Source organism: Limimaricola pyoseonensis (genome assembly GCF_900102015.1).
GTDB classification, from domain to species: Bacteria; Pseudomonadota; Alphaproteobacteria; order Rhodobacterales; family Rhodobacteraceae; genus Limimaricola; species Limimaricola pyoseonensis.
Genome location: NZ_FNAT01000001.1, coordinates 164,602 through 275,527, shown reverse-complemented (window position 1 = coordinate 275,527; position 110,926 = coordinate 164,602). Strand labels below are relative to the sequence as shown.

The window sequence follows — 110,926 nt, the reverse complement described above, 5'->3', positions numbered from 1 at the left end:
ACGGCGAAGCGGCGCTGAAGCCCCTGCGCGCGATCGGAAAGCCGATCGCCGAACATCTCGGCCCGGTCCCCTTCCGGGCCTGGCAGGCCGCCTTCGACCCGCTCCTCACCCCCGGCGCCCGCAATTACTGGAAGAGCCACGATTTCGAGACGATCTCGGACAGGACCATCGATCTGCTGATCGACTATGCCGGCCGGCTGCCGACGGAGGAATGCGAGATCTTCGTGGCCAATGTCGGCGGCGCGATGGCCGACGTGGCCCAGGGAGCCACGGCCTATGGCGGCCGGGCGGCGCAGTTCGTGCTGAACGTCCATACGCGCTGGCAGACCCCCGCGCAGGACGCCGAATGCATCGCATGGGCCCGGGACTTCTTCGATGCCAGTGCCGGGGATGCGCTGCCGACGATCTACGTCAACTTCCTGCCGGACGACGAGACCGAAGGTTTGGCCGAAACCTACGGCGCGAATTTCGAGCGTCTTGCAGAGATCAAGGCCCGCTGGGACCCCGACAACCGCTTCCGGATCAACCAGAACATCGCGGCCGGGGCCATGGCGGCGGAATGAAATCGACCCGGCGCGCCCGGAATCGAGCGCCCGGATCGGCCCTCGCCGCCGTCACGACCCTCCGATGTCGATCGTCCGGGTGAGGTACAGGCCGAACGCGTCCGGCAGGGCCGTCAGCCCGAGGCCCGGCCCCTGCCCGCAGGCCCAGTTCCCGGTCGACAGGTGCTCGCTTGTCGGCGCGATCACTTCGCGCAGCGGATTGTCGTTGGCGTCCACCTCGAGCCGGCCGTCGCCGCCCACCGCCGCCAGCAGCTCGGCCGACGCCAGCAGCCCGATCCCGCCGCCGAGATAGTGCGGGCAATATCGCAGCCCCGCCGCGAGCGTCGCACGAGCGACGCGCAGGCAGCCGGTGATGCCGCCCCATTTCACCACGTCGGGCTGCAGCACGCCCAGCGCCCGCGCCGCGATCGCCGCATCGAACTGCGCCGCGCCGGCAAGGTTCTCGCCCCCGGCCAGAGGCACCGGCGAGGCCCGCTTCAATGCGCGCCACGTCTCATCCGGCGCGTCGGCCGCGATCGGCTCCTCCAGCCAGTCCAGAGGGATGTCGCCCAGCGAGCGCACGAACCGTTCGGCCTGTTCCGGCGACCAGGCCTGGTTGGCATCCGCGGAGAGGCGTTCCGCCGCGCCGAGCCCGGCGTCAAGCTCGCGCAAGCCGGCCAGGTCGCGCGCCGCGTCGAAGCCGATCTTGAACTTGAAGGCCTCGAACCCGGCGGCCCGGGCCCGGTCCACTGCCTCGGGCGCAGCACCGATCTCGATACCGCTGGCATAGGCCGGCACGGCGTCGCGCGCGCCGGGATCGATGAGCCGGCGCAGCGGCACGCCGCGGCGGCGCGCGAACAGGTCCCACAAGGCGATGTCGAGGCCGGCCACGACCTGCCGGAAGGGACCCGGCTCGCCGCATTGCAGGGCCCGGATTCGCAGCCGCGGCTCCAGCTCGTCGAAGAGCGCCGAAGGCTCATACCCTTCCCAACCCAGCACGAGCGGCGCCACGTCACGCTCGAGCAGGTTCACGCGATGCTCGGCCCCTGCGGCCGGCCAGTTGGCGAAGACCTCGCCCCAGCCATGGCCGCCATCGGCGTCCTCGATCCGCAGGAACACCGCCGGCCGGTCATGCATCTCGCCGAACGAGGTCCTGACCGGCCGGTCGAGCGGGACGCGCAGGGCCCAGGCCTGCAGCCGGGCGATTTGGACAGGAGCTTGGGGCATCGTCACCTCTCGGGATGAGCCGTCAGGAGAAAAAGTCAGACCAGCGCCACGGCCTCGCGCAGCAGCAGGACCGCCCCGGACACGAAGGTGAGCCCGATCAGCAGCCGCCGGAACTGGTCGTCCCGAAGCCTGTGGAACACGTGGATGCCGAGCCGGGCGAACAGCAGCGTGGCCGGCAGCGCCACGGCGATGTAGTACAGGCTCTCGGCTGTATAAGCGCCGCGCTGCGCGAACAGGAGCGCGCTGAGCCCCAGCACCACGACGTTGAAGGGCTGCAGCACCGCCCGGGTCTCGGCCTTGGGCCAGTCGCGCATCGAGCACCACATCGTCGGCAGGGCGCCCGACAGCGACGCCGCGCCGCCCAGCAGACCGCCGGAAAACCCGATCATCGTGTCGGTGATCGGCGTCGCGCGCTCGATGTTGGGCAGGGTGCGCCGCAGGCTGAAATACCCGCCATAAAGCAGGAGGAAGCCGCCGATCACGAGCTTGAGCGCGCGCGGCTCAAGGTAGCTCAGCGCCATGATGCCGAGCGGGATGCCGAAGAGCGCCGGCAGCAGAAACCGCATCAGCCGGCCGCGATGCGCCATCATGGTGTTGCGGACCACCCAGATCCCCGGCAGCCCGGCCGCGACGGAGAGCACCACCACGATCGAGACCGCCTGCACCGGCGGCATGATCTGCAGAAAGAAGCCCAGCGCGAAGAGCGCCGTGCCGAAGCCCGCAAGGCCGTTGACGAAACCGCCCGCCGCGGCCCCGCCCGCGATCATCGCCAGTTCAAGCATCTCTCCTCCCCGCCTCGCCGCTTTGGCTGTCCTGGTCGGATGCGGGCCGGCTGCCAGCCACCGCCTCGTCCAGCGCCTCGTTGATCTTGTCGAACACCATGCGCTTGGCGCTGTCGCGACGGGTCACGAGACAGATCCTGCGCAGCGGCGCGTCCGGCAGCGGCAAGGCCCGCACCCCCTGCGGCGGCCCGCCGGAGACGCAGCGGCGCGGACAGATCGCGACCCCCAGATTGGCCCGCACCATCCCCGAGATCGCCTCCAGACCGTGTAGCTCCATGCTCTCGCGCACCGCGATGCCCTGCTTCTGCAGCCAGCGCTCGATCATGCCGCCGACAACCGCCTCGCGGTTGAACCGGATGAAGGGCTGGCTGCGCAGCAATTCGATCGGATCGTCGCTTTCGATTTCCGGCGCGACCAGCAGTTCCAACGGCTCGACCGCGATCTCGCGGCTGACGAGACCGTCGGGCAGCATCTGCGGCATTGAGATGACCGCTGCCTCGACCGCGTTGCGCTCGATCTGCGTCAGCAGGGCATTGGTCAATCCCGGCGCGACGCGGATGCGCAGTTCGGGGCAGCCGCGCCGCAGATTGGAAATTCCCAATGGCACGAGATTGCTGAGCGTGGTCGGCACCGCGCCCAGAACGAATTCGCCCTTGAGCGCGTCGCTGCCGAGGATCGAAGGCAGAAGGTCGTCATAGGCCCGCACGATTTCGCGTGCGCGCGCCGCCAATGCCAATCCGAGCGGCGTCAATTCCGGGGTCCGTTTCGAGCGGTCGAAAATCGTTATGCCGTATTGTTCTTCCAACGCTTTCATCTGCTGGGACACTGCGGAATAGGTAACGTGCACCGATTCCGCCGCGGCACTGAAAGTGCCGTGATCCTGAATGGCGATCAGCGTCTTCAAAGTCTTGATCGACAACGCGCCCCCTGTTTGTGTAAGTTTTTCTAAAAAGAAACTTTAAAAATATCCCCTTTCATGAAGGTTCCCTTATTTACTAGCATTGTCAACACGGAACGGTTCCAGCCGCCGCGACCCGGCGCCGAAGGATCCGTCAAGGGAGGAAAAAATGAAGCTACAACGCATCGGCGCGCTCGGCGCCCTTTCCATGATCGCGTTCGCCAACGTCGCCCAGGCGGAATATCCGGAACGACCGGTCAACATGGTGATCCCATATGGCGCGGGCGGCGCGACCGACATTTCGGCGCGGCTGATCGCAGAGCCGCTGGGCACCGCCGTCGGCAAGCCGCTGGTCATGGCCAACATCACCGGCGCGGGCGGGGCCACGGGCTCGGTCTCGGTCCAGAACGCGTCGCCGGACGGCTACACCATGCTGTTCGCGCGCGTCGGCTCGCACACCGTCAGCCCGGCCATGAAGGCGACCCTGCCCTACACGCTCGACGATTTCCGCTTCGTGACCGTCTACGAGATCAACCCGGTCGCCTGCGCGGTCAACGCCCGCTCCGACATCGAGACGATGGACGACCTGATCGCCAAGGCCAAGTCCGAGGGCGTGAGCTACAGCTCCTCCGGGGTCGGCACGCTGCTGCATATCGCAGCCGCGATGGTGCTCAACGAGTTCGGCATCGAGGACCCGACCACCTCCGCCACCCATATCCCGCAAAAGGGCGGCGGCGGCGCCGCGACAGCGGTGCTGAACGGCACGGCCGACATGGTGTGCACCAACTCCTCGACGCTGGCGAGCTTCGTCAAGAACGGCCAGCTCCGCCCGCTGCTTGTCACAACTGAGGAACCGATCCCCGGTTTCGATGCGCCCACCGCGGTCGAGCTTGGCAAGCCGGCCCTGACCCAGCTGGTCGGCTGGACCGGCATCGCTGGCCCCGACGACCTGCCCGACGAGGTGGTCGAGAAATGGGGCGGCTGGATGGAGACCGCCACCTCCGACGCGGAGTTCCGCGACGCGCTGACCGCGAATGGCTCGATCATCGAGCTGATGAGCCCGGCCGAGGCGCAGGAGTTCATCCAGACCCAGTACGAGACGTTCCGCGGCCTGGTCGACAAGCTGGGCATGCGTGTCGAGGGCTGAAACGCTGCATAGCGCCGGGCCCGCTCGCGGCCCGGCGTCGCCCCGGGGGAGGGATGAATGAACAATCGGCAGACACAGACGCGGCTCGGGCTGGGGGCTGTGATCTTCTCGCTGCTCCTGGCCGGGCTGGCGATACCACGCTGGGTCTCGAGCCCCAGCAACGTGCCCAACATCGTGCTTTCGCCGCTCTTCTGGCCCTATGTGCTGGCCGGCCTGACCGGCCTCACCGGGCTCGGGCTCCTGGCCAGCCGCGCGTTCCAGGACGATGACCCGACCCCGATCAACCCGCCGATCGACGACCCGCGCCGGGGCGCGCTCAGGCTGGCCGGGATGGCCCTCCTGATGGTCGTCGCGATGGGTCTCATGTCGTGGCTCGGCATGGTCTGGACCTGCATGGGGCTCTTGCTGGCCACGGCGCTTCTGGTCCGCACCCGGCACCCGCGCGCCGCCATGATCTGCGCGGTGGCGGCGCCGCTCCTGCTTTACGCGTTCTTCGCCCATGTGGCCGGCGTGGCGATCCCGCAGGGCCAGCTGGTGAGGCTGCCATGAGCATGCTCGACAGTCTCGCCGCCGGCCTGGCGCTGGTCGGCAATCTCGAGGCGTTCCTGGCGCTCGCCGGCGGCATCGCGATCGGCGTGATCGGCGGCGCGATCCCGGGGATGTCGGCGACCATGGCCGTGGCGCTCACCCTGCCCTTCACCTTCGCGATGCAGCCGATCACCGGCATCCTGCTCTTGCTCGGCGTCTACAAGGGCGGCATCTTCGGCGGCTCGATCCCGGCGATCCTGATCAAGACGCCCGGCACGCCGGCCTCCTCCGCGACCGTGCTCGACGGCTACCCGATGGCCGAGCGCGGCGAAGCCGGGCGTGCGCTCGGCATGTCGCTCTGGGCATCGTGCACCGCCGATCTGGTCTCCAACCTCGCGCTGATCCTGGTGGCGGGCTGGCTCGCCTCCTTCGCGCTCAGCTTCGGGCCGCCGGAGTTCTTCACGCTGATCCTGTTCTCGCTGACCATCATCGCCGGGGTCTCGGGCGACAGCCTGCTGCGCGGCGCGCTCTCGGCCATGCTGGGGCTGCTGCTGGCCACGGTCGGGCTCGACCTCGTCTACGGCACGAACCGCTTCACCTTCGGCGATCCGAGCCTGATGGGCGGGCTAAACTTCATCGCGGTGCTGATCGGCCTGTTCGCCATTCCCGAGGTGCTGGCGATGGTCTGGCACCCCACCGGCCATCTCGGCAAGGCGCGCAAGCTCGGCCACAACCGAGTGACCCTCGCCGATTACCGGCGCTCCTTCGTGTCGATCCTGCGCGGCAGCTTCATCGGCGTGTTCCTCGGCTCGATCCCCGGCATCGGCGCGGCGCCCTCGGCCTTCCTCGCCTATTCGGAGGCCCGCCGCAAATCGCCCAACCGCGCGAATTTCGGCAAGGGCGAAATCGAAGGCGTGGCCGCCGCCGAGGCCGGCAACAACGGAGTCGCGGGCGCCACGCTGATCCCGCTCTTGGCGCTCGGCGTGCCGGGCGACGTCATCACCGCGATCATCATCGGCGCCTTCATGGTGCATGGGCTGCAGCCCGGCCCGATGATGTTCATCATGAACGTCGACATCATCTACGGCCTGTTCCTCGGCCTGCTGATCAGCTCGGTCTTCCTGCTGATCATCGGCTCGGTCGCGATCCGGGGCTTTCGCTACGTCGCCGACGTGCCGCGCCGGCTCTTGGTGCCGGTGGTGCTGATCCTGTGCATCTACGGGGTCTACGCCGTGAACAACAACGTCTTCGACGTGGGCGTGATGTTCGCGATGGGCTGGGTCGGCTTCCTGATGATGCGCTGCCACGTCCCCGCCGCGCCCTTCCTGATCGCGTTCATCCTGGGGCCGTTGCTCGAGGACAATTTCCGGCAGGCGATGCTGATGTCCGGCAGCGACCCGTCGATCCTCGTCCGGGGGCCGATCACCTGGTTCTTCTGGGCGCTGACGGTGATCACGGTGGTGGCCATTCTGCGGTCGGGGCTGAAATCCCGCCGCGACGCCGCGCCGTCCGGCACTCCGGACCCAAGTCCGCGCAGCTGAACACCGCCATTCGCGTCGTTCGGACCCAATGCACCCACCGGCCATTCGAGGCCGGTGGGTTTTCGGCTTTGCCCGATATCGCCGGTGTATCGTTAGAAGATTTGCATTTATTGGTTAATTTATTGCGCTTTTTGTAAGAATTGCTGTTCGATATGGTGATCCCGAATTGGACGGGATGGACCTCATTTGACCCAGGAACACGATACTCTCGAAGTTTCGGTTTGGCGCGGCGATGCAGATCGGGGCCAATTCGAAACGCACCGGGTTCCGGCCTACGACAACCAGACGGTGCTCGACGTGGTGAGCTGGATCCAGCAGCAGGTCGATCCGACCCTGACCTACCGCTTCGCCTGCCGGGTCGGGATGTGCGGCTCCTGCGCGATGACCGTGAACGGCACCCCGCGCTGGACCTGCCGAACCCATGTGAACAAGGTTCTGAAGGACGGGCGGCTCGACATCGCGCCGCTGCGCAACCTGCCGGTGATCAAGGATCTGGTCACCGACATGGACCCGTTCTTCGACAAGTGGATCCGCGCCGGCGGCGCCCATGCGCCCAGCGCGTCGCGGCACGACCCCATCGTCGAGATCTCGCCGCAGAGCGAGGGCCGCGCCACCGCCGATGCCGGGATCGAATGCATCAACTGCTCGGTCTGCTACGCCGCCTGCGACACCGTGAGCGCTAACCCGGACTACCTGGGACCCGCGGCGCTGCAGCGCGCCTGGACCGTGGTCAACGACGAGAAGCACGGCGACCGGCAGGCGGTGCTCGACACGGTCTCGGCGGCCGGGGGCTGCCACAACTGTCACTCGATGGGCAGCTGCACGATGCACTGCCCCAACGATCTCGACCCGCTGGGCGCGATACTGGGGCTGAAGCGCGCCACCGCCCGCGGCGTCTTCAAGCGGAGGCGCTGATGCTCGATCTCAGGCTCTACATGCTGCAACGGCTCAGCGCGATGCTGATGGCGCCGTTCGTGCTCGTGCATCTCGGGGTGATGATCTACGCGATCCAGGGCGGCCTCAGCGCCGGCGAGATCCTCGGCCGCACCCGCGGCTCGCTGCCGTGGTTCCTGTTCTACGGCGGCTTCGTGGCCGCGGCCTCGGTGCACGCCGCGATCGGCCTGCGGGTGATCGCCGCCGAGACGCTCGGCCTGCGCGGCCGCGCCCTGGCCGTGCTGACCTGGGGGGTGGGCGCCGTGCTGCTGGGGCTCGGCATGTACGCCGTCTTCGCCGTGACGGTGCCGGCATGAGGGGCCATCGCAACCACCCGCTCTGGTTCGCCTTCATGCTGCACCGGCTGTCGGGGCTGGGCCTCGCGCTGTTTTTGCCCGCGCATTTCCTCGTCCTGTCGCTGGCGCTGAGCGATCCCGCCCTGCTCGACGGCTTCCTGCACTGGGCCGACGCGCCGCTGGTCAAGCTGGCCGAGTTCGGGCTGGTCTTCCTGCTGGCGGTGCATTTCTTCGGCGGGCTGCGGCTGCTCGCGCTCGAGTTCATGCCCTGGTCGGGCCGCCAGAAGAGCTGGGCGGCCGGCGCGCTGGCGGGGGCCTTCCTGATCTCCGGCTCCTTTCTTCTGAACGCGGTGTGACCCCATGACGACCATCGAATACCACGACACCGACATCCTGATCCTGGGCAGCGGCGGCGCCGGCCTGTTCGCCGCCCTGCACGCCCAGCAATCGGCGCCGCCGGGGACGCGCATCACCCTCGCGGTCAAGGGGCTGATCGGCAAATGCGGCTGCACCCGCATGGTGCAGGGCGGCTACAACGTCGCTCTGGGCCACGGCGACAGCGTCGAGCGCCACTTCATGGACACCATCACCGGCGGCAAGTGGCTGCCCAACCAGGACATGGCCTGGCGCCTGTGCGAGACCGCGGTGGAGCGGGTCCGCGAGCTCGAGAACGAGATCGGCTGCTTCTTCGACCGCGAGCCCGACGGGCGGCTGCATCACAAGGCCTTTGCCGGACAGACCGCCGACCGCACCGTCCACAAGGGCGACCTGACCGGGATCGAGATCATCAACCGCCTGATGGAGCAGGTGCTGGCCCGGCCGATCGAGAAGCTGCAGGAGCATCGCGCGATCGGGCTGATCCCCACCCGCGACGGCGCGTCGCTGGCCGGGGTCCTGTTCATCGACATGCGCAGCGGCCGGTTCCGGCTGGTGCGGGCCAAGGCGGTGATGATGGGCACCGGCGGCGGCCCGACCATGTACAAGTACCACACCCCCTCGGGCGACAAGACCATGGACGGGCTGGCCATGGCGCTGCGGGTCGGCCTGCCGCTGCGCGACATGGAGATGGTGCAGTTCCACCCCACCGGGCTTCTGGCCGGCGACCACACCCGCATGACCGGCACGGTTCTCGAGGAGGGGCTGCGCGGCGCCGGCGGCCAGCTGCTCAACGCCCGCGGCCAGCGCTTCATGTACGACTACGACCCGCGCGGCGAGCGCGCCACGCGCGACGTGGTCAGCCGTGGCATCTATGCCGAGATGCGCAAGAACAACGATCCCTCCCAGGTCGGCATGTTCATCTCGATGGCGCATCTCGGCCCCGACAATGTCCGCCGCCGCTTTTCCGGCATGGTCAAGCGCTGCGCCGATTGCGGCTTCGACCTCGCCGGGGGGCAGGTCGAGGTCGTGCCGACCGCGCATTACTTCATGGGCGGCGTGGTGGTCGACCCCGACACCCGCACCGCGATGGAGGGGCTCTACGTGGCCGGCGAGGATGCCGGCGGCGCGCATGGCTCGAACCGGCTCGGCGGCAACGGCGTGGCGAACTCGACCGTCTTCGGCGGCATCGCCGGCGACGTGATGGGCCGCGACGTGGCCGGGCAGACGGCGCTGCGCGACCCCGACCCGGAGGTGCTCGAGGCCGAGATCGCCCGTGCCTGCCATCCCTTCGGCCAGACCCCCGGCAACGTCACAGCGCTGCGCGCCGAGTTGCAGGAGGCGATGTGGGAGGATGTCGGCGTGATCCGCCATGCCGCCGGGCTGCAACGCGGCCTCGGCCGGATCGCCGATCTGCACGAGGCGCTGATGCAGACCGGCGTCAGCTCGGACAACCTCGCCTTCAACCTGACCTGGCACGACTGGCTCAACATGGCGTCGCTGACCGAGATCTCGGAGGTCATCGCCCGTGCGGCGCTCACCCGCGAGAACTCGCGCGGGGCGCATTTCCGCGAGGACTGCCCCGAGACCGGCGATCTCGACGCCTCCTATTTCACCGTCGCCCGGCGCGACGGCGAGGAGCTGGCGCTCGATAGGGCGCCGGTGGAGTTCAACATCGTTCGACCCGGTGAGACGATCCTGCCCGAGGACGAACCCGAAACACTGGTGGCCAGCGCATGATACCGATCGACCTGATCCAGACCACGGCCGAAACCCTGATGGACAAGGCCGCCATCGAGATCCCGCAGGACTATCTCGACGGCCTGAAGGCCGCCGCCGCCACCGAGAATGGCGACCTGTCCTCCTTCGTGCTGCAGGCGATGCTCGAGAACTACGAGGCCGCCAAGGAAGACCGGCGCGCGATGTGCGGCGACACCGGCACGCCGCGCTGGTACGTCAAGATGGGCAACGACACCCGGATCGAGGGCGGGCCGGTGGCGCTCGAGGCGGCGCTGCGCCGCGCCACCGCCAACCGCACCAACGGCGTGCCGCTGCGACCGAACCGCGTCCACCCCCTCTGGCGCACCGATCACGACAACAATGTCGGCATCGGCGCGCCAGAGATCGAATACGGCTACGAGCCCAGCCCAAGCGGCGAGTGGATCGACCTCATCACCGTGCACAAGGGCGGGCTGTTCGGCACGGACTACCGGATGCTGTTTCCCTCCGACGGGATCGAGGGGATCAAGCGCTTCTACCTCGACAGCCTCGTCGCCTTCGGCAAGCGGGGCCTGGCCTGCCAGCCCGCGATCATCGGCATCGGGCTGGGGGGCTGCAAGGACACCTGCATGGTGCTCGGCAAGCGCGCCGCCTGCCTGCGTACGGTCGGCGACCGCAACTCCGACCCGAAGATCGCCGCGCTCGAGGAGGAGCTCAAGGAACTCGGCAACTCGATCGGCATGGGGGCGATGGGCTTCGTCGGCAAGAACATGGTGATCGATGCGCATGTCGAGGTCGGCTACTGCCACACCGGCGGCATGCAGATGAGCGTGCACGCCTTCTGCCTGTCGTCGCGGCGCGCCGTGGCGCGGATCTACGCGGACGGCCGGGTGGAGCACCGCACCGACCCCGACTGGTTCACCCCCTACCAGCGCCGCGAAACCGTCGAATGGCAGCCCGAGATGGAGGCCGCCGAATGAGCCCGCGCGAGATCCGCCTCTCGACCACGCCCACGGCCGAGGACATCGCGGCGCTGCGCCTCGGCGATGTCGTCTATCTCGACGGGCTGATGTACACCGCGCGCGAGGGCGTCTACATGCGCGCGCTCGAGACCAAGGCGAACATCCCGATGGAGCTGCCGTCGGAGAGCGCCGCCAACTTCCACTGCTCGCCCGCCGCCTCGATCCGCAAGGATGGCAGCTTCGACATGGGCGCGGTCACGGCCACCGCCTCGTTCCGCTTCGCCAAGTGGCTGCCGGAATGGATGGAGAAGACCGGCGCGCGGCTGATCATCGGCAAGGGCGGCATGTCCTCGCGCGATTACAAGCGCTACTTCGTCCCCAACGGCGCGGTCTACCTGACCACGGTGGGCTACGGCACCGGCGCGCTTCTCGGGCGCGGCGTCGAGAATGTCGAAGCCGTGCACTGGCACGAGGAGCTGGGTCTCGCCCAGGCCATGTGGGTGCTGCGCTGCAACCGGATGGGGCCTTTCATCGTCGCCTCCGACCTCGAGGGCAACTGCCTGTTCGAGCGCGAGAATGCCCGGATCAGCGACCGCATCTCGCAGGTCTACGAAGGCACGCGTCCGGCCACGCTGCGCCGCTTCGGCGAGACCGACGACCGCAACGAAGAGCTGATCTGATGATCGGCCTCGCCCCGGCGCCGGCGGTCCGACATGCGCAGACCCTCCTGCCCGGGCTGCTCTCGGCCCTGATCGTCGCGATGGCGGCGCGCTTCCTGTCCGAGCATTACGGCGTGCCGGTGATGCTGATGGCGCTGCTGCTGGGCATGGCGCTGGCCTTCCTGGCCGAGGACGGCATGCGCACCGCGCGCGGGATCGAGTTCGCCTCGAAGTCGGTGCTGCGCTTCGGCGTGGCGCTGCTCGGGCTAGGCATCACCGTGCAGCAGATCGCCGCGACCGGCTGGGCGGTGCTGGCGATCGCGCTCTCGGGCGTCGCCGTGACGCTCGGCCTCGGGCTGCTGCTCGCCCGCCTGCTGGGGCGCGACACAGGCTTTGGGCTGCTCACCGGCGGGGCCGTGGCGATCTGCGGCGCCTCCGCGGCGCTGGCGATCTCGTCGGTGCTGCCGCGCCGCCCCGAACTGGAGCGCGACACGGTGTTCACCGTGATCGGCGTCACCGCGCTGTCGACCATCGCCATGATCCTCTACCCGCTCCTCGCGCAGCGGCTCGGCCTCTCCGACGTCGCCGCCGGCGTGTTCTTCGGCGCGACCATCCACGACGTCGCGCAGGTCGTCGGCGCGGGATACTCGGTCTCCGACACCGCCGGCGAGACGGCCACATTCGTCAAGCTGCTGCGCGTCACCATGCTGGTGCCGGTGGTGGTCGGCCTGTCGCTGCTGTGGCGCGCGCCCGGCGCCCGGGCGCAGCAGCGCCTGCCGGTGCCGCTCTTCGTGCTGGGCTTCGCTCTGGCGATCCTGCTCAGCAGCAGCGGACTGGTCCCGGCGCCGGTCGAGGACGGCCTGCTGGAGCTGTCGCGCTGGTGCCTCGTGGTCGCGATCTCGGCGCTCGGCATGAAGACGTCCCTGCGCAAGCTGGGCGAGGTCGGCGGCCGGGCGGTCGCCCTGCTCTGCGCGCTGACCGTGCTGCTGGCCGGTTTCGCGCTGGCGGCGATCCTGCTCTTCGCGGTCTGAGGAGCGGCGGCAAGGCCACGGACAAATCGAGGCCGACCGCGCCGCCATGGCGGATGTCGGCCGAACCCAATACCGAGTTGAGACATGAAGAAGGATGACATGATGCGCGGAGCAGACCTGCTGGTGCGATCGCTCGCCGCCGCCGGCGTGACACGGATCTTCGCGCTTTCGGGCAACCAGATCATGCCCGTGTTCGACGCCTGCCTCTCGGAAGGCATCAAGATCGTGCATGTCCGGCACGAGGCGGCGGCCGCCTACATGGCCGAGGCGCATGCCCAGATCACCGGCGAGATCGGGGTCGCGCTGGTCACGGCCGGGGCGGGCTTCGCCAATGCCATCGGCCCGCTCTTCACCGCCAGGGCGTCGGAGACGCCGCTCTTGCTGCTCAGCGGCGACAGCCCGGTGGCACAGGACGGGCGCGGCGCCTTCCAGGAGATGCGGCAATCCCCCATCGCGGCGCCGCTGGTCAAGCTGACGCTGCGGCCGGGCGAGCCGGCGCAGCTCGGCGAGGCCACCGCGCGCGCCATCCGGACCGCGCTGTCGGGCCGGCCCGGCCCGGTCCACATGGCCCTGCCGTTCGACGTGCTGACCGAGGACGCGGCGCCCGGACGCGTACCGCAGGCCGGTGCGTTCCACCGTCAGCCCGCCGCACCCAGCGACGACGTGCTGCGCGAGATCGGCACCCGGCTCTCCGCCGCCGCCCGGCCCGTCATCCTGTGTGGCCCGTCGCTGAACGCCACCCGCACTGGCGAGCTGTGCGACGCGCTCTCCGCCGCACGGGACGCGCCTGTGATCGTGATGGAAAGCCCGCGGGGCCTGAACGACCCGTCGCTCGGCGCCGTGAAATCGGTCATGGCCGAGGCCGACCTGGTCCTGCTGCTCGGCAAATGCGTGGATTTCACCACCGCCTTCGGCGCAGAGACGGCGTTCTCGGCCGACGCCCGGTTCATCCAGGTCGACGCGGGTGTGGAGGAACGCGACCGCGCCCACCTCAACCTGCGAGACCGGCTTGACGCGAGCCATGCCGCGGACCCGCGGGACACCGCGCGCGCCCTCGCCCAGTACCCGGGCGGCGGCAGTGACCGCAGGCACTGGAACAACCGGGTCGCGGACAGGCTCGCAACGCGTGCCGCGCCCTCTAACGGCGCGCGGGGCATCACGCCGGCGGAGATCTGCGCCGCCGTCCAGCGCCGCATTGATGCCGCCGGCGACGCGGTGCTCGTCGCGGATGGCGGGGAATTCGGGCAATGGGCGCAGGCCTGCGTGAGAGCGCGGCGCCGGATCATCAACGGTCCTTCCGGCGCGATCGGCGCGGCCCCGTGCTATGCCCTGGCCGCGCGCGCCGCCCGCCCCGGCGCGACGGTCTTCGCGCTGATGGGCGACGGCACGGCGGGCTTCCACCTGGCCGATTTCGAGACCGCCGCGCGACACGGTCACCCCTTCATCGCCGTCATCGGCAACGACCGGCGCTGGAACGCCGAGCACCAGATCCAGCTGCGGGAATACGGGGCCGGCCGTCTCATCGGCTGCGAACTGAGCGGGGCGCGCTACGACCTGGCGGTGGCCGCCCTGGGCGGCTACGGCGAGCATGTCACGTCGCTGGAGGAACTCGACGGCGCGCTGGAGCGCGCCGAACGCAGCGGGCTGGTGGCCTGCATCAATGTCGAGATGGAAGGCCTGCCTGCCCCGACCCTGTGACCGGAGCGGCCCGACGGAACTTCAACCCATCCGCAGGTCGGAAGGGGGTCATGCCCGGCTACGCCGCCGGGCCGGGCACGATCCCTGCGCCCGGCTAGCTTCTGGGCTGAACGGGAAGTGCGCAGCAGTCGGACGCGATGACGAACGCCGACCGCGCGACAGCCTCACGCGTCGCCCCGCCCCCTGAAACCGGTCGCCACCACGAACTTTTCCGAACTGTCCGAGCGCGACGCCGGCGGCTTCACGTTCTGGACCTTCTCGAACTTCTGCTTGAGGATCTGCTGCAGGCCGCCCTCGGTGCCGCCCGCCAGAACCTTGGCCACGAAGGTGCCGCCCGGGCTGAGGACGTCGAAGGCCAGATGAGCGGCCGCCTCGCACAGCGCGATGATCCTGAGGTGGTCGGTCTGCTTGTGCCCGGACGCGGCCGCGGCCATGTCCGACATCACAACGTCGGCCTCGCCGCCCAGCCAGTCCTTCACCTTGAGGTCGGCGTCGTCCTCCATGAAGTCGAGCTGGTGGATCTCGGCCCCGGCGATCGGCTCGACCTCCTGAAGGTCGACGCCCAGGACGGTGCCCTGCGCCTTGCCGGATTTCTGGCCGAGCGCGTTGACCCGCGCCACCGCGACCTGGCACCAGCCGCCGGGCGCGCAGCCGAGATCGACGACCCGCGCGCCCGGCACGAGGAAGCGGAACTTGTCGTCAAGCTCGAGGATCTTGTAGGCCGCCCGGCCGCGATAGCCCTCGGCCTTGGCGCGCTTTACGTAAGGGTCGTTGAGCTGCCGCTCGAGCCAGAGCTTGGAGCTCATCTTACGGCCGCGCGCGGTCTTGACCTTGACGGTCAGGTCGCGCTGCCCGCGCCCCGAGGTGTTGCCGCGCTCCGCGCCGGTCTTCTTGGGTGTCTTGGCCATGCCGGGTCTCCTGTGCCGAGCGCCCCGACTATGCCAAGCATGGGTGACGGGGCAAGCCCCGGCAGCGGGCCGACCCCTTCACGCCCGCGGGATGCGGGGGCGTCCACGCCCCCGCTCCCTTGTCTCAGGCCCGGCGCCGGCGCCGGCCGCCCTCGCGGCCGCCGCGCCCCTCGCCCGCCGCACCGGCCGGGCGGTTGAAGCGGATCCACTCGCCGCCCGACGGGTCGTTGTCGGTCAGGAAGTTGGCGGCGCGGATCGCGGTCATCTCGCCGCCCGGCTGCGCCTCGCGCGAACCGAGGCCGAACAGCTTGCAGAAGGTCTCGTCGTCCATGTCGGCTGGAACCTCGACGCCTGCCGCGGCCAGCTCGGCCTTCTTCTCGGCGATGCGCGACAGAGGCGTCGGCAGCGCGCAGGGGTTCATGATGGCCGAGGTCATGCCAGAGGCGATCGCCATCGGCAGGAAGGCGTTGTTGATGCCGTGCCGGTTGGGCAGGCCGAAGGAGATGTTCGACGCGCCGCAGGTGGTGTTGACGCCCAGCTCGTCGCGCAGGCGGCGCACCAGCGCGAAGACCTGCAGCCCGGCCGTGGCCATCGCACCGATCGGCATGACCAGCGGGTCGACCACGATGTCATGCGCCGGGATGCCGAAATCGGCCGCCCGCTCGACAATCTTCTTGGCCACCGCGAAGCGCACCTCGGGGTCTTCCGAGATGCCGGTGTCGTCGTTCGAGATCGCCACCACCGGCACGTTGTACTTCTTGACCAACGGCAGAACCAGCTCGAGCCGCTCCTCCTCGCCGGTGACCGAGTTCAGAAGCGGCCGCCCCTGCGCGGCGGCAAGCCCGGCCTCGAGCGCGGCCGGGACCGAGCTGTCGATGCAGAGCGGCACGTCGACCAGCCCCTGCACCAGCTCGATCATCTTCGTCATGAGCGGCGGCTCGGTCTCGTTCGGGTTGGGGTTGGAGTTGTAGACCACCCCGGCATTCACATCGAGCATGGTGGCGCCGCAGGCGACCTGCGCCAGAGCGTCCTTCTCGACGGTCGAGAAGTCGCCCGCCTCCAGTTCGGCGGCAAGCTTCTTGCGGCCGGTCGGGTTGATCCGCTCGCCGATCACGCAGAACGGCTGATCGAAGCCGATGATCGCGGTTTTCGTCTTCGATTCAACGATCGTACGGGTCATTCTTCATCCTTGGTTCCGGCCATGTCGGCCTGTTCTGTTCAGAGCGCGGCGGCCCGCGGCGCGGCGCCGCGCTGGGCGGCGAGCCAGTCGGCGCTGGCCTGGATGCCGCCGAGCGGGAAGATATGCGCCTGCTCGAGGCCCAGCCCCGGCTCGGCCCGGGCGGCGGTGGCCAGCTCGGCGGCGAGATCGTCGGGCGCGTAGGGCACGAGCAGCTTGGTCACGTCCATCGCCCTCTTCTGCAACACTTTCAGCGAGGGACCAACCCCGCAGGCCATGGCGTACTTGATCAGCGTCTGCAGCTTGGCCGGGCCGGCGAGGCCGACATGCACGGGAAGGTCGATCCCGGCTTCGCGGATGGTGCGCGCCCAGTCCAGCACCGGCGCCGCCTCGAACACGAACTGCGTGACCAGCGCCATGCGCGCGTCGCTGCGGTTCGCGAAGTCCTGCTTCCAGCGCAGCGCGTCGCGCAGAATGGCGTCGCCGCCATCGCGGTCGATGTCGCGGTTGCCCTCGGGGTGGCCCGCCACGTGCAGCCGGGTGAAGCCGGCGCGGTCGAACTCGCCGGTCTCGAGCAGCTGCATGGAGGAGTGGAACTCGCCGCGCGGATCCGCGATGCCGCCGGCCAGAACCAGCGCTTCGCGCACCCCGGCCTCGCCCTGGTAGCGGGCGATCCAGTCGGCAAGCTGCGCCCGGCTCTCGATCGAGCGGGCCGGGAAGTGTGGCATGACCGAAAAGCCCTCGCCCGCGATGCGGGCGGCGGTGGCGACCATGTCCTCGATCGGCGTGCCGTCGATATGGGCGATGTAGACGCGGGTGCCCTCGGGCAGGATGGCGCGGAAACTCTCGACCTTCGCGGCGGTGCGCGGCATCACCTCGATCGAGGCGCGGGCGGTGAAATCACCGCCGGAAACGGGCGCGGGGGCCGCGCGGCGGAAGGTCAGCAGGGACATCAGCACCTCCTTGAGGGCACGCTTCATTCGCGCCCGTGGTTGTCGATCAGCGCCTTGAGCCGCGCCGTGTCGTATTCGGCCTCGACCCGCTCGGCGGCGATGCGCGCCGCCTCTTCGGGTTCGCCCTCGATCTCGCCCCAGGGCGCCTTGCGCCATTCGGCGAGGTAGTCGTCCGTGCCCGCCGCGCCGGATTTCATCGCGGCGCGGTCGATCGCCTGCTCGAACCGCTCCGAAAGCGGCACCTTGGTGCCGCGCCGGCCCTTGCCGACGATCACCTGCGCCGGCATGTCGCGCCATAGAACGAGCGTGATTTCAGGCATCTCGTCTTCTCCTCGCTTCCGCTGATACCCTGTCGCATGGCGCCGCCGGGGTCGATTTTCGACCACTTGGCCTTGGCCTGCGACGCCGCCTCCTTGTGGCAGGCCGGCCGGCCCGTCGCCAGAGCGCCAAACCCCCGAAATCTCGATGATCGTGATGAGTCACGTTGCGGCCCGGCCGGTGACAATGCTTGCGCGGTTGCCGCCGAGCCCCTACCCTGACGGTAACTCGAAATTGGAGGGCGTGTTCATGACGCCCATGCGTCCCGACGGTGCGGGCGCGTTTCCGAAGGCGGTGAAACAACCCGCGCCACCCCCGGATCCGGGCACGCTCTACGCAGCGCTCGATCTGGGAACCAACAGCTGTCGGATGCTGATCGCCCAGCCCAAGGGCAGTCAGTTCCACGTCGTCGACAGCTTCTCGAAGACGGTCCAGCTGGGCCACGGGCTCGAGCAATCGGGCCGGCTTTCGCGCGCCTCGATGAACCGGACGATCGGCGCGATCCGGATCTGCCGCCAGAAGCTGAGCAAGCATGGCGTGAAGCGGATGCGGCTGGTCGCGACCGAGGCCTGCCGGCGCGCCAAGAACGGCCGGGCCTTCCTCGCGCAGGTGCAGCGCGAGACCGGCCTCAGGCTCGATATCATCAAGCCCGAGGAAGAGGCGCGGCTGGCCGTGATCTCCTGCGCGCCGCTGGTTTCGACCCGGACCGAGCAGCTGCTCGTCGTCGATATCGGCGGCGGCTCGACCGAGCTGGTCTGGATCGACCTGTCGAACGTGCCCCGGCGCGAGCGGCCGAAATCGATCATGCGGCTGCATTCGGGCTTCCGGCAGGATCCCGGCCCCTTCGCCGCCGCCAAGGTGGTGGACTGGATCTCGGTGCCGCTGGGCGTGGCGACGCTGCGCGACCAGTTCCACGACGTCGAGGACGATTCGGCGCGCTTCGCGTTGATGAGCTGGTTCTTCGAGGAAAGCCTGTCGGAGTTCGCCCCCTCCGCGGCCGAGCAGGCCCGAGAGGGGTTCCAGATCATCGGCACCTCCGGCACCGTCACGACCGTGGCCGCCAGCCATCTCGGCCTCAGACGCTACGACCGCAACAAGGTCGACGGGCTGCGGATGACCTCGGACCAGATCGACGCGGTGATCCGCGACTACCTCGCGCTCGGCCCCGAGGGGCGGCGCGCCGATCCGCGGATCGGCAAGGACCGGCAGGCGCTGATCATGTCGGGCTCCGCGATCCTGCAGGCGCTGATGCGGCTCTGGCCGACCGACCGGCTCTCGGTGGCCGATCGCGGTCTGCGCGAAGGGCTGCTCTACGCGCAGATGAGCGCCGACGGCGTGCTGGAGGACGGACCCTACTGAAGGGCCCGTCCGCCGGCTCTCAGCGGTAGTAGAGCGATTTGCCGTTCCGGAAGACCTGCACCTTCTCGGGGGCGACGGTCATGTGGACGTGCTTGTTGCGCAGGTCGCCATGGATGCCCGGCAGCTTGGCGATCACCGGATCGGCGCCGTTCACCTTCTGGAAGTAGAGGATCGTCACCTCGCCCAGCGACTCGGTGAAATCGACCTTGCCCTCGAACAGGTAGTCGTCACCGGCCTCGAGCTCGATCATGTCCTCGGGCCGGACGCCGACATTGACCGCGGCCCCCATGTCGGCCTCGGTCGAGGGCGCGTTCGACACCGCCACGCCGCCGCCCTCGAGCTTCACCGTGGTCTGCGCCCCGGTGCCGGTGATCTTGCCCGGCAGCAGGTTCATCGCAGGCGAGCCGATGAACTGCGCCACGAACTCGTTCTCGGGCCGCTCGTAAAGCTCGAGCGGCGTGCCGACCTGGGCGATGCCCTTGTTGGCCAGCACCACGATCCGGCTCGCCAGCGTCATCGCCTCGACCTGGTCGTGGGTGACGTAGATCATGGTCGAGTCGGGCATCGACTCCTTGAGCTGGGCGATCTCGATCCGGGTGGCGACGCGCAGCGCCGCGTCGAGGTTCGAGAGCGGCTCGTCGAAGAGATAGACCTTGGGGTCGCGCACGATCGAGCGGCCGATGGCGACGCGCTGCCGCTGGCCGCCCGAGAGCGCCTTGGGCAGGCGGTCGAGATACGGCTCCAGCTGCAGGATGCGCGCGGCCTTGGTGACCGCGGCATCGATCTCTTCCTTCGACTTCTTGGCGAGCTTGAGCGCGAAGCTCATGTTGTCGCGCACGGTCATGTGCGGGTAGAGCGCGTAGGACTGGAACACCATGGCGATGCCCCGCTGCGCGGGAGGCACGTCGTTGACCACCTGCCCCTCGATCTCGAGCGTGCCGCCCGAGATCTGCTCCAGCCCCGCGATCATCCGCAGAAGCGTGGACTTGCCGCAGCCCGAAGGGCCGACGAAGACCACGAGCTCGCCCTTCCCGATCTCGAGGTCGATGTTCTTCAGGACCTCGACGGATCCGCCATAGGTCTTGGCGACGTCTCGAAGCTTCAATTCGGCCATGGGCTCCCTCCCCTGCTCTTCACTCAGTCGCCCGGTCGCTTCAGCGCCAGGCAGCATTGCCACGGGCCGAGCCGGACCAGCCCGTTCTCGGCCTTCGTCACCGCCCCCAGATCGGTTCCGATCGGGGCCCAGGCGCCTTGCGGCAGCGGCACATCGGCCTCGGCCACGCCCAGATTGAAGGCGCAGAACACCGTCTCGCCTTCCCAGCTGCGGGTGAAATGCAAGACGTCGCCGCGCGAATGCACGCCGTCATGCTCGCCGCGGGCCAGCGCCGGGTGGGCGTGCCGCAGCGCGATGGCCCGGCGGTAATGATGCAGCATCGCGTCCGGATCGGCCTCTTGCGCGGCCACCGACAGCGGCAGGTGCTGCGGCGAGACCGGCAGCCACGGCTTGCCCTCGGAGAAGCCGCCCAGCGGCGCGTCGTCCTGCCAGGCGATCGGCGTGCGGCAGCCGTCGCGCCCCTTGTACTCGGGCCAGAACTCGATGCCGTAGGGGTCCTGCAGATCCTCGAAGGCCACCTCGGCCTCCGGCAGACCCAGCTCCTCGCCCTGGTAGAGGCAGACCGAACCGCGCAGGCACATCAGCATGGTGGTGTAGACCCGCGCCGCGGCGTCGGTCAGCCCCCAGCGGGTCGGGTGCCGCTCGACATCGTGGTTCGAGAAGGCCCAGCAGGGCCAGGCGTCGGGCGCCGAATGGCTCAGCCGCCAGAAGGTGTCGGCCGCCGCGGCCGCGGTCAGGCGCTGCGGCTGCAGCATCTCGAACGGGTAGCACATCTGCACCTTGTCGCCGCCCGATGTGTACTCGGCCATGATCTCGAGGCCGCGCTGCGCATCGCCGACCTCGCCCACGGCGGCGGCGCCGTAGGGCTCGAGCTCGGCGCGGAAGCGCCTGAGAAAATCGAGGTTTTCGGCCTGGTTCTTGGAGTAGAGATGCTCCTGCCAGTTATAGGGGTTCACGCCCGGCGCGATCGAGTCGTTGCGCCGCTCGGGCGGCAGCGCCGGGTTGTCGCGCAGCATCTTGTCGGCGAAGTAGAAGTTGATCGTGTCGAGGCGGAAGCCGTCGACACCGCGCTTCAGCCAGAACCGCTCGACATCGAGCAGCGCCTCCTGGACGTCCGGGTTGTGGAAGTTCAGGTCGGGCTGGCTGGTCAGAAAGTTGTGCAGGTAATACTGCATCCGCCGCCCGTCCCACTGCCAGGCCGAGCCGCCGAAGATCGACAGCCAGTTGTTGGGCGGCGTGCCGTCGGGCTTGGCGTCGGCCCAGACATACCAGTCGGATTTCGGGTTGTCGCGGCTCAGCCGGCTCTCGACGAACCAGGGATGCGCCTCGGAGGTGTGCGACAGCACGAGGTCGATCATCACCCGGATGCCGAGCGAATGCGCGGTCTCCACCACCGCGTCGAAATCGGCCAACGTGCCGAACATCGGGTCGACGTCGCAGTAGTCCGAAACGTCGTAGCCGAAATCCTTCATCGGCGAGGTGAAGAAGGGCGAGATCCAGATCGCGTCCACCCCCAGGGAGGCGATGTGCGGCAGCCGCCGCACGATGCCCTTGAGGTCGCCGATCCCGTCGCCGTCGCTGTCCTGGTAGCTGCGCGGATAGATCTGGTAGATCACCGCGCCGCGCCACCATTCGGGGTCGCGGGGCATACGGGAAACGGCGGCCCCGTCGGGGGCGGAGGCGGGGTTGGTCATGGCAGGGGAATCCTCATTTCACGGAGCCTGCAAGCAGGCCGCGCACGAGGTATTTCTGCATCGCGAAAAACACAACCAGCGGAACCGCGATAGAGACGAAAGCCGCCGTCGCGAGGATCTCCCAGTTGCCGCCGCGGGTGCCCAAGAGTTCGATGATCTGCTTGGTCATCACCGTGGTCTCGCCGCTCGCGTCGATCAGGAACACGATCGCCACCAGCAGGTCGTTCCAGGTCCACAGGAACTGGAAGATCGCGAAGGAGGCCAGCGCCGGGAAGGACAGCGGCAGGATGATCTTGGTGAAGATCTGGAAGTCGGTGGCGCCGTCGACCTTGGCGTTCTCGATGATGTCGCGCGGCAGGCCGACCATGTAGTTGCGCAAGATGTAGATCGCCAGCGGCAGGCCGAAGCCGGTATGCGCCATCCAGACACCGAGGTATCCCTTGCCGATGCCGATGCCGTTGTGGAACTTCAGAAGCGGGATCAGCGCCAGCTGCAACGGCACGACCAGCAGCCCGACGATCGCCGCGATCAAGAGCGCGCGGCCCGGAAAGTCCATCCACGCCAGCGCATAGGCCGCGAAGGCCGCAACCAGGATCGGGATGATCGTGGCCGGGATCGACACGGTCAGCGTGTTGAAGAACGCCTTCGACATGCCCTCGATGTTGGAGGGGTCGAACAGCATGTTGTCGTAGTTCTCGAGCGTGAACTCGGGCGGCGTCTCGGCGCTGACGAAGACCCGCTGGCCACGGCCCGACATTTCTTCCTCGGAGGTGAAGACGTAGTCGCCATTGGCCTCGACGGTGATGATCTCGCCGTCGCCCATGTCGGCCACCTCGCCCGGCCCGAAGGCGCTCACCGCGCGCGAGGAGGTGCCGTAGGCGGTGATGTCGAGCGGCTCGATCCCCTCTTCGGCGAAGAGGTTGCCCGAAACGGTGTAGAGCCCGTCGATCAGCTCGGCGTCGTCGCCGCCCGCCGTGCGCAGCGTCAGGGTCTGCTCGGTGGGCAGCATCGATTTCCACCAGCCGGACGACGCGATCTGGTCGCCGCTGCGGAAGGACGAGACCAGAAGGCCCAGCGTCGGGAAGACCCAAAGCGCCACCAGCGCCACGACCGCGATGTTGACCGCCCAGGTGAGCGAGGATTTCTTGCCGGCGATACTGTCCATCAGCGCATCTCCTTGCGGGCGTTGTAGACGTTCCAGACCAGGATCGGCGTGACCATCAGCATGATGACCATCGCGCCGGCCGAGCCGACGCCCCAGTCATTGGCGCGGAACAGCTTGTCGTACATGTAGTTGGCCAGCACCTGCGTCTCCCACTGGCCGTTGGTCATCGCGAAGACGATGTCGAACACCTTGAGCACGATGATGGTGATGGTGGTCCAGACCACGACGATGGTGCCGACGATCTGCGGCATCTTGATCTTGAAGAAGATCTGGAACGGGTTGGCGCCGTCGACGATGGCCGCCTCGACCGTCTCCTCGGGAATGCCGCGCAGCGCCGCCGAGAGCAGCACCATGGCGAAGCCGGTCTGGATCCAGATCAGCACGATCATCAGGAAGAAGTTGTTCCAGAAGGGAATGGTCAGCCAGGTCTGCGGCTGGCCGTAGGGAAAGTCGGTGGCGAAGACCGCCACGATCTGGCGCAGCATGAGCAGCGCCAGAAGCGCCATCAGCGCCACGCCCAGCAGCCGCAGCGCGCCGAACACCGCGCCGGGGCTGCGTCCCTCGCGGCCGATCACCGGCTTGAGCAGCGACCAGCCCAGCGCGACCGCGCCCACCGCGAGCGACAAGAGCAGCAGCGCCGGAACGAGGCGCAGCCAGATGAAGGAGCCCGGGCCGCCGTCGAAGCTCAGCCACACCGCGTTGAGCACGCCGATCTGCTCCTGCCCCGCCGCGCGGGTGTCGTAGATCAGCTTGAAGATCACCGCGGCGCCGACGAAGGAGATCGCCATCGGCATGAAGATCAGCGACTTGGCGAAGCTGCCCCACTTGATGCGGTCGGTGAGCTGCGCGGCCAGCAGGCCGAAGGCGGTCGAGGCGGCCGGCACCACGATCAGCCACAGCAGGTTGTTGGTGAAGCCTTCCCAGAACTTCGGCTCGCTCACCATCTGGCGGTAATTGGCGAGGCCGACGAACTCGTAGCCGCCGCCGCGCACCCGCTCGGTCAGCGACAAGCGCAGCGTCTCGAACACCGGGTAGGCGAGGTAGAGGCCCAGCGCGAGCAGCGCGGGCAGCAGGAACAGCCAGGGCCGGATCATGTTGGCGCGGTTGATGTTGCGCCCGGCATTGGCGCCGCGCGGCGGGAACAGCACCTTGTCGAGAAACAGGTTCGACAAATAGAAATAGGCGACGCATCCGCCGACCCCGATCACGATGGTGAGCAGTCCCTGTAGAGCCGGATTCATCGCGCCCTCCCCCCTGGATGTACCGAAGCGGCCGCGACGCGAGTCACGGCCGCCCCCTTATCGTTACACGCTTATTTCAGCGCGTCCCAAGAATCTTGGATCTCGGAAGCGACGCTCTCGGCGCTCTCGCCGCCGGCATAATCGACCATGCCGGTCCAGAACGATCCGGCGCCGACACCGCCCGGCATCAGGTCCGACCCGTCGAAGCGGAAGGTGGTCGCCTCGAGCAGGATGTCGTTCATCTTCTTCAGCGTCGGGTCGCCGAACACCTCGGTGTTGACCGTGGTCAGCGGCGTCAGGAAGCCGGTCTGCGCCATCCAGATCTCGTGCGCGATCGGGGTCTGCAGCCACTCGATGAAGACGTTGGCGGCATCGGAGGCCTCGGTGATGGCAAACACCGTGCCCGCGCCCAGCACCGGCTGGCCGAGATCCTTCTCTTCATAGGCGGGGAAGTAGAAGAAGTCGGCATCGGCGCCGATCTCCGTGCCTTCCGGGAAGAAGGTCGGGATGAACGAGGCCTGGCGGTGCATGTAGCACTGCGGCGGCGTGTCGAAGAGACCCTTGGGGCTGTCGCGGAAGTCGGTCGAGGCCACGGCCGCCTGGCCGCCGGCCACGCGATCTTCCTCGATGAAGTAGCCGAACTCCTCAATCGCCGCGATCACCTCGGGGGCGTCGAAGGGCATCTCGTTGCTGACCCACTGGTCGTAGACCTCGGGCGGCTGGGTGCGCAGCATCAGGTCCTCGACCCAGTCGGTCGCGGGCCAGCCGGTGGCGCCGCCGGAGCCGAGGCCGATGCACCAGGGCGTCTCGCCTTCCTCGACCATCTGCTCGGTCAGCGCCTTGAGCTCCTCCATGCTCTGCGGCACCTCGTAGCCCGCATCCTCGAAGTTCTCGGGCACGTACCAGACAAGCGACTTCACGTCGGCCTTGTAGAAAAAGCCGTAGAGGTCCTCACCGCCCTCGGGGCCCTCAAAGGTCGCGAGGTCCACCCAGGACTGGCCCGCCGCGTAGTTCTCGGCGATCCAGTCGCCGGTGCCTTCCGGCATCGGCTCGACGAAGCCCAGGGCCGCCAGCTCGCGCAGCAGGCCCGGCTGCGGGAAGACCGCGATGTTCGGGGCCGACCCGGCCTCGGTGTCGATGCGGATCTGCGTCTCGAAGCCGTCCGAGCCGGTGTACTGCACCTCGGCGCCGGTCGCCTCCTCGAAATAGGCGAGCATCGATTCGAACAGCGTCTGGTCGCCGCTCAACCAGGGGCCGAACACGGTCAGGGACTGGCCCGACAGGTCATGCGCATCGGCGAACTGGTTGTAGCTGTCCCAGTTGAAGCCCCCCTCGCCCACCGGAAACTTCAGGTCCTGCGCGGCCGCCGCGCCGGCCGTCAGGGCGAGACCGGCGACGCTCGCCAGAAAAGTCGTCTTCATGTGTAACCTCCCGTCACGGCGACCCGCGGGCCACCTCTTGTCGTTCCACGCGCCAAAGGCAACACCAAAGCGCTTTGGACTTCGCCAGCCTCGCCCAGCCGTCACGACCTGTCAATGCCGACCGTGCAAAGCACGCCAAGTTTCGGCGGCTTAGCTGACCTTCCGGGAAGGCAAACTGCGCTTTGACCAATCGCATTCCGCAGCGTAGTGTCCGAAGGACTTCAAAAGCGCTTTGGACGGCAGTGCCGCGATGAATCTCAGGGAACTCTCCAGCTTGCTCGGGCTGAGCCAGACCACGGTGAGCCGGGCGCTGAACGGCTACAAGGACGTCAGCGAGGCGACGCGGGCCCGCGTGCTGGCCGCGGCCAAGGCGCATGAGTACCGGCCCAACACGCGGGCGCAGGCGCTGGCCACCGGCCGCAGCCGTGCCATCGGCCATGTCATCCCCAAGATCTCGACCCACGCGATGGTCAACCCGATCTTCGCCGACTTCATCGCCGGCGCCGGCGAGACCTACAGCCAGGCCGGCTACGAGATGCTGATCTCGGTCGTCGACGTCGACGACGAGGCGCGCGCCTACCGTTCGATCAAGGCGCGCGGCCTCGTGGACGGGCTGATCGTCAGCGCGCCGCGGATGAACGATCCGCGGATCGAACTGCTCGACGAGATCGGCCTGCCCTACGCCGTGCATGGCCGCGCCACGGGGACCGAGCGCCCCTATAGCTGGCTCGACGTCAACAACCGCCGCGCCTTCAGTCGCGCGGCCGAGTTCCTGCTGGATCTCGGGCATCGCCGCATCGCGCTGATCAACGGCCACGAGGAGATGGACTTCGCGCATCGGCGCCGGCAGGGGCTCGAGATGGCGCTGGCCGCGCGGGGCCTGGCCCCGGACCCCGCCCTCATGCGCCAGGACGAGATGACCGAAGGCTACGGCTACCGCGCCGCGCGCGAGATGCTGGCCATGCCCGATCCCCCGACCGCCTTTCTCGTCTCGTCGGTGATCTGCATGCTCGGCGTGCGCCGCGCGGTCGAGGAGATCGGCCTGACGCTCGGGCGCGAGGTCTCGGCGATCACCCATGACGACCAGCTTTCCTACCTGCGCGACGACGGGCCGGTGCCGGCCTTCACCGCGACCCGCTCCTCCGTACGCGAGGCTGGACAGCGGCTGGCCCGGATGGTTCTAGAACGCATCGACGCGCCGGATGCCCCGCACCGGCACGAACTTCTCGAGGCCGAGCTGATCATCGGCCGATCCACCGGCCCGGCTCCGAGCTGAGGCCCGCCATCGAGGCAGAGCATATGGATATCTCGCGCAGCGACTTCCCCGAGGGCTTCCTGTTCGGCGCGGCGACCGCCGCCTACCAGATCGAGGGGCACCGGTTCGGCGGCGCCGGCCGCTGCCACTGGGACAGCTTCGCGCAAGGCCCCGGCAACGTGGTGCGCGCCGAGGACGGCGCCACCGCCTGCGACCATTACCATCGCTACGAGGAAGATCTCGACCTGATGGCGCAGGCGGGCTTCGACGCCTACCGCTTTTCCACCTCATGGGCGCGGGTCATTCCGAACGGCACCGGCCCCGTGAACCAGGAGGGGCTCGACTTCTACGACCGGCTGGTGGACGCGACCCTCGAGCGCGGGCTGCGCCCGTTCCAGACGCTCTACCACTGGGAGCTGCCCTCGGCGCTCGCCGATCGCGGCGGCTGGGCCAACCGCGACACCGCGCTCGCCTTCGCGGATTTCGCCGAGGTCATCAGCGCCCGGATCGGCGACCGCGTCGCCTCGACCGCCACGATCAACGAGCCCTGGTGCGTCGCCTGGCTGTCGCATTTCCTCGGCCACCACGCCCCGGGCCTGCGCGACATCCGCGCGGCCGCGCGCGCGATGCATCACATTCTGCTGGCCCATGGGCTGGCGGTCGAGCGCCTGCGCGGCATGGGCCGGCAGGAGCTGGGCATCGTGCTGAACTTCGAACGGGCGATGCCCGCCAGCGACGCGCCGGCCGACGCGGCCGCGGCCGATATCCAGGACCAGATCTACAACCGCTGGTTCCTCGAGGCGGTCGCCCATGGCCGCTATCCGGAAGGCGCGCTGGCCGGGCTTGCGCCGCACATGCCGGACGGCTGGCAGGACGACATGGTGGCGATCTCGCAACCGCTCGACTGGATTGGCGTCAATTACTACACGCGCTCCCTGATGTGCGCCGCGCCGGACCAGCCCTGGCCATCGGTGGCGGCGGTCGAAGGGCCGCTCGACAAGACGCAGATGGGCTGGGAGATCCACCCCGAGGGGCTGCATCATTTCCTGCACAAGGTGAACGACGCCCTGCCCGGCCGCCCCGTCTACGTGACCGAGAACGGCATGGCCTGGGACGACCGGCCCGCGGCCGGCGCGGTCGAGGATGCCGAGCGCATCGCCTTCATGCAGGCCCACCTCGCGCAGGCCCGCCGCGCCATCGACGAGGGGGTCGACCTGCGCGGCTTCTTCTACTGGTCGCTGCTCGACAACTACGAATGGGCCTTCGGCTACGAAAAGCGCTTCGGCCTCGTGCATGTCGATTTCGAAAGCCTCGCACGTACGCCCAAAGCCTCCTATCACGCCCTGGCCGCCGCACTGGCCCGCTGATTCTGGCCCGCTGACCGAGGAACCTGACAGATGCCCCACCCCGACAACGCCTATTCCCTGGTCGCCGATATCGGCGGCACCAACACCCGGGTTGCGCTGGCCCGTGGCCTCGAGATCATCGAAGGCTCGATCCGCCGCTACGCCAACAGCGAGTATGCCGGTCTGGAAACGGTGCTGCGGCGCTACATCGCCGACGAGGGCGGCGTGGACTGCCACGGCGCCTGCGTCGCGGTGGCCGGCCCGGTGCGCGACGGCCGCGCGACGATGACCAATCTCGACTGGACCATCGACAAGACGACGCTGGCGCGCGCGACCGGGGCCGAACACCTCGCCATCCTCAACGACCTGCAGGCGCAGGGCCACGCGCTGGGCCACTGCGCGCCCGACCACCTGCGCGACATCGTGCCCTTCCCCGCCGCCTCGCCGCAGGCCGCCCGGCTGGTGATCGGGGTCGGCACCGGCTTCAACGCCGCGCCGGTGTTCGAGACCGACACCGGGCGCTACGTGACGCCCTCCGAATCCGGCCACATCAACCTGCCGGTCGCCAGCGAGGCCGAGCTGCGCCTGGCGCAGTTCGTCTCCACCGCGCATGGCTTCCCGGCGGTGGAGGACGTGCTGTCGGGCCGCGGGCTGGAGCGCGTCTATGCCTGGCTCGGCGCCGAGGCCCACGACCCGCGCGAAAAGACCGCGGCCGAGGTGATGGCGGGCTGCACCGACGGCAGCGACCCGCGCGCGGTCGAGGCGGCGCGGGTCTTCGTGCGGTTCCTCGGCGTGGTGGCAGGCAACCTCGCCCTGGTGCAGCTGCCCTTCGGCGGCGTCTACCTCGTCGGCGGCGTGGCGCGCGCCATCGCTCCGCATCTGCGCGATTTCGGCTTTGCCGAGGCCTTCCGCGACAAGGGCCGCTTCGCGGGCTTCATGGGCAATTTCGGCGTCGCCGTGGTTGAGGACGACTACGCCGCGCTGATCGGCTGCGCCGCGCATCTCCAGGGCCTCGCGCTGGGGGACCGCAGCGCCTGACCCGGCCGCACGGCCCGGGCGGCCCTTGCCCGGACCGGCGACCCTGCGGCCACACCCGGACCGGAGAACCGCTCTCCGGCCCGGGCATCAGGCGATACGGCGTTCCACCGTGGCGGCCAGCTCGTTGAGCGAGAACGGCTTCGGCAGGAATGTCGAGTTCGGGATCTCCGCCTGCTGGTCTGAAAAGTCGTCTTCCGCATAGCCGGAGACGAACACCACCTGCACGTCGGGTCGCGCGAGCTGCGCCTCGCGCACCCATGTGGGGCCGTCCTTGCCCGGCATGATCACGTCCGTGACGATGATGTCGACCTCGAGATCGGCATCCCTGAGGATATCCAGCGCGGCCTCCCCGTCCTCGGCCTCGATGACGGACAGACCGCGCATCCGTAGCGCCCGGGCGGCGAAGGCCCTGACCGGCGCCTCGTCCTCGACCAGCAGCACCATCCCCTCGGCCCGGCGGGGCGACAGCGTCAGGGGCTCGGCCGAGGGCTCTGGCGCTGCGGCCGCATTCGCCGCCCGGCTGGGCAGCAGCAGGGTGAAGACGCTGCCCTCGCCGGGCGTGCTGTCGACGAAGATGAACCCGCCCGTCTGCTTGACGATGCCGTAAGCCGTGGACAGGCCCAGCCCGGTCCCCTCGCCCGGCCGCTTCGTGGTGTAGAACGGCTCGAAGATCTTGCCGATCTTCTCCGCCGGGATGCCGCAGCCCTTGTCGATCACCCGGATCCGCACCCATTGCCCGGCCGGCACCAGCGCGCGGTCGCGCTGCAAAGGGGTCTCGAGGTCGAGATTGTCGGTCTCGACCCGGATCTCGCCGCCCGTGGGCATGGCGTCGCGGGCATTGACGACGAGGTTCATCAGCACCTGCTCGAGCTGCCGCTTGTCGGCCCGGATCTCGCGCAGATCGGGGTCGTGGTTCAGCGACAGGGTGACCCGCTCTCCCACCAGCCTGTTCAGCAGGTGGGTGAGGTCCGAGAGCGTGTCGCGAAGGTCGATCTGCTCGAGCCGCAGGTTCTGCTTGCGCGAGAAAGCCAGAAGCTGCCCGACCAGGCTGGCCGCACGGTTGGCATTCTGGTGGATCTGTACGAGGTCGCCGTAGTCCTGGTCGCTTTCGTCGTGCCGCAGCATCAGCAGGTCGCAATGCCCCGAGATCGCCGTCAGCAGGTTGTTGAAGTCATGCGCGATCCCGCCCGCCAGCTGGCCGATGGCCTGCATCTTCTGGGCCTGGACGAACTGTGCCTCCAGGGACTTGTGCTCTGTCGCATCGTTGAGCACGGCCACGATCTGCCCCTGGTCATCGGGCGGCCCCAGCGTGACCTGCAGGACCTTGTCGCTATGCGCGCCGCGACCGCGCAGGAACTGCGGCCCGGGCACCGCACGCTCCGCCACCGCCTCGGACAGCCACTCTGAGATCGGTCGGCCCAGGCCTTCCAGCAGGTCGGTCAGGCGCCCATCGACCTCCGCCTCGGGCATCAGCGCCTGCGCCGCCGCGTTCAGCTGCATGATCCGGCCGCAGGACGAAACCCGCATCAGCGCGACAGGCAGAGCTTCGGCCTGCCAGCCGCCGGCTGGCGCCGCCCCGGCCCGACCCGGCGGAAGCAGGTAGATCTCGCGACGTCCGCCGCTGGCGGGGATCTCCGCGACGAGGCATTCCACCTCCCCGTCGCTGCCACGAATTCGCTGCACGGCGCCCGAGACGATCGGCCCGGATTCGAACAGCGCCTCGAGACGACGGGCCCGGCCGCCGGTCAGGTCGCGGCAGGCCTCGTTCATGTAGAGGATCGTGCCGGTCGGGCCGGAGGTAAGCATCGGCAGGCCCAGCGCCTCCGCAGCCCGCCCCGCCCCCAACCGCTCCGCATGTTCGTCGATCCGCCACAGGAACAAGCCGTCGCCCAGCGCCACCACGCTCAGCTGGACATGGCCACGGCGGGAGCCGACCATGTCCTGCGCGCCACCGTCGCGCTCCGCCTTGAGCTCAAGGCGCTGCAGCGCCATGGCGGGGCAGGCGAAAACCTCCGAAAGCGCGTTGCCGAGCGTCGGTGCCCGCGACCGGAAGCGCCGGCGGGCCGCATCGTTGCAGTAGAGGACCTCTCCCGCCGTTTCGGTCAGGTAGCCGGGCGCGCTGTCGGCGGAGAGCAACCGCTCGGACATGGCTTGCGTGCGCCGTCGCCTGTGGCGCCACAGCGCGGCGCGGAGCCCGTAGAGCGTGGCCACCGCGGCGAGCGTCGTCCCCAGCAGCAGGAGCAGCAGGGCGAGATATCCATCCGGGGTGAGGGCCGCGCCCAGCAGCGCCGCTGAGGCCGTCGCCAGGATCACGACAAGCTGCGCCGGCCCCGGGTGGTTGTCGGCCCGTTCCGCGACGGTCGCGCCCAGATCAATGTCGACCATGTCTCGCCCTCCAGCTGGCCCGGCCAGAAGACGGCAAATTCTCTAACGCTTGGTAAATGCTGCGCCTACTCGCCTCCGAGCAGCGCGAGGTAAAACCCGTCCCAATCCGGCCCCGGCAGAAGCCGCATCTCGTCACGCCGGCTCCAGCCGGGATGCGATGCGAGAAAACGCGACACCGTGCCCCCGTTCTCCTCCTCGAGCACCGAGCAGGTGGCGTAGGCGAGCAGCCCGCCCGGGCGCACCATTCGCGCGGCCTCGCCGAGAATGCCGGCCTGCAGCGCGCAGAGCTCGTCCAGACGCTCGGGCGTCAGCCCCCACTTTGCGTCCGGGCTCCGGCGCCAGGTTCCGCTGCCGCTGCACGGCGCGTCGACCAGCACGAGGTCGTAGCGGCCCCGCACCAGCCGGTCCGGCATGTTGATCTTCACGCCCGCGCGCGCCGCGCGGGCCGGGATGTCGCGCATCCGGCGGTCGTCGGCGTCATGGGCATCGATCCGCAGCGCGGCCCGGTCCGCCATGGCCAGCGCCTTGCCGCCGCCGCCGGCGCAGTAGTCGAGAACGCTCTGGCCGTCCCGCAGCGGCAGCCGCGCCACGGCCGCCTGCGACGCGGCGTCCTGCAACTCGACCAGGCCGTCGAGATAGGCCCGCGACCGCGTCAGCCGCCGTTCGCCGGAAACCACCCGCAGCGCGGTGGCGACCTGCCCATGCGGCTCGGCCGCGATCCCTTCGTCCGCCAGCGCCGAGATCGCCTCGGCCAGGCTGGCCCGGCGCCGGTTGACGCGCAGCATGACGGGCGCGCGGTCCCTGAGCGCCTGCGCGGCCTCCGCGGCCCGGTCGCCCAGCGACGATCCGAACCGCGCCCAGAGCCAATCGGGCAGGTCGTGGCGGATCGGCTCAGGCAGGCCCTCGGGCGGCGCGCCGCGCTCCTCGTGGGTCAGCACGGGCGGGGCATGTCTCTCGCCGGTGAAGATGTCGTCCGGATCGACTCCGTCCTGGCGCAGGAGCCCCAGCACAAGGCCCCGCCCGGTCTCGGCGCCGCCGATGGCCGCGGCCGAGCGCCGCCGGCGCAGGCCCGAAAAGACGAGGTCGCGCACGGCGGCCCGGTCGCCCGAGCCCGCGAACCTGCTGCCGCGCGACCAGTTGAGCAGCGCCTTCTCGGCCGGAATGCCGTCCAGGCAGGCGTCCAGCACCTCCATCGCCGCGGCTGCGCGGGCAGCCGGGGTCACGGCGCGTCTCGTCGGTCTGGCAGGGTCATGGCGCTTCCTCGGTCGGCCCGCCCGGCCGGAGCGGCGGGGCGGGCCATGTCTCAGCCGATCCGGTAGTTCGGGCTCTCGCGGGTGATCTGCACGTCGTGCACGTGGCTTTCCTTCAGCCCCGCGCCGGTGATTTTCACGAAGCGGCAGTTGCCGCGCATCGAGTCGACCGTCGGGTGGCCAGTGTAACCCATCGCGGCGCGCAGGCCGCCGACGAGCTGGTGCACCACGGCGTTGGCCGTGCCCTTGTAGGGCACCTGCCCCTCGATCCCCTCGGGCACCAGCTTGTCCGAAGCCGCGTCCTTCTGGAAGTAGCGGTCGGCCGAGCCGCGCGCCATCGCGCCCAAGCTCCCCATGCCGCGATACGACTTGAAGGTCCGGCCCTGGTAGAGGATCACCTCGCCCGGGCTCTCGTCGGTGCCGGCGATCATCGAGCCGACCATGGCGCAGCTGGCGCCCGCGGCGATCGCCTTGGCGAAGTCGCCCGAGAACTTGATGCCGCCATCGGCGATCACGGGCACGTCGCCCGCGGCCTCGGCGCAGTCGATGATCGCGGTGAGCTGCGGCACGCCCACGCCCGCGACCATCCGGGTGGTGCAGATCGAGCCCGGCCCGATGCCGACCTTGACTGCATCCGCGCCCGCGTCGATCAGCGCACGGGTCGCCTCGGCGGTGGCGACGTTGCCGGCGATCACCTGCACGTCGCCCGCCTCGCGCTTGAGCCGCCGCACCGCCTCGGCCACGCCTTCGGAATGGCCGTGCGCGGTGTCGATCACCACGATGTCGACGCCGGCCTCGACCAGCGCCATAGAACGCTCGAAGCCCGCATCGCCCACGGTCGAGGCGGCGGCGGCGCGCAACCGGCCGAGCCGATCCTTGCAGGCAGAGGGGTTGAGCACCGCCTGCTCGCTGTCCTTCAGCGTCAGCAGGCCGGTCAGCCGGCCTTCGGCGTCGGTCACGAGGAGCTTCTCGATCCGGCGCTCCTTCATCAGGTTGCGCGCGCGGTCGAGATCGGCGGGCTCGGTCAGCATGGCGAGGTCGTCGGCGGTCATCATCGCCTTCACCGGCGTCGAATCGTCGGCGGCGAAGCGCATGTCGCGGTTGGTGACGATGCCGACCACGCGGCCGCTGCCATCGACCACCGGGAAGCCGGTGACGCTGTACTGCTCCATCAGCTTGCGGGCGTCGCCCAGCGTCTGCTCGGGGGTCAGCGTGATCGGGTTGTAGACGATGCCCGAGACGAAGCGCTTGACCTGGCGGATCTGCTCGGCCTGCTGCTCGACGGTGAAGTTGCGGTGCACCACGCCGATGCCGCCGGCCTGCGCCATGCAGATCGCCATGCGGGCCTCGGTCACGGTGTCCATCGCGCTCGACAGGAGCGGGATGTTCATCGCGATGTCGCGGGTCACCTTGGTGCGCGTATCGGCGGTGGAAGGCAGAACGCTCGACGCGGCGGGAACCAGCAGCACGTCGTCGAAGGTCAGGGCCTCGCGAATCTCCATCGGACCACTCCTTGGGATGCTTCGTTTGGCACGTCCCTATCGCACCGATCGCCCGGGGGCGAAAGGTATAAAGCGGCGCACGGCCTGTGACTTCACTCCGCAAATACTCATCTCGCACCGCCGGCACGGGGGCGCGTCGACCAAAGCGTCGCGTCCGCATCGCCGCATGCCGCCCCCGGCCCCTTTCCCCCGGCCGCCAAACGCCTATGGTCGGGCCGCGACGCACCGGAAAGGCCCGACATGACCCAGGACCCCCTCGTGATCTTCACCCCCTCGGGCAAGCGCGGCCGCGTGCCCGCCGGCACCACGGTGCTGACCGCCGCCCGGCGGCTCGGGGTCGATCTCGACAGCGTCTGCGGCGGGCGCGGCATCTGCTCCAAGTGCCAGATCAGCCCCGGCAAGGGCCGCTTCGACAAGCACGGCGTCACCGTCGCGCCCGACGCGCTGAGCGAGGTGAACGCGGTCGAGGAGCGCTACGACCGGATCCGCGGCCTGAAGCCGGGCCGTCGTCTCGGCTGCCAGGCGCAGATCTGCTCCGACGTGGTGCTCGACGTGCCGCCCGAGAGCCAGGTCCACCGCCAGGTGGTGCGCAAGAACGCCGATGCGCGCCCCATCGTCATGGACCCGGCGACGCGCAAGTACTTCGTCACCGTGCCCGAGCCCGACATGCACGAGCCCAAGGGCGACCTCGAACGCTTGGCCGAGGCGCTGCGCGGCCAATGGCGGATCGACGAGATCGACGCCGCGCCGCCGGTGCTGGCCAAGCTGCAGCAGGCGCTGCGCAAGGGCAACTGGGAGGTGACCGTCGCGCTGCACCACGAAAGCGACGGCGGCGTGCAGAGCATCGTCGACATCTGGCCGGGCTACCGCGACGAGCCGCTCTGGGGCCTTGCCATCGACCTCGGCTCGACCACGATCGCGGCGCATCTCACCTCGCTCGAGGACGGCCATGTCGAGGCCTCGGCGGGCGTCATGAACCCGCAGATCCGCTTCGGCGAGGACCTGATGAGCCGGGTCAGCTACTCCATGATGAACGAGGGTGGCGCGGCCGAGATGACCACGGCCGTGCGCGCGGCGATCGCGGACCTCGCGCGCGAACTCGCGGCGGAGGCCGGGATCGAGAGCGCCGACATCGTCGAGACGGTCTTCGTCTGCAACCCGGTGATGCACCACCTGCTTCTGGGCATCGACCCGGTCGAGCTGGGCCAGGCGCCCTTCGCGCTCGCCACCTCGGACGCCGTCGCCCTGCCCGCGCGCGACCTCGACCTCGGCACGGTAAACCCCGGCGCGCAGGCCTATGTCCTGCCCTGCATCGCCGGCCATGTCGGCGCCGACGCGGCCGCCGTGGCGCTGTCCGAGCGGCCCGACCAGTCCGACGACCTCGTGCTGATCGTCGATGTCGGCACCAATGCCGAGCTGCTGCTCGGCGACCGGGCCCGCGTGCTGGCCTGCTCCTCGCCCACCGGTCCCGCCTTCGAGGGCGCGCAGATCTCCTCGGGCCAGCGCGCCGCGCCCGGCGCGATCGAGGCGATCCGCATCGACCCCGCCACCAAGGAGCCGCGCTTCCGCGTCATCGGCTGCGAGTTGTGGTCCGACGACCCCGGCTTCTGGGACGCGGTCGGCCCGGGCGGTGTCACCGGCATCTGCGGCTCGGGCATCATCGAGGCGGTGGCGGAGATGCGCATCGCTGGTCTCTTGGACGCCAAAGGGCTGATTGGCTCGGCCGAGCAGACCGGAAGCGCGCGGCTGCAGCCCGAGGGCCGCACCCATGCCTACCTGATCCATGACGGCACCGAGGCCGGCGGGCCGCGCATCACCGTCACGCAGGGCGACATCCGCGCGATCCAGCTCGCCAAGTCGGCGCTCTACGCCGGCGCGCGGCTCCTGATGGACGAGCGCGGGGTCGAGAATGTCGACCGCGTCGTGCTCGCCGGGGCCTTCGGCGCGCATATCTCGCCGCTGCACGCGCTGGTGCTGGGCATGATCCCCGACGTGCCGGTCGAGAAGGTCACGAGCGCCGGCAACGCCGCGGGGACAGGGGCGCGGATCGCGCTCTGCTCGCTCGCCGCGCGGCGCGAGATCGAGGGGCTGGTGCGCGAGATCACCAAGGTCGAGACCGCGATCGAGCCGCGCTTCCAGGAGCATTTCGTCGCCGCCAACGCGATCCCGCACGCCACCGCGCCCTTCGCCGGGCTGCGCGCCGCCCAGCCCCTGCCCGACCCCGCCTTCAACGCCGGGAGCGAGGGCGGCGGCCGGCGCCGGAGACGCGCGCGGGAATAGGCGAAACCCGCTTGACGACGACAGGGCTCACGGATACCTCGGGGCAGAGCGCGCGGGTATGGTGAAAAGGTATCACGAAAGCTTCCCAAGCTTCAGTTACGGGTTCGATTCCCGTTACCCGCTCCAGCCACTCCCGCCGGTCATGACCACAGGGAGCCTTCCATGACAGACATCACCCGCTACGAGACCGGCCGCCGCATGAGCCAGGTCGTCGTCCACAACGGCGTCGCCCATCTCGCCGGCCAGATCGAGGGACCCGCCGGCGACGCCGGCGCGCAGACCCGCGAGACGCTGGCCGAGATCGACCGGCTGCTGGCGCTGGCGGGCACCGACAAGACCCGGCTGCTGACCGCGCAGATCTGGCTCGCCGACATGTCCGACTTCGCCGCGATGAACGCGGTCTGGGACGAGTGGGTGCCCGAGGGCCACGCCCCGGCCCGCTACACCGGCGAATCGAAGCTCGCCTCGCCCGACTACCTCGTCGAGATCATCGTCACCGCCGCCGTCTGAGCGCGCGGCGGCCGACGCGCCGGGATTCGAGTATTTGCAGAGTAAAGTAAGGGGGCGGTCGCGCGAGCGGCCGCCCCCCCTTCATGTCACTCGGGCGCGAAGTCAGGCGCCGTTGGCGCGCAGGTAGCCCACCAGCTGCGCGGTCGAGCCGTCCTTGCCCGAGGCATCCTCGTCGCCGTCCACGACCGGCTGCAGCGCGGTCGCCAGCTCCTTGCCCAGCTCCACGCCCCACTGGTCGTAGGAGTTGATGCCGAGCACGGCGCCCTCGACGAAGACCCGGTGCTCGTAGAGCGCGATGATCTTGCCCAGCGTCTCGGGGTCGAGCTTCGGATAGGCCAGCGTCGTCGAAGGGCGGTTGCCCGGGAACACCCTGTGCTTCGCCTGCCGCTCCAGCTCGTCGCCCTCGAACTTGCCCGCGACCTTGCCGCGCGCCTCGTCGAGATCGCGGCCCTTCATCAGCGCCTCGGACTGCGCGAGGCAGTTGGCGATCAGGAGCCGGTGCTGGTGCTCGAGCCCCGGCTCGTGGCCCTCGGCGGCGACGAGGAACTCGCAGGGGATCACCCGCGTGCCCTGGTGGATCAGCTGGTAGAAGGCGTGCTGGCCGTTTGTGCCGGGCTCGCCCCAGACCACCGGACCGCTCTCATGCGCGAGATCCTCGCCATCCATCGAGACGCGCTTGCCGTTCGATTCCATCTCGAGCTGCTGCAGATAGGCCGGCAGCCGCGCGAGGCGGTTGTCGTAGGGCAGCACGGCGCGGGTGGCGTGGCCCAGCACCTGATTGTGCCAGATGCCCACGAGCGCCAGCAGCGCCGGCATGTTCTCGTGCCAGGCGGCCGAGCGGAAATGCGTGTCCATCGCCTGCCCGCCCCGCAGGAATGCGCGGAACGCGTCGCCGCCGATCGCGATCATCAGCGACAGGCCGATCGGCCCCCACATCGAGTAGCGCCCGCCGACCCAGTCCTCGAAGCCGAAGACCCGCTCGGGCGCGATGCCGAAGGCGGCGGTCTTCTCCTCGGCCGAGGACAGCGCGGCGAACTGCGCGCCGGGGTCCTTCACCGTCTCCGACATCCACGCCTTCGCGGTGCGCGCGTTGGTCATGGTCTCGATGGTGGTGAAGGTCTTGGAGGCCACGATCACCAGCGTCGTCGCCGGGTCGCAGGCGGCGAGCACGTCGTGGATGTCGGCCGGGTCGACGTTGGACACGAAGTGGCAGCGCGGACCGTCATGGTAGGGCGCGAGCGCTTTCGCGGCCATCGCGGGCCCGAGATCCGAGCCGCCAATGCCGATGTTGATCACGTCGGTGATCCGGCCGCCCTGCCCGGTGAACTCGCCCGAGCGAACGGCATCGGCGAAGGTGTCCATGCGCTTCAGCGTGTTGCGCACGCCCGGCATGACGTCCTGCCCGTCCACCGTGACCGGCCCGCCATCGAGGTTGCGCAACGCGGTGTGCAGCACCGCCCGCCCCTCGGTCTCGTTGATCTTGGCGCCCGAGAACATCGCGTCGCGGCGGCCGGCCACGTCCGTCTTCTCGAGCAGCGCGATCAGCGCGTCGCGGGTGGCGCCGTCGATGTTGGTCTTGGAATAGTCGAACAACATGCCCAGCGCGCTGACCGAGAAGTCGCGCGCGCGGCCCGGCGCGTCGAACAGCGCCTCGATGCGGCGGTCGGCATTCGCCGCGGCCTTGCCCTTCAGATCGTCCCACATGGTCTCAGCCCTCCGCCCAATGCACCGTCGCGCCCTTGAGGATCGCCGCCACCGGCGCCTCCTCGGGGTCGAGCCCCTGCGCCTTTTCCAGAGCGGCGCGCTTTTCGGCGCCGATGATCACGATGTGACGCCGCATCGCGTCGTTCAGCACCTTGGCCGAAAGCGTGATGCGCGGCTCGGGCGCGCCCGGCGCGCGCATCGGGTAGAGCACGCCGTCGCCGCGAAGCGCGTCCTCGAGCCTGTCGGCACCGGGGAAGATCGAGGCGGTGTGCATGTCCGCCCCCATGCCCAAGAGCACCACCGAAAGCGGCAGATGCGGCGCGAGGCTCTGCTCGAGATCGTCGAGCTTCTCCTCGGGGCGCTCGGCCTCGGCATAGAGCGGCAGGTAATGCGCCGCCGCCGCGTGGCCGGTGAAGAGCCGCCGCTTCAGCAGCCCGGTGTTCGACCGCTCGGAGGTCTCCGGCACCCAGCGCTCGTCGGTGAGCATGACGTGGACCTTGTCCCAGTCGAGAGAGATCGCCGAGAGCGTGTCGAAGACCGGCCCCGGCGTGGTGCCGCCGGGCACCGCGAGGCTCGCCCTGCCGTCGGCGGCGATGGCCGCGCGCAGCTCGCTCGCCAGCTTGTCGGCGAGATCGATCATCATCATCTCGGCATCGGCGTATTCGACGAATTCCATGCCGCTCCTTTCCCTTGCTACGGCCCGCCCGTCCTCGGCGGGTTCAGCCCTTGATCTCGCGCCAGCGCCGGCCGTCGCGATGCATCAGCATCAACGCGTCGTCCGGGCCCGCCGATCCGACCTCGTAGAGCTTGGGCACGTCGTTGCGCGCCTCCCAGCCCTTGATGATCGGGTCGGTCCAGGCCCAGGCGGCCTCGACCTCGTCGCCGCGCATGAACAGCGTCTGGTTGCCGCGGATCACGTCCATGATCAGCCGCTCATAGGCGTCGGGCGCCTCCTGGTCCGCGCCGAGCGCATCGGCGAAGGTCATGTCGAGCGGCACGTCCACCAGCCGCATGCCGCCCGGCCCCGGCTCCTTGATCGTCACCTGCAGGTCCATCCCCTCGTTCGGCTGCAGCCGGATCGACAGGATGTTGCGGTGGCGCGCGGTGTCGCCCTCGAAGATCGTATGGCCGAGATCCTTGAACACCACCGCGATCTCGGAGGAGCGCGCCTTCATCCGCTTGCCGGTGCGCAGGTAGAACGGCACCTTGGCCCAGCGCCAGTTGGCGATGTGGCATTTCATGGCCACGAAGCTCTCGGTGAAGCTGCGCGGGTTCTCGGCATCCTCGCGGTAGCTCGGCCCCTCGGAGGAGGCATCGTACTGGCCGCGCACGATCTGGTGCGGCTCGACCGGCTGCAGCGCCCGGATCACCTTGAGCTTCTCGTCGCGCACGGTGTCGGCGTCGTAGATCGAGGGCGGCTCCATCGCGATCAGGCACAGAAGCTGCATCAGGTGGTTCTGCACCATGTCGCGCATCGCGCCGGACTTGTCGTAGTAGCTGCCCCGGCCGCCCACGCCCACCGTCTCGGCCACGGTGATCTGGATGTGGTCGATGTAATGCGAGTTCCACAGCGGCTCGAACAGCACGTTGCCGAAGCGCACCGCCATCAGGTTCTGCACCGTCTCCTTCCCGAGGTAATGGTCGATCCGGTAGATCTGGTGCTCGTCGAAATGCGCCGCCAGCGTGGCGTTCAGCTCCTGCGCCGAGGCGAGGTCATGGCCGAAGGGCTTCTCGACCACGATCCGGCTGGCCGCGTCGGCGATGCCGTGCTGGTGCAGCCGCTCGGCCAGCGCGCCGAAGAGCGACGGCCCGACGGAGAAGTAGAAGGCGCGGATGACGCCGTCGCGCATCAGCCCGGCCAGCTTGTCCCAGCCGCCGTCGCCGGTGGCGTCGATGGCGACGTAGTGCAGTCGCTCGAGGAAGGCGTCGAGCTGCGAGCCGTTCTCCTTCTCGGTGCCGCCGAACTCGGCCACCGCCTCGCGCACCATCTGGCGATAGTCCGCATCCTCCATCTCGGAGCGTGCCGCGCCGATCACCCGGGCGTTCTCGGGCATCTGGCCGGCAAGGAAGCGGCGGAACAGGCCGGGCAGGATCTTGCGGCGGGCGAGATCGCCGGTGCCGCCGAAAATGACGAGATCGAAGCATTCGACCGGAATGACGCGCGATACCATGGCTGTCTCCGTCTGGGCCGGCCGCCGGGCAGCCGTACAGTTAGCGCTAACGCCGCCTATCTAGCGACGGTTCGGCGCGCAGTCTAGGCATAGCGGACCGCGCCGCAAGCGGATCGCATCGCCTGCCCGGTCCCCACGTGCGGATCAGGCCTCGAGTTCCGCGTCCCAGTAGAGAAAATCGATCCAGCTGTCGTGCAGATGGTTGGGCGGGAATTTGCGCCCCATGTCGCGCAGCTCCTCCGCGCCGGGCCGCCGCGGCGACCGCTTCAGCGCGAGCCCCGACTGGCGTAGGCTCTTCGAGCCCTTGCGCAGGTTGCAGCGCGCGCAGGCGGCGACGACGTTTTCCCAGCTGGTCACGCCGCCACGGGCCCGCGGCACCACGTGGTCGAAGGTCAGATCCCCCCGCGAGCCGCAGTACTGGCAGCAGAATCCGTCCCTCAGAAAAAGATTGAAGCGCGTGAAGGCCACGCGCTTCTGGGGTTTGACGTAATCTCTGAGCACGACCACCGAGGGTATTCGGATCACCGTCGAGGGGCTGTGCACCTTGGCCTCGTATTCGGCCACGATATCCACCCTGTCGAGGAACACCGCCTTCACCGCTTCCTGCCACGGCCAGAGCGACAGCGGGTAGTAGGACAAGGGCCTGTAATCGGCGTTCAGCACCAAGGCCGGGTGCTGCCTGAGCGCCGCGGGATCGCGCACGAACTCGGTTCTGAACTCACCATCCATGGAAACGCCGTCCTCGCTCTCGCAGCCCCTGCCGGACGACCAGAGCGGGAGCCCCGCTCCTGCCGTAACTCGACTATATCTGGCGGTGGAAGGCTGGCAAGTCCCAAGGCCGTGTTCCCGCCACGGTCAGCTTGACGCAGAGAGATGTCAGGGAGATGACGTCGCCGAACGGTCGGTCAGGCGACCCCCAACCGCTCGCGCATGAAGGCCAGCGCCACCTCGAGTCCGTCGGGCGCGATGCCGTGCGCGGTGCCCTTCATCACATGCGCGTAGAGGTCGGTCCAGCCGGCCTCCTGCAGCGCCTGCGCGGCGGCCGGCAGCGATTGCGGCGGCACCACCTCGTCCATGTCGCCATGGACCAGCAGGATCGGCAGCCGGTTTTGCGCCTCGTCGGCCAGAAGCTCGGGCTCGAGCAGGCGGCCCGAAAAGGCGACGAGCCCGGCGATCGGCTCCTCGCGGCGCGGCAGCACGTGCAGCGCCATCATCGTGCCCTGGCTGAAGCCCAGCACCATGACCTGCTCGGGCAGCAGGTCCTCGTCGACCATCACCCCGTCGAGAAAGGCGTTGAGGTCGTCGGCGGCGCGGCCCAGCCCGGCGCGGGCCTCCTCCTCGCTCGAGCCGTCGATCCACGGGATCGGGAACCACTGGAACCCCATCGGCGCGCCGATGCAGGCCTCGGGCGCGTCGGGCGCGAGGAACAGCGTGTCGGGCATGTGCTCGGCCAGCGGCTCGGCCAGGCCCAGCAGGTCGGCGCCGTTGGCGCCGTAGCCATGCAGAAACACCACCGCCGAGCGCTTCTCGCCGCTGAGCGGTTCGACCCGGCCGGATTGCAATGCGCGCGTCATAGGATTCCTTCCCTGCCCTTCACGTGGTGGTAGTATTCCCACAGTCCCCGCGCCGCAACCGCGCGCCAGGGCGACCACCGGGTGGCGATCTCGCGCAGCGCGCGCTCCTTCGGGCGTTCCTCCAGCTTCAGCAGGTGCCGCGCCCCCTCCTGCAGCGCCAGGTCGCCCGGCGCGAAGACGTCGGCCCGGCCCAGCGCGAACATCGCGTAGATCTCGGCGGTCCAGACGCCGATGCCGGTCACGGCGGTCAGCGTGGCGATCACCTCCTCGGTGGGCGCGTCGCGTAGGGCGTCGAAGTCGATGCCCGAGGCCGCCAGCGCGCGCAGGTAGCGCATCTTCTGGCGCGACAGCCCGCAGGCGCGCAGCGCCTCGTCGGAGGCCCCCTCGATGGTTTCGGGCCGCATCAGGTCGGCGTCGTCCAGCCGCCCGCGGATCGCCCGGGCCGAGGCGGTCGAGACCTGCTGGCTGACGATGGCGGAGGCGAGCTGCGCGAAGCCGTCCGGCGTGCGGCGGAGCGGCAGCGGCCCGGTGATCTCGAGAAGCCCCGAGAAGTGCGCGCAATTGGCGGCGAGCCAGTCCGCGCCTTCGGCCACGTCGGCCTCGGTCAAGATGATGCGTCCGGTCACAATTCCTCCGCCCAGTGCAATGCCTCGGCCACGGTCTGGACGGGTTCGACCCCCTCCGGCAAGGGGGGGCGGTCGAGCAACACCACCGGCAAGCGCAACGCGCGGGCGGCGTCGAGCTTTGCGCGACCCTCCGGGCCGCCGGAATTCTTGGTGACCAGCAGGTCGACGCCCAGCAGCGCGAAAAGCGCCTTCTCGTCGTCGAGGCCGAATGGCGGGCGGCCGACGACCCAGTCGCCGCCTTCGAACGGAAACGGCTCCGGCGCAGGATCGACCCGGCGACAGAGCACGCGGCGACCCTCCAGCCCGGTGAAGCGGTCGATCCTCTGCGGACCGGTGGCGAGGAAGACCGTCGCCCCCGGCGGGGCATGGCGGGCGAGATCGGCCTCGCGCGCGATGAAGGTCCAGTCGTCACCGGGACCGGGTGTCCAGCCGGGGCGGCGCAGCAGCAGATGCGGCAGCCCCTCCTCGCGGCAGATGCGGGCGGTGCGCGCGGTGATTTCCTCGGCGAAGGGATGCGTCGCGTCGATCACGGCGGTGACGCCCTCGTCGCGCAGCACGTCGCGGAAGCCGTCCGCACCGCCGAAACCACCGGTCCGGAGCGGCACGCCCGGGTCGAGCGGTCGCCGCGTGCGCCCGGCGATCGAGGCGAGCACGGGGATGGCGCGCTCCGCGAGGCCTGCGGCGATCTCGCGCCCCTCGCGGGTTCCGGCGAGCACGAGCACGGTCATGGGCCCGCCCGCCCGAGCACGGTGCCGGCACGGTCGATCACCACCACGTCGAAGCCGATGCGCGTGCCGTCGGCAGCGGTACCGTAGCGCCCGACCAGCTGCGCCAGCGCGGCCTCGGCCACCTTCTGCCCGAGATCGGGCGCCATGCGCGACGCCTCGAGCGCGGTGTTGGCCCCCGCGATCTCCGGCACCCCCGCCAGATCGGCCAGCGCCTCGAGATCCACCTGGCTGCGCGCGGAATGCAGATCGACCGCCCCCTGCGCGAGCTTCGTGATCTTGCCGATCCCGCCGCCGATGGTGACGCGCGGCACCGGGTGCTTGGCGAGGTATTTCAGAAGACCGCCCGCGAAGTCGCCCATGTCGAGCATGGCATGGTCCGGCAGGCCGTGCAGCGCCTGCACCACCTTCTCCGAGGTTGCCCCGGTGCAGCCCGCGACATGTCCGAGACCGGCGGCGCGGGCCACGTCGACACCGCGATGGATCGAAGCGATCCAGGCGGCGCAGGAGAAAGGCCGGACGATGCCGGTGGTGCCGAGGATCGACAGGCCCCCTTCGATGCCGAGCCGCGGGTTCCAGGTCTTCTTCGCGATCTCGGCCCCGCCGGGGACCGAGACGGTGATCTCGATGTCTGGCGCACGGGCGTGCTCGGCGGCAAGCTCGGCCACCACCTCCTCCATCATCGCGCGCGGCACCGGGTTGATCGCGGGCTCGCCCGGCGGGATCGGCAGGCCGGGCTTCGTGACGGTTCCCACCCCCTCGCCCGCGCGGAACGTCACGCCGCCGGGCGCGGCCCGCACCCGCGCGACGATCAGCGCGCCATGGGTCACGTCCGGGTCGTCGCCCGCGTCCTTGACGATGCCAGCCTCGGCCCAGCCCGGCCCTTCGGCGCGATGCGCGACGGCAAAACTCGGCCGCTCGCCGCGCGGCAGGGCGATGGTGACGCTCTCGGGCCAGTCGCCGCCCCAGAGCCGGATCAGCGCCGCGCGCGTCGCGGCAGCGGCGCAGGCGCCGGTGGTCCAGCCGCGGCGGAGTTGGGCGGGCGTGTTCATGGCGCGGACAATAGAAGGCCGCGCGCGGGGTGGAAAGCGGATGCGGGGTTTCGCATCGCGGCCGATGCGACAATAACGGAGGCATGACCGACTCGATCTCGCTTCCCGGCCAAGACTGGCCCGTGCTCGAACCCGGCTGGGTCTGGCTCTGCGGCGCGGGGCCCGGCGATCCTGGGCTCTTGACGCTGCACGCGCTCAACGCGCTCAGGCAAGCCGACGTCATCGTCTACGACGCGCTGGTCGACGAGCGCATCCTCGACTGGGCGCCCGAGGCCGAGAAGATCTATGCCGGCAAGCGCGGCGGCAAGCCCTCGGCCAAGCAGCGCGACATCTCGCTGCGGCTGGTGGAACTGGCGCGCGATGGCCGCCGGGTGCTGCGCCTCAAAGGCGGCGATCCCTTCGTGTTCGGGCGCGGCGGCGAAGAGGCGCAGACGCTGATCCAGCACGGCGTGCGGGTGCGGATCGTGCCAGGCATCAGCGCCGGGATCGGCGGGCTGGCCTATGCCGGCATTCCGGTGACGCATCGCGACGTGAACCAGTCGGTCACCTTCGTCACCGGCCACGACCAGTCCGGTGCGACGCCCTCCTCGCTCGACTGGGCGGCGATCTCGAAGGGCAGCCAGGTGATCGTGATCTACATGGGCATCAAGCATGCCGAGCAGATCGCCACCGCGCTGATGGCGGCCGGCCGCGACCCGGAGGAGCCGGTGGCGGTGGTCGCGGGCGCGACCACGCCGACGCAGAAGGTGCTCGAGACGCGGCTGGGCCGGATGGCCGAGCACATCGCCGACACCAAGCTCGAGCCGCCGGCGATCATCTGCATCGGCCGCGCGGTGCTGATGCGGCAGGTGCTCGACTGGCAGGGGCAGCTTTCGGGCGTGGGGCCACGCGATCTCGACCCTCTGGGGCGCGGCCGCCCGGCCGAACAGGCCTGAGTGCTTACTTCTCTCTACAAATACTCGGATCCCGCCCGCAGATGCCGGGGCTGATCCTGTCCGCTCCGAGTTCCGGCTCGGGCAAGACCACGGTGACGCTGGGCCTGCTGCGCGCGCTGTCGCGTCGCGGCGTCGCGGTGCGGGGCGCGAAGTCGGGGCCTGACTACATCGACCCGCGCTTCCACGAGGCGGCCTGCGGCGCGCCCTGCTTCAACCTCGACGCCTGGGCGATGCGGCCTGAGCGCCTGCGGGCGCTGGCCGGCGGCGACGGGATGCTGCTGGTCGAGGGCGCGATGGGCCTGTTCGACGGCGCACCGCCCGAGGGGCGCGGCGCGACAGCGGATCTCGCGCGGCTGCTGGGGCTGCCGGTGGTGCTGGTGGTCGATGCGGGCCGGATGGCGCAGTCGGTCGCGCCGCTGGTTGCGGGCTTCGCCGGGTTCGACCGGGAGGTGCAAGTCGCGGGCGTGGTGCTGAACCGGGTGGGTTCGGAGCGGCACGAGCGGATGCTGCGCGCGGCGCTGGCGCGGGTCGGCCTGCCGGTGCTCGGCGCGCTGCCGCGCGATGCCGGGCTGGGGCATCCCTCGCGCCATCTCGGGCTGGTGCAGGCGGGCGAGCGGCCCGATCTCGACGCCTTTCTCGATCGTGCGGCGGACCGGGTCGAGGCGCATCTCGACCTCGACGCGCTGTCGGCACTGGCCGAAACCGCGCCCCCCTTGCCCGACGCCCCCGGTCCGTGCGTGCCGCCGCCGGCGCAGCGGATCGCGCTCGCGAGCGACGCGGCCTTCGCCTTTGCCTACCCGCATCTTCTGGCCGACTGGCGAGCGCAGGGCGCCGAAATCCGGCCATTCTCTCCCCTGGCGAACGAAGCGGTGCCGGACGGGGACATGGTCATGCTGCCGGGCGGCTACCCGGAGCTGCATGCCGGGCGGCTCGCCGCGGCGGAAGAGTTCATGAAAAGCCTGAGAAATGCCGCGCAAAACATTGATGTTTATGGAGAATGTGGCGGTTACATGCTGCTTGGAGAAGGGCTGATCGACGCGGACGGCGCGCGTCACCCCATGGCCGGGCTGCTGCGGCTGGAGACGTCATTCGAACGTCGCAAGCTGCATCTGGGCTACCGCCATGTCCGCGCCGAGGCCGGTCCCTTCGCCGGGCGCTGGGCGGCGCACGAGTTCCACTATGCCACGACGCTCAGAGCCGAAGGCGCGCCGCTCTTCGACGCGCGGGACGCGGAGGGCACGAAGCTGCCCGCGATGGGCCTGCGGCAGGGTCGTGTCTGCGGCTCATTCGCACACCTGATCGACCGGGTGGCAGAGGACGCGTGACAAGCGCGCATCGTGCCGCTAGCGGTGATGCATGACGACAGCACCCATTCCCGACGACCGCCGCGCCAAGCGCAACACCGCCGTGCTCGTGGCCGCACAGGCGGTGCTGGGGGCGCAGATGCCGATCCTGTTCGTGATCGGCGGGCTGGTGGGGGCGATGCTCTCGCCGAACCCCTGCCTCGCAACCCTGCCCATTTCGCTGATGGTGTTCGGCTCGATGACCACCGCGCCCTGGCTGTCGCCGCTGATGCAGCGGCACGGGCGGCGCACGGGCTTCGTGATCGGCGGGCTTGCGGGCGCGGCGGGCGCGGGCATCGCCGCGCTGGGCCTGCTCGAGGGGTCGTTCCTCCTGGTCCTGCTGGGCAGCTATGTCAGCGGCATCTACATGTCGTCGCAGGGTTTCTTCCGCTTCGCCGCCGCCGACTCGGCCTCCGATGCGTTCCGGCCCAAGGCGATCTCATGGGTGATGGCGGGCGGTCTCGCCTCGGCGCTGATCGGGCCGCAGCTGAACAAGCTCGTGCTCGACGCGCACCCGATCCCGTTCCTCGGCAGCTACGCCGCGATCGTGGCGCTGAACCTCGGCGGGCTGCTGCTGTTCCTCCTGCTCGACCTGCCGAAGGGCGGCGCGACCGATCCGCAGGTCGCGCCCGCGGCCTCCCGCCGCAAGCGCGACATGCTGCGCCAGCCGACGATCGCGGTGGCGATCATCTGCGGCATGGTCTCCTACGCGCTGATGAACCTCGTGATGACCTCGACGCCGCTGGCGGTGGTCGGTTGCGGCTTCGGGCGGGACGAGGCGAACGACATCGTCTCGGCGCATGTGCTGGCGATGTTCGCGCCGTCCTTCATCACCGGTCACCTGATCGCGCGCTTCGGGGCGAGCAGGATCGTCGGCACCGGCCTGATGCTTCTGGGTTGCGCCGGACTGATCGGGCTGTCGGGCACCGATCTGTCGCAGTTCTACGGCACGCTGATCCTGCTGGGCCTCGGCTGGAACTTCGGCTTCATCGGCGCGACGGCGATGCTGACGGCGGCGCATCGCCCCGAGGAGCGCGGCGTGGCGCAGGGGCTGAACGACATGATGGTGTTCGGCTTCGTCACCGTCGCCTCACTGGCCTCGGGCGGGCTGATGAACTGCTCGGGCGGCAGCGCCGAGCAGGGCTGGTCGGCGGTGAACCTCGCGATGATCCCGGCGCTGATCCTGGCGGCGGGCGCGCTGGCCTGGCTGAAGATCGACCAGCGCCGCGCCTCCGTCACCAGCGCCTAGTCGCGGCCTTCAGCATCAGCGATGCCTTGGCCTGCGCGGGCGCGGGCGCCAGCGCGCCGTCGGCCACGCGGCGCGGCTCGGCCACGGCGCGCTTCAGCACCCCCTCGGCCTGCCAGGCGGCGCGCAGGGCGGGCACGGCGGCGGCCGAGATGCGGGCGCGGCGGGCGGCCTTCAGCGCGTCGAGACCGCGCCGCGCGAAGTCGCGCACCGCCTCGGGCCGGCCATCGACCAGCGGCCGCTTGTTCTTCTGCTCGAAATCCGGGATCGCCTGCAGCCAGAGCGCCACGCCGTGACCGAAGCCCGCCTGCCGGATCGCCACCTCCTCGCCGTCCCCCGCGCCCAACGCCTTGGCCGAAAGCCACATCAGACCGCCGGCGGTGGCGTCGATATGCGCGTCGAGCGCGGCCTGATCCTCGAACGGGTCGTTCTCGATGTCCCAGCGCCGCGCCGCGACCATGGCGTCCATCGCCGCCTCGGGAAGACGCGCCTCGCGCGCGACCTGCGCCAGCGGCGTCGCGACCTCGTGGGCGCGCACCGGGCCGTCGCCCGCGATCTGCTCGACCACGTCGCGCCACCATTGCAGCCGCATCTCGGCGATCATCGGCTCCTTCGTCACGAAGGGCGCGCGCGCCACCTCGAGGTTGAAGGCATAGAGCGGGAACAGCTTCTCGCGGTCGGGCACGGGGGCGGCCATGGCCGAGAGGAATCGGTCCGGGTCGCCGCGTTGGACGAGGCCCGCGCAGGCGGCGACGCTCATGTTGTTCCTTTCACCTTTCGGGGAATACGCAGGGCCAACGTCAGCGGGCCGCGACCGGTTCGGCCTTCTCGCGCACCAGCTTCCACAGGATCGCGTCGACCAGCGCGTCGAAGCTCGCATCGACGATGTTGGCCGAGACGCCGACGGTGGACCAGCGGTTGCCCTGCCCGTCCTCGCTGTCGATGATGACGCGGGTGACGGCGTCGGTGCCACCATCGGTGATGCGCACCTTGAAGTCGACGAGGTGCACGTCCTCGATGAAGCCCTGATAGGGCCCGAGATCCTTGACCAGCGCCCGGCTGAGCGCGTTGACGGGGCCACGGTCCGACCCGTCGGGGCCCACGCTCTCGGAGACGCTCATCACCTTCTCGCCGCCGATCTTCACCACGACCACGGCCTCGGAGAGCGAGACCATCCGGCCGCGCTTGTTGCGGCGGCGCTCGACGGTGACGCGGTAGCGCTTGATCTCGAAGAAGTCCGGCAGGCGGCCCAGCTCGTCCAGCGCCAGCAGCTCGAAGCTCGCCTGCGCGGTGTCGTAGGAGTAGCCGCGCGATTCCTGCTCCTTTATCCGCTCGAGAATGCGGGCGAGCGCCGGGGCGCCCTTCTCGACCTCGATGCCGGCGCGCATCAGCCGCTCGCGCAGGTTCGACTGCCCGGCCTGGTTCGACATCGGCACGATGCGGGTGTTGCCGACCAGGCCCGGCTCGACATGCTCATAGGTCGAGGGGTCCTTGGCGATGGCCGAGGCGTGCAGTCCCGCCTTGTGGGCGAAGGCCGAGGCACCGACATAGGGCGCCTGCTTCGAGGGCACGCGGTTGAGGATATCGTCGAGCAGCCGCGAGGCGCGGCGCAGCCCCTTCAGCGCGTCGAGCGTCACGCCGGTCTCGAGCGTCGAGGCGTAGGGCTCCTTCAGGAGCAGCGTCGGGATCAGCGTGGTGAGGTTGGCGTTGCCGCAGCGCTCGCCAAGCCCGTTCAGCGTGCCCTGGATCTGCCGCGCGCCCGCCTCTACGGCGGCGAGCGAACAGGCCACGGCCTGCCCGGTGTCGTCGTGGCAATGAATGCCGAGCCGCTCTCCGGGGATGCCGGCCGCGATCACCGCGCGGGTGATGGCGCCGATCTCCTCGGGCATCGAGCCGCCATTGGTGTCGCAGAGCACGATCCAACGCGCCCCGGCCTCGTGCGCGGCACGGATCGCGGCCAGCGCGTAGTCGGGGTTCGCCTTCCAGCCGTCGAAGAAATGCTCGGCGTCGAACAGCGCCTCGCGGCCCTGCGCCACGATGTGGCGGATCGAGGCGCCGATGTTGTCGAGGTTCTCCTCGAGCGTGATGCCGAGCGCGGTGGTGACGTGGAAGTCGTGCGTCTTGCCGACGATGCAGACCGAGGGCGTGCCGGCGTTCAGCACCGCGGCCAGCACCTCGTCGTTCTCGGCCGAGCGCCCGGCCCGCTTGGTCATGCCGAAGGCGGTGAGCGTGGCGCGGGTTTCGGGCGCGGTTTCGAAGAACTCGCTGTCGGTCGGGTTGGCGCCGGGCCAGCCGCCCTCGATGTGGTCGACGCCCAGCGCGTCGAGCGCCTGCGCGATCTGCACCTTCTCGCGGGTCGAGAACTGCACGCCCTGCGTCTGCTGCCCGTCGCGCAGCGTGGTGTCGTAGATGTAGAGCCGGTCGCTCATTTCGCGGCCTCCAGCTTGGCGGGGTCGAAGCCCGGCCCGGGCTGCCAGCTCGCCTGCCCGCCCATGTCGGTCACCTGCACGCCGGCGGCGTTGAGGATGTCGCGGATGCGGTCGGCCTCGGCCCAGTCCTTCGCGGCGCGCGCCTCGGCGCGGCGGGTCAGGAGCGCGGTCACCGCGGCGTCGATCTCGGGCGCGATCTCGGGCCCGGCATCGGCCCCGGCGAGATCGGCCAGCGCGTCCCAGTCCTCGATCAGCCCCATCAACTCCAGCGCTGCCGCGAATGGCACCAGCTTGGCCGGGGTCTTGGCGTTCGACAGCACGTGCATCCGGGCGATCGCGCCGGGGGTGTTGAGGTCGTTGGCGAGCACGCCGAGGAATTCGGCATCCATCGCCCAGTCGCCCGCCGCCTTCAGGTCGCGCACCATCTTGGCGGTGAAGCCATGCGCGTGCAGCAGCCCGTACCACTTGGCCAGCGTCGCCTCGGCCTCGGCCCGTTTCTCGGCGGTCCAGTCCATCGGCTTGCGGTAATGCGTGCCCAGCATGACGAGGCGCACCACTTCGCCCGCGACGCCTTGGTCGAGCAGGTCGCGCACGGTGAAGAAGTTGCCCAGGGACTTGGACATCTTCTTGCCCTCGACCTGCAGCATCTCGTTGTGCATCCAGATCCGCGCGAAGTCGCCCGACGGGTGGGCGCAGGCCGATTGCGCGATCTCGTTCTCGTGGTGCGGGAACTGCAGGTCGATGCCGCCGCCGTGGATGTCGAAGCTCTCGCCGAACAGCTGGTACGACATGGCCGAGCACTCTATGTGCCAGCCCGGGCGGCCGCGGCCGACCGGCTCGCCCTCGAAGACCGGGCCGTCCCAGCCCGGCTCGTCCTCGGTCGAGGGTTTCCACAGCACGAAGTCCATCGGGTCGCGCTTGTAGGGCGCGACCTCGACCCGGGCGCCGGCGATCATGTCCTCGACGCTGCGGCCCGACAGCGCGCCGTAGGTTTCGTAGCTCGCGACCGAGAACAGCACGTGCCCCTCGGCGACATAGGCATGGCCCGACAGCAGCAGCCGCTCGATCATGGCCACCATCTGGCCGATGTAGTCGGTGGCGCGCGGTTCGTGATCGGGGCGCAGGGCGCCGAGCGCGTCCATGTCCTGGTGGTACCAGAGCACGGTCTCTTCGGTGATGTCGCGGATCGGGCGGCCGGTCTCGCGGGCGCGGGCGTTGATCTTGTCGTCGACGTCGGTGAAGTTGCGCGCGTAGGTCACGTGCTCACGCCCGAAGACCTCGCGCAGCAGCCGGTAGAGCAGGTCGAAGACCAGCACGGGCCGCGCGTTGCCCAGATGCGCCCGGTCGTAGACCGTGGGGCCGCAGACATAGAGCCTGACATTCTCGGGGTCGATCGGCGCGAACTCCACCTTGCGGCGGGTCTTGGTGTCGTGCAGGCGGATCGTCGTCCGGTCGGTCGTCATGGGGCCTCGCAAGCGGGTGTCGCCGGCGGGCTGATCCTGTGTTTCATCGGGAAACGAGAGAGCGGCCCGCGTGACGCAAGTCAGCAGGAAATGATGCAGCCGATGATGCAGTTGCTCGTCATGCCACCGGCCTTAGCAGCCGCCGTCCGGCCCGTCCAGCGTTTCGACACCCGCCGCGATTGACAAGCGCGCCCCGGCCCGGCCAGCTGCCGCGCATGACACTTTCGCATCGCATCACGCATATCACCGCGGGCGGCCCGGATGGCTGGGACCTGTTCCGCAAGGCCCGGCGCATGGTCGCCGCCGGCCGCCCCGTCATCGAGCTGACCATCGGCGAGCACGACATCCGCACCGACCCGGAGATCCTGCAGGCGATGGACCGCGCCGCGCGCGGCGGCCACACCGGCTATGCCGCGGTGCCCGGCACGCCCGAGCTGCGCGCCGAGATTGCAAGGCGGCTGACCGAACGCACAGGCGTCCCGACCGGCCCCGAGAACGTGCTGGTGGTGCCCGGCGGGCAGGCCGGCCTCTTCGCCGCCCACCACGCCACCTGCGACGAGGGCGACGGCGCGCTCTATATCGACCCCTATTACGCCACCTATCCCGGCACGGTGCGCGCGGTCGGCGCGGTGGCGCTGCCGGTGGCGGCGCGGGCCGAGGACGGCTTCCTGCCGCGGACCGAAGATATCGAGGCCGAGATCGCGGGCTTCGACGGGCGGGTGCGCTCGCTGCTGATCAACACGCCAAACAACCCGACCGGCGCGGTCTACCCGCGCGAGGCGCTGGAGGCGCTGGGCGCTCTCTGCGCCGAGCACGGCCTGTGGCTGATCTCGGACGAGGTCTACGACACCCAGCTCTGGGACGGTGCGCATCTGAGCCCGCGCGCCCTGCCCGGCCTCGCCGATCGGACGCTGGTGGTCGGCTCGCTGTCGAAGAGCCACGCGATGACCGGCAGCCGCGTCGGCTGGGTCGCGGGGCCCGAGGACGTGATCGCGGCGATGGAGAACCTCGCCACGCACACGACCTATGGCATCCCGGGCTTCGTGCAGGATGCGGGGCTGCACGCGCTGCAGCTCGGCGCGGAGTTCGAGGCGAAGGTCGCCGCGCCCTTCCGGCGGCGGCGCGAGATCGCGGCGCGTCTGGTCGCAGAGCAGGAGGTGGTGCGGGCGCTGCCGATGCAGGGCGCGATGTACGCGATGCTCGACATCCGCGCGACGGGGCTCAGCGGCGAGGCCTTCGCGGATGCGCTGCTGGAGCAGGAGGGAATCGCCGTGATGCCGGGCGAAAGCTTCGGTCGCGCCGCGGCGGGCCATGTCCGGGTGGCGCTGACTGTGGAGGATGATCGCTTCGAGGAAGCGCTGTCGCGGCTGCTGCGCTTCGCGGCCGCCAAGTCGGCCGGACGGGCGGCCTGAAACGACGAAGGGCCGGTCGAATGACCGGCCCTTCGCGATCCGCAATCCGGCGCATGGCCGGACCGCTGCGGATCAGAACTTGTAGTTCACGCGCGCGGCGGCGGTGGTGGCGTCGAGGTCGACGGCACCCACGTCCTCGAACTCGTGCTGCAGCACTTCCGCACCGACCACGATGTTCTCGGACACGGCGTAGTCCACGCCGGCACCGTAGAGGTAGCCGTCGAACTGGTCGTCGCCGTCGATCTCTTCCGAGGTGTAGGCGCTGGCGTAACCGGCGGTCAGGTAGGGCAGGAAGGCGCCCGCATCGTAACCGGCACGCACCTTGGCGCGGGCGATGCCGTCGATGTCGGTGAGGTCGTTGCCGAGCTCGGTGCCGGTGAAGTCGAGTTCACCGCCCAGCACGAAGCTGCCGAAGTCGTAGTTGTAGCCGGCCTGGGCACCGTAGATCGCGCCGTCCTCGTCGAAGGAGGCCGGATCGTCGTCGGTTTCGGCCTGGCCGTAACCCAGCTGGGCACCGACGTAGCCGCCGGTCCAGTCGGAACCGGTCACGACGGGGGCCACCGCGACGGGCGCGGCGGGCACGACGGGGTCAGCAACCGGCTCGGCGAGGCCGCCGGCGAAGGCGGGAGCGGCCACGAGGCCGAGGGCGATTGCGAGGCTGGAGGTCGAGAATTTCATTTTAGCTCCTGTTCCATACTGCCCGGCGCCTTCTTGGGGAGGAGGCGCTCAGGACAAACGACCGGGTGACGCCCGGCTCGTCCGGGCAGACAACACCTGAGGTCGGTTACGGTTCAATGCGATTGTAGAAAAATGCACAGGTCAGTCGCACTTCATCGGCCATGATCCGCTGACGCGTTCGGCCATTCCCCGCCGATTACGCGGCGGCGCTGTCGCGCAGCACTGCGAGCACCGCGTCGGGCGGCACGTCGGAAGTCACGAAAGCTTCACCGATTTTCCGCGCCAGCACGAAACGCAGCCGCCCGTCCTGCACCTTCTTGTCCTGTCCCATCAGTTCAAGAAGCGCTTCCGCGCCCGGCAGCTCGCCGGGAATCGCGGCTATGTCGCATGACATCCCCATCTGGGCGAGATGGGCCCGCACGCGCGAGGGATCCTCCTGCGGGCAGAGGCCCAGCCGCGACGACAGGTCGAAGGCGAGCGCGCAGCCGATGGCGACTCCCTCGCCATGCTTGAGCCGGTCGGAATAGCCGGTCGCCGCCTCTAGCGCGTGGCAGAAGGTGTGGCCGAGATTGAGCAGCGCCCGGTCGCCCTGCTCGGTCTCGTCGCGCGCGACGATCTCGGCCTTCATCTCGCAGGACCGGCGCACCGCCTCGCGCCGCGCCGCGTCGTCGCCGTCGCGCAGCGCCGGGCCATGCGTCTCGAGCCACTCGAAGAAGCCGGCATCGCCCAGAAGCCCGTATTTCACCACCTCGCCGTAGCCGGCCAGCAGCTCGCGCTCGGGCAGGCTGTCGAGCAGGGAGATGTCGGCCAGCACGCGCGAGGGCTGGTGGAACGCGCCGGCGAGGTTCTTGCCCTGCGCGGTGTTGATCCCGGTCTTGCCGCCGACAGAACTGTCGACCTGCGCCAGAAGCGTGGTCGGGATCTGCACGAAGCGGACGCCGCGCCGCGCGATGGCGGCGGCGAAGCCCGCCAGGTCGCCGACCACCCCGCCGCCCAGCGCCACGACGAGGTCGCCGCGCTCGACCCGCTGCTCGAGCAGCCACTCGGTCGCGCGCGACAGGCCGACCCAGGACTTGCTGCCCTCGCCGGCCGGCAGCGCGAGGCTGTCCATCGCGATCCCGCCGGCCGCGAGCCCCTCCCGCAGGCGCTCCAGATGCAGCCCCGCCACCGTCTCGTCGGTGATGACGGCGACGCGGCCGTGCCGAGCCAGCGGCGCGATCTCCGCGCCGGACCGGTCGAGCAGGCCCCGCCCGATGCGAATCTCGTACTCCCGTCCCGGCAATGCGACGGGGACGGTGGCGACATCGGGTTGTTCTGCGGTCACGTGCGGGTCTCCAGGATATCGGGTCGGTCGGCGAGAAGCGCGATGACGCGGTCGGTCGTGCGCTCGATGGAATCGCCGGGCCGCGCCTCTAGGCACAGCCCCGCTTCGGCGTAGACGGGGTCGCGTTCGCGGCAGAGCCGCTCGAGCGTCCCGCGCGGATCGGGCGTGCGCAGCAGCGGGCGCGTGGACTTGTGGCGCACCCGCTCCCAAAGAAGCGCCGGATCGGCCTTAAGCCAGAGCGCGGCCCCGGCCGCATCGATGGTGGCGCGGTTGCGCTCGGCCATGAAGGCGCCGCCGCCGGTCGAGATCACGCGCGGCCCGCCGGCCATGAGGCGCGACAGCACCTCGCTCTCGCGGGCTCGGAAGAACGCCTCGCCGTCGCGCTCGAATATCTCGGCGATGGTGCAGCCGGCAGCCGCCTCGATCGCCGCGTCGCTGTCGACGAAGCCGCAGCCCAGCCGGCTGGCCAGGGCCCGGCCGATCGCCGTCTTGCCCGAGCCCATCATGCCGACGAAGACCACCGGCCGCAGCAGGCGCACCGGCTGCACCGACCGCATCTGCCCGACACCGCTGCGACTGCCCGTTCCGCCCGTCATCGCGCTCCTTTCCGGGGCCCGGCCCCTCAAGGGGACGGCGTAATGCCGCCGGTTCCATTTTCCTGCCTTGAATGACGTGATCTCGGCCGAAAGACCAGTTATGAATCCCCGCAAAGAGGCGGCGATCGGCCGCCCGGGCGCATGGGGCGAGAGGACAAGACACATGCTGAGACGACTGATCTGGGCGCTGGTCAAGCTGGCGTTGGTGCTGGTGGTTCTGGCCGGGCTGGGGCTGCTCGCCTATGCCTATGTCGGTCCGATGCTGTTCCCGGCGGATTTCGCCGCGCCGGCCGAACCGGTGGTCAAGCCGGTCACGCTCGAGATCGCGCAGTGAGACATGGCGCAGTGCTGGCCCTGATGGCGCTGGCCGGCGCGGCCGGCGCGCAGCAGGCCGATCCCGGCGAGCCGCTCTCGGCCATCGACTGGCTGTCGCAATCCGTCGCCGCCCCGTCAGAGCCCGCGGCCGAACCGCCGACCGCCGACAGCGCCTCCTCCCCGGCGGTGAGCGTGCGCCCGCTCGACGGTCCCTCGCCGGATGCGGTCGGGCTGCTGGCGCCGGCCGTCTCGGGCCTGCCGCGCCACCTGTGGAGCGCCAGCAGCACCGAGAGTCTGACCGAGTTGATCGCCGCGCTGGGCATCGACGGGCTACCGGCCACGCAAGAGCTGCTGCGCCGGCTGATGATCGCCGAGGCCGACGCGCCGGCCGATGCCGACGGCCACGGCCGGCTGTTCCTCGCGCGGATCGACCGGCTGCTCGAGATGGGCGCGCTGGAACCGGCGCTGGCGATGCTGGCCGAAAGCCGCCCGGCCGCGGCGCCCGAACGGTTCCGCCGCTGGTTCGACGCGGCGCTGCTGACCGGCACCGAGAACGAGGCCTGCGCCGCGATGAAGGATCGCCCGGCGCTCGCCCCGACACTGCATGCCCGGATCTTCTGCCTGGCGCGCGGCGGCGACTGGCAGGCCGCCGCTCTGACGCTGAACTCGGCCCGCGCGCTGGGCGAGGTGAGCGACGAGGACGACGCGATGCTGTCGCGCTTCCTCGACCCCGATCTCTACGAGGGCGAGCCCGACCTGCCGCAGCCCGAGCGCGCCACGCCGCTGGGCTACCGGCTGCGCGAGGCCGTGGGCGAGGCGCTGCCGGCGGCGACCCTGCCCCGCGCCTTCTCCCATGCCGACCTGCGCCCGAACAAGGCGTGGCGGGCGCAGATCGAGGCGGCCGAACGGCTCGCCCGGCACGGCGCGATCCAGCCCGCGCAGCTCTTCGGGATCTACGCGGCCCGGGTTCCGGCCGCTTCCGGCGGCATCTGGGACCGGGCCACGGCTATCCAGGCCCTGGATGCGGCGCTGGCGGCGAATGACCGCGACGCCATCGCCGAGACGCTGTCCAGCGCATGGTCGGCCATGCGCGACGCCCGCCTCGAGACCGCCTTCGCGGAGCACTACGCCGAGCGGCTGGCCGCGCTCGACCTCGAGGGCGAAGCGGCGCGGCAAGTCTTCGAGATCGCCCTGCTCGGCCCCGGCTACGAGGAGGCGGCGCTGGCGCCGCCGGACGACGGGCCCGAGACCAGCCTGCTCGCGGCGGTGGCGCGGGGCGATGTCTCGCAGGTTCAGGCCGACGGGCCGCGCGCGCTGGCGGTGGTCGAGGGGTTCTCGGACCGGCAGCCGCCGGAGGTGCTGACCGAGCTGATCGATGCCGGCCGGCCGGGCGAGGCGGCGCTGCGGGCGATCGCCCTCGTCGATCAGGGCGCGACCGGCGATCCGGCGGCGCTGTCGGACGGGCTGGCCGCGTTGCGGGCGCTCGGCCTCGAGGCGACGGCGCGGCGCGCGGCGCTGCAATACCTGCTGCTGGAGACGGGCGCATGAGCGCGCCCTCCGCCGCCGGGCAGCCGATGGAGCGGTGGATCTCGGCCTTTCTCGAGGCCCAGGCCGCGGAACTCGACGCGGCGCGCAACACGCTGCTGGCCTATGGGCGCGACCTGCGCGACTTCGCCGGCTGGCTGGCGCGGCGCGGCGACCATTTCGCGCATGCTTCCAAGGACACGGTCGAGCAGTACCTGATCGGCTGCGAGGCCGAGGGGCTGGCCGCCTCGACCCGGGCGCGGCGCCTCTCGGCGATCCGCCAGATCTACCGCTTCGCCTTCGAGGAGGGCTGGCGCGAGGACAACCCGGCGATCAAGCTCACCGGCCCCGGCCGCTCGCGCCGCCTGCCCGGCACGCTGAGCGTCGAGGAGGTGAACCGCCTTTTGGCCGCCGCGCGCGAGCACCCCAAGGACCGGCTGCGCGCCAGCTGCCTGATGGAGCTGCTCTACGCCACCGGGCTGCGCGTCTCGGAACTGGTCAGCCTGCCGGTGGCGGCGGTGCGCGGCGAGCCCGAGATGCTGCTGGTGCGCGGCAAGGGCGGCAAGGAGCGGATGGTGCCGCTGTCGATACCGGCCAAGCGCGCCGTGGCCGACTGGCTGGTGCGGCGCGATGCCGCGGAAGAGATCGCGGCGGCCCGCGGACGGCCAAGCTCGAAGTTCCTGTTCCCGGCCCGCGGCCGCGACGGCCACCTGACGCGGCAGAGCTTCTTCGTGATGGTCAAGGAACTGGCGGGCATGGCGGGAATATCGCCGCAGAAGGTGACGCCGCACGTGCTGCGGCACGCCTTCGCCACGCATCTGCTGGCAGGGGGCGCCGATCTGCGCTCGATCCAGACCCTGCTCGGCCATGCCGACCTCGCCACGACAGAGATCTACACCCACGTGCAGGACGCTCAGCTGAGCGCGCTGGTTCAGGAGAAGCACCCCCTGGCGCGCGTCCGACGACGCGCGCAGGGTTGAACCCGGGCCGGTCGGGGCCATAACTCTTGACCGGACAGGATTTCCGAAGGACCCCATGGACACCGCCCTCGACGCCGCCTTCTGGATCACCAGCCTCGCAATCCTGCTGTTGCTGGTGGCCTCAGGCTTCTTCTCCGGATCGGAGACCGCCCTCACCGCCGCCTCGCGCGGCAAGCTCCGCGCCGCCGCCGACAAGGGCTCGACCGGGGCCGCCCGCGCGCTCAAGGTCACCGAGGACAACGAACGCCTGATCGGCTCGGTGCTGCTCGGCAACAACGTCGTCAACATCCTCGCCACCTCGCTCGCCACCGCCGTGCTGACCAAGGTCTTCGGCGAAAGCGGCGTCGCGGTCGCGACGCTGGTGATGACCCTGTTGGTGCTGATCTTCGCGGAGGTGCTGCCCAAGACCTACGCGATCACCAATGCCGAGACCATGGCCAGCCGGGTGGCCCGGCCCATCGGGCTCGTCATCCTCGTCTTCGCGCCGGTCGTCTCGGCGGTGCAGATCCTGGTGCGCGGCATCCTGCGCATGTTCGGCGTTCGGACCGACCCCGACACCAAGATCCTCGCCGTGCGCGAGGAGATCGCCGGGGCGCTGAGCCTCGGCCACGAGGAAGGCGTGGTCGACCGCGAGGACCGCGACCGCATCCTCGGCGCGCTCGATCTGGGCGACCGCACGGTCGAGGAGATCATGCTGCACCGCTCGAACATCTCGATGATCGATGCGAGCCTGCCGGCCACCGAGATCCTCAAGCTCTGCCTCGACAGCCCGCACACGCGGCTGCCGCTCTACAAGGACGAACCTGAGAACATCGTCGGCATCCTGCACGCCAAGGACCTGCTGCGCGCCATGCACAAGCTGATGGCCGACGGCGCGGTGGAGACCACCGAGCTGGAGAGCTTCGACATCCTCGACGTGGCGATGACGCCCTATTTCGTGCCCGAGACCACCACGCTCGACGACCAGATGCGCCAGTTCCTGCGGCGGCACACCCACTTCGCGCTGGTGGTGGACGAATACGGCGCGCTGCGCGGCCTGATCACGCTCGAGGACATCCTCGAGGAGATCGTCGGCGAGATCTCGGACGAGTTCGACGCCGAGCGCGAGGAGCCGATCGCGATGACCGAGGACGGCGCCTACATCATCGATGGCACCATGACGATCCGCGACCTCAACCGCCGACAGGACTGGCACCTGCCCGACGAGGAGGCCAACACCATCGCCGGCCTCGTCATCCACGAGGCGCAGATGATCCCGACGGAGGGCCAGGTCTTCAGCTTCCATGGCTTCCGCTTCGAGGTCATGGCCAAGGAAGAGAACCGGATCGCGACGCTGAAGATCCGGCCGCTCGAGCCGGTCTGACATCAGGCCGACCCGGCAAGAAAAAAGCGCGCGGAGCGATCCGCGCGCGACACTGGAAAAACCAACTTCGTCTCTGGTCAGGCGGCACCCAGCAGCGGTGCCGTTTCGGAGTGGAAGGGAGCGCTCGTGGCCCGGCCCGTCCCGCCGCGCGGGGTCACCGGCTGGCGGTCATGCGAAAGCCGCAGCCAGGTGCCGTCGTCGTCGAGATAGGTCGAGGCGCAGAGCGCAGACATCGGAGTCGAGCAGCAATCACGCCAGGCGACGATCCTGTAGCTGAGCATCACGGTCTCTCCTTCGCGCCGGAGATTCTGGTCATGCAGTTCGATGGCGTGCCACTGGCGCGCGGGGCGCCGTCCTTCCAATGCGGCCGTGCGATCCTGCAGGCCATCGGGATAGGGGATCACCATCGCTGCGTCCGGGCCGAGGCGGCGCTCGTAGTACTTCGCACCGTCGAGCCAGCGGGACTTCTCCAGCGACCAGAGGTCGTTCGCGGTTTCGTCCATGCAGATCCTCCCGAAAAATAAACATCTCCCGTGGCCTCAACGCTACATGAGTGTTTCCGTTCCGTCACCGTCTGTGAGCGGCAAGTTGTCCGTCGGCGGCCCGGGCGGCGCATTCCGGCTCATGCGCCCTACGCATTCCGTAGCAATCCCAAGTGTTTACCCAAGGTCAGCCATAGTGCTTAAAATTCGGGCAAACCCGGCCGATCGGGCGCCTCAGCACAACCTCAGGTCGATCACCGCCCCGGACCGCGGCCCGGGCCCGGCGCGCCGCGCGCCCCCGGCCCCGGTGTCGCAAGACATTCGATTCGCCGGCCCGCTTCTCGGCTTCGTGAAGCCGTTTTTAACCTGTCTCGTGGCAAGGTGGCATTGTCGGGTCATGATGACCCGACGTCCTCCCTGTTAGACTTGGCCGCGCCTGCGGGCGCGGTCCTTTTTTCTTTCGGCATCCGAAACTTGCGCTGCGACGCTTTGACTGTTGACGGATCGTTCCGCGTTTCGTAGCGTCCCGGCAATTAGTCGGCCAAGTCCGACAGGGAGCTTGGGAAAAGGGGTCGCACCGCCGGCCCCTTTTTCATGTCCGGCCCCCGCCGGCGGACTGCCGCCGGCAGCCCGCCACTCCGCGACTGACACCTTTTCACCGGCATGATAGATGCGATCCGACAGCAATAACGGGACCGCAACATGCCGAACCGACTGACACTTCTCGCCAGCGCCGCCCTGATCGCCCTCGCGGGCCCGCTGGCCGCCCAGGAGAGCCCCGCCGCGCCCGAGGCGCCGGCCGAGACGCCCGCCCCGGCGCAGGCGCCCGCCACCGAAGCCCCCGCGTCGCCCGAGGCCCCCGCATCGCCCGAAGCCCCGTCCGAAGCCCCCGCGGCTTCGGCCGAACCGCAGCCCGGCCAGCCCTATGCCAAGACCGAGCATGGCGACTGGACCGAGCGCTGCATGAAGACGCCCGAGGGCGAGCGCGACCCGTGCCAGCTCTACCAGCTGCTCGAGGACGGTGACGGCAACCCCGTGGCCGAGATCAGCGTCCTGCCGCTGAACCCGCAGGCCGAGGCCGCCGCCGGCATGCTGGTCGTGGTGCCGCTCGAGACCCAGCTGACCGAACAGCTCACCCTGTCGATCGATGGCGGCCAGGCCACGCGCTACCCGTTCGACTTCTGCAACCGCGGCGGCTGCGTCGCCCGCTTCGGCGTGAGCCAGGCCCAGCTCGACCAGTTCAAGCGCGGCCGCTCGGGCCAGCTGCGAATCGTCCCCGCCGCCGCCCCCGACAGCGACGTCGTGCTGGACGTGTCGCTGTCGGGCTTCACGGCCGGCTTCGACGCCGTGACCGCCTCGGCGCAACAGTAAGCCACTCCGAATAATGCGAAAGGGCGCGGCTCACCGGAGCCGCGCCCTTTTGCATTTCCGGGATAGAGCGTCAGGCCGCCTTGAGCGCCAGCACCGCGTTCAGCCCGCCGAAGGCAAAGGCGTTGGACAGCACCGCGTCCACCTTCGCCTCGCGCGCCTCGTTCGGCACCACGTCGAGCGCGCATTCCGGGTCGGGCTCCTCGTAGCCGATGGTCGGCGCGATCACCCCGTCCTTCAGCGCCATGATGCAGGCCAGCAGCTCGACCGCGCCGGTGCCGCCGATCAGGTGGCCATGCATCGACTTGGTCGAGGAGATCATCAGCCGGTCGGCCGCCGCGCCGAACACATGCGCGACCGAGGCGCATTCGCTCTTGTCGTTGGCCGCGGTGCCGGTGCCGTGGGCGTTGATGTAGCCCACCTGCTCAGGGTTCAGCCCCGCGTCGCGCATCGCGCCGCGCATCGCCCGCTCGGCGCCCTGGGCCGAGGGCATGACGATGTCGGCGGCATCCGCCGTCATGCCGAAGCCCGCCACCTCGCACAGGATCTCGGCGCCGCGGGCGCGGGCGTGCTCGTATTCCTCGAACACGAAGACCGCCGCGCCCTCGCCCTGCACCATGCCGTTGCGGTTGGCGCTGAACGGGCGGCAGGCGTCCTTCGACATCACGCGCAGCCCTTCCCAGGCCTTCACCCCGCCGAAGCACAGCATCGCCTCGGAGCCACCGGTGAGCATGGCCCGGCACATGCCGGAGCGGATCATCTGGAACGCGAGCCCCATCGCATGGTTCGAGCTGGAGCAGGCGGTGGCCACGGTGAAGCTCGGGCCGCGCAGGTTGTACTCCATACTGACATGGCTGGCGGCGGCGTTGTTCATCAGCTTCGGCACCACGAAGGGATGGACGCGGTTCTTCCCCTCCTCGTAGACGGTGCGGTAGTTCTCGTCCCAGGTGTTCACCCCGCCGCCGGCGGTGCCGAGCACCACGCCCGACATCTCGCTCTCCTCGTCGGTGAAGGAGATCCCCGACTGCGCCATCGCCTGCCGCGCCGCCAGCAGCGTGAACTGGGTGAAGCGGTCGTAGAGGGCGATCTGCTGGCGATTGAAATGCGCCTGCTCGTCATAGCCCCGCACCTGCCCGCCGATCTGGACCGACAGGCGCTCGACGTCGCGCAGGTCGAGCGGGCCGATGCCGCAGCGGCCCTCGCGCATCGCCTCGAGCGTCGTCGCCACGTCGTGGCCGAGGCTGTTGATCGTGCCCGCGCCGGTGATGACGACGCGCCGGGGACCGTAGCTCATGCGCTGGCGTGCTGCTCTTGGACCAGCCGCTCCACGGCCGAGACGATCGCCGCGACCGAGGAGATGTCGAAATCGCTCTCCTCGGGGGCGTTGGCGTTGAACGGCACCGAGATGTCAAAGGCCTCCTCGATCGCGAAGATGCTTTCCACCAGACCGAGGCTGTCGATCCCGAGATCGGCCGGGCTGTGCTCGGGCTTGACGTCCGAGGGCTCGAGCATCGCCTGCTCGGCGATGATGGCGATCACCTTGTCGCGCAGTTCCATCTGTCCAGCGTCCCTTAGCCGATCCATGTCCTGCGCCCGAGATAATCACTCGGGCGCGGCATTGAAACCGCTAAAGGCGAGGCATCAGCTCTTCGACTTCGCGAGGTCCCGCAGGATGCGCGGCAGCCGCCGCAGCGCCTTGTAGCTTTCGACCTGCGTGTCGATCTTGGTGGCCGGGTAGCCCATCATCACCCGCCCCGCCGGCACGTTGGACAGCACGATCGAGCCGCCGGTGAGCACCACGTCGGCGCCGATGGTCAGGTTGTCCGAGACGCCGACCTTGCCGCCCAGAACCGAGCGGTCGCCGATGGTCACCGAGCCCGCGAGGCCGACATGGCCGCACAGCAGGCAGTGATCGCCGATGACGCAGTTGTGGCCGACCTGCACGAGGTTGTCGATCTTGGTGCCGTTGCCGATCCGGGTCGGCCGGATGGTGCCCGCGTCGACGGTGGCGCAGGCGCCGATCTCTACATCGTCGCCCAGACTCACCCCGCCGAGGCTGTGGATGCGGTGCCAGGTCGGGTCGGCCGCCTCGTCCACCGTGCCCTGCCCCAGCTCGGCGCGGGCGGTCTCGACATGGGAGGCGCTCTCGGTGACGAAGGAGAAGCCGTCGCCGCCGATCACCGCGTTGGGCTGCACGATCAACCGCGCGCCCGCCGTCACGTTGCGGCCGATCCGCGCACCGCTGTGGACCAACGCGCCCTCCCCGAGCCGCGCGCCCGGCCCGATCGAGGCCTGCGCCATGATCCGGCTGCCCGCGCCTATCACCGCGCCGGCGCCGATCACCGCGAGCGGGCCGACATGCACGCCCTCGCCGATCTCGGCCGAGGGGTCGATCACCGCCGAGGGGTGGATGCCGGCCGCGTCATCGGCCAGGTCGAACAGCTGCGTGAGCCGCGCCATGGCCAGCCGGCCGCGCGGCGCTATCACCGCGCCCTTCAGGCCCATCGCCTGCCAGTCGGCGTCCGGCCAGACCAGCGCGGCCCGCGCCCGGCCCTGCCCCAGCGCCTCGGCGTAGCGCGGCGACATCGCCAGGGCGAGGTCGCCCTCGCCCGCCATGCCCGGCTCGGCGGCGCCGGTCACGCGCAGGCTGCCGTCACCCTTCAGCTCGGCGCCGAGCGCCTCGGCGATCTGTTGCAGTGTGTAGTCCATCGCGGGCCCCCTTGGCTTCGGGGGACCGATCTAGCTCGCCGGGCGCGAGATCGCCACCCCTTCGGCGGCCAGTGCCTCCCAGATCTTCGCGTCGCGGCCATAGACGTCGCGGCGGAAATGCAGCGCGCCTTCGGCATCGGTGAAGGCGGTGCGGTAGATCAGATGCACCGGCACCGGCGCCTCGAGGTTCACCCGCGCCTCCCGGCCGGTCGACAGCTTGGACTGGAAGAAGCCCTTCGGGTCGTCCTCCTGCAGCGCCAGCAGCGCGTAGGCGAAGTCGAACGGGTCGTTCAGGCGCACGCAGCCATGGCTGAAGGCGCGCTTCTCGCGGCCGAAGAGCGACTTGGCCGGCGTGTCGTGCAGGTAGATGTTCCAGCGGTTGGGGAACATGAACTTCACCAGCCCCAGCGCGTTCGAGTTCGACGGCGGCTGACGCATGGAGAACGGGAAGTTCGACTTGCCGTATTGCGAGAAATCCACCGCGTTGCGGTCGATCTCGCGGCCCGAGCGGTCGGTGATCAGGATCTGCGAGGCGGCGTTGCGGTTGCGCTGCAGCTGCGGCAGGTACTCGTTCACCACGATCGATCGCGGCACGTACCAGCTCGGATTGATGACCATGTGCTCCATCACGTCGGAGAACTCCGGCGTCTGGCGGTCGCTGGCCTCGGCGCCGATCACCGACCGGGTCCGGAAGGTGACGCGGTCCTCGTCGACGATGGCGGCGCTGAAATCGGTCAGGTTGACCAGCACGTGCCGCGCGCCGCGATCCATGTTGGTCCAGCGTTCGCGCTCCATCGCGACGATCACCGATTGCAGCCGGTCCTCGGCCGGGCGGTTCAGCTCGGCCAGCGTGCCGGGGCCGACCACGCCGTCCACGGTCAGGCCCTGCGCCGACTGGAACGCCCTGACCGCCTCGAGCATGTCGGCGTCGAAGCGCGGCGTCACGCTGGGCGCCATGTGCCCCATGGTGACCAGCCGGTCGCGCAGCGCCGTGACACCGGCGCCGGCGGCGCCCATCTCGTACTTGCCCTGCGGCACCGGCAGGCCCCAGCCGCCGGAGGCGATCGCGCGTTCCAGCCGCAGCTTGGCGCGCAGCAGCCGCGCATATTCCGGCGTCTGCGGCGCCAGAGCGCGCAGGTAGGCCTCGGGCGCCTCGGCCGCGACGAGGCCGGCCAGAAGCTCGGCCGGGTCGCGGCGCGGCACCTCGCGCACGATCAGCGGCACCACCTTGCCCGGCTCCAGAAGGCCGGTCTGCACGTCGCGGGCATAGCGCAGGAAGGCGCGCGACAGCGCCAGGTCCACGGCGGCCCGGTCCTCCGGCGTGCGCGCCCCGCGCATCCGCTCGATCAGGCCGCCCACGTCGTAGCGCGCGGCCGGCAGGCCGTGCCGCGGCGCGGCGTCGAGCGTGGCGAGCAGAGCGTTTCGCCGCGAAACGGCGGCGGCGTCGGTGCCGGTCCAGATCCCGGCAAAGCCGCGATCGCGGTAGACCGGCGCGAGGCCGGGCGCCCGTGCCACCGCCTCGGCCACGGCCTGAGTGAAGGGCGTGATCCGCGGCTCGGCCTGCAGCGCGCCCGCGACGCCGAGGCCGAGAACGGCCCCGAGACAGATGCGACGCAGGCGGGGAAGGATGGGATGCTGGGGATGCAGGCTGGTGGCGGGCATGGAACAACCGTCGTTTGAGCAGTGCCCTGTCGGGGCTCGGAACCAGTGATAGGGGCCGGATTTTCGCGGCACCATCGGATCCGGGCGGGCAGGCGACAGGCGTGGCAAATGGGCCGCAATCCAGCCGCCCAAGGAGGAAATGCGCCGCCGCGTGGGCAAGTTCCCGCCGATTTTCGGAATCTTCACGTTGTTAGCCGATAACCGGTATTGGTCGAAAACGGCGCTCATGCGATAGAGGGCCTGCCTCTGGGGATGGATGGCAAAAAAAACGTCCGCGCAAATGCGGACCACAGGTAAGCGACGGGACAGGCGCTCACATGATGAACAAAATTTGCACGACGGGCATGACCCGCCGCGGTCTCCTTGGTGCGTTCGCGGCCACGGCGGTCACCGCGGCCCCCACCTATTCCAATGCGGCAGGCTTCCTGCGACGCGCCGGCGACGTGCGGCGGCTGCAGATGTACTCGGAGCGGACCGGCGAGAGCATCGACACGATCTACTGGATCGAGGGCGAGTACATCGCCGAGGCGCTGCGCGAGATCACCGTCTTCATGCGCGACTGGCGCAACGACCAGGTGCTGAACATCGACAGCCGCACGGTCGACATCATGGCCGCGAGCCATGCCCTGCTGGAAAGCGACGAACCCTACATGCTGCTCTCGGGCTACCGTTCGCCCGCGACCAACGCGATGCTGCGCCGCCGCTCCTCTGGCGTGGCCAAGAATTCCCTGCACCTGAAGGGCCAGGCCGCGGACCTGCGGCTGTCGAGCCGCAGCGTCGGCCAGATGGCGCGCGCGGCCGCCGCCTGCAAGGCCGGCGGCGTGGGCAGCTACTCGCGCTCGGGCTTCGTGCACATGGATTGCGGCCCGGTCCGCAGCTGGGGCAGCTGAGCCCACCGATTTCGATGACCTGCTGCACAGGTTGAGAGGGGCGCCCCATCCGGGGCGCCCCTCTCGCGTCAGGGGTCGAGCCGCCCGGCGGTCGCCCTGAGCAGCTCGGCGATGCGCTCGACCCGCGCCGGCATCGCCCGCCCCCGCCGCCGCACCAGCCACAGTTCGCGGTGACGCGGCCGCGGCAGGCAGGCCAGCGTGAGCCGATCACGCCCCGGATAGGCCTCGACCCCGCTGCGCGGCAGCAGCGTGTAGCCCACCCCCGCCGCGACCGGGGCCGGAATCTGGCCGATCTGGTTGACGACGGCGCGCACCCGCAGCTGCTCCGCCCCGCGGAACTCGTCGGGAAAGTTCTCCGGAAACAGCTCGTCGGCATAGAGCCAGCCATCGGGATGGGCGATGAAGCCGCGCGCCTCGAGATCGGCGAAGCGGACCGGGCCCTCATGTCCCGCCGGCAGCAGCAGGCACAGCGCCTCGCGGCCGATCAGCTCGGCCTCGAGCCGCGGGTGGCCCGGAGAATGGTCGGTTACGCCCAGATCGAACCGCCCCTCCGACACGCCGTCGAGCACGCTGCTCTGCGGCGCCGCCTCAAGCCGGACCGACAGCCCCGGCGCCTGCCGCAGCTCGGCCCAGAGCGCGGGCTGCAGCGCCATGGCGAAGCTGCCCGACGAGGCCACGGCCACCGCCCCGCGGCCCGGGTCGTCGGCGCGGATCGTCTCGCGCAGGCGGCGCTCCTCGGCCCGCCGCGCCCGCGCCATGGCAAAGACCGCCTCGCCCGCCGGCGTCAGCAGGAAGCCCTTGCCCTCCCTCGTCAGCAGCGCCTGCCCGACCTGCCGCTCGAGCTTGCGGACCTGCTGCGACACGCCGGGCTGGGTCATGTTCAGCCGCTCGGCCGCGCGGGTGAAATGCCCCGTCTCGCACAGCGTCGCGAAGGTCTCGAGCCATCCGGCGTTCAGCATGATGATACCATTTCGTTATGATATGGATGAGAAATGATAATTTCAAATGCGAGGGCCATGCTCCTAGATCCGTCGTGAACCAGCAAGAAGGAGCGTGCCATGCACCCCACCCCCAGGACCTTTTCGCATATCGGCCTGTCCGTGCCCGACCTCGACGCCGCGGTGAAATTCTACACCGAGGTGCTCGGGCTCTACGTCATCATGCAGCCGACCCCGGTCGAGGAGGATGACAGCGACATCGGCCGGATGTGCACCGACGTGCTCGGGCCGGGCTGGAACCGGCTGCGCATCGCGCATCTCGCCACCGCCGACCGGATCGGGCTGGAGCTGTTCGAGTTCGACGGCAACTACGCCCCCGACGACAACCTCGACTTCCGCCGCCACGGCACCTTCCACTTCGCGATCCAGGACCCGGACGTCGAGGGGCTGGTCGAGAAGATCGTCGCCGCGGGCGGCAAGCAGCGCATGCCGATCCGCGAGTACTTCCCCGGCGAGAAGCCCTACCGCATGTGCTATGTCGAGGATCCGTTCGGCGTGGTGTTCGAGATCTACAGCCACAGCTACGAGCTGACCTACTCGGCCGGCGCCTACAGCTGATCCCGCGACGGACGCGGCACGCGACGCCGCAAACGACAAGGGCCGCCCCGAGGGGCGGCCCTTTCGCGTGATCGCGATGGGGAAGAGGCTTACGCCTCGTCCTCGAGCGCCTCGACGGCCTTCTGGAGATCCTCCTTGGAGACCTCCTTCTCGTCGACCTTGGCCTGCTCGAAGATGTGGTCGATGACCTTGTCCTCGAAGATCGGGGCCTGGATCTGCTGGCGCATCTGCGGGTTGTTCTGCACGAACTCGAAGAACTGCCGCTCCTGGCCGCGATACTGGCGCGCCTGGTTGAGGATCGCCTGGGTCAGCTCCTGGTCGGTGACCTTGACGTCGGCCTTCTGGCCGATCTCGGCCAGCAGCAGGCCGAGCTTCACGCGGCGCTCGGCGAGCTTGTTGTGCTCGTCGGTCGGCTCGATCTCGCCATGGTCATGGCCGTGATCTTCCGGGTGCTCCTCGTGGTAGAGCTGGTGCGCGATCTGCTTGGCCTCGGCCTCGACCAGGCTCGGCGGCAGCTCGAACGACACCTTCTCGTCGAGGATGTCGAGCAGACGGCGCTTGGCGACGGCGCGCGAGGCACCCGAATACTCGGCCTCGAGACGCTCGGCGATCTGCGCCTTCAGCGCGGCGAGGTCCTCGGCGCCGAACTTCTTGGCCAGCTCGTCGTCGATCTCGGCCTTCTGCGGGGCCTTGACGGCCTTGACCTTGCACTCGAACACGGCGGCCTTGCCGGCCAGGTTCTGGGCCTGGTAGTCCTCGGGGAAGTTGACCTCGACGTTCTTGTCGTCGCCGGCCTTCACGCCCTTGAGGCCATCCTCGAAGCCGGGGATGAAGGAGTTCGAGCCCAGAACCAGCGGGTAATCCTCGGCGGCGCCGCCCTCGAAGGCCTCGCCGTCGATCTTGCCGACGAAGTCGATCACGACCTGGTCGCCCTCTTCGGCCGCGCCGTCCTTGTCCTCGAAGTTCTGCGCGGTCTCGGCGAGGTTGCCCAGCGCCTCGTCGATCGCGGCGTCGTCGGCGGCGACCTTCAGGCGCTCGATCTCGATGCCCGAGAAGTCGGTCTCGGGGATCTCGGGCAGCTTCTCGTAGGCCACGGTGACCTCGACGTCGTCGCCTTCCTTCCAGTCCTCGTTGGTCATCTTGACCTCGGGCTGCATGGCGGGGCGGTCGCCGGTCTCTTCCATGTGGTTGTTGAGCGCGCCGTCGATGCTTTCCTGCATGGCTTCGCCGAGCAGGCGCTGGCCGAACTGCTTCTTGAGCAGCGACAGCGGCACCTTGCCCTTGCGGAAGCCCTTCATGGCGATCTCGGGCTGGGCCTCGACCAGCTTCTCCTGGACCTTGGCGTCCAGCTCGGCGGCCGGCAGCGTGATCGTGTAGCCGCGCTTCAGGCCGTCGTTGAGGGTCTCGGTGACCTGCATCTGTCGTCCTTCTTTCTCAGTCGTTTCATGGTGCGGGTGAAGGGACTCGAACCCCCACGCCTCGCGGCGCCAGAACCTAAATCTGGTGCGTCTACCAGTTCCGCCACACCCGCATGTCTTCCGTGAGGGGCGGAACGGCCCCCCGTGAAATTCTGGCGCTGTCTAGCAAAGCCCGACGCGGCGCGCCACGGGAAAAACACACGCTCCGCTACGGCACCATTCGGGCCTCAGGAAAGCAGCTGCCGCAGCACGGCGGGCAAGGTCGCGGGCAGATCCTCGGCGATCAGGCCGGGGCCGAAGCGGCGCGCCGCCGCGACATGCAGCCAGGCCCCGGCGCAGGCCGCCTCATAGGGCGCGAAGCCCCGCGCCATCAGGCCGCAGCAGATCCCCGACAGCACGTCCCCCGCCCCGGCGGTGGCCAGCCACGGGGCCGCGCGGTCATAGACGCCGGCATTGACGGCCACCCGCCCGTCCGGCGCGGCGATGACCGTGTCCGGCCCCTTGAGCAGCACCACGGCCCCCAGCCGGCGCGCCGCCGCCGCAGCCGCGTCGATGCGCGAGAAGGCCGGCCCGGAGGTCGCGTCACCCCGTAGCCTGTCAGAGAGGTCCGGGCAGAGCCGCGCGAACTCGCCGTCATGCGGCGTCAGCAGGCAGGCGTCGTGCAGCTGCCCTGCCAGTTCTTCCTGTTCGGCGATGGCGGTGAGCGCGTCGGCATCGAGCAGCGTGGCCCGGCGGGCCGACAGCGCGGCGGCGACGAGATCGCCCGCGCGGTCGACGCCGAGGCCGGGCCCGAGGCAGAGCGCGTTCAGCCGCGCGTCGCCGAGCATGTCCTGCAGCGCGCCGGCATCGCGCAGCGGCCGCAGCATGACCGCATCGAGCCGGGCGGCGTTCTCCTGCAAGGCGGCCGGCGGACAGCCTAGCGTCACCAGTCCGGCGCCGATGCGCAGCGCGGCCTGCGCCGCCATGCGCACCGCGCCGCCCCGCCCCGGCCCGCCGGCCAGCACCAGCGCATGGCCATGGCCGTATTTGTGGCCGGCGCGCTTGCCGAGCCCCTGCGGCGCGGCGGTGATCCGGGCCACGGCATCGCCTTCGGCCAGGCCGATATCGCGCAGCGCGAGAGCCCCGCATTGCGCGGGGCCGCGATCCAGCACCTGCCCGGCCTTGGGCGCGTGGAAACCCACCGTCAGATCGGCCTCGACGCAATGCGTGCCGATCACCCGGCCGCTGTCCGAGCACAGCCCCGAGGGCAGGTCGACGGCGAGGACCCGGCGGCCCCGCATCGCCGCGATGACCGGGGCGACCTCGTCGCCCAGCGGCCGGGCGAGGCCGGTTCCGAACAGGGCGTCGATGACGAGGTCGGCCTGCGCGACCGCGCCCGCCGCATCGGCCCAGTCCCCGATCGCACCGATGCGCGCCCAGCCCTCGGCCTGCGCCTTCGCGTCCGCCTGCGTCGCGGGCGCCAGCGCGTGCAGCCGCACCTCCCAGCCGCGCGCCCGCAGGAGGCGGGCCACGACGTAGCCGTCGCCGCCATTGCCGCCCGGGCCGCACAGCACCGCCGCGCGCCCGGGGCCCGCGGCCAGGTCCGGCCAATGCGCGAGGAGCGCGGCGACCGTCTCGGCCCCGGCCCGCTCCATCAGCGCGGCGCCGGTCGTGCCGGCGGCGATCGCCTCCTGCTCCGCAGCCCGCATCTGCGCCGCCGTCAGCAGCGCCCTGCCCTCGAGACTGCCCGCCGAGCAGGCAGTTTCCGCCTCGTCAGGGGCTCCGACTTTCTCAATCTGCCGCATGTCGCACCAACCTGCACAAAATTTAGGCGAAGAGCCGATTTTCGGTCGCCGCGCGCCGCGCGCCGCTTGGCCGCCGATTGAGGTGGCCGGACCGGCATGGTTTCACCCCGGGGAACGCGGATGCAAGGGAGTCGCGCGACATGAAAAAGATCGAGGCGATCATCAAGCCGTTCAAGCTCGACGAGGTGAAGGAAGCGCTGCAGGAAGTCGGCGTGCAGGGCCTCTCGGTGGTCGAGGTGAAGGGCTTCGGTCGCCAGAAGGGCCACACCGAGCTCTATCGCGGCGCTGAGTACGTGGTCGACTTCCTGCCCAAGGTGAAGATCGAGGTGGTGCTGCCCGACGACCAGGTCGAGCGGGCGGTCACCGCGATCGTCGAGGCGGCCCGCACCGACAAGATCGGCGACGGCAAGATCTTCGTCAGCCCGGTCGAGCAGGCGATCCGCATCCGCACCGGCGAATTCGGCGACGACGCGATCTGACGCGGCGCGCGCCACGGGCCACCGGCCCGTCCACGAAACAGGACCACAGGGAAACAGGCACATGGACAGCTCCAAGCTTCTCAAGATGATCAAGGACGAGGAGGTCGAGTACGTCGACATCCGCTTCACCGACCCCAAGGGCAAACTGCAGCACGTCACCGTGGTCAACGACCTCGTCGACGAGGACTTCCTCGAGGAAGGCTTCATGTTCGACGGCTCCTCGATCGCCGGCTGGAAGTCGATCGACCAGTCCGACATGAAGCTGATGCCGGACCTCGAGAGCGCCTATATCGACCCGTTCTACGCCGAGAAGACGCTCTGCGTGCACTGCACCGTGGTCGAGCCCGACACCGGCGAGCCCTATGACCGCGACCCGCGCGGCACCGCGCTCAAGGCCGAGGCCTACCTCAAGTCGAGCGGAATCGGCGACGCGGCCTTCTTCGGCCCCGAGGCCGAGTTCTTCATCTTCGACGACGTCCGCTTCGCCGTGACCTCGAACAAGGTCTCGTTCCAGGTCGACGCCGTCGACGGCGCCTGGAACACCGACACCGAATACGAGATGGGCAACACCGGCCACCGTCCCGGCGTCAAGGGCGGCTACTTCCCGGTCAACCCGATCGACGACGCGCAGGACATGCGCGGCGAGATGCTCTCGACCATGAAGCGCATGGGCATGAAGGTCGACAAGCACCACCACGAGGTGGCGTCGTGCCAGCACGAGCTGGGCCTGATCTTCGGCTCGCTGACCAAGCAGGCCGACGAGATCCAGAAGTACAAGTACGTCATCCACAACGTGGCGCAGGCCTACGGCAAGTCGGCCACCTTCATGCCGAAGCCGATCTCGGGCGACAACGGCTCGGGCATGCACGTCAACATGTCGATCTGGAAGGACGGCAAGCCGCTCTTCGCCGGCGACAAGTATGCCGATCTCAGCCAGGAGGCGCTGTGGTTCATCGGCGGCATCCTGAAGCACGCCAAGGCGCTCAACGCCATCACCAACCCCTCGACCAACAGCTACAAGCGGCTGATCCCGGGCTTCGAGGCGCCGGTGCTGCGCGCCTACTCGGCCCGCAACCGCTCGGGCTGCGTCCGCATCCCGTGGACCGAGAGCCCGAAGGCCAAGCGCGTCGAGGCCCGTTTCCCGGACCCGGCCGCCAACCCCTACCTCGCCTTCTCGGCGCTGCTGATGGCCGGCCTCGACGGCATCAAGAACAAGATCGACCCGGGCCCGTCCTCGGACAAGGATCTCTACGACCTGCCGCCCGAGGAGCTGGCCGAGATCCCGACCGTCTGCGGCAGCCTGCGCGAAGCGCTGGAATCGCTCGAGGCCGATCACGAGTTCCTGCTGGCCGGCGACGTGTTCACCCGCGACCAGGTCGAGGGCTACCTCGCGCTCAAGTGGTCTGAGGTCTATGCCTACGAGCACACGCCGCACCCGGTGGAATACAAGCTCTACTACAGCTGCTGAGCCGCACCCACCGCGGCCTGCGGACCACGCAAGGGGCGCCTTCGGGCGCCCCTTTCACATTTTGGCCTTCACCGCGGCAATCCCGCCACAATGCGGCGCGAAGGCGGCGCAAAGCGCCACGGCATCCATTCAAATACCCCGTTTTGCACCTTCGGGGACCACATTTCGTGCCCCTACTGGCCGCAATCACTCACGCGGCCAACGAGCCGACTCATCTTGGAGACCGGTCATGCCAGACCCGATCACCAGTACCGTGGCCCAGCTGTTATTTCGCAGCGCCCCGGACCTCGATTTCACGGCTCTCGTCGCCGACCTGAGGGCGGCGCTCAACGACTGCCCCGCGCGCGACTGCGGGCTGAGCTGGGATCACGAGGATATCGCGATCTTCGAACTCGACAATGCCCGGATCATCCTCGCCTTCACCGACCGCCTGCCCGGCCGTTACGGCGCCTGCCTGACGATCGGCGTCGGCGCCGATGCCGGCGGCAGCTGCGACAGCGGCATCGCCCAGCACCAGGGCCAGATCGCGAGGCTGCTCGCCGACCGCATCAACGCCCGCTTCATGTCGGACCGGATGCTGTGGAAAAGCAGCACCGAGATCGCCTCGGTCGAGCTGATCGACCGCATGGTCGACGAGCTCCCGGGGCTCGATCCGGCGCGGCCGGGGCTGCACACCAGCCCCGAGGACATCGATCGCATGCTGGCGCGCTTCGATGCCGAGACCGCCGAGCAGGTCTCCGAGCTGGCGCCCGAGGTGCCCGCGCGCCGGCCCCGCCCGCGGCGGCCGCAGCGTCCCACCTACCGCACCGAGCGGCCGCGCCGGCTGCGGCCCGAGACCGCCGAGGTGATGCCCGCCAACGACGCCCCCGCCATGGCGCATCACACGCTGCGCGAGATGTACGAGATCCGCGAGGCGCTGCGCGACCCCGACGCCCCGCGCGAACCGGTGCGCAGCTTCTTCGGCCTCAAGCTGCGGCGCGACGGCACGCGGCTGCGCAGCGCGGCGATCGCCGCGGCCGGGATCTGCGCGACCTACGGCACCTATTCGGGCAGCCTCGCGCCGCAGCTGATCGGCTACTGACGCGGCGCGGTTCCGCGGCGTCAGATCGGCGGCTTGTGCGCGGCCGGCCGGGGCTCTATGACCCCGGCCATCCCCGCCTCCCAAGCCGAAAGGGCCGCCGATGATCCCCCGCTATTCCCGCCCCGAGATGACCGCGATCTGGGACCCCGCGACCAAGTTCCGCATCTGGTTCGAGATCGAGGCCCATGCCGGCGACGCGATGGCGGATCTCGGCGTCATCCCGCGCGAGAACGCCGACGCCGTCTGGAAGGCGAAGGATGTCGAGTTCGACGTCGCCCGCATCGACGAGATCGAAGCCGTCACCAAACATGACGTCATCGCCTTCCTGACCCACCTGGCCGAGCATGTCGGCTCCGAGCAGGCGCGCTTCGTGCACCAGGGCATGACCTCGTCGGACGTGCTCGACACCACCTTCAACGTCCAGCTCACCCGCGCCGCCGACATCCTGATCTCGGACATGGAGCGCGTGCTCGCCGCGCTGAAGGCGCGCGCGCTCGAGCACAAGGACACGGTGCGCATCGGCCGCTCCCACGGCATCCACGCCGAGCCCACGACCATGGGCCTGACCTTCGCGCGCTTCTACGCCGAGATGGATCGCGGCCTCGCCCGGCTGCGCGCGGCGCGCGAGGAGATCGCCACCGGCGCGCTGTCGGGCGCGGTCGGCACCTTCGCCAACATCGACCCGGCCGTCGAGGAGCATGTCTGCGCCAAGATGGGGCTGAAGCCCGAGCCGATCTCGACGCAGGTGATCCCGCGTGACCGCCACGCCATGTTCTTCGCCACGCTGGGCGTGATCGCCTCGTCGATGGAGAACATCGCCACCGAGATCCGCCACATGCAGCGCACCGAGGTGCTGGAAGCGGAAGAGTTCTTCTCCAAGGGCCAGAAGGGCTCGAGCGCGATGCCGCACAAGCGCAACCCGGTGCTGACCGAGAACCTGACCGGCCTCGCCCGCCTCGTGCGCATGTCGGTGGTCCCGGCGATGGAGAACGTCACCCTCTGGCACGAGCGCGACATCTCGCACTCCTCGGTCGAGCGGGCGATCGGGCCGGACACCACCGTGACGCTCGACTTCGCGCTGAACCGGCTGGCCGGCGTGATCGAGAAGCTGGTGATCTACCCCGAGACCATGCTCAACAACATGAACAAGTTCCGCGGCCTCGTGATGAGCCAGCGGGTGCTCTTGGCGCTGACCCAGGCCGGCGTGAGCCGCGAGGACGCCTACCGCCTCGTGCAGCGCAACGCGATGAAGGTCTGGGAGCAGGGCAAGGACTTCAAGACCGAGCTGCTGGCCGACCCGGAGGTCACGGCGGCGCTCACGCCCGCCCAGATCGAGGAGAAGTTCGACCTCGGCTACCACACCAAGCATGTCGATACGATCTTCGCGCGCGTCTTCGGCTGAGGCAGCCTTCGGCGGCGGGCCCCCGGCCCGTCGCCATCCCGCTCAGATCAGGCCGTAGCTCGAGGCCAGCGTCGCCGCCTGCGTCGCCGTGCTGGCGCCGAGCTTCATCCGGGCGTTCTTCAGCCGCTGCTTGATCGCGCCTTCGGTGACGCCGAGTTCATGCGCGATCTGCTTCAGCCGGTAGCCGTCCTTGACCCGGCGCAGCACCTCGATCTCGGCGGCGGTCAGGTTGGCGGGCGGGGCGCTCGCGGCATGGAGCGCGTCGAGCAGCCGGTGCAGCATCGCCAGCTCGGCCTCGTTGTAGTCCCGGTCGGCGCGGGCGAAGAGCCCGTAGGACCTCAGGCCGCTGGACGGCTCGCTCACCGAGGCCACGGCGCCGTAGGTCAGCCCCGCCTCCTTCGCGCGCGACAGGATGCCTTGCGGATCGTGGAGGTCGCTCCAGCGCGCGACGCCGACATTGGCATAGGCCCAGCGGATCGCGGGATCGTCCAGAACCATCGCGTCGCGCATGTAGAGCTCGCGCCAGTGCAACGGCAGGTGATTGATCTCTTCGAGCGGAAATGCGAAGCCGATGCGCAGCGCGACGTAATAGCCGACCGGAGCCAGCCGCGCGAGCGCGTCGGTTTCGGGCCGGGCGTTCATCGCATGTCCCCACGTCGGGGCGTGATATAGCTGGACGTACCGGTCATCGCACCTTACGTACTCGGAACCCTTCCTGGACCTGCAACATTCACGGGGCGTGCCGGCGAACATGGAGAAATCCGCATATGGGCCAGCCATCTGACACCATTATCGGTCAGTCACTTGCGCATCTCAAGCAGATTGCTCCGGCAGGCTTCGCTCTCGGGCTTCACATGGGCTTCGGCGGGCCGCGTCTGGCGCTGAACGGCTTTCCGGAAAGCTGGGTCCAGGGCTATGCGCAGGAGGGCCTGCGCATGCGCGACACCGCGCTGCGCTGGTGCTTCGTCAACGAGGGCATCGTGCGGTGGGAAGATCTTCCCGAGACCGGGCCCGACAGCGTGCAGGCGCGGGCCGCGGCGCATGGGCTCACGCATGGCTTCAGCTGCGCCCTGGTCGACGGGCTGCGCTCGATCGGCGGCTTCGCCCGGGCCGACCGGCCCTTCACCCCCGAGGAGAACGAGGCCGCCGTCGCCGAGATGCGGGCGCTGCACGCCGTGACCGCCGAGATGCCGACGCTGCCCGAGCCGCTCTGCGCGCGGATCCGCAAGATGGGGATCGCGGTCCGACAGGGCTGAGCCGCAACCCCATCTTTACCCCGTTCGGGTCAGACTGCACCGAGCAGACCGACCGGAGCACCCGATGTCATCCACCTCCCTGTCCGACCCGGCCCGGCCCCGCCCGGCCGCCCCGCCCGCACTCGACCCGCGCCGCAAGGCGGCGATGGTGGTGCAGCTGGTCCTGTCCGAGGGGCGGCATCTCGACCTTGCCGCCCTGCCCGAGGAGGCGCAGGCCCGCCTCGCACGCGAACTCGGCGCGCTGCGGCTGGTGGACCGGACGACGCTGGAGCAGGTGGCGGCCGAGTTCGCCGACCGGCTCGAGGGGCTGGGGCTGCGCGGCGGCGGCGGGCTCGCGGGCGCGCTCGACGCGTTGCAGGGCCGCATCAGCCCGGCCACGGCCGACCGCCTGCGCGACGAGCGCGACGGCCCGGCCGCCATCGACCCCTGGCAGCGGCTCGCCGCCCTCGAGGGCAGCGACCTGCTGCCGGTCATGCAGGGCGAAAGCGCCGAGATCGCCGCCGTTCTCCTGTCGAAGCTGCCGGTCGCCAAGGCCGCGGAGCTGCTCGGGCTGCTGCCCGGAGATCGGGCGCGGCGCATCGCCGGCGCGGTGTCGCGCATCTCCAACATGCGCCCCGACACCGTCGGCCGGATCGGCGCGGCGCTGGCGGCCGAGCATTGCCAGCCCCGCGCGGACGCCTTCGGCGCCCCCGCCCCTGACCGGCTCGGCGCGATCCTGAACTCCAGCCGCGACGAGACGCGCGAGGCGCTTCTGGAGGGCCTGGAAACGGAGGACCCGGCCTTCGCCGGCGAGGTGCGGCGCACGATCTTCACCTTCGCCGACATCCCCGACCGCGTGCCCGCGACCGACGTGCCGAAGATCCTGCGCGGCCTCGACCTGCCCGTTCTGATCGCCGCCCTCGCCGCGGGCGAGGCCACAGGCGACCGGACCGCGCGCGCCACCGCGCATCTTCTGGAGAACATGTCCCGGCGCATGGCGGAGGGCCTGCGCGAGGAGATGGCCGAGCGCGCGGCCCCCGCCCGGGCCGAGGGCGAAGCCGCGATGATCGCCGTCGTCGAGGTGATCCGCGCCGCCGAGGCGGCGGGCGAGATCACGCTCCTGCCGGTCGAGATCGGGGCGGAACAGGCCGCCTGACCGGCGCGGGCGTCTTGGCAAGGCGGGCCGGGGCGCCTATGGCGGGGCGGCGCGGATGAAGGGGCCGATCATGCCGGGGCGGATGCAACAGGACCGGAACACGGGGCGTCAGGGCGCCGGACGCGAGCCGGGGCGCGGCGTCGGCGACTGGCTGTCCGACCGCGTGCTGCGCGGCGCCATCGCCACGGCGATGGCCCTGCCCTATCCGCGGCGTCTGGCGCTGATGGGCGGGCTGACCTCGGGCCTGATCGGCCCTCTTGCCGGCTACCGCCGCCGGGCCGAGCGCAACCTCGCCCTGATCTGGCCCGAGATGCCCGCGCCGCGGCGCGCCGCGCTGGCGGCCGCCTGCTGCGACAATCTCGGCCGGACGCTGATCGAAAACTACTCGGGGGCCGAGTTCGCCCGCCGCCTGCCCGATGCGCCGGCCGAGACGACCGGCCTCGAGGCGATCGAACGGGCGCGCGCCGAACGCCGGCCCGTGGTCTTCGTGACCGGCCATTTCGGCAATCACGAGGCGCCGCGCCGAGTGCTGACCGCGATGGGCTACGAGATCGGCGGGCTCTACCGCGCCATGTCGAACCGCTTCGTCAACGACCATTACGCCGCGACGATGGAGGGCGTCTCGGGCCCGGTCTTCGCCAAGGGACGGCGCGGCCTGACCGGCTTCCTGCGCCACCTCAAGGCCGGCGGCATGGCGACGCTGCTGTTCGACCTGCATGACCGCGACGGTGTCGAGATCGACTTTCTCGGCCGCCCAGCGCTGACCGCGCTCACCGCGGCCGAGCTGGCGCTGCGCCACGACGCGCTGCTCGTGCCCTATTTCGGGATACGCCGCCCCGACGGCATCGGCATCGACGTCGCGGTCGAAGCGCCGATCCCGCATTCGGAGCCGCTGGCGATGATGCAGGAGGCGACGCGCCGGCTCGAGCAGCGGATCGCGGCCGATCCGGGCCAATGGTTCTGGGTGCACAACCGCTGGAAGGCCGATCGCCGCAAGCGCTAGGGCAGCCGCGCCGCCGCCAGGATCTCGCCGCCCGCCTCGCCCTGCAGGATCACCACGCCCGGTGCCTCGCCCTCGACGGTGAAGTCGAGCTTGAGCGCGGCCTCACCGTCCCAGTGGCCCAGCACCTCCCAGGAGGTCACGATGTTGGCGTAGTCCAGCGTGTGGCCGGCATTCTCGCCCCGCGCGATGGCCACCGAGGCGCCGGGGTTGTAGCGCACGAGCTGCACCAGCATCGGCCCCGGCTCGCTCGCCGTGGCCCGCAGCTGCATCGACCCGGCCACCGCCTCGAGGTCGAGATCCACCACCGGCGGCATCTCGAGCCGCTGCATCACCGCCTCCATCACCTCCATGGGCTTGGCCCCGACGATCCGCGCCTCGCCGCCGACCACGAATTGCGGCGTGTAGACCATGCGCTCGCCCGCGGCGGCGGCATAGGTTTTCTGGCGCTTGGTGAAGACCGGCTGCGCGAAGCTGTCCTCCCAACCGATGTAATCCCAGTAGTCGACATGCAGCCCGAGCGGGATGACGTCCTCGTGGCGGGTCAGTTCGCGCAGCAGCTCGTCGGCGGGCGGGCAGCTCGAACAGCCCTGTGAGGTGAACAGCTCGACCACCACCGGCGACTCGGCGGCGGCCATGCCGCCCGTCACGCTCGCCCAAAGGCCCAGGGCCGCCATCCATCCGCGCATTTCGTTCCGCTCCGTTGCCTGCAGCCACCCCGGTCTACGCCGCCAGACCCCCGATGGCCAATCAAGCCCTTGCGATAGAACGCGATCCGTACGCGAGCGGACGTGAAATCACGGCCGCCCGGCCCGGTCGCGCCGGCCACTGGACAACAGTGTGCGATGGTATACATAGGCGGCGCCGGCCTTGATTTGTCCCGTGCCGCTGGGGCAGAACCGGGCCAGACCCACAGCTCGCAGCCAGAAGGGACACCCCATGCCGATCCAAGTTGGCCAGGACAGCGCCAAGACCCGCCGGAAGATCACGGTGGGCGCCCAGAGCCTGTCGTACTACTCCATCCCGGCCGCCACCGAGGCCGGCCTCGGCGATTTCGGCCGCCTGCCGGCCTCGCTCAAGGTCGTGCTCGAGAACCTGCTGCGTTTCGAGGATGACGGCTTCTCGGTCTCGACCGACGACATCAAGGCCTTCGCCGAATGGGGCGCGAACGGCGGCAAGAACCCCCGCGAGATCGCCTATCGCCCGGCCCGCGTTCTGATGCAGGACTTCACCGGCGTGCCGGCGGTGGTCGACCTCGCCGCGATGCGCGACGGCATCAAGTCGCTGGGCGGCGACGCGCAGAAGATCAACCCGCTGAACCCGGTCGACCTCGTGATCGACCACTCGGTGATGATCGACGAGTTCGGCAACCCGCGCGCGTTCCAGATGAACGTCGACCGCGAATACGAGCGCAACATCGAGCGCTACCAGTTCCTGAAATGGGGCCAGAGCGCGTTCCAGAACTTCCGCGTCGTGCCGCCGGGCACCGGCATCTGCCACCAGGTGAACCTTGAATACCTCGCGCAGGTGGTCTGGACCGACACCGACCAGAACGGTGAGGAAGTGGCCTATCCCGACACGCTGGTCGGCACCGACAGCCACACCACCATGGTCAACGGCGCCAGCGTGCTGGGCTGGGGCGTCGGCGGCATCGAGGCCGAGGCGGCGATGCTCGGCCAGCCGATCTCGATGCTGATCCCCGAGGTCGTGGGCTTCAAGCTGACCGGCAAGATGGTCGAGGGCACCACCGCGACCGACCTCGTGCTGCGCGTCGTGCAGATGCTTCGCGAGAAGGGCGTCGTCGGCAAGTTCGTCGAGTTCTACGGTGACGGCCTCGACAACGTGCCGCTGGCCGACCGCGCCACGATCGGCAACATGGCCCCCGAATACGGCGCCACCTGCGGCTTCTTCCCGATCGACGCCGAGACGCTGCGCTACATGGAGCAGACCGGCCGCGACAAGGACCGCATCGCGCTGGTCGAGGAATACGCCAAGGCGCAGGGCATCTGGCGCGAGCCGGGCTACGAGCCGGTCTACACCGATACGCTCGAGCTCGACATGGGCACCGTCGTGCCGGCGATCTCCGGCCCCAAGCGCCCGCAGGACCACATCGCGCTCGACGCGGCCGCCAAGGCCTTCGGCGAGTACGTGAAGGGCCAGCGCAAGGGCGAGGACACCTCGGCCAACTCCGAGATCCGCTGGGAAGGCGAAGGCGGCCAGCCCGAGCCGAAGACCATCCCCGGCGACGAGGGCCATCACAAGCGCGGCTTCGTGGAGACCGAGGACGGCCACTACCAGCTGCATGACGGCTCGATCGTGATCGCCTCGATCACGTCCTGCACCAACACCTCGAACCCCTATGTGATGATCGGCGCCGGCCTCGTCGCCCGCAAGGCGCGCGAGCTGGGCCTCGACCGCAAGCCGTGGGTCAAGACCTCGCTGGCGCCGGGCTCGCAGGTGGTCTCCGCCTATCTCGAGGCCGCCGGGCTGCAGGACGATCTCGACGCGATCGGCTTCAACCTCGTGGGCTACGGCTGCACCACCTGCATCGGCAACTCGGGCCCGCTCGAGGCCGAGATCTCGAAGGCGATCAACGACAACGACCTGATCGCGACCTCGGTGCTCTCGGGCAACCGCAACTTCGAGGGCCGGATCAGCCCGGACGTGCGCGCCAACTACCTCGCCTCGCCGCCGCTCGTCGTGGCCTACGCGCTGGTGGGCGACATGAATGTCGACATCACTCGCGACCCGCTCGGCCAGGACAAGAACGGCAACGACGTCTACCTCAAGGACATCTGGCCGTCGCAGGCCGAGATCGCGGCGCTGGTCGAGAAGACCGTCACCCGCGAGGCGTTCCAGGAGAAGTACGCCGACGTCTTCAAGGGCGACGAGAAGTGGCAGTCGGTCGAGACCACCGAGGGCGAGACCTATGACTGGCCCGCGACCTCGACCTACGTGCAGAACCCGCCCTACTTCCAGGACATGTCCCAGGAGCCGGGCGAGATCCACGACATCGAGGATGCCCGCGTGCTGGCGATCCTCGGCGACATGGTGACCACCGACCACATCTCGCCCGCCGGTTCGTTCAAGGACACCACCCCGGCTGGCAAGTACCTGGTCGAGCGTCAGGTGCCGGTACGGGAGTTCAACTCGTACGGTAGCCGCCGCGGCAACCACGAAGTCATGATGCGCGGCACCTTCGCCAACATCCGCATCCGCAACGAGATGCTCGATGGCGTCGAGGGCGGCTACACCAAGGGCCCGGACGGCAGCCAGATGGCGATCTACGACGCCGCCATGGCCTGGCAGGAGCAGGGCAAGCCGCTCGTCATCTTCGGCGGCGAGCAGTACGGCGCCGGCTCCTCGCGCGACTGGGCCGCGAAAGGCACCGCGCTGCTGGGCGTCAAGGCGGTGATCGCCGAGAACTTCGAGCGCATCCACCGCTCGAACCTGGTCGGCATGGGCGTCATCCCGTTCGAGTTCACCGGCGGCGACACCCGCAAGTCGCTGGGCCTGACCGGCGAGGAGAGCGTGTCGATCAAGGGCCTGTCGGACGTGAAGCCGCTGCAGGAGGTGACCGCGCAGATCACCATGGGCGACGGCTCCACCAAGGAGGTCACGCTGCGCTGCCGGATCGATACGGCGGTGGAGATCGACTACATCAAGAACGGCGGCGTGCTGCACTACGTGCTGCGCAACCTCGCCAAGGCCGCCTGATCCGTCAGGCGTTCTGACGAACCGGAAACCGCCCCGGCCGATGGCCGGGGCGGTTTTCTTTCGCCCGCCCGAACAAACGGAACGAATGCCCGGTTTTCGTTCCTATCCTTCCGTCCCGCCCGTCGGCAGCGCCGGCAGGCTGCGCAGATAGGCGATGACCGCGTCGAGATCGTCTTCGGTCATTTTCGCGTAGCTGGCATAGGGCATCGGCAGCGACATCCGCTCGCCGTCGGGGCGCACGCCTTGCGTGATCATCGCCTTCAGATCGGCGTCGGAATATTTGGCGATCCCCTCCTCGCCCGAGGTGATGTTGGGCGAGACGACCGTGCCCCAGGGCCCATGGAACTCGAAGCCCCCGGCGCCGGTCTGGGTGTCGCTCATCGGGCCCTGCGGCCCCATCGGCGAGTGGCACTCGATGCAATGCGCGACGGGCCCCGCGAGATAGGCGCCGTATTCCACCGTGGCGGCGCGCTCGGGCGCGGAGACGGTCTCCACCGGCGGGCCGTAGCTCGGCGGCAGCGGGATGTCGTAGCGGCTCTCGCCCGGGTCGTTCTCGACCGCGGGGACCTGCCGCAGATACATCACCATGCTCTGCAGGTCATCGTCCGACAGCCCGCGATAGAGCACGATCGGCATAGGTGGTCCGATCACCGAGCCGTCGGGCCGCAGGCCTTCGCGGATCGACCGGCCAAGCTCGTCGTCGCTCCAGTCGGCCACCCGTGCGGCGGGGGTGATGTTGGGGGCGATGGCGGTGTAGACCGGCGTTTCCTCGACCAGGCGGCCGCCTAGATGCATGTCGGGGACCGGCCCCTCGGGCCCCATCGGGCTGTGGCAGTTGCCGCAGGCGGCGGGGCCTTCCACCAGATATTCGCCGCGTTCCAGCGACGGCTCGGCCCCGGCGGCCGTGGCGACGGCGATCAGGGCGACACTCGTTAACGAACTGACTTTCATGAAAACCTCCCATGACGGCGGGAGGGTATCACGCAATCGAGAGCTTACCTAGCGGCAGCCTCTTCGAGCGCCGGGCGCAGCCGGTTCTCGATCGCCCGCTGGGTCACGGGGCCGGCCATGCGCGCGATGATGGTGCCCTCGCCGTCGACCACGAAGGTCTCCGGCACGCCGTAGACGCCCCAGTCGCGCGCCACGGGGCCGTCATCGGTGCCGATCGCGGTGTAGAAGTCGCCCAGCTCGTCGAGGAAGGCCACCGCCTTGGCGGGGTCGTCCTTGTAGTTGACGCCGTAGACCGGCAGCCCCTCCTCCGCGAGCAGCGCGAGGTTCGGATGCTCGACCCGGCAGGGCGCGCACCAGCTGGCCCAGAAGTTCACGAGCTTGACCTCGCCATCGGCCAGCACCGAGGCGTCGAAGGCGTCGCGCCCCTGCAGCGTGCCGGTCTCGGTGGCGGGCGCGGCGCGGCCGATCAGCGCAGAGGGCAGCTCGTCGGGATCGTCGCGCATCATGCCGAAGGCGAAGAGACCCGCCAGACCGGCGAAGATCGCCGGCGGCAGGATCATCAGCGGCGAGATCCTAGCCATTGTCGCGCTCCGTCTTCTCCAGCTCGGCGCGGACCTGACGGTCGCGCCGGAGGCTCCACCACACCAGCCCGCCCAGAAGCGCGAGGCTCGCGCCCCAGGCCGAGATCACCTCGGCGGCGTATCTGCCCAGATCCATCATGCAGGCACCGTCTCGGCCCGGCGGGCACGGGCGCGCAGCGCGCGGATGCGGCGCAGGCGGATCTCGGTGCCGGTGCGCAACAGCACCAGCGCCACGAAGAGCAGCACGAAGCCCGCCATGCAGACCAGTAGCGGCACCCAGAACACGTCGGCCACGTTCTCCTGCTTGTCGAGCGACAGCGACGCGCCCTGGTGCAGGCCCTGGTTCCAGAAGTTCACGGCATAACGCGACATCAGCGCGAAGACCGAGCCGACGAGGCAGAGCACGGAGGTCAGATCGGCCGCCTGGTCCGGATCGGGGATCGCGGTCCAGAGCGCGATGTAGCCGAGGTAGAACAGGAACAGGATCAGGAAGGAGGTCAGTCGCGGGTCCCAGGCCCACCACGTGCCCCACATCGGCTGGCCCCAGATCGCCCCGGTCACGAGCGCGATCAGCGTCATCACCATGCCGACGGGCGCGGCGGCGCGGGCCGCCAGCGCGCTGACATGGTGACGGCGGATCAGCCAGATCAGCGAGGCCACCAGCATCATCAGCCAGGCGTTGATCGCCATCAGCGCCGAGGGGACGTGCAGGTAGATGATCTTCACGCTCGAGCCGAAACGCTCGGCCTCGGGGGTGAAGAAGAAGCCCCAGACGAGGCCAACCGCCAGCACGGCGGCGGACAGCCACATCAGCCACGGCACCCATGGGCCGGTGGTGTCGAGGAACTTCCTCGGGTTGGCGTAGGACCAGATCGACATGGAAATTTCCTATATCGTGGCGGGGGCCGGCTCAATCCCCGCGCGCCTCACCGCAGCGTGACACGCAGCGCCGCGGCCGCGGCAAATGGCAGCAGCGCGGCGCAGCCGAGACCGATGCCGCCGAGCAGCAGGAGCGGCGTCGCGACCGACAGGCCGTCCGCGCCGCGCCGCGCCGCCTCGGCCCCGAAGATCAGCACCGGCACGTAGAGCGGCAGCACGATCAGCGACAGGAGCAGCCCGCCGCGCCGCAGCCCGACGGTCAGCGCCGCGCCGAAGGTGCCGATCAGCGAAAGCGCCGGCGTGCCGATGGCGAGCGAGACGAGAAGCCACAGCATCCCCGGCCCGGAGAGGTGCAGCAGCACGCCGAGGATCGGCGCGGCCACGACCAACGGCAGCCCGGTGGTCAGCCAGTGCGCCAGCGCCTTGGCCAGCGCCAGCCCCTCGAGCGGCAGCGGCGCGGTGGCCAGAAGCGGCAGAGAGCCGTCCTCGTGGTCGAGCGCGAAGATCCGGTCGAGCGACAGCAGCGCCGCGAGAAGGGCCGCGACCCACAGGATGCCCGGCGCGATGCGCGACAGGATCTCGGTCTCGGGGCCGACGCCGAAGGGCACCAGCACCACCACGATCAGGAAGAAGGCGAGCCCCAGCCCGAAGCCGCCGCCCGCCCGCACCGCGAGCCGCAGATCGCGGCCGAGCACCGCCCTCACAGGAAGGCCTCGTCCGAGCCGCCGCGCGCCTCGGGGGCGGCGCGGTGCGGGGTGAGGTCGATTTCCGGCAGCTCGAGGCCGAGATCGATATGCGTGGCGAGCACCGCGATGCCGCCCTGCGCAAGATGGCGGTCGCGGATGAAGGCCGCGAAGCGCCGGACCGAGGCCGCGTCGAGCGAGACGGTGGGTTCGTCCAGAAGCAGCACCTCACGCCCGATCACCGCCAGCCGGGCGAGGCCGAGCCTGCGGCCCTGCCCGGCCGAGAGCGTGCCGGCCGGGCGGTCGCGCAGATCGGCGAGGTCGAACCAGTCATAGACCGCCTCTGGCAGCTCGGCGCGGTAGAGGTCGGCCCAGAAGCCCAACGTCTCGGCCACGGTGAGCGCGGGCTTGATGCCGTCGGCGTGGCTGGCATAGCCCGCCCGTTCGCCCGCGCCTTCGACGCGGCCCGAGAGTGGCGGCTGCAGCCCGGCGATGGCGCGCAGGAGCGTGGTCTTGCCGATGCCGTTGGGGCCGCGCAGCACGAGGCCCCGGCCCGGCGCGACGCGGAAGCTCACGCCCTCGAGCACCGGCACGCCGCCGCGTGCGACGGCGAGATCCTCGACGAGGAGGTCGCTCAGACCGGCAGCAGCGCGACGCCGACGCGCCGTCCTTCCGACAAGAGCACGTTGTAGGTGCGGCAGGCGGCGGGGGTGGCCATGGTCTCGACCCCGAGACCGGCCTCCTCCAGCCGCTCGCGGAACGCCTTCGGCGCATGTGCGATCTCGGCGCCGGTGCCGACGAAGAGCACGTCGATGCGGTCGGCGATGGCGAGGATCGAGTCGATGTCCTCGAAGCCGCCCCAGCTTTTCAGGCCGGTCGGGTTCAGCGTCACCGCGCCCTCGACCAGCTCGCCGCCGATCCGGAAGAAGCCCGGACCGTAGCCGTCGATCGGTTTCGAATCGTCGTAGTCGATCTCGACCAGCCGCATGTCGTCCTCCTGCCCGTCAGGCGTCGATGTCGGCGAACTGCGTGCCCGCCTTCGGGTCCTTCTTGTCCCAGTCGCGCTTCACGCCGAGCATGAGCACGATGTTCTTGGCGACGTAGATCGACGAGTAGGTGCCGATGATGATGCCCCAGAAGATCGCGAAGACGAAGCCGCGAATCACGTCGCCGCCCAGCACCAGCAGCGCCAGCAGCGCCAGCAGCGTGGTGCCCGAGGTCATCACGGTCCGGCTCAGCGTCTCGTTGGCCGAGAGGTTGAGCAGGTCGCGCAGCGGCATGGTCTTGTACTTGCGCAGGTTCTCGCGGGCGCGGTCGAACACCACGACGGTGTCGTTGATCGAGTATCCGACGATGGTCAGCAGCGCCGCGATGATGGCGAGGTCGAACTTGATCTGCAGCACCGCGAAGAGGCCGATCGTCACCACCACGTCATGCACCAGCGCCGCGATGGCGCCGATCGCGAACTGCCATTCGAAGCGCAGCCAGATGTAGAACAGGATCGCCGCGAGCGAGCCGAGCACGGCATAGACCGCCGACTGGATCAGCTCGCCCGAGACCTTGGGCCCGACGCTTTCGACCGAGGGGAAGGTGATGCTCGGATCGACCTCGCTCAGCGCGCCCTGCACCGCCGAGATGGTCTCGGCGGTGACGCTCTCGGCGCCCTCCTGGGCCTGGATACGGACCGAGGCGACGTTGCGGTCGTCGCCGAAGGAGGGGTCGAACACCTCGGTGATCACCACGTCGCCCAGCCCCAGCGGCGCGATCGCCTCGCGGTAGGCGCCGACATCGACGGGCTGCTCGGCCTCGGTGCGGATCGTGGTGCCGCCCTGGAAGTCGATCCCGAAGTTCAGCCCCAGCGCGAAGAAGGCCGCGATGCTCAGCACCATGGCGACGATGGAGGCGCCGAAGGTGATCCGCGCCGCGCGGAAGAAGTCGATCTTGGTGTTTTCGGGTACGATGCGCAGCCGCATGTCAGACCTCGATGGTTTTGGGACGGCGGCGCTCGAACCACATCACGATCAGCAGCCGCGTCACGAAGATCGCGGTGAAGACCGAGGTGAGGATGCCGAGGCCGAGAGTGACCGCGAAGCCGCGGACCGGGCCGGAGCCCACCATGAACAGGATCGCCGCGGTGATCAGCGTGGTGACGTTGCCGTCGAGAATCGCCGAGAGCGCCTTCTCGTAGCCCAGATCGATCGCCCGGGCCGGCCCGCGCGCGGTCTTCAGCTCCTCGCGGATGCGCTCGTAGACCAGCACGTTGGCGTCCACCGCCATGCCGACGGTGAGCACGATGCCGGCGATGCCGGGCAGGGTCAGCGTCGCGCCGAGCATCGAGAGCGCGGCGAAGATCAGCACCATGTTGAAGGTGAGGGCCACCGTCGCGAAGACGCCGAAGATGCCGTAGGAGGCGATCATCAGCGCGATCACGAGGCCCGCGCCGACCATGGCGGCGAGCTTGCCGGCCTCGATGCTGTCGGCGCCGAGCTCGGGGCCGATGGTCCGTTCCTCGAGGAAGGTCAGGCCCGCCGGCAGCGCGCCGGCGCGCAGGAGCACCGCGAGCTGGGTCGATTCCTCGACCGTGAAGTTGCCGGTGATGATGCCCGAACCGCCGGGGATGTGGCTCTGGATGACCGGGGCGGAGATCACCTCCTGGTCGAGCACGATGGCGAAGGGCGAGCCGATGTTCTCGGCGGTGTAGTCACCGAAGGCCCGTGCGCCCGAGGGGTTGAAGCGGAAGTTCACCGCCGGGCGACCGTTCTGGTCGAAGGCGGGCTGCGCGTCGACCAGCTCCTCGCCGGTCACCACGGGCGCGCGCTCGAGGATGTAGTAGACGCCCTGCTCGTCGAGCGAGGGCAGGATCTCGTTGTTCGGGCCCGGCGCCTCCTCGGCGTCGCCGGTGCGCGACACCACGGGCTGGAATGTCAGCTGCGCGGTGGTGCCGATGATGTCCTTGACCTCCTCGGCCGAGCCGACGCCCGGCACCTCGATCAGGATGCGGTCCTCGCCCTGGCGCTGGATGGTGGGCTCGCGGGTGCCGACCTCGTCGATCCGGCGGCGCACGATCTCGAGCGCCTGGCGCACGGTGCGGTCGTCGGTGGCGAGACGCTCGGCCTCGCTCAGCGTGACGACCAGCTCCGCGCCCTGGGCGCGCACGTCGATGTCGGTCGCGCCGGCGCCGGTCAGCGAGGTGACGGGCCGCGCGAGGCCGCGCGCCAGCTCCAGCGCCCGGTCGATCTGGTCGGCGTTGGAGATCCGCACCCGCAGCTCGGACGGATCGCCCTCCTCGCGGGTGACGAAGCCCAGCGTGTCGCGCTCGGCGGCCAGCGTGTCGCGCAGTTCGGGCCAGAGACCGTCCATGCGCGCGGCATAGACCTCCTCGACCTGCACCTCGGCCAGAAGATGGGCGCCGCCGCGCAGGTCGAGGCCGAGATTGACCAGCCCGGAGGGCAGCCATTCGGGCCAGAGCGCGGCCTGCGCCTCGATCTCGGCATCGCTGCGGCCGCTCTCGATCAGGGCGCGGGCGTCGTTCGCGGTCTCGACCCGCTCGTAGAACAGGTTCGGCGCGGCGAAGACCAGCCCGGCGAGGCAGACCAGCCAGATCATCACCCGGCGCCAGGTGGGAATGTGCATCATCGTCGTCGTCCTCGGGCCCCGCGGGCCGAACGGGAAATCAGGCCTTGGCCGGCTCGGTCTTGCTGGTCACGGCGGAGATGGTCGAACGGACCACGCGGACCACCACGCCCTGGGCGATCTCGACCTCGACCTCGTTGTCGTCGCGCACCTTGACGACCTTGCCGATCACGCCGCCCTGGGTGACGACCTGGTCGCCCCGGCGCAGCCCGGCCACCATGGCCTGATGCTCCTTGAGCTTCTTCTGCTGCGGGCGGATCAGGAAGAACCACATGATCGCGAAGATCAGGATCAGCGGGATGAAAGATTCGAGGCCTTGCATGAGGGTCCTTTGCATCGTGTCGAGGCGCCATGCGCGGCGCCCCTGGAAAAGTCGCGGCACCCTACTGCCGGGTCCGGTGATTGTCCACCGCGCCGCCCCGCCCCGATCCCGGCTGCTTTGCCGGTTCACAAGTGCGGCGATTGTGGTGCATATGGGCGCGGCCCCCGGGCCGTGAAACCCCTTTCGAGACGGACGAGACAATGCACGACATCCGCGCCATCCGCGACAACCCCGACGCCTTCGACGCCGCCCTGGCCCGCCGCGGGATGTCCTCGGTGTCGTCGCAGATCCTCGCCCTCGACGACGCGCGCCGCGCCAAGATCCACGCCGCCGAGACCGCCAAGGCCCAGCAGAACCGCGCCTCGAAGGAAGTCGGCGCGGCGAAGGGCCGCGGCGACGAGGCCGAGTTCGAGCGGCTGCGCGCGCTTGTGGCCGACAAGAAGGCCGAGATCGCCCGCCTGAACGACGAGGCGCAGGCCGAGGACCGGGCGCTGCACCAGCTGCTGCTGAGCATCCCCAACCTGCCCCATGACGACGTGCCGGCAGGCGAGGACGAGGACGACAATGTCGAGCTGCGGCGCAACGGCACGCCGCGCCGGTTCAACTACACGCCGAAGGAGCATTACGACCTGCCGGCGGTGAAGAACGGCATGGATTTCGAGGCCGCGGCCAAGCTTTCGGGCGCGCGCTTCGTGGTGCTGTCGGGCGCGGTCGCGCGGGTGCACCGGGCGTTGGCGCAGTTCATGCTCGACACCCATGTCGAGGAGCACGGGCTGACCGAGACCATGACTCCGGTGCTGGTCCGCGACGAGGCGATGATCGGCACCGGCCAGCTGCCGAAATTCGGCGAGGACAGCTACCAGACCACCACCGGCTGGTGGCTGATCCCCACCGCCGAGGTGACGCTGACCAACCTCGTGGCCGACTGCATCGTCGAGCAGTCCTACCTGCCGCGCCGTTACGTCGCCGACACCCAGTGCTTCCGCTCGGAGGCCGGCAGCGCCGGGCGCGACACCGCCGGCATGCTGCGTCAGCACCAGTTCGAGAAGGTCGAGATGGTCTCGGTCGTGCATCCCGACGAGTCGGAGGCCGAGCACCAGCGCATGACCCGCTGCGCCGAGGCGATCCTCGAGAAGCTGGAACTGCCCTACCGCACCATGCTGCTCTGCGCGGGCGACATGGGCGCGGGCGCGCGGCGCACGCACGACCTCGAGGTCTGGCTGCCCGGGCAGGACCGCTACCGCGAGATCAGCTCGGTCTCGACCTGCGGCGACTACCAGGCGCGGCGGATGAACGCCCGTTTCCGCCCCGAGGGCGGCGGCAAGCCCGAGTTCCTGCACACGCTGAACGGCTCCGGCCTCGCCGTGGGCCGGACGCTGATCGCAGTGCTGGAGAACGGCCAGGAAGAGGACGGCTCGGTGACGCTGCCCGAGGTGCTGCACCCCTATCTCGGCGGCCGCACCCGCATCTCGGCCGAGGGCGAGCTGGTCCGCTGAGCCCGCCGATGACGATTTTCCGCGCCGCCCGGTGAACCGCCGGGCGGCGCGGCGCGTAGTGGCGGCATGACACGTCTTCTCGCCTGGGCCGTTCTCGCCCTCTCGGTGGCCTTCGCGCTCGCGCCGCTGGTCACCTCGCCCTTCACCGGCTTCACCGCCGACCAACTGCCGCTGCCGCAGATCGACCCGCCGGTGCAGCCCGCGGGCTGGGCCTTCTCGATCTGGGGGCTGATCTATCTGTGGCTGATCGCCTCGGCGGGCTACGGCGCCTGGAAACGGGCCGACGCGCCCGACTGGCACCGCGCGCGCTGGCCGCTGCTGCTGGCGCTCGGCGTCGGCGTGCCGTGGCTCTCCATCGCCAATGCCAGCGCGGTCTGGGCGACGATCACCATCTTCGTGATGGCGGCCGGCGCGATCGGCGCGTTCCTCCTCGCGCCCGGGCGCGACGTCTGGTGGTTCCGGGTGCCGGTGGGCATCTTCGCGGGCTGGCTGTCGGCGGCGAGCTTCGTGAGCCTCGGCTCCACCGCGGCGGGCTACGGCCTCGTCATGAACCAGACGGGCTGGGCGGTGGTCTGCGTGCTCATGGCGACGCTGCTGGCGCTTCTGGTGCAGTCGCGCCGCCCGCGCGCGGCCTCCTACGGGCTGACCGTGGGCTGGGCGCTGTTCGCCATCTTCGTGGCCAACGGCGTCGCGCTGCCGGGCCTCGTGGCGCTGGTCAGCCTCGCGGCGGTGCTGGGCGCCCTTGTCCTGGCCCGGATCATGGCCGGCGGCAGGGCCTGAGACTTCGCCGGATCATCAAATGAAAAGAGCGCCTTGCGGCGCTCTCTTCGTCTTACTTGTCGAGGTGCTTGCGCAGCCGCGACGGCTGGGCCTTCTTGCGGTTCTTGTAGGGGTTCTTCTGCCCCTGATCGCGCAAGTACAGCCGGATCGGCGTGCCCGGCATGTCAAAGTCGAGCCGCAAGCCGTTGATAAGATACCGCTTGTAGCTGTCGGGCACCTCGTCGGGATGCGAGGTCATCACCACGAAGCTCGGCGGCCGGGTCTTGATCTGGGTGGCGTAGCGCATCTTGATCCGCCGCCCGCCCGGGGCCGGCGGCGGGTGCTGCTCCAGCATGCCCGCGAGCCAGCGGTTGAGCTGCGCGGTCGAGGCGCGGCGGTTCCAGGTCTCGTGCGCCTTGAGGATCGCGTCATGCAGCCGGTCGAGGCCACGGCCGGTGCGCGCGCTCACCGTGACCAGCGGCGCGCCCTTGAGCTGCGGCAAGAGCCGCTCGAAGCTTTCCTTCAGCTCCTTGAGCTTGTCCTGCTTCTCGTCCTCGAGATCCCACTTGTTGACCGCGACGACCACCGCCCGGCCCTCGCGCTCCGCGAGGTCGGCGATGCGCAGATCCTGCTGCTCGAACGGGATCTCCACGTCGAGCAGGACCACCACCACCTCGGCGAACTTCACCGCGCGCAGGCCGTCGGAGACGGAGAGCTTCTCCAGCTTCTCCTGCACCCGGGCCTTCTTGCGCATGCCCGCCGTGTCGAAGATCCGGAAGGGCGTGTCCTTCCACTCGATGTTGAGCGAGATCGCGTCTCGGGTGATACCGGCCTCGGGGCCGGTCAGCAGCCGCTCCTCGCCGAGGATCTTGTTGATCAGCGTCGACTTGCCGGCATTGGGCCGTCCGACCACCGCCACCTGCAGCGGCCGCTCAGGCGTCGGCGCCCAGGGCGCGTCCTCGTCGGCCTCGCCGTCCTCGTCGACATCGATCTCGGTTTCCGGCGCGCTTTCCTCGGCCTGGGCCTCGAACTCGGTCGCCAGCGGCTCGAGCAGGGCCATCAGCTCGCCCATGCCCTCTCCATGCTCGGCCGAAAGCCGCAGCGGCTCGCCCAGGCCCAGCGCGTAGGCCTCAAGCAGACCGCTCTCGCCGGCGCGGCCCTCGGCCTTGTTGGCCGCGAGGATCACGTGGCGCGCCTTGCGGCGCAGGATGTCGGCGAAGATCTCGTCGGCCGGCAGCACGCCGGCGCGCGCATCGACCATGAAGAGGCAAACATCGGCCATCTCGACCGCGCGCTCGGTCAGGCGGCGCATCCGGCCCTGCAGGCTTTCGTCCGTGGCGACCTCGAGCCCGGCCGTGTCGACCACGGTGAAGCGCAACGGGCCCAGCCGGGCCGGCCCCTCGCGCAGGTCGCGGGTCACGCCGGGCTGGTCGTCGACCAGCGCCAGCTTGCGGCCGACAAGCCTGTTGAACAGCGTGGATTTGCCGACATTGGGCCGGCCGACGAGGGCGAGGGTGAAGCTCATCTCAAGGTCTTTCGCGTCTTGAAGACGGCCCCATACACCGGATGGGCGTCAACGGAAAGCGGCAAGCGTACCGGCTTCGGTCGCGACGTAGAGCACGCCGCCGGCCACGACGGGGTTGGTGGCGGCCCCGGCCGGCAACGGCTGCTCGGCCATCAGCTGCCCCGAGACCGGGTCGAACTGCCGCAGCATCCCGTCCGAGGAGGCGGTGATCAGCCGGCCACCGGCCAATACCGGGCCGTAATGGGCGAAGAGCCGGTCGCGCCGCAGGAAGCCGCCCTCTGCGCCCTTGGGCAGATCGGTGCGCCAGATCGGCCGGCCGGTCGCGGCCTCGAGCCGGACGAGCTGGCCGAGATCGTTGACCAGGAACAGGGAATCGCCGGCCGGCACCACCGGGCTAAGCGCGCCGTCGGCCGCGGTCCAGATCGTCTCGCCGGTGAAGGCGTCGAAGGCCGCGAGCCGCCCCGTGGCGTTGCCCGCATAGACCCGGCCGCTCTCGATCACCGGATCGCCCGAGAGGCCGCCCGCGGCCTGGGCCGCCGCCGCGCCCGGGCGCTTGCCGGCCACCACGGAGGACCAGCGGCGCAGGCCGCCATCGGGGAAGACGCCCAGCACCTCGCCCGAGGCGAAAGGCAGAACCGCGAGGTCGCCCGCCACCGCCGGTCCGGCGCCGGCGTCGAACACGGCTGCGGCCTCGTTGCCGGTGGTCTCCCACAGGATCCGGCCGGTCTTGGCATCGAGCGCGACGGCGCGGCTGTCGCGCGCCACGGCATAGACCTTGCCGCGCGCCACGGTGGGCGCGGCGCTGCCGGGGGCCTGAAGATCCTGGGTCCAGACCTCGTCGCCGGTGGCGGCGTCGAGCGCGGTGATCTCGCCGAAGCCGGTCGAGACGTAGAGCCGCGCGCCATCGGTGGCGAGACCGCCGCCGGAGGCATCCTCGGCGCGCTCGGCCAAGGGCGTGAGATCGCGCCGCCATAGCGGGCGCCCCTCGGCGGTGAAGGCGGTGACGCCGGCGCGGGCGTCGAGCGTGTAGACCCGGCCGTTGACGACCACCGGGTCGGCGGTGATCCGGGCCGAGCGGCTTTCGCCCTTCCCGATCGGCACCTCGAACAGCGGCGCGATCTGGCCGGCCAGCGCCGGATGCGCGATGTCGTGATCGGATTCGCCGCCGCGATGGGTCCAGTCGGCGTTCAGCACCGGCTGGGCGAGGGCAAGCGGCCGGTCGCGATCCGCCGCGGGCAGCGCCGCGCCGGGCATCGCCACGCCGATGCGATCGCCGGGCAGCCGGACATCGGGTTCACCGCATGCCGCCAGGAGGGCGACCGCCCCCAATCCGATCAGAGCGCTGCTCCGCATCCCTGCCCCTCTTGCCTCGTTTCGTGTCCTGCGCCGCCTCGCGGCGGCGCCCGGCCGGTCACTGTCCGGCAATGGCGGCGGCGTCGGGGGCCACGGCGGCCTCCGGCGTTTCGCCGAGCGCCACCATCAGGCTTGCCGCGCGATCGCGCAAGCCCGCCGTGGTCTCCGCCGCCTCCAGCAGCGCGCGAAGCTGCTCGAGCGCCGCCTCGGTGTCGCCCTGCGACAGGTGGACCAGCGCGATCTGTTCGCGCGCGAGCGGCGCATAGGCCGCGCCCGGCGCCGAAAGCGCCTCGAGCGCCATCAGCTTTTCCTCGGGCGCGCGGTCGGAATCGATCATCAGCGCCTTGAGCGCGGCGAGGTCGCGGTAGAGCTCGGGCACCTCGCCATCGCCGGCGATCGCGTCGAGCGTGCCGATGGCGGCCTGCGTCTCGCCCGCGGCCTGCTGTTCGGCGGCCAGCGCCAGGCGGGTCACAAGATCCGCCTCGCCCTCGCCCGCGATCTCGGCCAGCGCGGCGGCGCGGGCTTCGGGCGCGGAGGTCGAAAGCGCGGCCAGAATCGCGTCGCCGCGCGCCTGCGCGGCCGCTTCGGCCTGCGACTCCCGCCACTCCCAGGCGGCGGCGCCGCCGACGATCAGCACCACGGCGGTCAGGGGAATCCAGCCGTAGCGGCGCATCAGCCGGAACAGGCGCTCGCGCCGGACCTCTTCGCTGACCTCATCGATGAAGCTGTCGGGATTGCTCACGCCCTCGTCTCCCCTCCGGGTTGCGCCGCGGCGCCTTCAGTGGTCCGGCTCTCATATCGCGATAAGCGGCGGAGGGACAAGGGTTGCGCGGGTCCTGCCGCGACCGAGGGTCGCTGGCCCGCGAAGCGTATTGCCGCCGGGTCATCCCGGGCCTATCCTGAACCGGTCGGTTCAGCACCGGTCCGCCCTGCGACCGCCCCTCGACAGACCGGTCCGGGACGCGCCCCATTCGCTGGCACGCGACCTGCCCGTTCGAAGGAGGGCTCCGTAGGATGAAGCCGATTCCAGCTCTTACCGCACTGCTGGTGGCCGCGTTTCTCTATCTTCTGGTGATCGATCGCGACCGGCTCTACTCGATCGCGCAGGTCGATCACGGCGCGACGGCCGCCGCTGCGCCCGCCGAAGCCGCGGCGGCCCCGCCGGGGGTGAGCGTGGTGGCGCTGCGCAGCACCGCACAGCAGGTCGATGCCGCGGTGATCCTGCGCGGCCGTACCGAGGCGGCGCGGGAGGTCGAGGTCCGTTCCGAGACGCAGGGGCGCGTGATCTCGGAGCCGCTGCGCAAGGGCCGGCTCGTCGCGGCGGGCGAGGTGTTGTGCGAGCTCGACCCCGGCACGCGGGCTGCGGCGCTGGCCGAGGCGCGGGCCCGGCTGTCGGAGGCCGAGAGCCGGCTGCCGATGGCCGAGGCGAGCGAGGCCGAGGCCGAGGCGCGGTTGCGCGAGGCCGAGATCACGCTGAGCAACGCGCGCCGGCTCAGCCGCGGCGGCTACCAGAGCGAAACCTCGGTGATCAGCGCCGAGGCCGCGCAGGAGGCGGCCACCGCACAGGTGCAGAGCGCCGCCTCCGGGCTGGTTTCGGCCCGCGCGGGCATCGAGGCCGCCGCCGCGGCCGTCGCCTCGGCCGAGCGGGCGATCGAGGAGCTGACGATCCGCGCGCCGTTCGAGGGCCTGCTCGAGACCGACACCGCCGAGCTGGGCCTGCTGATGCAGCCCGGCTCGCCCTGCGCCACTATCGTGCAGCTCGACCCGATCAAGCTCGTGGGATTCGTGCCCGAGGTCGGTGTCGACCGCATCGCGGTCGGCGCGCCGGCGCGCGGCCGGCTGGCGTCGGGTCAGGCGCTGTCGGGCGAGGTGCGGTTCGTGTCGCGCTCGGCCGACGAGACCACCCGCACCTTCCGGGTCGAGGTGTCGGTGCCCAACCCCGAACTGGCCATCCGCGACGGCCAGACCGCCGAGATCCGCGTCGCCGCCAACGGCACGCTGGCGCATCTGCTGCCGCAATCGGCGCTGACCCTCGATGACGGCGGCCGGCTGGGGGTGCGGATCATCAACGGCGCGGGCGAGCGGCCGGTGGCGCGCTTCGCCCCGGTCGAGCTGCTGCGCGACACCGCCGAAGGCGTGCTGGTCGCCGGCCTCGCGCCGAAGGCCGAGGTGATCCTCGTCGGGCAGGAATACGTCACCGACGGCGTCGCCGTCGCCCCGAGCTACAGGGAGGCCTCGGAGTGACCGGAATCGTCGACTGGGCCGCCTCCCGGGCGCGGATGATCCTCGCCTTCATCGTGCTGAGCCTCGCCGCCGGCACGGCGGCCTATCTCGGCCTGCCGAAGGAGGGCGAGCCCGACATCGAGATCCCGGCGCTGTTCGTCTCGGTGCCCTTCCCCGGCATCTCGGCCGAGGACAGCGAGCAGCTCTTGGTGCGGCCGATGGAGACCGAGCTGTCGGATCTCGACGGGCTGAAGACCATGACCTCGACCGCGTCGGAGGGCTATGCCGGCGTGGCGCTCGAGTTCGAGTTCGGCTGGGACAAGACCAAGATCATGGCCGACGTGCGCGATGCCATGAACACCGCCGAGGCCGGCTTTCCCGACGGGGCCGAGAGCTGGAGCCTGAACGAGATCAACTTCTCCGAATTCCCGATCGTCATCGTCAACCTGACCGGCGCCCTGCCCGAGCGCACGCTGATCCGCGTCGCCAAGGACCTGCAGGACCGGCTCGAGGGGCTCGACGCGGTGCTCTCGGCCGGGCTGGTGGGCCAGCGCGACGAGATGCTGGAGGTCGAGATCGACCCGCTCCGGCTCGAGGCCTACAACGTCACCGCCGCCGAGCTGAGCCAGGTGGTGGCGCAGAACAACCTGCTGATCGCCGCGGGCGAGGTCGAGACCGCGCGCGGCGCCTTCTCGGTCAAGATCCCCTCGAGCTTCGACGAGCCGCGCGACGTCTACGACCTGCCGGTCAAGACCAATGGCGACCGCGTGGTCACGCTGGGCGACCTGTCCTCGATCCGCCTGACCTTCGAGGACCGCGCCTCGACCGCGCGCTTCAACGGCGAGACGACGGTGGCGCTGCAGGTGGTCAAGCGCAAGGGCTTCAACCTGATCGACACCGCCGCGCTGGTGCGCGAGACCGTCGCCGCCGAGCGGGCGCGCTGGCCCGAGGAGCTGCGCGCCGCGATCACCGTGGGCACCTCGAACGACCAGAGCCGGATCGTCGCCTCGATGGTCAGCCAGCTCGAGGGCGCGGTGCTGACCGCGATCGCGCTGGTGATGATCGTGGTGCTGGCCGCGCTCGGCCCGCGCCCGGCGATGCTGGTGGGCTTCGCGATCCCGACCTCCTTCCTGCTGTGCTTCGCGCTCTTGGCGGTGATGGAGGTGACCATCTCGAACATCGTGATGTTCGGCCTGATCCTCGCGGTCGGGATGCTGGTCGACGGCGCGATCGTGGTGGTGGAATACGCCGACAAGCGGATCTCCGAGGGCACCGGCCCGATGCACGCCTATGTCGAGGCCGCCAAGCGGATGTTCTGGCCGGTGGTCTCCTCCACAGCCACCACGCTCTGCGCCTTCCTGCCGATGTTGTTCTGGCCCGGCGTGGCCGGGCAGTTCATGGGCATGCTGCCGGTGACGCTGATCTTCGTGCTCTCGGCCTCGCTGGTGGTGGCGCTGATCTACCTGCCGGTGATGGGCGGCGTGCTGGGCCGGGTCAGCCGGGCACTGCACCACGCCTCCGACCGGCTGCGCCGCCGCCTGCCCTGGGTGGTGCGCGCGGCGCTGGTGCCGCCCGCCGCCGGGCTGATCTTCGTCGGGCTGATGCAGGCGCTGAACCCGGGCTACCTCATGGGCGAGGCGCGCCCAGCGCAGGGGCTGGTCGAGGCGGCGCCGGGGCTGGCGATGGCGCTGGCGGGCGTGATGCTGACCACGATCTTCGGCGCCTCGGCCAAGATCCAGCGCCGCCGGCGCAGGATCCGCGCCGGCTATCGCCGCACGCTGTTCGGCCGGGTGATCGGGCTGATCGCCGGCAACCCGGTGATGCCGCTGGTGACGATCGCCGCCGTGATCGGCTTCGTCGTCACCACCTTCGGCTATTACGGCCGGCACAACAACGGCGTGGAATTCTTCGTGCCGACCGAGCCCGAGCAGGCGATCATCTACGTCCAGGCCCGGGGCAATCTCAGCCTGCCCGAGAAGGACGCGCTGGTCGCGGAGGTCGAGCGCGTGGTGCTGGCGCATCCCGGCGTCGAGACGGTCTTCGCCTTTGCCGGCGAAGGCGGGCTCAACGCCAACACCGGCGGAATCGGCGGGCCGGCCGACGCGATCGGCCAGCTGCAGATCGAGCTGGTGCCTTGGGAGAACCGCGAGGCCTATGCCCTCGCGCAGGGGCGCGGGCTGGCCGGGCTCGACGGCGACCTCGTGCTCGAAGGGCTGCAGGAAAAGCTGGCAGCACTTCCGGGTCTGCGCACCGAGATCCTCGACCTGTCGCGCGGGCCGGGCGACGCCAAGCCGGTGCACCTGCGGCTGACCGGCGACGATTTCGCGGCGCTGCAGGAGGCCACCGCCCTGGTCCGCGAGCGGTTCGAGCAGACGCCGGGGCTGGTGCTGATCGAGGACACGCTGCCCCTGCCCGGCATCGATTGGCAGATCGACGTCGATGTCGAGAAGGCCGGGCGGTTCGGGGCCGACGTGGCCACGGTGGGCGCGATGGTGCAGCTGGTGACGCGCGGCCTGCTGCTCGACACGATGCGGGTCGACAGCTCCGACGAGGAGATCGAGATCCGGGTGCGCCTGCCCGAGGAGGACCGCGTGCTCTCGACCCTCGACAGCCTGCGCGTGCGCACCCCCTCGGGGCTGGTGCCGCTGTCGAACTTCGTCACCCGCCGCCCGGTGAGCGAACTGGCCGAGATCACCCGCGTCGACCAGAAGCGCGCCTTCGACGTGCGCGCGGATGTCGATCCGGGGCTGGTGCTGCTGACCGACACCGCGACCGGCGAGAGCCGGGTGCGGCCCGATGCCGAGGTCGAGGCCGACCCCGCGCTCGTCGCAGCGGTGGAGCGCGGCGACGTGCTGCGCGTGCCGGTCACACCGAACGAGCGGATCGCGCTTCTGGGCGAATGGCTGGAGACGGGCCCGCTGCCGGCCGGCATCGGCTGGGAATGGACCGGCGACCAGCAGGACCAGGCCGAAAGCCAGGCCTTCCTGCAATCGGCCTTCGCCGGCGCGCTGGGGCTGATGTTCATCATCCTGCTGGCGCAGTTCAACAGCTTCTACAACGCGGTGCTGGTGCTGCTGGCGGTGGTGATGTCCACCGCCGGCGTGCTGATCGGCATGCTGGTGATGGAGCAGACCTTCTCGATCATCATGACCGGCACCGGCATCGTCGCGCTGGCGGGGATCGTGGTGAACAACAACATCGTGCTGATCGACACCTACCAGGACTTCGCGCGCTACATGCCGCGCATCGAGGCGGTGATCCGCACCGCCGAGGCGCGCATCCGCCCGGTCTTCCTGACCACGGTGACCACCATGGCCGGCCTCGCGCCGATGATGTTCGGCCTCAGCCTCGACTTCTTCGGCGGCGGCTACACGATCGACAGCCCGACGGCGCTGTGGTGGAAGCAGCTCGCCACGGCGGTGGTGTTCGGCCTCGGCATCGCGACCGGTCTGACGCTGCTCTTCACCCCGGCGATGCTGGCGCTCAGGATCTGGGCCGCACGCTACGCGCACTGGATGTCGCGCCTGCTGGCGCGTCTGTCGATGGGCCGCGGCAGCAAGGCGGCGCGCGACTGGGCGCTCCGGCGCGAGGCGCGGCGCATCCGCGCGCCGGAGATCATCTGGGAGGACGAGCCCGAGACCCGTCCCGCCCTGCCGCTGCGCGCGGCGGAGTGAGGCTCAGACCGGCTGCGGCGAACGCTCGCCCCGGCCCAGCGCCAGAAGCGCGAGGCCCAGCGCCATCACCGCGCAGAGCGCGATCACCGCGACCATCGGCAGCGCGGTGCCGTCGAAGAACGGCCCCGTCGCCGCCACCATCAGCCCGCCGGTCAGCATCTGCAGCGTGCCGCCCATCGAGGAGGCGAGACCCGCAATCTCGCCATGCGGATCGAGCGCCATCACTTGGCTCGTCGGGATGACGAGGCCGAGGCAGGCATTCCCGGCCAGGAGCAGCCCGATCAGCACCGGCAGCGAGGCATAGCCCGCGGCGGTGATCGCCAGAAGCGTCAGGCTGGTGCAGGCAAAGCCCGTCAGCGCCAGCCGCAGCATCCGCATCAGCCCGATCCGGCGGCCGAGCGGTGCCGCGAACTGGCTCGCGCCGAAGAAGCCCACCGCGTTGGTCGCGAAGGCCAGGCTGAACTGCATCGGCGAAAGCCCGTACTGCTCGGTGTAGACGAAGCTCGCGGAGGCGATGAAGACGAAGAAGCTCGACATGCCGAAGCCCGCCACGAAGGTCAGCGCCATGAAGGTCGGGTCGCGCAGCAGCCGCCGCGCCGACAGCGCGAGCTGGCGCGGCCGCACCGGGCGGCGCCGCTCGGGCGGCAGCGTCTCGCGCAGCGCGAAGACCGCGAGCAGCAGCGCCACCGCCGCCACGCCCGCGAGGATCCAGAAGATGCCGCGCCAGCCGGTGAAGGTCATCATCACCGCGCCAGTCAGCGGCGCCAGCATCGGCGAAACCGAGACCACCAGCATGATCATCGCCACCAGCCGCGTCGCCTCGTGGCCGGTATACATGTCGCGCACCACCGCGCGCGGCATTACCATCAGCGCGGCGCAGCCCACGCCCTGCAGTGCCCGGAACGCCACCAGCCAGGGCAGCGTCGGCGCCAGCGCGCAGCCGATCGTGGCCACGAGGAAGATGCTCGCCCCGACATAGACCGGCCGCTTGCGCCCGAAGGCGTCGGCCAGCGGGCCATAGACCAGCTGCACCAGGCCGAAGGCCAGGAAATAGGCGCTGATCGTCGCCTGCGAGGCCGCCTCGTCGATGCCGAGATCCGCCGCCAGCATCGGCAGCGCCGGGAGATACATGTCGATCGTGAAAGGGCCCACGGCGGAAAGCAGGCCCAGCACCACGGCGGTGCGGAACATCGGCGAAGTCATAAGGCTGTCCTTGATGCCCGCGCCACGGCACGGGGAGTCGTTGCCCGCACGCGGCGGACGAGTCGGGACAGAACCTAGACCGGGCGGTTCAGTTCCGCAATCAGGCGGCCTCGGCCTCCTCGGCCTGCTGGCGGCTCCAGAGCTGCGCGTAGCGGCCGTCGAGCGCCAGAAGATGCTCGTGGCTGCCCGATTCCACCACTTTTCCGGCCTCCAGCACCACGATCCGGTCGGCATCCGCAATCGTGGACAGCCGGTGTGCGATGGTGATCACCGAGCGCCCCTGCCCCATCATCCGAAGCTGGCCCTGGATCTCGCGCTCTGTGTCGGTGTCGAGCGCGCTGGTCGCCTCGTCCAGAAGCAGGATCGGCGGGTCCTTGAGCAGCGTGCGGGCGATGCCGACGCGCTGCTTCTCGCCGCCCGAGAGCTTCAGCCCGCGCTCGCCCACCGTGGTGTCGTAGCCCTCGGGCAGCGTCATGATGAAGTCGTGGATCTGCGCCGCCCGCGCCACCGCCTCGATCTCCTCGCGCGTGGCGCCGTCGCGGCCATAGGCGATGTTGTAGAGGATGGTGTCGTTGAACAGCACCGTGTCCTGCGGCACCACGCCGATCTCGGCGTGCAGGCTGTCCTGCGTCACCTCGCGCAGATCCTGCCCGTCGATCCGGATCGCGCCCTCGGTCACGTCGTAGAAGCGGAACAGCAGCCGGCCGATGGTCGACTTGCCCGCGCCAGAGGAGCCGACGATCGCCACGGTCTCGCCGGGCTTCACGGTGAAGGAGACGCCCTTTAGGATGCCGCGCGCCGCCTCGTAGCCGAAGCAGACCTCGTCGAAGACGATCTCGCCGCGCGGCACCTCGAGCGCCTTGGCGCCGGGGCGGTCTGTCACTTCGGGCGGCTGGCCCAGCAGGTCGAACATCTCGGCCATGTCGATCAGCGCCTGCCGGATCTCGCGGTAGACCGTGCCGAGGAAGTTGAGCGGCATGGTGATCTGGATCATGTAGGCGTTGACCATGACGAAGTCGCCCACCGTGAGCGCGCCACGCTCCACCCCGATCGCCGCCATCACCATCACCGCCACGAGGCCCGAGGTGATGATCAGCGACTGGCCGAAATTGAGGAAGGCGAGCGAGTAGTCGGTGCGCATCGCGGCCTGCGCGTATTTCTCCATCGCGCCGTCGTAGCGCGCGGCCTCGCGCTGCTCGGCTCCGAAATACTTGACCGTCTCGAAGTTCAGCAGGCTGTCGATCGCCTTCTGGTTGGCGTCGGTGTCCTGGTCGTTCATCTGCTTGCGGATCTTCACCCGCCACTCGGTCACCTTGAAGGTGAAGCCGACGTAGAGGACGATGGTGACGAGGATCACCACCAGGTACCAGACGTCGAACAGGAAGAAGAGCACCACCGCGACGAGCAGCAGCTCCAGCACCAGCGGCCCGATCGAGAACAGCAGGAAGCGCAGCAGGAAGGAGACGCCCTTCACGCCGCGCTCGATGATCCGGCTGAGGCCGCCGGTCTTGCGGGCGATGTGGTAGCGCAGGCTCATCGCGTGGATGTGGCGGAAGGTGCGCAGCGCCAGCTTGCGCAGCGCGCGCTGGCCGACGGGGGTGAAGATCACGTCCCGAAGCTGCTGGAATCCCACGTTCATCAGCCGCGCGAGGCCATAGGCCACGGTCAGCCCCACGGCGCCCACGGCAAGCAGCATGGCCGAGCTTTCGCCCTCGCCCGCCAGCGCGTCGACCGCGGCCTTGTAGAAGAGCGGCGTGCCCACGGCGATCAGCTTGGCCAGCACCAGTGCCGCCACCGCCAGCACGACGCGGCGTTTCACCCAAGTCAGGCCGTCGGGCCAGAGATAGGGCATCACCTGCCGGATCACGTCCCAGCCGCGCACCGATTGGCCCGAAAGATTGGCGTCGGTCTTGGAGAGGCGTCGCATCGGCGGGCTCCTGGCTGGCCATCGGCTGGCTGTGGGCGCGAGGCCCAGACTAGGGCCGGCCCGACGGGATGACCAGACCGGGACTCAGCCGCCGTCGATCTCGGGCAGCACGAAGACCTGGCCGGGATAGATCAGGTCGGGGTTGCGGATCCGCTCGGCATTGGCCTCGAAGACATGCATGTAGGCCATGCCCTCGCCGTAGCGCTCGCTGGCGATGCCCCACAGCGTGTTGCCCGGCTGGACCGTGCGCGCCGCCACGCCGCGCGCGGCGATCTCCTCGCGCAGGCTGTCGCGGATCGCCTCCCGGCTCTCGCGCTTGAAGGGCATCTCGATGCGCGAGGTGACGCGGCCCGCGGCGTCGATCTCGTCGACCCTCATCCGGTAGAGGCCCGGAGCGAGGTCGTCGAGCCCGGCCTCCCAGCCGCCCTGCGGCCCCACCGCGCTGTCGAGCACCGCCGCATCGTCGAGATAGAGCCGCACGCTGTGGCCCGGCCGCGCCCGCCCCTGCAGGCCCAGCGTGCCGCCCGGCCCGTAGGCGATGGCGTCGAGCGCGACGCTTTCGAGCACCTCCGGCGTGGCGCCCGGCCCCAGCGCCGGCTGGATCAGCTGCAGCCCGCCCCCGTCGGCCTGCAGGACCGGCGGGCGCGCCTGCGCCTCTCGGGCGGGCGCCGCGGGACTTTCGGGCGCGGCGCTGAGCGCGACGGGCAATTCGGGCGCGGACCCGGCCGCGGGTGCGGGTGCGGCGAGGCGCGTCCCGGGCGGGTCGGGCAGCAGGATCCGGGGGCGCGGGGTGCGCCCGGTCTCGGAAGAGGACGATCCGGCGGCCTGCGTTTCGGCATCGCCTGCCGCGGCGGACTTCGTCGCATCGGCCCGGTCCTGCCCGGCCTCCGACGCCGCCACGGGCTCCGCTTCGGCACCTTCGCCCGTGCCGGCGGGTTCGGGCGCGGCCGCTGCCAGCCGCTCCGTCTCAGGCTCCGGGGCGGCGTTCGGCGCGATGATCGTGGTCGCCTCGGAGAGCAGCGCATCCCCCTCGGGATCGCCCAGAAGCGTCATCCGGCGCGGCCGGTCCGACCCGCCGAGCGACAGGAAGATCACGAACTGACCGCCGCCATCCGCCCGCCCCTCGGCCGCCGGCGCGCCATCGACCAGCACCCGGACGCGATCGCCGGGCCTGGCGCGGCCGGCCAGGACGGTCTCGCCATCCGGCGCCACGCGGATCGTGTCGATCCGCGGCCGATCCGCGACGTCGCTGTCTTGCTTGTCCGTCCCGGCTGCCGGCGGCGCCTCGGCGTTCGGGTCCGCGCCGGAAGCGGTATCCCTGGTATCGGATGCGGGGGCCTCCTCGACGACCGAGGCGGGGGCGACGGCATCGCCGCCCGGCGCCGCGGCGGTCGTCAACGGCGTCGCGTCGGACAAGGCGGCCCGCCAGGCCGGCGCGACATCCAGCGCCGCCTGCCGCACCTGCGGCAGGAGCATGGCGAAACCCGCGACCAGCGCGACTCCCGCACCGGCGCCGAGCGCCATGCGCAGCGGCCTCGTTTCCCTCACTGACATCCCCCCGGATGACCCCCGGATCGGCCCGGGTTGAGCGAGCATAGCAACGCCGCTAAAGACGGTCAAAAGACATTGCCGCCCGCGACTTCGCCATGGCGGCCCCAACGGAGCCGCCGCCATGCCCGCCCTTCGACACACCGCGTCCGTCTGCGTCTTCTGCGGCTCCCGCCCGGGGGCGCGCCCGGCCTACGAGACGGCCGCCACCGAGACCGGCGAGATGCTGGCGCGCAATGGCTGGCGGCTGGTTTACGGCGCCGGCGATGTCGGGCTGATGGGCAGCGTCGCGCGCGCGGCGCAGGGCATGGGCGGCGCGAGCTTCGGGGTGATCCCGCAGCATCTCGTCGACCGCGAGGTCGGCAAGCGCGACCTCGACACCTACATCGTTACCGAGACCATGCACGAGCGCAAGAAGGTGATGTTCATGAACGCCGACGCGATCGTGCTGCTGCCCGGCGGCGGCGGCTCGCTCGACGAGTTCTTCGAGGTGCTGACCTGGAAGCAGCTCGGGCTGCACGCCAAGCCGATCATCCTGCTCGACACCGAAGGCTACTGGGCGCCGCTGCGGCGGCTGGTCGACCATATCGTCGCCGAGGGCTTCGCCGACGCGTCGCTGGCCGGCTTCGCAGACTATGTCGGCAGCGTCACGGAGCTGGAGCAGCGCCTGCGCGAGACGCTGGGTGACGCGGGTTAGGGCCGCCCGCGGGCGGCCCTAACCGGTAAGCGCCTCAGGCGGCCTCGTCGGCGATCGCCTGCTCGATCTCGACCACCGGGTGGTTGGTGAGCGTCTTCGCGATCTCGGCCACGATCTTGTCCGAGACCTCCTTGTGCAGCTCGGGCCGCAGCGCGCCCAGCACCTGCGGGCTCGCCACCACCACCAGCTTGTCGAAGCGGCCCTTGTGGGCGTGGCGGTAGAGGATGTCCGCGAGATCCGAGGCGAAGCGATCCTTGGCGAGCTGGTGGAAGTCGGTCTCGGCCAGCGCCGTGCGCTGCCCCGGGCCGTCATCCGCCTGCCGCCCGGCCTTGTCGGTCGCCTGGTCGCGGTCGGGCGGGTTCTCCTGCTCCTCCTTGCGCACGACGCGCAGATTCGGGTGCTGGTCGTCGGTGATGTTCTCGAGGATCAGGGCCTTCTCGCCATCGGCCACGAGCACCCAGGTGCCGTTGTCGATCTTGGTCATCCCTCGTCCTCCCGCTCGTCGCTCTTGCGCACGCGGGTCGGGCCGGCCTCGTCCTGCTCGGCGCGCTTGAGGTCGTCGCGGGTGCCGACCTTGCGGGTCAGGTCGCCGCCCTCGCGGCCCGGCTGGTTGCCCGCCCCGGCCTTGTCGGCGTCGCTGACATAGGCCTCGGTCTCGCGCTTGCCGTCCTTGGATCTTGCCCTCTCGGCCATCGGAGCCTCCTTCGTTGTTCGGGGAACAAACGGCTGGCGATGGGCGGGGTTCCGGCGCGGATGGTCACGAAAAAGGCCCCCGCGCCGTCGCGCGGGGGCCGAAAACCGTGACGTCGCGGGCGCTTACATGCGCGAGGCGACGTTCTCCCAGTTCACCAGATTGTCGAGGAAGTTCTGGAGGTAGGCCGGGCGCTTGTTGCGGAAGTCGATGTAGTAGGAATGCTCCCACACATCGACGCCCAGCAGCGCGGTCTGGCCGAAGCAGAGCGGGTTCACGCCGTTCTCGGTCTTGGTGACCTTGAGGCCGCCATCGGTGTCCTTGACCAGCCAGGCCCAGCCCGAGCCGAACTGGCCGGCGCCGGCGGCGGCGAACTCTTCCTTGAACTTGTCGACCGAGCCGAAGCTGTCGGTCAGCGCCTGCTCGAGCTCGCCCGGCATCTTGCTGTCGTTCGGGGTCATCATCTCCCAGAACTGGTTGTGGTTCCAGAACTGCGAGGCGTTGTTGAAGATGCCGTTCTGGGCCACGGCGGACTTGTCGTAGGTGCCGCGGATGATCTCCTCGACCGGCTTGTTCTCCCACTCGGTGCCGGCGATCAGCTTGTTGCCGTTGTCGACATACGCCTTGTGGTGGATGTCGTGGTGGTACTCGAGGGTCTCCCTCGACATGCCCTTGGAGGCCAGCGCGTCGTGGGCATAGGGGAGGTCGGGAAGTTCGAAAGCCATGTCGGTCTCGCTTTTCTGCCAAGGTTGATTTGCGCACATAACAGAACCTCTCGCGCGCAAAGGTCAATGGCAGGCCACGGAAAAACAGGGCCACGTCAGATCCAGTCCAGACGCGCCCGGAAGGCCGCGCGCTCGGGGAAGGCGCCTTCATGCTGGTCGCGCAGGCGGCGTGCCGCCGCGCGCCGGCGCAGCGGCCGGCAGATCGTGATCAGCCGCTCGAGCGCGTCGGGCCGGGCCGGGTCCAGCGCCCGGGCCCGCTCCAGCGCCGCGAAGGCCGCCTCGAGATCGCGCTGCCGCCGCGCCGCCGCCGCCTCGAGCAGCAGCGCGTCGGCATCCGCGTCCACCATGTCGCGCCGCGCCTCGGCCAGCGCCCTGAGCTCGTCGACCTCGCCGAGCTTCAGCAGCATCCGCATCGTGGCGGTCAACGCCTGTGGCGTCGAGGCGGCGGCCGCGGGTCCGGGCGCGCCGCCCGCCCCCGCGTCGCGCCGCATGTAGCGCGCCAGCACCTCCGCCATGATGCGGTCGACGAGGTCGGGCGAGACATGCCTGTAATCGCCGCGCGACCAGGCCACGTTCGGGTCGGAGAGGGTCACGAACTCGTAGGAGGGGAAGTAGTCGACGCCGTCATAGCGCGCGACGAAGCTTTCGACCGCGGCGCGCTGCACCGCCTTGGAATAGGCATTGGCCACCAGCACGTCGGTCTCGCGGAAGGTCGCGAGCAGCGGCACCGGCGACACCGTGACCAGCATCTTCGGCGGGCGGCCGCGATGGCGCGATAGCAGAGCGTGCACCTGCTCGAGCCCGTCCAGCACCTCGTCATGGCCGAGCACGCGGAACTCGTAGCGGCCCGGCTCGGCCTTCACCGCCTGCACCGGCGGGGCGAGGTTCAGGTAGAGGCCCAGCTTGCGATCGTACCAGCTCTCGACATAGCCCAGCGTCACGACCAGCAGGTCGGCCGTCGCCACCTGCGCCATGGCGTCGAGGTAGCGATGGCGGAACTCGAGGACTTGCTCGAGCGGAAACTCCAGCCGGGCGATGCCGAGCTGCGGGTCGGCCCAGCGGCCGCGGCCGAGATCGCAAAGGACATCCGCGCCCGGAAAGCTGTCGCGCTCGAGCGCCCAGCGCAGCTCGTTGAGCACGGAATGGATGGTGTACTTGTTGAAGAAGTTCGACGCCTGCCCGAGGCTCGCGCCGATCGGGCCGAGGTCGAACTCGCGGCTGGTGACGCGCAGGCCGGCCTCCGACAGGGCTCGCTCGATGTTGCGCGCGAAACAGGAACCGATTGCGAAGACCGTGTCCTCCGGCCCGATGGTAAAGCTCGGCACGGCAGACGGGGCCGCCAGCGGGTAGAGCCGGTCGCCGTCGCGGTCGGGCGCCGGGTAGCGCCGAAGCGGATTGCCCCGCGCCCGGGCCAGCGCGGTCTCGGCCGGCACGGCCTCGATGCAGCCCCGAGCAGGCTGGGGGGCGGGCTGGGGGGCGGACTGATCCATGGCACCTTCTTGCTGGCCTGCGCGGCCGAACCTAGCGGCCGGGCCGTGGCCAGACAACAATGCCCGGCCGGCACAATTGCGGCGCCGCGCCGGCGCGCTCTGGGCATGGTGTCGCCCCCGGCCTAGGCTCGCCGCCACCACAGGAGGACAGGCATGACGACAGCGGCGATGGCGCCCCCGGACCTCTCCGCGCCCCTGTCGGGCCGGATCGCCACCGTGACCGGCGCGCTGGTGGTGCCGCCGCCCAAGGGCAGCGGCAACCGCACGGTGCAGCGCTCGGGCGTGCTGGGGCCGGACGGGCGATACGTGGCGCAGTCAATGACCTGGCGGGGCGAGCGGCCGATCACCCTGCCCCCCGCGCCGCCGCCCGAGGGCGAGATCGAGACCTTGCCGGGCCGCTGGCTGTTCCTCGGGCCGCTCTTCGGCCATTTCGGCCACTTCCTGG

At 70.0% G+C, this 110,926-nt stretch carries 102 protein-coding genes and 2 tRNA genes (2 of these 104 running past the window's edge); 44 read left to right on the top strand and 60 right to left on the bottom strand.

Going from position 1 to position 110,926, the window contains the following annotated elements; translation table 11 throughout:
* Positions 1-563: the 3' end of an FAD-binding oxidoreductase gene (locus BLT43_RS01320; RefSeq protein WP_090109403.1), read on the top strand. It extends 874 nt beyond the left edge of the window; only the last 563 of its 1,437 coding nucleotides appear in the window; its start codon lies beyond the left edge, outside the window; its stop codon occupies positions 561-563.
* Between the two features lie 51 nt (positions 564-614).
* On the opposite strand, the gene BLT43_RS01315 is transcribed toward BLT43_RS01320, so the two are convergent.
* Genes BLT43_RS01315 through BLT43_RS01305 form a run of 3 tightly spaced genes read right to left on the bottom strand, consistent with a single transcriptional unit; the run spans position 615 to position 3,470 of the window.
* Positions 615-1,769: a mandelate racemase/muconate lactonizing enzyme family protein gene (locus BLT43_RS01315; protein ID WP_090109402.1), complete on the bottom strand. Its 1,155-nt coding sequence runs from the start codon at positions 1,767-1,769 to the stop codon at positions 615-617.
* Between the two features lie 35 nt (positions 1,770-1,804).
* The gene (locus BLT43_RS01310; RefSeq protein ID WP_207497379.1) at positions 1,805-2,551 is read right to left on the bottom strand and encodes a sulfite exporter TauE/SafE family protein; all 747 of its coding nucleotides are present in this window, start codon (positions 2,549-2,551) and stop codon (positions 1,805-1,807) included.
* Entirely contained in the window at positions 2,544-3,470 is a 927-nt protein-coding gene (locus tag BLT43_RS01305) for a LysR family transcriptional regulator (protein WP_090109401.1), read from the bottom strand. The genes BLT43_RS01310 and BLT43_RS01305 overlap by 8 nt, the downstream gene beginning before the upstream one ends.
* A gap of 148 nt (positions 3,471-3,618) precedes the next feature.
* Here BLT43_RS01305 and BLT43_RS01300 point away from each other — a divergent pair, with 148 nt between their 5' ends.
* The 11 genes from BLT43_RS01300 to BLT43_RS01250 all read left to right on the top strand — a co-directional run bounded on the left by BLT43_RS01300 (position 3,619) and on the right by BLT43_RS01250 (position 14,338).
* The gene (locus tag BLT43_RS01300) at positions 3,619-4,596 is read left to right on the top strand and encodes a Bug family tripartite tricarboxylate transporter substrate binding protein (RefSeq protein WP_090109400.1); all 978 of its coding nucleotides are present in this window, start codon (positions 3,619-3,621) and stop codon (positions 4,594-4,596) included.
* Positions 4,597-4,653: 57 nt separating this feature from the next.
* Positions 4,654-5,145 carry a tripartite tricarboxylate transporter TctB family protein gene (locus BLT43_RS01295; RefSeq protein WP_090109398.1) on the top strand — a complete coding sequence of 164 codons (492 nt, stop codon included), beginning with the start codon at positions 4,654-4,656 and terminating at the stop codon, positions 5,143-5,145.
* Entirely contained in the window at positions 5,142-6,665 is a 1,524-nt protein-coding gene (locus BLT43_RS01290; RefSeq protein ID WP_090109396.1) for a tripartite tricarboxylate transporter permease, read from the top strand. Before BLT43_RS01295 ends, BLT43_RS01290 begins: the two co-directional genes overlap by 4 nt.
* Before the next feature lie 186 nt (positions 6,666-6,851).
* Complete coding sequence (locus BLT43_RS01285; RefSeq protein WP_090109395.1) at positions 6,852-7,580, top strand: succinate dehydrogenase/fumarate reductase iron-sulfur subunit; 729 nt, start codon at positions 6,852-6,854, stop codon at positions 7,578-7,580.
* On the top strand, positions 7,580-7,915 hold the full coding sequence (locus BLT43_RS01280) for a succinate dehydrogenase (protein ID WP_090109393.1): 336 nt from the start codon (positions 7,580-7,582) through the stop codon (positions 7,913-7,915). Before BLT43_RS01285 ends, BLT43_RS01280 begins: the two co-directional genes overlap by 1 nt.
* Positions 7,912-8,250 carry a succinate dehydrogenase/fumarate reductase transmembrane subunit gene (locus tag BLT43_RS01275; RefSeq protein WP_090109392.1) on the top strand — a complete coding sequence of 113 codons (339 nt, stop codon included), beginning with the start codon at positions 7,912-7,914 and terminating at the stop codon, positions 8,248-8,250. The genes BLT43_RS01280 and BLT43_RS01275 overlap by 4 nt, the downstream gene beginning before the upstream one ends.
* A 4-nt stretch (positions 8,251-8,254) precedes the next feature.
* Complete coding sequence (locus tag BLT43_RS01270; RefSeq protein WP_090109391.1) at positions 8,255-10,009, top strand: L-aspartate oxidase; 1,755 nt, start codon at positions 8,255-8,257, stop codon at positions 10,007-10,009.
* Complete coding sequence (locus tag BLT43_RS01265; RefSeq protein WP_090109389.1) at positions 10,006-10,968, top strand: fumarate hydratase; 963 nt, start codon at positions 10,006-10,008, stop codon at positions 10,966-10,968. Before BLT43_RS01270 ends, BLT43_RS01265 begins: the two co-directional genes overlap by 4 nt.
* Complete coding sequence (locus BLT43_RS01260) at positions 10,965-11,630, top strand: fumarate hydratase C-terminal domain-containing protein (protein WP_090109387.1); 666 nt, start codon at positions 10,965-10,967, stop codon at positions 11,628-11,630. The genes BLT43_RS01265 and BLT43_RS01260 overlap by 4 nt, the downstream gene beginning before the upstream one ends.
* A complete protein-coding gene (locus tag BLT43_RS01255; RefSeq protein ID WP_090109385.1) occupies positions 11,630-12,640 on the top strand; it encodes a YeiH family protein in 1,011 nt (336 codons plus the stop codon). The genes BLT43_RS01260 and BLT43_RS01255 overlap by 1 nt, the downstream gene beginning before the upstream one ends.
* Positions 12,641-12,739: 99 nt before the next feature.
* The gene (locus tag BLT43_RS01250; protein ID WP_242652174.1) at positions 12,740-14,338 is read left to right on the top strand and encodes a thiamine pyrophosphate-binding protein; all 1,599 of its coding nucleotides are present in this window, start codon (positions 12,740-12,742) and stop codon (positions 14,336-14,338) included.
* A 164-nt stretch (positions 14,339-14,502) separates the two neighbouring features.
* Here BLT43_RS01250 and BLT43_RS01245 read toward each other — a convergent pair whose 3' ends face one another.
* The 4 genes from BLT43_RS01245 to BLT43_RS01230 all read right to left on the bottom strand — a co-directional run bounded on the left by BLT43_RS01245 (position 14,503) and on the right by BLT43_RS01230 (position 17,696).
* On the bottom strand, positions 14,503-15,246 hold the full coding sequence (locus BLT43_RS01245; RefSeq protein WP_090109383.1) for an RlmE family RNA methyltransferase: 744 nt from the start codon (positions 15,244-15,246) through the stop codon (positions 14,503-14,505).
* 124 nt (positions 15,247-15,370) lie between these two features.
* Positions 15,371-16,426, bottom strand: a complete 1,056-nt coding sequence (locus BLT43_RS01240; protein ID WP_090109381.1) for a methyltetrahydrofolate cobalamin methyltransferase — start codon at positions 16,424-16,426, stop codon at positions 15,371-15,373.
* Between the two features lie 38 nt (positions 16,427-16,464).
* Entirely contained in the window at positions 16,465-17,376 is a 912-nt protein-coding gene (locus BLT43_RS01235) for a methylenetetrahydrofolate reductase (protein ID WP_165612512.1), read from the bottom strand.
* 23 nt (positions 17,377-17,399) lie between these two features.
* Positions 17,400-17,696 (bottom strand): virulence factor, encoded by a 297-nt coding sequence (locus BLT43_RS01230; RefSeq protein WP_090109377.1) that lies wholly within the window; start codon positions 17,694-17,696, stop codon positions 17,400-17,402.
* A 247-nt stretch (positions 17,697-17,943) separates the two neighbouring features.
* On the opposite strand from BLT43_RS01230, the gene BLT43_RS01225 reads away from it, so the two are divergent.
* On the top strand, positions 17,944-19,053 hold the full coding sequence (locus BLT43_RS01225) for a Ppx/GppA phosphatase family protein (protein ID WP_090110206.1): 1,110 nt from the start codon (positions 17,944-17,946) through the stop codon (positions 19,051-19,053).
* Between the two features lie 19 nt (positions 19,054-19,072).
* Here the strand turns inward: BLT43_RS01225 and BLT43_RS01220 are convergent, their stop codons facing one another.
* The 5 genes from BLT43_RS01220 to BLT43_RS01200 all read right to left on the bottom strand — a co-directional run bounded on the left by BLT43_RS01220 (position 19,073) and on the right by BLT43_RS01200 (position 25,688).
* A complete protein-coding gene (locus BLT43_RS01220) occupies positions 19,073-20,167 on the bottom strand; it encodes an ABC transporter ATP-binding protein (RefSeq protein ID WP_090109375.1) in 1,095 nt (364 codons plus the stop codon).
* A 23-nt stretch (positions 20,168-20,190) separates the two neighbouring features.
* Entirely contained in the window at positions 20,191-21,816 is a 1,626-nt protein-coding gene (locus BLT43_RS01215; protein WP_090110204.1) for an alpha-amylase family glycosyl hydrolase, read from the bottom strand.
* A 58-nt stretch (positions 21,817-21,874) separates the two neighbouring features.
* A complete protein-coding gene (locus BLT43_RS01210; protein ID WP_090109373.1) occupies positions 21,875-23,026 on the bottom strand; it encodes a carbohydrate ABC transporter permease in 1,152 nt (383 codons plus the stop codon).
* Positions 23,026-24,267 (bottom strand): carbohydrate ABC transporter permease, encoded by a 1,242-nt coding sequence (locus tag BLT43_RS01205; RefSeq protein WP_090109371.1) that lies wholly within the window; start codon positions 24,265-24,267, stop codon positions 23,026-23,028. Before BLT43_RS01205 ends, BLT43_RS01210 begins: the two co-directional genes overlap by 1 nt.
* A 71-nt stretch (positions 24,268-24,338) precedes the next feature.
* Positions 24,339-25,688, bottom strand: a complete 1,350-nt coding sequence (locus tag BLT43_RS01200; protein ID WP_090109369.1) for an ABC transporter substrate-binding protein — start codon at positions 25,686-25,688, stop codon at positions 24,339-24,341.
* 250 nt (positions 25,689-25,938) lie between these two features.
* Here BLT43_RS01200 and BLT43_RS01195 point away from each other — a divergent pair, with 250 nt between their 5' ends.
* Genes BLT43_RS01195 through BLT43_RS01185 form a run of 3 tightly spaced genes read left to right on the top strand, consistent with a single transcriptional unit; the run spans position 25,939 to position 29,327 of the window.
* Positions 25,939-26,964, top strand: coding sequence for a substrate-binding domain-containing protein (locus tag BLT43_RS01195; protein ID WP_090109367.1), 1,026 nt, complete (start codon positions 25,939-25,941; stop codon positions 26,962-26,964).
* A 23-nt stretch (positions 26,965-26,987) separates the two neighbouring features.
* Positions 26,988-28,310: a GH1 family beta-glucosidase gene (locus BLT43_RS01190; RefSeq protein ID WP_090109365.1), complete on the top strand. Its 1,323-nt coding sequence runs from the start codon at positions 26,988-26,990 to the stop codon at positions 28,308-28,310.
* A gap of 30 nt (positions 28,311-28,340) precedes the next feature.
* The gene (locus BLT43_RS01185; RefSeq protein WP_090109363.1) at positions 28,341-29,327 is read left to right on the top strand and encodes a glucokinase; all 987 of its coding nucleotides are present in this window, start codon (positions 28,341-28,343) and stop codon (positions 29,325-29,327) included.
* Between the two features lie 87 nt (positions 29,328-29,414).
* Here BLT43_RS01185 and BLT43_RS01180 read toward each other — a convergent pair whose 3' ends face one another.
* The 3 genes from BLT43_RS01180 to guaB all read right to left on the bottom strand — a co-directional run bounded on the left by BLT43_RS01180 (position 29,415) and on the right by guaB (position 34,464).
* Entirely contained in the window at positions 29,415-31,712 is a 2,298-nt protein-coding gene (locus BLT43_RS01180) for an ATP-binding response regulator (protein WP_090109361.1), read from the bottom strand.
* Positions 31,713-31,777: 65 nt separating this feature from the next.
* Positions 31,778-32,935, bottom strand: coding sequence for an RsmB/NOP family class I SAM-dependent RNA methyltransferase (locus BLT43_RS01175; protein WP_090109360.1), 1,158 nt, complete (start codon positions 32,933-32,935; stop codon positions 31,778-31,780).
* Positions 32,936-33,015: 80 nt separating this feature from the next.
* Positions 33,016-34,464: an IMP dehydrogenase gene (gene guaB, locus BLT43_RS01170; RefSeq protein ID WP_090109359.1), complete on the bottom strand. Its 1,449-nt coding sequence runs from the start codon at positions 34,462-34,464 to the stop codon at positions 33,016-33,018.
* Positions 34,465-34,704: 240 nt separating this feature from the next.
* Here guaB and BLT43_RS01165 point away from each other — a divergent pair, with 240 nt between their 5' ends.
* From BLT43_RS01165 to BLT43_RS01155, 3 genes are all read left to right on the top strand, one after another.
* Entirely contained in the window at positions 34,705-36,744 is a 2,040-nt protein-coding gene (locus tag BLT43_RS01165; protein WP_090109358.1) for an ASKHA domain-containing protein, read from the top strand.
* Positions 36,745-36,796: 52 nt separating this feature from the next.
* A tRNA-Gly gene (locus BLT43_RS01160) sits at positions 36,797-36,870 on the top strand.
* Between the two features lie 36 nt (positions 36,871-36,906).
* Positions 36,907-37,254, top strand: a complete 348-nt coding sequence (locus BLT43_RS01155; protein WP_090109357.1) for a RidA family protein — start codon at positions 36,907-36,909, stop codon at positions 37,252-37,254.
* 102 nt (positions 37,255-37,356) lie between these two features.
* On the opposite strand, the gene pgi is transcribed toward BLT43_RS01155, so the two are convergent.
* From pgi to BLT43_RS01115, 8 genes are all read right to left on the bottom strand, one after another.
* Positions 37,357-38,958 carry a glucose-6-phosphate isomerase gene (gene pgi, locus BLT43_RS01150; RefSeq protein WP_090109356.1) on the bottom strand — a complete coding sequence of 534 codons (1,602 nt, stop codon included), beginning with the start codon at positions 38,956-38,958 and terminating at the stop codon, positions 37,357-37,359.
* Between the two features lie 4 nt (positions 38,959-38,962).
* Positions 38,963-39,634 carry a 6-phosphogluconolactonase gene (pgl, locus tag BLT43_RS01145; RefSeq protein WP_090109355.1) on the bottom strand — a complete coding sequence of 224 codons (672 nt, stop codon included), beginning with the start codon at positions 39,632-39,634 and terminating at the stop codon, positions 38,963-38,965.
* A gap of 43 nt (positions 39,635-39,677) precedes the next feature.
* The gene (gene zwf, locus BLT43_RS01140; protein ID WP_090109354.1) at positions 39,678-41,129 is read right to left on the bottom strand and encodes a glucose-6-phosphate dehydrogenase; all 1,452 of its coding nucleotides are present in this window, start codon (positions 41,127-41,129) and stop codon (positions 39,678-39,680) included.
* 144 nt (positions 41,130-41,273) lie between these two features.
* Complete coding sequence (locus tag BLT43_RS01135; RefSeq protein ID WP_090109353.1) at positions 41,274-41,858, bottom strand: HNH endonuclease; 585 nt, start codon at positions 41,856-41,858, stop codon at positions 41,274-41,276.
* 176 nt (positions 41,859-42,034) lie between these two features.
* Positions 42,035-42,703, bottom strand: a complete 669-nt coding sequence (locus tag BLT43_RS01130) for an alpha/beta hydrolase (RefSeq protein ID WP_090109352.1) — start codon at positions 42,701-42,703, stop codon at positions 42,035-42,037.
* A complete protein-coding gene (locus BLT43_RS01125) occupies positions 42,700-43,332 on the bottom strand; it encodes a DNA-3-methyladenine glycosylase family protein (RefSeq protein ID WP_207497402.1) in 633 nt (210 codons plus the stop codon). The genes BLT43_RS01130 and BLT43_RS01125 overlap by 4 nt, the downstream gene beginning before the upstream one ends.
* Positions 43,326-44,057, bottom strand: coding sequence for a cobalt-precorrin-6A reductase (locus BLT43_RS01120; protein ID WP_090109349.1), 732 nt, complete (start codon positions 44,055-44,057; stop codon positions 43,326-43,328). The genes BLT43_RS01125 and BLT43_RS01120 overlap by 7 nt, the downstream gene beginning before the upstream one ends.
* Positions 44,054-45,106 carry a cobalt-precorrin-5B (C(1))-methyltransferase gene (locus tag BLT43_RS01115; protein WP_090109347.1) on the bottom strand — a complete coding sequence of 351 codons (1,053 nt, stop codon included), beginning with the start codon at positions 45,104-45,106 and terminating at the stop codon, positions 44,054-44,056. The genes BLT43_RS01120 and BLT43_RS01115 overlap by 4 nt, the downstream gene beginning before the upstream one ends.
* A gap of 83 nt (positions 45,107-45,189) precedes the next feature.
* Here BLT43_RS01115 and cobA point away from each other — a divergent pair, with 83 nt between their 5' ends.
* The 3 genes from cobA to BLT43_RS01100 are packed head-to-tail and all read left to right on the top strand — an operon-like array spanning position 45,190 to position 48,633.
* A complete protein-coding gene (gene cobA, locus BLT43_RS01110; protein WP_090109345.1) occupies positions 45,190-46,041 on the top strand; it encodes a uroporphyrinogen-III C-methyltransferase in 852 nt (283 codons plus the stop codon).
* A gap of 41 nt (positions 46,042-46,082) precedes the next feature.
* Positions 46,083-47,366, top strand: coding sequence for a cobyrinic acid a,c-diamide synthase CobB (locus BLT43_RS01105; RefSeq protein WP_090109344.1), 1,284 nt, complete (start codon positions 46,083-46,085; stop codon positions 47,364-47,366).
* 31 nt (positions 47,367-47,397) lie between these two features.
* A complete protein-coding gene (locus BLT43_RS01100) occupies positions 47,398-48,633 on the top strand; it encodes an MFS transporter (protein WP_090109342.1) in 1,236 nt (411 codons plus the stop codon).
* Here BLT43_RS01100 and BLT43_RS01095 read toward each other — a convergent pair.
* From BLT43_RS01095 to cysS, 3 genes are read right to left on the bottom strand one after another with little or no spacing between them, the layout of a single operon-like run.
* Positions 48,620-49,390: a squalene/phytoene synthase family protein gene (locus tag BLT43_RS01095; protein ID WP_090109339.1), complete on the bottom strand. Its 771-nt coding sequence runs from the start codon at positions 49,388-49,390 to the stop codon at positions 48,620-48,622. The two genes, BLT43_RS01100 and BLT43_RS01095, sit on opposite strands and share 14 nt — an antisense overlap.
* A 40-nt stretch (positions 49,391-49,430) precedes the next feature.
* Positions 49,431-51,059 (bottom strand): citramalate synthase, encoded by a 1,629-nt coding sequence (cimA, locus tag BLT43_RS01090; RefSeq protein WP_090109338.1) that lies wholly within the window; start codon positions 51,057-51,059, stop codon positions 49,431-49,433.
* Positions 51,056-52,522, bottom strand: coding sequence for a cysteine--tRNA ligase (gene cysS / locus BLT43_RS01085; RefSeq protein WP_090109336.1), 1,467 nt, complete (start codon positions 52,520-52,522; stop codon positions 51,056-51,058). Before cysS ends, cimA begins: the two co-directional genes overlap by 4 nt.
* 215 nt (positions 52,523-52,737) lie before the next feature.
* On the opposite strand from cysS, the gene BLT43_RS01080 reads away from it, so the two are divergent.
* The gene (locus tag BLT43_RS01080) at positions 52,738-53,934 is read left to right on the top strand and encodes a pyridoxal phosphate-dependent aminotransferase (protein ID WP_090109334.1); all 1,197 of its coding nucleotides are present in this window, start codon (positions 52,738-52,740) and stop codon (positions 53,932-53,934) included.
* Positions 53,935-54,006: 72 nt separating this feature from the next.
* On the opposite strand, the gene BLT43_RS01075 is transcribed toward BLT43_RS01080, so the two are convergent.
* From BLT43_RS01075 to BLT43_RS01065, 3 genes are all read right to left on the bottom strand, one after another.
* Positions 54,007-54,612 (bottom strand): outer membrane protein, encoded by a 606-nt coding sequence (locus BLT43_RS01075; RefSeq protein ID WP_090109333.1) that lies wholly within the window; start codon positions 54,610-54,612, stop codon positions 54,007-54,009.
* A gap of 196 nt (positions 54,613-54,808) precedes the next feature.
* On the bottom strand, positions 54,809-55,936 hold the full coding sequence (aroB, locus tag BLT43_RS01070; protein WP_090109331.1) for a 3-dehydroquinate synthase: 1,128 nt from the start codon (positions 55,934-55,936) through the stop codon (positions 54,809-54,811).
* A complete protein-coding gene (locus tag BLT43_RS01065; RefSeq protein WP_090110202.1) occupies positions 55,933-56,493 on the bottom strand; it encodes a shikimate kinase in 561 nt (186 codons plus the stop codon). The genes aroB and BLT43_RS01065 overlap by 4 nt, the downstream gene beginning before the upstream one ends.
* Positions 56,494-56,695: 202 nt before the next feature.
* On the opposite strand from BLT43_RS01065, the gene BLT43_RS19055 reads away from it, so the two are divergent.
* From BLT43_RS19055 to BLT43_RS01045, 4 genes are read left to right on the top strand one after another with little or no spacing between them, the layout of a single operon-like run.
* Entirely contained in the window at positions 56,696-56,866 is a 171-nt protein-coding gene (locus BLT43_RS19055; protein ID WP_165612503.1) for a hypothetical protein, read from the top strand.
* The gene (locus tag BLT43_RS01055) at positions 56,863-58,395 is read left to right on the top strand and encodes a hypothetical protein (RefSeq protein WP_207497377.1); all 1,533 of its coding nucleotides are present in this window, start codon (positions 56,863-56,865) and stop codon (positions 58,393-58,395) included. Before BLT43_RS19055 ends, BLT43_RS01055 begins: the two co-directional genes overlap by 4 nt.
* Complete coding sequence (locus BLT43_RS01050; protein WP_090109329.1) at positions 58,392-59,351, top strand: tyrosine recombinase; 960 nt, start codon at positions 58,392-58,394, stop codon at positions 59,349-59,351. Before BLT43_RS01055 ends, BLT43_RS01050 begins: the two co-directional genes overlap by 4 nt.
* Positions 59,352-59,406: 55 nt before the next feature.
* A complete protein-coding gene (locus BLT43_RS01045) occupies positions 59,407-60,714 on the top strand; it encodes an HlyC/CorC family transporter (RefSeq protein ID WP_090109327.1) in 1,308 nt (435 codons plus the stop codon).
* A 77-nt stretch (positions 60,715-60,791) separates the two neighbouring features.
* Here the strand turns inward: BLT43_RS01045 and BLT43_RS01040 are convergent, their stop codons facing one another.
* On the bottom strand, positions 60,792-61,217 hold the full coding sequence (locus tag BLT43_RS01040; RefSeq protein WP_090109325.1) for a hypothetical protein: 426 nt from the start codon (positions 61,215-61,217) through the stop codon (positions 60,792-60,794).
* Positions 61,218-61,898: 681 nt separating this feature from the next.
* Here BLT43_RS01040 and BLT43_RS01035 point away from each other — a divergent pair.
* The gene (locus BLT43_RS01035; RefSeq protein ID WP_090109323.1) at positions 61,899-62,567 is read left to right on the top strand and encodes an invasion associated locus B family protein; all 669 of its coding nucleotides are present in this window, start codon (positions 61,899-61,901) and stop codon (positions 62,565-62,567) included.
* A gap of 70 nt (positions 62,568-62,637) precedes the next feature.
* Here BLT43_RS01035 and BLT43_RS01030 read toward each other — a convergent pair whose 3' ends face one another.
* From BLT43_RS01030 to BLT43_RS01015, 4 genes are all read right to left on the bottom strand, one after another.
* On the bottom strand, positions 62,638-63,858 hold the full coding sequence (locus tag BLT43_RS01030; RefSeq protein ID WP_090109321.1) for a beta-ketoacyl-[acyl-carrier-protein] synthase family protein: 1,221 nt from the start codon (positions 63,856-63,858) through the stop codon (positions 62,638-62,640).
* Positions 63,855-64,121, bottom strand: coding sequence for an acyl carrier protein (locus tag BLT43_RS01025; protein ID WP_090109319.1), 267 nt, complete (start codon positions 64,119-64,121; stop codon positions 63,855-63,857). The genes BLT43_RS01030 and BLT43_RS01025 overlap by 4 nt, the downstream gene beginning before the upstream one ends.
* An 84-nt stretch (positions 64,122-64,205) precedes the next feature.
* On the bottom strand, positions 64,206-65,273 hold the full coding sequence (gene lpxD / locus BLT43_RS01020) for a UDP-3-O-(3-hydroxymyristoyl)glucosamine N-acyltransferase (RefSeq protein ID WP_090109317.1): 1,068 nt from the start codon (positions 65,271-65,273) through the stop codon (positions 64,206-64,208).
* Between the two features lie 30 nt (positions 65,274-65,303).
* Positions 65,304-66,935, bottom strand: a complete 1,632-nt coding sequence (locus BLT43_RS01015; RefSeq protein WP_090109315.1) for a L,D-transpeptidase family protein — start codon at positions 66,933-66,935, stop codon at positions 65,304-65,306.
* Between the two features lie 320 nt (positions 66,936-67,255).
* Here BLT43_RS01015 and mepK point away from each other — a divergent pair, with 320 nt between their 5' ends.
* Positions 67,256-67,825 carry a peptidoglycan L,D-endopeptidase MepK gene (mepK, locus tag BLT43_RS01010; protein WP_090110196.1) on the top strand — a complete coding sequence of 190 codons (570 nt, stop codon included), beginning with the start codon at positions 67,256-67,258 and terminating at the stop codon, positions 67,823-67,825.
* A gap of 68 nt (positions 67,826-67,893) precedes the next feature.
* Here the strand turns inward: mepK and BLT43_RS01005 are convergent, their stop codons facing one another.
* A complete protein-coding gene (locus BLT43_RS01005; RefSeq protein ID WP_090109313.1) occupies positions 67,894-68,784 on the bottom strand; it encodes a LysR family transcriptional regulator in 891 nt (296 codons plus the stop codon).
* A 99-nt stretch (positions 68,785-68,883) separates the two neighbouring features.
* Here BLT43_RS01005 and BLT43_RS01000 point away from each other — a divergent pair, with 99 nt between their 5' ends.
* Positions 68,884-69,381: a lactoylglutathione lyase family protein gene (locus tag BLT43_RS01000; protein ID WP_090109312.1), complete on the top strand. Its 498-nt coding sequence runs from the start codon at positions 68,884-68,886 to the stop codon at positions 69,379-69,381.
* Positions 69,382-69,470: 89 nt separating this feature from the next.
* Here BLT43_RS01000 and tig read toward each other — a convergent pair whose 3' ends face one another.
* The 3 genes from tig to BLT43_RS00985 form a co-directional block, all read right to left on the bottom strand.
* A complete protein-coding gene (tig, locus tag BLT43_RS00995; RefSeq protein ID WP_090109310.1) occupies positions 69,471-70,799 on the bottom strand; it encodes a trigger factor in 1,329 nt (442 codons plus the stop codon).
* Between the two features lie 28 nt (positions 70,800-70,827).
* A tRNA-Leu gene (locus tag BLT43_RS00990) sits at positions 70,828-70,912 on the bottom strand.
* A gap of 114 nt (positions 70,913-71,026) precedes the next feature.
* Entirely contained in the window at positions 71,027-72,583 is a 1,557-nt protein-coding gene (locus BLT43_RS00985) for an NAD(P)H-hydrate dehydratase (protein ID WP_090109308.1), read from the bottom strand.
* Between the two features lie 140 nt (positions 72,584-72,723).
* On the opposite strand from BLT43_RS00985, the gene BLT43_RS00980 reads away from it, so the two are divergent.
* The 4 genes from BLT43_RS00980 (at position 72,724) to purB (ending at position 77,013) form a co-directional block, all read left to right on the top strand.
* Positions 72,724-73,062, top strand: a complete 339-nt coding sequence (locus BLT43_RS00980) for a P-II family nitrogen regulator (protein WP_090109306.1) — start codon at positions 72,724-72,726, stop codon at positions 73,060-73,062.
* 61 nt (positions 73,063-73,123) lie between these two features.
* Positions 73,124-74,530 carry a type I glutamate--ammonia ligase gene (gene glnA, locus BLT43_RS00975; RefSeq protein WP_090109305.1) on the top strand — a complete coding sequence of 469 codons (1,407 nt, stop codon included), beginning with the start codon at positions 73,124-73,126 and terminating at the stop codon, positions 74,528-74,530.
* Between the two features lie 229 nt (positions 74,531-74,759).
* Positions 74,760-75,611, top strand: coding sequence for a hypothetical protein (locus BLT43_RS00970; RefSeq protein ID WP_090109303.1), 852 nt, complete (start codon positions 74,760-74,762; stop codon positions 75,609-75,611).
* A gap of 100 nt (positions 75,612-75,711) precedes the next feature.
* Positions 75,712-77,013, top strand: a complete 1,302-nt coding sequence (gene purB, locus BLT43_RS00965) for an adenylosuccinate lyase (RefSeq protein WP_090109301.1) — start codon at positions 75,712-75,714, stop codon at positions 77,011-77,013.
* A gap of 42 nt (positions 77,014-77,055) precedes the next feature.
* Here purB and BLT43_RS00960 read toward each other — a convergent pair whose 3' ends face one another.
* The gene (locus tag BLT43_RS00960) at positions 77,056-77,655 is read right to left on the bottom strand and encodes a helix-turn-helix transcriptional regulator (RefSeq protein ID WP_090110194.1); all 600 of its coding nucleotides are present in this window, start codon (positions 77,653-77,655) and stop codon (positions 77,056-77,058) included.
* 212 nt (positions 77,656-77,867) lie between these two features.
* On the opposite strand from BLT43_RS00960, the gene BLT43_RS19050 reads away from it, so the two are divergent.
* The 3 genes from BLT43_RS19050 to BLT43_RS00945 all read left to right on the top strand — a co-directional run bounded on the left by BLT43_RS19050 (position 77,868) and on the right by BLT43_RS00945 (position 80,407).
* Positions 77,868-78,269 carry an autoinducer binding domain-containing protein gene (locus BLT43_RS19050; RefSeq protein ID WP_165612511.1) on the top strand — a complete coding sequence of 134 codons (402 nt, stop codon included), beginning with the start codon at positions 77,868-77,870 and terminating at the stop codon, positions 78,267-78,269.
* A 64-nt stretch (positions 78,270-78,333) separates the two neighbouring features.
* Positions 78,334-79,404 (top strand): FliG C-terminal domain-containing protein, encoded by a 1,071-nt coding sequence (locus tag BLT43_RS00950; protein ID WP_090109297.1) that lies wholly within the window; start codon positions 78,334-78,336, stop codon positions 79,402-79,404.
* 55 nt (positions 79,405-79,459) lie between these two features.
* Entirely contained in the window at positions 79,460-80,407 is a 948-nt protein-coding gene (locus BLT43_RS00945) for a lysophospholipid acyltransferase family protein (RefSeq protein ID WP_242652172.1), read from the top strand.
* Here BLT43_RS00945 and BLT43_RS00940 read toward each other — a convergent pair.
* Positions 80,404-81,042 (bottom strand): DUF1223 domain-containing protein, encoded by a 639-nt coding sequence (locus BLT43_RS00940; RefSeq protein ID WP_242652171.1) that lies wholly within the window; start codon positions 81,040-81,042, stop codon positions 80,404-80,406. The two genes, BLT43_RS00945 and BLT43_RS00940, sit on opposite strands and share 4 nt — an antisense overlap.
* Before the next feature lie 301 nt (positions 81,043-81,343).
* Between BLT43_RS00940 and acnA the strand changes: the two genes are divergently transcribed.
* Positions 81,344-84,121, top strand: coding sequence for an aconitate hydratase AcnA (gene acnA, locus BLT43_RS00935; RefSeq protein WP_090109296.1), 2,778 nt, complete (start codon positions 81,344-81,346; stop codon positions 84,119-84,121).
* 102 nt (positions 84,122-84,223) lie between these two features.
* On the opposite strand, the gene BLT43_RS00930 is transcribed toward acnA, so the two are convergent.
* Genes BLT43_RS00930 through yajC form a run of 10 tightly spaced genes read right to left on the bottom strand, consistent with a single transcriptional unit; the run spans position 84,224 to position 91,170 of the window.
* Positions 84,224-85,072, bottom strand: a complete 849-nt coding sequence (locus BLT43_RS00930; RefSeq protein WP_090109295.1) for a c-type cytochrome — start codon at positions 85,070-85,072, stop codon at positions 84,224-84,226.
* 44 nt (positions 85,073-85,116) lie between these two features.
* Complete coding sequence (locus BLT43_RS00925) at positions 85,117-85,653, bottom strand: DsbE family thiol:disulfide interchange protein (RefSeq protein WP_090109293.1); 537 nt, start codon at positions 85,651-85,653, stop codon at positions 85,117-85,119.
* Entirely contained in the window at positions 85,646-85,789 is a 144-nt protein-coding gene (gene ccmD, locus BLT43_RS00920) for a heme exporter protein CcmD (protein WP_090110188.1), read from the bottom strand. Before ccmD ends, BLT43_RS00925 begins: the two co-directional genes overlap by 8 nt.
* On the bottom strand, positions 85,789-86,532 hold the full coding sequence (gene ccmC, locus BLT43_RS00915; RefSeq protein ID WP_090109291.1) for a heme ABC transporter permease CcmC: 744 nt from the start codon (positions 86,530-86,532) through the stop codon (positions 85,789-85,791). Before ccmC ends, ccmD begins: the two co-directional genes overlap by 1 nt.
* A 47-nt stretch (positions 86,533-86,579) precedes the next feature.
* Positions 86,580-87,236, bottom strand: a complete 657-nt coding sequence (gene ccmB, locus BLT43_RS00910; protein ID WP_090109289.1) for a heme exporter protein CcmB — start codon at positions 87,234-87,236, stop codon at positions 86,580-86,582.
* Positions 87,233-87,853, bottom strand: coding sequence for a heme ABC exporter ATP-binding protein CcmA (gene ccmA / locus BLT43_RS00905; protein WP_090109287.1), 621 nt, complete (start codon positions 87,851-87,853; stop codon positions 87,233-87,235). The genes ccmB and ccmA overlap by 4 nt, the downstream gene beginning before the upstream one ends.
* Positions 87,850-88,203, bottom strand: a complete 354-nt coding sequence (locus BLT43_RS00900) for an Mth938-like domain-containing protein (protein ID WP_090109285.1) — start codon at positions 88,201-88,203, stop codon at positions 87,850-87,852. The genes ccmA and BLT43_RS00900 overlap by 4 nt, the downstream gene beginning before the upstream one ends.
* A 16-nt stretch (positions 88,204-88,219) precedes the next feature.
* Positions 88,220-89,188, bottom strand: a complete 969-nt coding sequence (gene secF / locus BLT43_RS00895) for a protein translocase subunit SecF (RefSeq protein WP_090109283.1) — start codon at positions 89,186-89,188, stop codon at positions 88,220-88,222.
* A 1-nt stretch (position 89,189) separates the two neighbouring features.
* A complete protein-coding gene (secD, locus tag BLT43_RS00890) occupies positions 89,190-90,851 on the bottom strand; it encodes a protein translocase subunit SecD (protein ID WP_090109282.1) in 1,662 nt (553 codons plus the stop codon).
* A gap of 37 nt (positions 90,852-90,888) precedes the next feature.
* Positions 90,889-91,170 (bottom strand): preprotein translocase subunit YajC, encoded by a 282-nt coding sequence (gene yajC / locus BLT43_RS00885; protein ID WP_090109281.1) that lies wholly within the window; start codon positions 91,168-91,170, stop codon positions 90,889-90,891.
* Positions 91,171-91,370: 200 nt separating this feature from the next.
* Here yajC and serS point away from each other — a divergent pair, with 200 nt between their 5' ends.
* Together serS and BLT43_RS00875 are read left to right on the top strand one after the other, a co-directional pair.
* Positions 91,371-92,666, top strand: a complete 1,296-nt coding sequence (gene serS, locus BLT43_RS00880; RefSeq protein ID WP_090109280.1) for a serine--tRNA ligase — start codon at positions 91,371-91,373, stop codon at positions 92,664-92,666.
* A gap of 66 nt (positions 92,667-92,732) precedes the next feature.
* Complete coding sequence (locus tag BLT43_RS00875) at positions 92,733-93,446, top strand: hypothetical protein (RefSeq protein WP_090109279.1); 714 nt, start codon at positions 92,733-92,735, stop codon at positions 93,444-93,446.
* Positions 93,447-93,498: 52 nt separating this feature from the next.
* Here the strand turns inward: BLT43_RS00875 and der are convergent, their stop codons facing one another.
* Genes der through BLT43_RS00860 form a run of 3 tightly spaced genes read right to left on the bottom strand, consistent with a single transcriptional unit; the run spans position 93,499 to position 97,045 of the window.
* The gene (gene der, locus BLT43_RS00870) at positions 93,499-94,950 is read right to left on the bottom strand and encodes a ribosome biogenesis GTPase Der (RefSeq protein WP_090109278.1); all 1,452 of its coding nucleotides are present in this window, start codon (positions 94,948-94,950) and stop codon (positions 93,499-93,501) included.
* Between the two features lie 48 nt (positions 94,951-94,998).
* Positions 94,999-96,303, bottom strand: a complete 1,305-nt coding sequence (locus BLT43_RS00865; RefSeq protein WP_090109277.1) for a PQQ-like beta-propeller repeat protein — start codon at positions 96,301-96,303, stop codon at positions 94,999-95,001.
* A 58-nt stretch (positions 96,304-96,361) separates the two neighbouring features.
* On the bottom strand, positions 96,362-97,045 hold the full coding sequence (locus BLT43_RS00860; protein ID WP_090109276.1) for a hypothetical protein: 684 nt from the start codon (positions 97,043-97,045) through the stop codon (positions 96,362-96,364).
* A gap of 272 nt (positions 97,046-97,317) precedes the next feature.
* Here BLT43_RS00860 and BLT43_RS00855 point away from each other — a divergent pair, with 272 nt between their 5' ends.
* Together BLT43_RS00855 and BLT43_RS00850 are read left to right on the top strand one after the other, a co-directional pair.
* A complete protein-coding gene (locus tag BLT43_RS00855; protein WP_090109275.1) occupies positions 97,318-98,547 on the top strand; it encodes an efflux RND transporter periplasmic adaptor subunit in 1,230 nt (409 codons plus the stop codon).
* Entirely contained in the window at positions 98,544-102,200 is a 3,657-nt protein-coding gene (locus tag BLT43_RS00850; protein ID WP_090109274.1) for an efflux RND transporter permease subunit, read from the top strand. The genes BLT43_RS00855 and BLT43_RS00850 overlap by 4 nt, the downstream gene beginning before the upstream one ends.
* Before the next feature lie 3 nt (positions 102,201-102,203).
* Here BLT43_RS00850 and BLT43_RS00845 read toward each other — a convergent pair whose 3' ends face one another.
* From BLT43_RS00845 to BLT43_RS00835, 3 genes are all read right to left on the bottom strand, one after another.
* On the bottom strand, positions 102,204-103,403 hold the full coding sequence (locus BLT43_RS00845; RefSeq protein WP_242652169.1) for a multidrug effflux MFS transporter: 1,200 nt from the start codon (positions 103,401-103,403) through the stop codon (positions 102,204-102,206).
* 100 nt (positions 103,404-103,503) lie between these two features.
* On the bottom strand, positions 103,504-105,330 hold the full coding sequence (locus BLT43_RS00840) for an ABCB family ABC transporter ATP-binding protein/permease (protein WP_090109273.1): 1,827 nt from the start codon (positions 105,328-105,330) through the stop codon (positions 103,504-103,506).
* Positions 105,331-105,414: 84 nt separating this feature from the next.
* Positions 105,415-106,878 (bottom strand): LysM peptidoglycan-binding domain-containing protein, encoded by a 1,464-nt coding sequence (locus tag BLT43_RS00835; RefSeq protein WP_131802607.1) that lies wholly within the window; start codon positions 106,876-106,878, stop codon positions 105,415-105,417.
* Between the two features lie 124 nt (positions 106,879-107,002).
* Between BLT43_RS00835 and BLT43_RS00830 the strand changes: the two genes are divergently transcribed.
* The gene (locus tag BLT43_RS00830) at positions 107,003-107,575 is read left to right on the top strand and encodes an LOG family protein (RefSeq protein ID WP_090109270.1); all 573 of its coding nucleotides are present in this window, start codon (positions 107,003-107,005) and stop codon (positions 107,573-107,575) included.
* 34 nt (positions 107,576-107,609) lie between these two features.
* Here the strand turns inward: BLT43_RS00830 and BLT43_RS00825 are convergent, their stop codons facing one another.
* The 4 genes from BLT43_RS00825 to BLT43_RS00810 all read right to left on the bottom strand — a co-directional run bounded on the left by BLT43_RS00825 (position 107,610) and on the right by BLT43_RS00810 (position 110,481).
* Complete coding sequence (locus tag BLT43_RS00825) at positions 107,610-108,059, bottom strand: host attachment family protein (RefSeq protein WP_090109268.1); 450 nt, start codon at positions 108,057-108,059, stop codon at positions 107,610-107,612.
* Positions 108,056-108,268 carry a hypothetical protein gene (locus tag BLT43_RS00820; RefSeq protein ID WP_090109266.1) on the bottom strand — a complete coding sequence of 71 codons (213 nt, stop codon included), beginning with the start codon at positions 108,266-108,268 and terminating at the stop codon, positions 108,056-108,058. The genes BLT43_RS00825 and BLT43_RS00820 overlap by 4 nt, the downstream gene beginning before the upstream one ends.
* 123 nt (positions 108,269-108,391) lie before the next feature.
* Complete coding sequence (locus BLT43_RS00815) at positions 108,392-108,991, bottom strand: superoxide dismutase (RefSeq protein ID WP_090109264.1); 600 nt, start codon at positions 108,989-108,991, stop codon at positions 108,392-108,394.
* Positions 108,992-109,086: 95 nt separating this feature from the next.
* Complete coding sequence (locus BLT43_RS00810; protein WP_090109262.1) at positions 109,087-110,481, bottom strand: GSCFA domain-containing protein; 1,395 nt, start codon at positions 110,479-110,481, stop codon at positions 109,087-109,089.
* 153 nt (positions 110,482-110,634) lie between these two features.
* Here BLT43_RS00810 and BLT43_RS00805 point away from each other — a divergent pair, with 153 nt between their 5' ends.
* Positions 110,635-110,926, top strand: the 5' portion of a protein-coding gene (locus BLT43_RS00805; RefSeq protein WP_090109261.1) for a glycosyltransferase 61 family protein. It continues 842 nt past the right edge of the window; 292 of the gene's 1,134 nt are visible here — the first part of the coding sequence; its start codon is at positions 110,635-110,637; the stop codon falls past the right edge of the window.

Excerpts from the sequence above, each read along its gene's own strand:
- BLT43_RS01315 (WP_090109402.1), bottom strand. The coding sequence starts at position 1,769 with ATGCCCCAAGCTCCTGTCCAAATCGCCCGGCTGCAGGCCTGGGCCCTG.
- BLT43_RS01310 (WP_207497379.1), bottom strand. The coding sequence starts at position 2,551 with ATGCTTGAACTGGCGATGATCGCGGGCGGGGCCGCGGCGGGCGGTTTC.
- BLT43_RS01300 (WP_090109400.1), top strand. The coding sequence starts at position 3,619 with ATGAAGCTACAACGCATCGGCGCGCTCGGCGCCCTTTCCATGATCGCG.
- BLT43_RS01295 (WP_090109398.1), top strand. The coding sequence starts at position 4,654 with ATGAACAATCGGCAGACACAGACGCGGCTCGGGCTGGGGGCTGTGATC.
- BLT43_RS01290 (WP_090109396.1), top strand. The coding sequence starts at position 5,142 with ATGAGCATGCTCGACAGTCTCGCCGCCGGCCTGGCGCTGGTCGGCAAT.
- BLT43_RS01280 (WP_090109393.1), top strand. The coding sequence starts at position 7,580 with ATGCTCGATCTCAGGCTCTACATGCTGCAACGGCTCAGCGCGATGCTG.
- BLT43_RS01275 (WP_090109392.1), top strand. The coding sequence starts at position 7,912 with ATGAGGGGCCATCGCAACCACCCGCTCTGGTTCGCCTTCATGCTGCAC.
- BLT43_RS01270 (WP_090109391.1), top strand. The coding sequence starts at position 8,255 with ATGACGACCATCGAATACCACGACACCGACATCCTGATCCTGGGCAGC.
- BLT43_RS01265 (WP_090109389.1), top strand. The coding sequence starts at position 10,006 with ATGATACCGATCGACCTGATCCAGACCACGGCCGAAACCCTGATGGAC.
- BLT43_RS01260 (WP_090109387.1), top strand. The coding sequence starts at position 10,965 with ATGAGCCCGCGCGAGATCCGCCTCTCGACCACGCCCACGGCCGAGGAC.
- BLT43_RS01255 (WP_090109385.1), top strand. The coding sequence starts at position 11,630 with ATGATCGGCCTCGCCCCGGCGCCGGCGGTCCGACATGCGCAGACCCTC.
- BLT43_RS01250 (WP_242652174.1), top strand. The coding sequence starts at position 12,740 with ATGATGCGCGGAGCAGACCTGCTGGTGCGATCGCTCGCCGCCGCCGGC.
- BLT43_RS01245 (WP_090109383.1), bottom strand. The coding sequence starts at position 15,246 with ATGGCCAAGACACCCAAGAAGACCGGCGCGGAGCGCGGCAACACCTCG.
- BLT43_RS01240 (WP_090109381.1), bottom strand. The coding sequence starts at position 16,426 with ATGACCCGTACGATCGTTGAATCGAAGACGAAAACCGCGATCATCGGC.
- BLT43_RS01235 (WP_165612512.1), bottom strand. The coding sequence starts at position 17,376 with ATGTCCCTGCTGACCTTCCGCCGCGCGGCCCCCGCGCCCGTTTCCGGC.
- BLT43_RS01230 (WP_090109377.1), bottom strand. The coding sequence starts at position 17,696 with ATGCCTGAAATCACGCTCGTTCTATGGCGCGACATGCCGGCGCAGGTG.
- BLT43_RS01225 (WP_090110206.1), top strand. The coding sequence starts at position 17,944 with ATGACGCCCATGCGTCCCGACGGTGCGGGCGCGTTTCCGAAGGCGGTG.
- BLT43_RS01220 (WP_090109375.1), bottom strand. The coding sequence starts at position 20,167 with ATGGCCGAATTGAAGCTTCGAGACGTCGCCAAGACCTATGGCGGATCC.
- BLT43_RS01215 (WP_090110204.1), bottom strand. The coding sequence starts at position 21,816 with ATGCCCCGCGACCCCGAATGGTGGCGCGGCGCGGTGATCTACCAGATC.
- BLT43_RS01210 (WP_090109373.1), bottom strand. The coding sequence starts at position 23,026 with ATGGACAGTATCGCCGGCAAGAAATCCTCGCTCACCTGGGCGGTCAAC.
- BLT43_RS01205 (WP_090109371.1), bottom strand. The coding sequence starts at position 24,267 with ATGAATCCGGCTCTACAGGGACTGCTCACCATCGTGATCGGGGTCGGC.
- BLT43_RS01200 (WP_090109369.1), bottom strand. The coding sequence starts at position 25,688 with ATGAAGACGACTTTTCTGGCGAGCGTCGCCGGTCTCGCCCTGACGGCC.
- BLT43_RS01195 (WP_090109367.1), top strand. The coding sequence starts at position 25,939 with ATGAATCTCAGGGAACTCTCCAGCTTGCTCGGGCTGAGCCAGACCACG.
- BLT43_RS01190 (WP_090109365.1), top strand. The coding sequence starts at position 26,988 with ATGGATATCTCGCGCAGCGACTTCCCCGAGGGCTTCCTGTTCGGCGCG.
- BLT43_RS01185 (WP_090109363.1), top strand. The coding sequence starts at position 28,341 with ATGCCCCACCCCGACAACGCCTATTCCCTGGTCGCCGATATCGGCGGC.
- BLT43_RS01180 (WP_090109361.1), bottom strand. The coding sequence starts at position 31,712 with ATGGTCGACATTGATCTGGGCGCGACCGTCGCGGAACGGGCCGACAAC.
- guaB (WP_090109359.1), bottom strand. The coding sequence starts at position 34,464 with ATGGAGATTCGCGAGGCCCTGACCTTCGACGACGTGCTGCTGGTTCCC.
- BLT43_RS01165 (WP_090109358.1), top strand. The coding sequence starts at position 34,705 with ATGACCCAGGACCCCCTCGTGATCTTCACCCCCTCGGGCAAGCGCGGC.
- BLT43_RS01155 (WP_090109357.1), top strand. The coding sequence starts at position 36,907 with ATGACAGACATCACCCGCTACGAGACCGGCCGCCGCATGAGCCAGGTC.
- pgi (WP_090109356.1), bottom strand. The coding sequence starts at position 38,958 with ATGTGGGACGATCTGAAGGGCAAGGCCGCGGCGAATGCCGACCGCCGC.
- pgl (WP_090109355.1), bottom strand. The coding sequence starts at position 39,634 with ATGGAATTCGTCGAATACGCCGATGCCGAGATGATGATGATCGATCTC.
- zwf (WP_090109354.1), bottom strand. The coding sequence starts at position 41,129 with ATGGTATCGCGCGTCATTCCGGTCGAATGCTTCGATCTCGTCATTTTC.
- BLT43_RS01135 (WP_090109353.1), bottom strand. The coding sequence starts at position 41,858 with ATGGATGGTGAGTTCAGAACCGAGTTCGTGCGCGATCCCGCGGCGCTC.
- BLT43_RS01130 (WP_090109352.1), bottom strand. The coding sequence starts at position 42,703 with ATGACGCGCGCATTGCAATCCGGCCGGGTCGAACCGCTCAGCGGCGAG.
- BLT43_RS01120 (WP_090109349.1), bottom strand. The coding sequence starts at position 44,057 with ATGACCGTGCTCGTGCTCGCCGGAACCCGCGAGGGGCGCGAGATCGCC.
- BLT43_RS01115 (WP_090109347.1), bottom strand. The coding sequence starts at position 45,106 with ATGAACACGCCCGCCCAACTCCGCCGCGGCTGGACCACCGGCGCCTGC.
- cobA (WP_090109345.1), top strand. The coding sequence starts at position 45,190 with ATGACCGACTCGATCTCGCTTCCCGGCCAAGACTGGCCCGTGCTCGAA.
- BLT43_RS01105 (WP_090109344.1), top strand. The coding sequence starts at position 46,083 with ATGCCGGGGCTGATCCTGTCCGCTCCGAGTTCCGGCTCGGGCAAGACC.
- BLT43_RS01100 (WP_090109342.1), top strand. The coding sequence starts at position 47,398 with ATGACGACAGCACCCATTCCCGACGACCGCCGCGCCAAGCGCAACACC.
- BLT43_RS01095 (WP_090109339.1), bottom strand. The coding sequence starts at position 49,390 with ATGAGCGTCGCCGCCTGCGCGGGCCTCGTCCAACGCGGCGACCCGGAC.
- cimA (WP_090109338.1), bottom strand. The coding sequence starts at position 51,059 with ATGAGCGACCGGCTCTACATCTACGACACCACGCTGCGCGACGGGCAG.
- cysS (WP_090109336.1), bottom strand. The coding sequence starts at position 52,522 with ATGACGACCGACCGGACGACGATCCGCCTGCACGACACCAAGACCCGC.
- BLT43_RS01080 (WP_090109334.1), top strand. The coding sequence starts at position 52,738 with ATGACACTTTCGCATCGCATCACGCATATCACCGCGGGCGGCCCGGAT.
- BLT43_RS01075 (WP_090109333.1), bottom strand. The coding sequence starts at position 54,612 with ATGAAATTCTCGACCTCCAGCCTCGCAATCGCCCTCGGCCTCGTGGCC.
- BLT43_RS01065 (WP_090110202.1), bottom strand. The coding sequence starts at position 56,493 with ATGCGGTCGGTGCAGCCGGTGCGCCTGCTGCGGCCGGTGGTCTTCGTC.
- BLT43_RS19055 (WP_165612503.1), top strand. The coding sequence starts at position 56,696 with ATGCTGAGACGACTGATCTGGGCGCTGGTCAAGCTGGCGTTGGTGCTG.
- BLT43_RS01050 (WP_090109329.1), top strand. The coding sequence starts at position 58,392 with ATGAGCGCGCCCTCCGCCGCCGGGCAGCCGATGGAGCGGTGGATCTCG.
- BLT43_RS01045 (WP_090109327.1), top strand. The coding sequence starts at position 59,407 with ATGGACACCGCCCTCGACGCCGCCTTCTGGATCACCAGCCTCGCAATC.
- BLT43_RS01040 (WP_090109325.1), bottom strand. The coding sequence starts at position 61,217 with ATGGACGAAACCGCGAACGACCTCTGGTCGCTGGAGAAGTCCCGCTGG.
- BLT43_RS01035 (WP_090109323.1), top strand. The coding sequence starts at position 61,899 with ATGCCGAACCGACTGACACTTCTCGCCAGCGCCGCCCTGATCGCCCTC.
- BLT43_RS01030 (WP_090109321.1), bottom strand. The coding sequence starts at position 63,858 with ATGAGCTACGGTCCCCGGCGCGTCGTCATCACCGGCGCGGGCACGATC.
- BLT43_RS01025 (WP_090109319.1), bottom strand. The coding sequence starts at position 64,121 with ATGGAACTGCGCGACAAGGTGATCGCCATCATCGCCGAGCAGGCGATG.
- lpxD (WP_090109317.1), bottom strand. The coding sequence starts at position 65,273 with ATGGACTACACACTGCAACAGATCGCCGAGGCGCTCGGCGCCGAGCTG.
- BLT43_RS01015 (WP_090109315.1), bottom strand. The coding sequence starts at position 66,935 with ATGCCCGCCACCAGCCTGCATCCCCAGCATCCCATCCTTCCCCGCCTG.
- mepK (WP_090110196.1), top strand. The coding sequence starts at position 67,256 with ATGAACAAAATTTGCACGACGGGCATGACCCGCCGCGGTCTCCTTGGT.
- BLT43_RS01005 (WP_090109313.1), bottom strand. The coding sequence starts at position 68,784 with ATGCTGAACGCCGGATGGCTCGAGACCTTCGCGACGCTGTGCGAGACG.
- BLT43_RS01000 (WP_090109312.1), top strand. The coding sequence starts at position 68,884 with ATGCACCCCACCCCCAGGACCTTTTCGCATATCGGCCTGTCCGTGCCC.
- tig (WP_090109310.1), bottom strand. The coding sequence starts at position 70,799 with ATGCAGGTCACCGAGACCCTCAACGACGGCCTGAAGCGCGGCTACACG.
- BLT43_RS00985 (WP_090109308.1), bottom strand. The coding sequence starts at position 72,583 with ATGCGGCAGATTGAGAAAGTCGGAGCCCCTGACGAGGCGGAAACTGCC.
- BLT43_RS00980 (WP_090109306.1), top strand. The coding sequence starts at position 72,724 with ATGAAAAAGATCGAGGCGATCATCAAGCCGTTCAAGCTCGACGAGGTG.
- glnA (WP_090109305.1), top strand. The coding sequence starts at position 73,124 with ATGGACAGCTCCAAGCTTCTCAAGATGATCAAGGACGAGGAGGTCGAG.
- BLT43_RS00970 (WP_090109303.1), top strand. The coding sequence starts at position 74,760 with ATGCCAGACCCGATCACCAGTACCGTGGCCCAGCTGTTATTTCGCAGC.
- purB (WP_090109301.1), top strand. The coding sequence starts at position 75,712 with ATGATCCCCCGCTATTCCCGCCCCGAGATGACCGCGATCTGGGACCCC.
- BLT43_RS00960 (WP_090110194.1), bottom strand. The coding sequence starts at position 77,655 with ATGAACGCCCGGCCCGAAACCGACGCGCTCGCGCGGCTGGCTCCGGTC.
- BLT43_RS19050 (WP_165612511.1), top strand. The coding sequence starts at position 77,868 with ATGGGCTTCGGCGGGCCGCGTCTGGCGCTGAACGGCTTTCCGGAAAGC.
- BLT43_RS00950 (WP_090109297.1), top strand. The coding sequence starts at position 78,334 with ATGTCATCCACCTCCCTGTCCGACCCGGCCCGGCCCCGCCCGGCCGCC.
- BLT43_RS00945 (WP_242652172.1), top strand. The coding sequence starts at position 79,460 with ATGAAGGGGCCGATCATGCCGGGGCGGATGCAACAGGACCGGAACACG.
- BLT43_RS00940 (WP_242652171.1), bottom strand. The coding sequence starts at position 81,042 with ATGGCCGCCGCCGAGTCGCCGGTGGTGGTCGAGCTGTTCACCTCACAG.
- acnA (WP_090109296.1), top strand. The coding sequence starts at position 81,344 with ATGCCGATCCAAGTTGGCCAGGACAGCGCCAAGACCCGCCGGAAGATC.
- BLT43_RS00930 (WP_090109295.1), bottom strand. The coding sequence starts at position 85,072 with ATGAAAGTCAGTTCGTTAACGAGTGTCGCCCTGATCGCCGTCGCCACG.
- BLT43_RS00925 (WP_090109293.1), bottom strand. The coding sequence starts at position 85,653 with ATGGCTAGGATCTCGCCGCTGATGATCCTGCCGCCGGCGATCTTCGCC.
- ccmD (WP_090110188.1), bottom strand. The coding sequence starts at position 85,789 with ATGGATCTGGGCAGATACGCCGCCGAGGTGATCTCGGCCTGGGGCGCG.
- ccmC (WP_090109291.1), bottom strand. The coding sequence starts at position 86,532 with ATGTCGATCTGGTCCTACGCCAACCCGAGGAAGTTCCTCGACACCACC.
- BLT43_RS00900 (WP_090109285.1), bottom strand. The coding sequence starts at position 88,203 with ATGCGGCTGGTCGAGATCGACTACGACGATTCGAAACCGATCGACGGC.
- secF (WP_090109283.1), bottom strand. The coding sequence starts at position 89,188 with ATGCGGCTGCGCATCGTACCCGAAAACACCAAGATCGACTTCTTCCGC.
- secD (WP_090109282.1), bottom strand. The coding sequence starts at position 90,851 with ATGATGCACATTCCCACCTGGCGCCGGGTGATGATCTGGCTGGTCTGC.
- yajC (WP_090109281.1), bottom strand. The coding sequence starts at position 91,170 with ATGCAAGGCCTCGAATCTTTCATCCCGCTGATCCTGATCTTCGCGATC.
- serS (WP_090109280.1), top strand. The coding sequence starts at position 91,371 with ATGCACGACATCCGCGCCATCCGCGACAACCCCGACGCCTTCGACGCC.
- BLT43_RS00875 (WP_090109279.1), top strand. The coding sequence starts at position 92,733 with ATGACACGTCTTCTCGCCTGGGCCGTTCTCGCCCTCTCGGTGGCCTTC.
- der (WP_090109278.1), bottom strand. The coding sequence starts at position 94,950 with ATGAGCTTCACCCTCGCCCTCGTCGGCCGGCCCAATGTCGGCAAATCC.
- BLT43_RS00865 (WP_090109277.1), bottom strand. The coding sequence starts at position 96,303 with ATGCGGAGCAGCGCTCTGATCGGATTGGGGGCGGTCGCCCTCCTGGCG.
- BLT43_RS00855 (WP_090109275.1), top strand. The coding sequence starts at position 97,318 with ATGAAGCCGATTCCAGCTCTTACCGCACTGCTGGTGGCCGCGTTTCTC.
- BLT43_RS00845 (WP_242652169.1), bottom strand. The coding sequence starts at position 103,403 with ATGACTTCGCCGATGTTCCGCACCGCCGTGGTGCTGGGCCTGCTTTCC.
- BLT43_RS00840 (WP_090109273.1), bottom strand. The coding sequence starts at position 105,330 with ATGCGACGCCTCTCCAAGACCGACGCCAATCTTTCGGGCCAATCGGTG.
- BLT43_RS00830 (WP_090109270.1), top strand. The coding sequence starts at position 107,003 with ATGCCCGCCCTTCGACACACCGCGTCCGTCTGCGTCTTCTGCGGCTCC.
- BLT43_RS00825 (WP_090109268.1), bottom strand. The coding sequence starts at position 108,059 with ATGACCAAGATCGACAACGGCACCTGGGTGCTCGTGGCCGATGGCGAG.
- BLT43_RS00820 (WP_090109266.1), bottom strand. The coding sequence starts at position 108,268 with ATGGCCGAGAGGGCAAGATCCAAGGACGGCAAGCGCGAGACCGAGGCC.
- BLT43_RS00815 (WP_090109264.1), bottom strand. The coding sequence starts at position 108,991 with ATGGCTTTCGAACTTCCCGACCTCCCCTATGCCCACGACGCGCTGGCC.
- BLT43_RS00810 (WP_090109262.1), bottom strand. The coding sequence starts at position 110,481 with ATGGATCAGTCCGCCCCCCAGCCCGCCCCCCAGCCTGCTCGGGGCTGC.